We start from the raw sequence: 114,263 nt of genomic DNA on the forward strand, positions 1-114,263 counted from the left end.
GCCAGATCGGCCATAGGCGGTGCTCCTCCTGGTGCAGTTGTTTCCACAATTCTTTTACCACAGGAGCACCCCCTTTTGTCAAAATCGCCTGTACCACCTGGTAACGATCTGTTGGCGCAAGCGCATGTGTTGTGCTATTGACCATCTCTAGCAGCCACTGTAAAATAAGTGGCAATAAGAAGATTTTGAATACATAGACGTGGGGCCATTGATTATCATACGAGGCAGGCGAGGCTGAAAGGTGGAACGTCTGCACAAGTTTCTGGCGCGAGCGGGAGTAACTTCGCGACGTAAATGTGAAGAGTTGATTGCTGCAGGGAGGGTAAGGGTCAATGGAGAGACGGTCTCCACGCCTGGAAGCAAAGTGGACCCTGAACACGATCGCATTGAAGTGGATGGCAGGCTGATCACCTTGCCGCAGCAGCATATATATCTCATGCTCAACAAGCCTGTTGGCTATGTCTGCACAGTCCGCGACCCTCAAGGGCGCCCCACCATCGTGGATTTGATACCGCCCGGGAGACGCCTTTACCCCGTGGGTCGGTTGGACATGGAAAGCGAAGGCCTGGTGCTCCTGACCGATGATGGAGACCTGACACAACGGCTCACCCACCCAAGTTATGAGCATGAGAAAGAATATCACGTGTTGGTAGATGGAGAGCCCGGACCGCACACCCTACAGCGTCTGCGAGAGGGCATCCCATTGGAAGATGGCCTAACCTGGCCAGCGGATGTGACGGTACTGGGTCATGATTCTGAGGGAACTTGGTTGCGCTTTGTCATCCATGAAGGGCGGAAACGACAATTGCGCCGCATGTGCGAAGCAGTAGGGCATCCCGTGCGCAGGCTGGTCCGAGTGCGCATAGGGCCTCTGCAATTGGGGTCTCTGCCTCAAGGCCAGTATCGTGCACTGACGGAAGAAGAATGCACCATGCTCAGAAAAGCAGTCGGTTTAACGAAAAAGTGATGCAGCTTCCCATGATTCGTTGAGAATAGGCGCACTGTTTGATTCATCATCGTGTTATCAACATAGAGAGGTTCAATTGCCATATCCTGACATGATCGCCATAGACGGCCCGGCAGCAGCAGGGAAAAGCACGATCGGAGAACTGTTGGCCAAAGAATTGGGTTATTTGTATTTCGACACAGGCGTGATGTATCGCGCGGTGACCTGGGTGGCCTTGCAACGGGGCATCGATACCGCCGATGAGAAGGAGGTTACCGAGCTGGTAGAACAGATTCATATTGAAGTCACTCAGCCAACTGTCGCGGATGGGAGGCAGTACACGGTATACGTGGATGGGCGGGACGTAACATGGGACCTGCGCCGTACCGAGGTAGACCAGAACGTCTCGCCAGTGTCTGCATATCCTGGTGTGCGTGCAGCGCTAACTGTCCAGCAACGCCGCATTGGTCAGCGTGGAAAGGTGGTCATGGTGGGGCGTGACATTGGCACCGTTGTATTGCCCGATGCTCCGCTCAAAATCTACCTGGACGCTACATTGGAGGAGCGAGCTAGACGGCGGCACCTGGAGAACTTGCGGCGCGGTCAGAAGTCTTCTTATGCGAAGATTCTACGTGACATGCGCAGACGCGATAAGATAGACAGTGAGCGCGACACAGCTCCGCTGCGCCCTGCTGCAGACGCAGTGGTTATTGATACGACCAACCTAAGCATCGCCCAGGTGATGGAATTGGTGCGGAAACTAGTGAAAGAAAGGGATTCGTAATTAGGAGGATAAAGTGTTTCGTCGGATCGCCAATTTCGTCCTGTGCCTCCTCTTCAAACTGATTTTCAAAATAGAGTTCACAGGTATTGGCAATGTCCCAAAGCAGGGACCGTTCATCGCGATGATGAACCACATTTACTTTCTTGATCCGGTTCTGGTCAGCGCCCTATCTCCCCGCTTCATCGTCATCATGTCCAAGATAGAAAACTATCGCAATCCACTTTTTGCGCCCATCATGCGCTTGTATGGCACCTTTCCTGTGCGACGTGGCGAGCTGGATATGAGCGCAATCCGCACATCGTTACAAGTTTTGGAGCAGGGGCATGGCTTGCTGATGGCGCCAGAGGGAACCCGTAGCCGAACGCATACTTTGCAAGAGGGACGCGATGGCATGGCCTGGCTTGCCTTGCGTACCAATGCACCCATTGTGCCGGTAGCGCTAAGCGGCCAGGAACGGCTGGGGCACTATTTGAGGCGACTGCGCCGAACTCCTCTGCGCATCGTATTTGGTGAGCCATTCCGGTTCAGGACTGTAGAAGGCACACAGCGTCGTGAGCAACTGCATGCCATGACCAACGAAGCGATGTACCGTCTTGCTGCGTTATTGCCGCCTTCTTATCGCGGTATCTATCACAACCTAGAGCAGGCTACGCAGCAATTCATCGTTCCCTACCAAAGCGAGCAAGGGTAGCTCTTGTGAGGCACTCTTGGGGCGGCCAAATAGCCAAGGTGTTACCTGGTAGCTCAGCGGAAGCAGCGGGTCTACGTCCAGGAGACTGGCTTTTCTCCCTCAATGGCCACATCCTGCGCGATATAATTGATTACCGCTTTTACAGCGCGGAGGAAAGCCTGGAAATCGTTCTAGTACGCAATGGCGTGCGCATGACGCTCACCATCGAACGAGAATATGGTGAGGACCTAGGCCTGGAGTTCACCACTCCCACATTCGATGGCATTCGCCGTTGTCAGAACCATTGCGATTTCTGCTTCATCAACCAAATGCCCCGGGGTCTGCGCAAAAGTCTGTATATCAAGGATGATGACTACCGATATTCTTTCCTATTTGGCAATTTCATCACCTTAGCTAACCTGGAAGAGCAGGATTGGGCTCGCCTGGCTGAGCAAAGGTTGAGTCCGTTGTACGTTTCGGTGCATGCCACGGATCCCCAGCTCAGGGCACGGATTCTGGGTGTGCCGCATTTACCGGACATCCTGGGCCAGATTCAACGGCTTGGTTCAATAGGCATCGAGGTACACACGCAGATTGTAGTAGTGCCTGGACTCAACGATGGAGCAGTGCTCGAACAGACGGTGCAAGACCTAGCCAACCTCTACCCCACAGTCTGCTCGGTGGGCATAGTTCCGGTGGGTATTACCCGTTATCATTCTGGCGGCCTGCGTCCTCTAACTGCACAGGAAGCAAAGGATATCATAACATGTATCAGGCCGTTGCAGCGAGACTACCGAAGACAGTTGGGAGTAGGATTGGTTTACTTGGCGGATGAATTGTATCTTATGGCAGGGTTGCCCCTCCCTTCTGCTGGACGCTATGATGGTTTTCCACAACTGGCTAATGGCATAGGACTCACACGGCAATTGCTTGATGACTGGCTGCATACCAAGCGGAAGGGGCAAATTCGATGGCCTCATGGTAGAGCCACGTTTGTCTGTGGCACGCTAATTGCCCCTGTTTTGCGGAACATGGCCAAGGAATTATCCAGTTTAACAGGCGTGGCTATTGATGTAGTTGCTGTGCCTAATCAATTCTTCGGCCCCACCGTTACCGTGTCGGGCTTGTTAGTGGCGAAGGATGTGATCAATGCTTTTCGTGATAGGACCGTTGGAGATTTGCTGGTTTTACCAGCGAGCATGTTCGATGCCAGTGGCCAGGTCACATTGGATGATTACCAGCAGACAGACATGGAGAAGGCACTTGGGGTACGCGTGGCTATAGCAGACAGGCTGAGCGATCTGCTATCCCTACAATGAAAAAGCGCCTCGCGATATGAAAGGCGCTTATTGTTCTAGCGGAGAGGGTGGGATTTGAACCCACGGGGCATTACTGCCCACGCGATTTCGAGTCGCGCGCACTAGACCGAACTATGCGACCTCTCCATGACTGGTGACAATAATCATTATAGCGCTAATCAGTCAGAAGGCAAAATCACAGGGGTTGTCTGGCTATGGGTTGTAGCAACAATGCAAAGCAAGGAGGCGTTGATGATTAACGAAAAACGACTATTGGATACATTTCTGAGTCTAGTGCGTATTGACAGTCCATCCGGTGAAGAGAGTGCGATGGCGCAAGAGCTAGCGAAACGCTTGCGTCAGTTAGGGCTCAATGTGGAGCTGGATGCGATATGTAATGTAGTGGCTAAACTGCTAGGGCAGGGGACTCCGCTCTTACTAGCTGCCCATATGGATACAGTGATGCCTGGACGTAGCATTAAGCCCGTAGTCAAAGATGGGGTGGTCTATAGCGATGGCACGACTATATTGGGAGCAGATGACAAAGCAGGTGTAGCGATCATCCTAGAATTATTGCAGGTGATCGTGGAGAATAAATTGCCCCACCCCTCTTTGGAAGTGGTGATCACTGTGCAGGAGGAGACCGGTCTTGTCGGAGCCAAGCATCTCGACAAATCCCGTTTGCAGGCAAAAATGGGCATCTCCTTTGACGCCGGTGGTACTCCAGGCACCATTGTAGTCGCTGCACCCTCGCATGACCTCATTGCGGCTGTGGTGCACGGCAAGGCAGCCCATGCTGGCACTCGTCCAGAAGAGGGAATCAACGCTATCCTCGTCGCAGCCCAGGCTGTGGTGAACATGCCATTAGGGCGCATTGATGACGAGACTACTGCCAACATCGGGATTATCAAGGGTGGCATAGCGCGAAACATCGTGCCAGATCGCGTGGAGTTGATGGGTGAGGCGCGCAGCCGCCAGTTATCGAAGCTAGAAGCACAAGTAGCCAGGATGGTAGAAGCTCTCCAAGCAGCAGCAAAGCGCTATGGGACTACAGTGGATATAGAAGTAACTCGTTCGTACAATGGATATACTTTTAACGAGGAAGTTGCTATCGTCAAACAGTTGATGACTGCTTGCCGCGCTATGGGTGTCGAGCCCATCCTGGCCGCTACAGGTGGCGGCAGTGATGCGAACATCTACAATGCATCGGGTATGCAAGTGGTCAATTTGAGCACGGGTCTGCGCAAAGAACACAGCACGGAAGAACACATTGCCGTGGCAGACATGGTGACGTGTGCACAGATCGTGATGCAATTTCTCAACAATTGGCCCTCATAATTTTACATAAATCAAATAAGAAGAGGAGGGAACGAAGCGATGGACACTCTGGTGCTTTGGGGTACGGGGGTTATCCAGTGGTTGCAGACTTTGCGCAGCCCTGTATTGGATGCCGTATTCACGGGGAGCACCTTCCTGGGCGATGAAAAGTTCTATTTGCTGATGATTCCACTTTTGTATTGGATCGTGGACAAAAGGTTAGCGATGCGTCTCAGCTTTGTCTACCTAGGCTCAGCCTATTTCAATAGCTTCCTGAAGGCGATTTTCGCGGTGCCGCGGCCATCCTTTCCTGCAGTGCAAGTGCTTGCTCCTGCAGAGGGCTATGCCTTCCCCAGCGGCCATGCACAGACGGCCGCAACCGTTTGGAGTTATCTGGCTACTCAGGCACGCCGCGCATCGTTCTGGGTTGCCGCTATTGTGGTTATATTCCTGGTTGCTCTGTCGCGCGTTTATCTAGGAGTGCACTATCCACAGGACGTCGTGGTTGGAACAGCCATTGCGCTTGCGATTGTTGCTGGCTATAACCAGTTCCTCCGCGCATACGGTGCTCGGATTGCGCAATTACCCATGGTAGCCAAGTTGGCATTGGGTTGTGGAGTACCATTATTGCTACTCGCATTGCATGCGGATAAGGACGCAGTTGCCGCTATGGCAGCATGCCTGGGTCTTAGCGTAGGAGTTACACTGGAACACGAATGGGTGCGATTCAGTTGCACCGGGACGGTGATGAAACGCGCGATTCGCTTCGTGCTTGGGCTCATTGTGCTATTGGCACTCTACCTGGGTCTCAGCGCAGTTTTGCCCGGTGGGTTGTTCTTCCGGCTGTTGCGGTATGCGCTGATCGGTATATGGGCTAGCCTGGTAGCGCCATGGCTGTTTGTGAAGCTGCGCTTGGCTGAAAAGGAAGCAAACTAAGCTGAATGTGCTTCTGCCCGAAGCTTCAGGTAGGCGATCGTCCACGTTGCTGAGCGGAAGACCTGGTAAATTCCTCCCAGAAAAGTCAAGAATAGGACAGCAGGTGTAGTGATCAAAATGCCCATTAGAATCGCCATGGACAGGGATTCCGTGGCAGCATACAGTAATCCCGCTGGTGCTACGGCCATGCCCATAACAATCAAGCTGAGAGGTACCATGATCATCCCAACGAGCAGGTCAATGCCAAACAGCAATAGCCATAGAAGGCCAACTTGCCGCAGGTTTTGGCGTACGATGCGATAAGCAGCACGAAGGCTGTCCAGGACGCCCTTACTCTCTAGCACGCACTGGCGATAGGCAAAATCGAGCCATAATCCAACGAGCGCCCCGGCCACGATAAGCAACCCGATTACGAATAGCATGAGGAGCACAGTAAGCAGGATACCCAAGGCGGTTAGCACACGCCTCTGAAAAAGCAGCAGTGCTAAGGGCGATAGCCCTAGGATGATTAGGGCAATTGCAGCAAATAGCAACGGGATGCCGGTAACCAGATCAATGCCAATCAAGGGCAAGAACCGCGACCAGCCGATGCGCCACCCATCGCTGATACAGGTATGTTCTGTCCCTTCTATCTCGCGAACCATGCCGATCAGCGCACCACGGCTGATATTCGTCAGCACTATTCCGATGACAACCAGCGTGAGCACGAGGATGATAACGAAGAACACCATGCCCAAAGCCAATTCAAGCGGCAATTGCTCTCCAGAGCGCACTCTATACTCGATACCTCGGCCAATGTTTCCGCCACCCCCTCCGCTGAAGAAAGCCAATAAGAAGCCAAAAAGCCATAAAGCTTTGTGACGCCAGGTGATCTCGACTGCCCGTTTTAGAATCTTAACGTATTCCATGCTCCCTCCTTATATGGCTTCATTAGATGATTAAATGGCTTGTGGGGCTGGCTTCTCGTGGTCCGCGCTTTGAGAAAGCAGGATTGCAGCCAAGGCTAGGCATCTGACAGTAACCAAAACGATGCAGCCAATACACTGCGATATCTCATACAGCGTCCTGCTGGTTTGCAAAACTTGCCGTCAAACCGCCTTGCTTTTTCTCAATGCATATTCGGTTTTATTTGCTGGGAGAAAGCGAGTCTTCTTAGGAACTAGTCTACTTCTCTCTTTACTACAAAGGCAATTTTTACGTTAGCGCGGTATTCGGTGATGGTGCCGTTTTCCACGACCGCTGTCTGTCCAACCACATCAACGCCAGTGATGCCATGCACCGTCTTGGCGGCCTCAGCGACAGCGTTCTTTGCTGCATCCTCCCAACTCACTGGTGAGTTGCCGACCAATTCGATCACCTTAATTACAGGCATTTTGTCACCCCCTTTGAAATATGCTTGGCCCGACCCGGTTCACGCTTAATTTGAATCATAGCACACTACTCTCCCCCTGGCAAATGGCTGCTTGCTCTTGGTGATAGTCGCTTGACAGAAACCCGCAGTTGGGAGTATATTATTAGCAGCGTTTGAGCCGTGGGAAATTATGGAAAGGCGTGCGTATCTTTGGCTATCCCGTCAACGTCTTGTAAAGAAGAGAGTAGCCCATACATTCAGTCGAACGAGGAATCGGCGCTGCTGAAAAGGGCTAGGGAGTACGACCAGGCGGCGATTGCCGAGATCTATGATCGTTACTCGCTGCGTATCTACAATTACATCTACCATCGCCTTGGCAATGCGCCTTTAGCCGAGGATTTAACGGCTACAGTTTTTTTACGTATGCTGGAGGCTATTCGTTCGTCCAGGGCTTGGCAGACGTCATTTTCAGGCTGGCTTTATCGCATCGCGCACAATCTAGTGGTGGATCACTTCCGAACAGGACGCCGGGATGATGTGCCTCTGGATGACTGGCCTGTGGCTTCGCATGAACATCCGGCTGACGTGGCTGAACGGTCGCTCACACAGCAGCGGTTGCGCGCAGCGATCACCCAGTTGACAGAGGAACAGAGTTTGGTTATTACGCTGAAATTTCTTGAAGGCATGAGCAACGCTGAGATCGCTCAGCTCATGGGTAAGTCAGAGGGAGCTATTAAGTCGTTGCAATTCAGGGCATTGGCAGCGTTACGCCGTCTCATAGGCGGAGAAGAACTATGACAGACAGGCTTGAGGCCGTTCTAGACGAGTGGCTCAACGAAATTGATACCGAAGAATCTATTGAAGCTTGTGTCGCCCAACAACCAACGTTGGCAAAAGAGCTCGAGCCTTTATTGCGTCTTGCTTTTCAGCTCAAGGCGCTGCAGCAGGAGCAGGTTCCTCCTCCAACGACACTGCAGAGGGGCAGACAAAGGCTATTGAGCGAAGTGGCACGGTTGAAGGAGAAGGAGAGTGAAGCTGCGAAGGGTGGAGCACGACAGCTTCCGCTTTGGCTGGGCATGCAGTCATTGATACGCAGAAGCGCGGTAACGATTGTCTTAGTAGCACTGTTGTTCAGCGCGGTATTAGGTGCAGGCACCATTGCTGCTTCTGCGAAAAGCCTGCCAGGTGACCCATTGTATGCAGTGAAACGCGCGGCCGAAGAATTTCAGCTCCTGATAACCTTTAATCGTCAGGCCAAGGCGCAGCTCGTGCAAAGGCTGGATGAGCGCAGGCGTGAGGAAGCAAAGGCTGTTGCAAGTAGCCAGCGCATTGCTGAACTATCCTTCCGTGGCCACGTAGATCACATAGAGGATGCCCGTTGGACAGTGGGGGGAGTCTTGATTTGCACCTCTGCCGAGACCATTATGGAGGGGGATATTTCCATAGGTTCGTTTGTCCGCGTCCAGGTGCGCTCTCTCAGCGACGGCACCTTGTCAGCCATACGCATTACCGTTGAGCCGGAGATGGTGCCGACAGAACCTGCTGCTTCTCCTACACCCAAGCCAACATCTACGCATACGGAGATGCCTCCGAAGACATCCACACCCACGGAATCTCCGCCTGCACAGGCGCCAGTTCAACCCCCTCTACTGGTGCCAACACCCACTTCCAGTCGAACATCCACGCCAAGACCCACTGCAACATGGACCGCCACAGCAACTGCTATCCCGCCGACGCCAGTCCCTCCGCGTGAGGTCAAGATCCGCTTCAAGGGTCGCATCGAAGCGCTCACAGCCACTGCCTGGACAATAGGCGGCCAGATGGTTAAAGTGGATGAAGATACGCGCATTGACGAATCATCTGCAAAAGCGGCGGTGGGGGCCATGGCTGCAGTGACTGCTATTCGTCAAGAGGATAACTCTTTGCTGGCGATTGATATCACAATTGAGCAGGCAGCACCACCAGCCGAACAACCATTCGAATTTCAAGGTCTGATTGAGAGTTGGAGTCCAACTCAGTGGATTGTAGGTGGCTATACTCTTATTATTACCGCGGATACCCACATCGAAGGCAGTCCGCAGAGAGGGCTTCTTGCTGAGGTCAAGGCTGTGCGCCGGGCGGATGGATCGCTCGTTGCTAGGCAGATCGTGATCCAATTGCCGAAGGAAGAGGTTCAATTCGAGGGCACCATTCAAGCTATAGGCCCCACGGAGTGGGTCGTGGAAGGCGTCGTGGTACGCATCGATGACCAGACTGTTATCGAAGGCACACCCGCAGTCGGCCAAATCGCAGAGGTGCAAGGGCTGCTTCTGCCAGATGGGGCTGTACTGGGGTGCCGAATCATCGTGCAATTGCTACCTACCACCCCTACGCCAACAACGACATAAGGCGGATACCTGCGATAGACTTCGTCCTCGATTAGTCTAGATAAGGAAGAGAAATGAAATGCGCAGATTAACCCGCTATGAGCATTGGGTATTAATTCTGCTTTTTGCTGTGTTGGTGCTTATCCCGCTGAGCAACTTTGCTCGCCAACGACCCGTCAGTGCCGCAAGCGAGCTTGGCCTGCTACAAGGAACCAATGTCTATCATAGCAGCATCCGGCGTCCATCTGTCAAGATAGTGGGCTGGATCAGCGAAATTAGGGCTACGCACTGGCTGATTGGCGATCAGGTGATATATATTGATCCTGCCTCTCCCGTAGCAAAAATAGCCAAAGTGGGGATGCACGTTGTAGTCGTTGCGTGGCAAGATAGCGCAGGACAGTTGTATGCCGAAAACATTTTCTTTCAGCCACAGGAAGACTTGTCTGGAACTAATATCGAGTTCAGGTGCCTCATCCAGGAGCTTGATCCCCGTTACTGGATTGTGTGCAACCGTATGATTCTTATAGCAGAGAGCACTGCGATACAAGGTCGACCTGAGCTTGGTGCACTGGCTGAGGTGAAGGGCATCCGTTTGTTCGGCAACACAGTGTTCGCCAGAAGCATCAAAGTTGTGGCACCGGGTGCCTACGCCGAAGTTGAATTCGAAGGGGCTATCGAGAGCCTGTCGGACAGTATATGGGTAGTCAATGGAGTTAGGGTGACGATCAATGTAGTTACCGTGATTCAAGGAGTCCCCGAATTGGGTCTCATCGCTGAAGTAAAGGGAATACTTCAGCCTGATGGTTCCGTATTGGCCCAATCCATTACGGTCAAGGGCCCGGGCGTTACGCCTCAAGTTGACATAGAAGGTGTAGTGGAGCGTATCGAAGCCAAGTACTGGATTGTGGCAGGAACGATGGTATACGTTGATGCACGCACCTTCATAGATGACAGCCGAGCCCCAGCGGAAGTAGGCATGTGGGCACAGGTGCGGGCACTTCGACGTCTCGATGGCACCTTGTTAGCGCAACGCATTCGGCTTTCGCGACCAAAGTAAAAGCGGCCATGCTTATCGAAGCAAAGCATAACTCGCCGTTTGCCTTCACAGAGGATAAGCATCAAAAGGTTCATCGCCTGTTCCCTGTTTCCCAAAACCAACTGGGTATTTGGTACGTACCTGCTTAGGATATTGGCTGCATTCAGGAGAGTACTTTGAGCAGTAAAATCAACAATGCTCGAGCTTGGCTGCTCGTTATCTTCCTTTGTCTCAATAGTTATGCTGGCTTTTCCTTTATCTCCAAAGGAGTTCTCCTACCTGGGGATTTCGTTGCCAATAGCGCGAGGCCAGCTTTTTTGGATGGAGAGCCTTTCAATGTCTCCGCTTCGTCCGCGGATTCTCTTGCACCGACGTTGGCGGTATCGGGCAATACAGTGCATATCGTCTGGGAAGAACGCGGCCGAGTTTACCATCGGTTTTGCCGTGCGGGCACTTGGTCGCCAATTTGCAGCGTAGCAACAGGTGAGCAGCCCGATATAGCGACAGATGCTACCGGCGTGGTCCACCTTGTCTTAGTCAATGAATTCGGTGGCAACTATGAAATCTATTATTGTCGCTGGATCGGAAGCACGTGGAGTCTGCCGCGCAACGTCTCGAATACCAGTGGGGTTTCATCTGCACCAAGTATCGCAGTCGCTCCTGACGGGATGCTTCACGTCGTGTGGGCAGACAATACTCCCGGTTATAATGTGATTTACCACGCTTATTGGAGCGGCATATACTGGATCAATGAACCGATTCCCAATGCCTTGGGTGGCGCGCCAGCCGTTGCTGTAGGTATGGATGGGATCGTGCATGTGGTATGGCAAGATCGGGATACACCTAGTGCTCCTTATGAAATATACTACAGCCAGTGGAATGGTGTGAACTGGTCCTTGCCCGAAAACTTGTCCGATAGCGCTACAGAGCAATCTATTATCCCCAACATGGCAATAGATGGAGACAATGCAGCTCACGTCCTATGGCAAGAAAGGGTAAACGGCCACTACGCTATTTACCATACTTGGGGCAGTGTGGGCTTTTGGTCTGTACCTCAGAGGGTTTCAGAGGATGAAGTGGATGCCTATTTGCCTAGCGTGGCCGTAGCCCTTGGTGGAGTCTTATACGCAGGTTGGGACGAAAGCACAGTGCTTTTCTACCGACACAAGCGGAAGGCCGACCATGCATGGTTGCAACCAATCATGGTTTTCAGCGACACACAAGGCGTAACGGATCTGCAACTAGCAGTGGGTGCAGGGGGTCAGCTGCATGGAGCATGGTCAAGGCACATTGAAGCAGGCAATTGGGATGTATGGTATCAACGCCTTTCTATCACCCTGATCCTGCCGATCGTGCTGAAAAGACTTGCTTTCTAGTGTTATCTCTTCGCCCATCCACGGAGTAGTGCGATGCGCTGCTTTCAGATGGAGCTGCTTTACCCGCGGCAGAGTGAAACCTGCCAGTTTTCGTTTCTATCCCATTGAACGTCGCAGATGGATAAGTAGTATCGAGATGTCGGCTGGGGTGACCCCCTGAATTCTCGTTGCCTGCCCAACGGTGAGCGGTCGGAAGTGCAAAAGCTTTTCTTGAGCTTCTTTACGCAACCCTGTGATCTGTCCATAATCCAGTTCTGGCGGGATAAGCCAATCCTCCAGGCGACGCATGTGCTCCACTTCGAGCTGTTGCTTTTCGATGTATCCTCGGTACTTGGCCTCGATCACTGCTTGTTCGATGACCTCTGGCGAAAGAGGCACAGGGCTTGCTGAAAGGGCGGCGATTAAATCATAGTTCACTTCAGGACGGCACAGCAATTGCAGCAGATTAACATCCCTGATCAGCGGCTCGAAACCAAAGCCCTGCATCACTTCATTCACCTGCTTTGATGGCGGCAGCCATGTATTGGCTAGGCGGTGCAGTTCTTCTGCTATCTGCCTACGCTTTTGCTCCACTTTTTGATACCTCTCTCTACTGATCAGGCCTACTTCGTGTCCCAGAGGGCTGAGCCTCAGATCGGCATTGTCGTGGCGCAACAGAAGACGGTACTCTGCCCGCGAGGTCAGGATGCGATATGGCTCGGTGACTTCCTTGGTCACGATATCATCAATCAGCACACCGATGTAGGCTTGGTCTCGGCGCAGAATGATGGGTGGTTTCCCTGCTACTTTCCTGGCAGCGTTGATGCCGGCTAACAGGCCCTGTGCTGCCGCCTCTTCATAGCCAGAGGTACCATTGATCTGGCCGGCGTGAAATAATCCACCAACGAGTTTTGTTTCCAAAGTGGCCGAAATTTGCGCGGGAGGTACAAAGTCGTATTCTATGGCATAGCCAGCACGCATGATGCGCACATTCGCTAATGCCGGAATCGTGCGCAACAGAGCCAACTGCACCTCCTCTGGCAGGCTGGTGAAGCAGCCCTGTACATACACCTCTCCCGTTGCGAACCCCTCTGGCTCGAGGAAGAGTTGATGCGCTGCTTTGTCTGGAAAGCGCACAATTTTCTCCTCGATAGAAGGGCAGTAGCGAGGGCCTGTACCTGCGATGAATCCTGCCGCAATAGGAGAGCGATGCAGATTCTCGCGGATAATGCGATGCGTCTCCTCGTTGGTGTATACCAAATAACAAGGGAGCTGCAAACGCCATGGTGTTTGCTGTGGGATAGGATAAACCGGATTGAGCCACAAATCAGGATAGCGAAGGATGAGCGGGTCAGTTTCAGCCGTTGATTCGAAACTGAAATAGAGCGGCATTTCGCTGCCGTATTGCGGGAAGGTCTTGCTGAAATCGATCGTACGCGCATCCACGCGGGGTGGCGTATTGGTTTGCAGACGTCCCAAGGTAAAGCCAAGTTCCCTCAGGCAAGCGGAAAGGCCCACGGCGGGGAATTCACCCGCACGGCCAGCTGGATAAGAATGCTCACCAGTCAGAATACGGCCGTTGAGAAATGTGCCCGTCGTGAGCACAACGGTTCGTCCCCGGTATACCTGCCCTGTACTGGTAACCACACCGCTCACGTGATCATCCCGTACTAGTAACCGATCGGTCAAAGCCTGTGCCACGTCAAGGTTTTTCGTGCGTTCCAGCGCATGCTTCATAGTCAGGGAGTACAAGCGCTTGTCTGCTTGGGCGCGCAGTGCGCGAACCGCTGGCCCTTTTGACAGGTTGAGCATGCGGATCTGGATGAAGGTGCGGTCGGTATTGCGGCCCATTTCGCCGCCCAAGGCGTCAATCTCACGCACCAGGTGACCCTTGGCTGGGCCACCGATGCTGGGATTGCAGGGCATCTGCGCGATGAGGTCCAGGTTCATAGTCAATAGAAGCGTGTGGGCGCCTACACGTGCTGCTGCTAGGGCCGCTTCACAGCCAGCATGTCCTGCGCCCACAACAATCACATCATATTCTTTCTCTGGCATAGTATCACAAGTCTTGTAACAACTCTGCGGCTACGCGATGTGGCAAAGCCCTGAACTGGCCCCAGTCATGCCAGTCTGGCGGTACGTTCTCCAATCGTTCAGCGATAGATAAAAGGTCGGAAAAAGGCGCTTCGACAAAAGCAGCTATACGCTCATCCTTATCCATTACTTGCAGTTGTCCCCCGGTCTCGTGCAATAAAAAGAGGTACGACGAGAAGGGAATTACGAGTCCCTGGCAGTGGAATTCAAATTCGATCACTGCTAGGAACCGCTCAATATTTGTTTCTAATCCCGTCTCTTCCAGCGCCTCGCGGTATACTGCTGATGACAGGGATTCGCCCGCCTGAATTCCTCCCGAAGGCACACGGAGCGCTCCGGCAGGGTAGAAATCCTTAATGTGCAGGATCATGTTCCCGTTGCGGCGGCGAATGAACAAGACAACTTCACCATCTTGCCGACGTGGTTTCACTGAGGTCCACCATTGAACTGTTGCCTCGCTGACATTGAGTACAAAACGTCGGCGTGCAGGTGAGCCATATAGTACACTCAATTGTGCAATTTCCAATTTTCTGTCAGCAGCGCTCAAAGTGACCTCCATCTACAATAACCAAGATGATTATAGCATATGAAGGCAAAGGATAAGGAATAAAAACCCGGCTGTGCGACTTGTAGCCAGCCGGATTCAGCAAAAAGCTGGGGGACGAGGATTCGAACCTCGGCTTACTGATCCAGAGTCAGCTGTCCTACCACTAGACGATCCCCCAGCGCAACGTTATTTTAGCATAAATCGCTGTGATTGGCAAATCAGCACACCCCTTCAGGTAACTCACATGAGTAGCTCGCGAGCGCGGGCGATGCGCTTCAGCACCTTGTCCCGTCCCAGAATAGCAAGCGTACCAAAGAGCGGTGGAGCGACCTCTTTGCCTGTGGTAGCGATACGCAGTGTGCCAAAGAACTGCCTTGCTTTTAATCCCATTTCTTCTGCTTTGGCTCGTAGCGCTGCTTCAATGGCTACTTCATCAAAAACGGGCAAAGCACTCAAGACCTGTGCAGATTCGGCCAGTACCTGGCGAGTTTGCTCAACATCCATTCCCTTCTGAATCAGCAGTTGCGGTTCGTAGCGCAATTCATCCGTGAAGAAAAAGTCAACCAACGCTACCGCATCAGTTAGTCTCACCATGCGTTCTTGGATGAGCGGGACAATACGTCTTATGGTGTTCAAATCCGCATTGAATTTGGCTTTGTCTAGAAACGGTTTGAGCCGCCTGGCCAGGTCATCCACATCCAGTTGGCGGATGTAGACACCATTCATCCAATCCAGCTTGTCGTAACTGAATTTAGCCGGTGACTTGCTCACGTGATCCAAGTCAAAGTGCTGAATGATCTGCTCGCGGGTCAAGATTTCCGTTTTGTCGTCATAGGACCAGCCAGTTAGAGCCAGGAAGTTGAACATTGCCTCTGGTAGATAGCCCGCAGCTCGGAACTCGCGGATCAACACGTTGTACTCGCGGCCATCTGAGCCAATTGTCTTGCGTTTGCTCATCTTGCCTTTGCCTGTAGGTGAGAGAATAACCGGAAGATGGGCATAGAGCGGGGGAGTCCAACCAAAGGCTTTGTACATGAGCACGTGGCGAGGAGTAGAGGGAATCCACTCATCAGCCCGCATGATGTGCGAAATCTCCATCAGATGGTCATCCACGACATTGGCCAGATGGTATGTAGGGTAACCATCCGATTTGAGCAGGATAAAGTCATCCATCTGACTATTTTTCATCGAGATCGTGCCACGAATCAAATCATGAAAAGAAGTCTCTCCCTCGAGAGGCACTTTGAGCCGAATTACCGGAACGATGCCCTCGGCTTCTTTCTCTTCTCTTTCTCTAGCGGTCAGCTCCCGACAGTGACGGTCATAGCCAGTGGCTTGATTGCGTCGCCCTGATTCTGCGCGCAACTGTTTGAGCCGTTCTTGGCTACAATAGCATTTGTAGGCATGCCCAGTTTCGAGAAGTTTTTGCGCGTATTCCTGATAGAGCGGCAGCCGCTGTGATTGGAAGTAAGGGCCGTATGGTCCGCCTACTTCGGGTCCTTCATCCCAGTCCAGGCCTAGCCAGCGCAAGCCATCGAGCAGGTCAGCCAGTGACCTCTCTTGATACCTCGTTCGGTCTGTATCCTCGATGCGCAAGATAAACCGACCATGATACCGACGTGCAAACAGCCAGTTGAATAAGCAGGTGCGCGCACCGCCTGCATGGAGGTATCCCGTTGGGCTCGGTGCATAGCGCACACGTATATGAGACACTTCTTCCTCCTTGGTTGTTTGGGCCTGAATAGGCTTTAGTATCCAAACTCTAATTTCTTATGGCGCATGACTACACTTTCCACAAGTCCAATTCCCAAGAGCGTAGCCCACAAGGAACTGCCCCCATAACTGACTAGGGGCAATGTCAATCCCGTTACTGGCAGCAGCCCTACATTTACGGCGATATTCACAAAGCACTGGAAGAAGATCATCGTGGCTACTCCGCAAGCAATCAGCCGCCCAAAAGCGTCTTGAGCCAGGCTGGCTGCGCGCAGGATGCGCCACAGCATAATCAGGAATAGCAATAATAGCACTAGGGCACCAATGAATCCAAATTCCTCACACAGAACGGAAAACACATAATCGGTATGTCGGACGCGTAGGAAATACAGTTGGCTCTGTGTTCCATGCAGGAAACCTTTGCCAAACCAACCCCCAGAGCCAATGCTGATCAATGCTTGTCTTGCATTGTAACTTATGCCAGACACATCACTGGCTGGGTTGAGGAACACCAGGATGCGCTGTTTCATGTAATCCTTAAGGGAAAACCAGACCACTGGCGCTATCGTTGCAGTTCCAAGTCCTAACAAACCTAGATAGAGAAGGCGCGCTCCCGCTGTGAATACCATACCTATCCAGATGGCCATCAATACGATAGCCGTGCCAAAATCGGGTTGACGATAGATTAGGAGCACCGGTGGAATCATGAAGACTGCTGAAAGGAGAATCCACTGCGGCTCCTGCATACGTTCTTCCTTATCTGCCAGGTATTTGGCTAAAAATACAATGAGGAGCACTTTAACCAATTCTGATGGCTGTACCGCTCTGCGCCATGTCAGCCAGCTCTGTGCTCCGAAGCCCACCCGCCCTACGGCCAACACCAGACCCAGGATGCCGATCGTTGCGATATAAAGGAGCCAGTGAATAGAACCCAGGAATTGGTAATTAATAGCAGCCGCAAGCAACAGAAGGAGCACTCCACTGCTTGCAGACACTATCTGGCGGAAGAAGCTCCGTTCCATCAATGGGTCATCGGCTTCAGTAGAGATAGTAGCGCTGTAGATTAGTGTTATGCCAATAGCCACAATGCCGATCGTGATGAATAAGAGAAGAAGGTCGAAATTCTTCCAGAGGCGCTTGGTCATCTTGATGCTTCCGTTTTCCTTGTGCTCTGTTTAGTACTCCTGGTTGGAGACTGACGGTAACTGACAATGGGGATATCGGCCTCCAATTTGGTAAGCCCCTGTGCGTGCGAAAGCCTGATCTGAATGCCCTCGCGGTCTACCCTCACGTGCTTCGAAATCACGGTAATGATCTCGTTCTTGATCACATTCAACAGCTCGGGTGGAATGCCCGACCGATCGTGAATCAGCACCAGGCGGAGCCGTTCTTTTGCGATTGCTTTGCTGGTTTTTGATCTACCAAATAATCTCGAGAAGATGTTCATCGTTCTCCTCTCTGCCAAGTGAATCCTAACTGACTTTCGGCTCGTCGTCTGGTAAAACTCAGTCCGCTAGAAACGAAATAGACTTCGTAAGCGATTCAACAGGCCGCCACGCTCTTCAAGAATGGGCATGAAAGGCACCGTTTCGCCCAGTACACGGCGGGCGATGTTATGGAAGGCCTGACTAGCGAGTGTGCTCTGTTCGAAAGCAAGCGGTATGCCTTTATTGGCCGCAACGATAACCGCTTCGTCTTCCGGGATGACTCCGAGCAGTTCAATAGCTAGGAACTCGATCACATCATAGGTATCGAGCATATCGCCGCGCTTGACCATAGCAGGTTTGATGCGGTTGATGATCAATCGGCCTGGTCCCTTGCCGTTCATCTCAATAAGCCCGATAATGCGATCGGCGCTACGCACAGCAGAAACCTCTGGTGTAGTCACGATGATTACCTCGTCTGCACCAGCTAGAGCGTTTTGAAAGCCAAGCTCGATGCCCGCTGGAGAATCAATAAGAATGAAATCATTATCGGCTTTCAACTCTTGGCAGATGGCTATCATGTCCTCACGAGTGATAGCGGTCTTGTCACTGGTCTGGGCAGCGGGAAGTAGATGCAAATTGGGCAGGCGCTTGTCCCGGATCAATGCCTGGAGCAAGTGACATTGTCCTTCGACCACGTCCACTATGTCGTAGATAATGCGGCTCTCCATGCCCATGATGATGTCTAGGTTACGTAGTCCAATGTCCGTGTCAATCGCCGCTACACGCTGACCCAACAACGCCAGAGCAACGGCCAAATTAGCCGTAACAGTTGTCTTGCCTACCCCACCCTTACCCGAGGTAATAGTGATTGCTCTACCTGCCATGTCATCCTATCCTTTTGTTCTGCTCAACTTGCTTCTTGGTTATTTGCCACTCCATGGTTCGGCCACAATGCGGCCATCGAGCACGAAGGCAACTTCTGGTTGGAGACCTTTGCTTTTCTTCTCAGGTGATGTAGCAATGCAGTTGCCAATACGTAGTTGGGTAGGCATAAGCTCTAATGCGCATACGATGGCGGTATTGTCGCCCAAAGCGCCTGCATGAACCATCCCGCGCAGCCTCCCCCATACCACTACATCCCCGCCGGCAATGATTTCTGCGCCTGGGTTCACATCGCCAATAACCACTACATGGCCGGGATGCCTGAGCGATTGTCCTGAGCGCAAAGTCCGCCGCAACAAGAGCCCCTCACTCGGCTCTTCCGCTGATGTACGTAGCCCTGTTTGATCCTGGACAACCTCTGGCAGGGCTAGTCTCACGCCTAAAGCTTGGGCTGCTTCAGCAGCGGATTCGGAGCCAGTCCGCAGGGATACCAGCTTGATGTCATGCTTCAGTAACAAGTCCATCAATTCTTTCAGTTCTATCTGAGCCAGATCGCGCTTGCCGATACTCAGATTTACCTGGCTGCCGCGGAAAAAAGCGTCGGCCTGATCCAGTCGCAAGTCTAGTTCGCGCAGCAGTTCGCTCCAATCTCCTTCACCGAGAGCGATGGATAACCCTTTGCGCGTTCCCTTGATCCAGATCTTGGATTCCCCACTGGAGCGGGGTGGTATAATGGTTGCGGGAGTCATAGGCTAATCTCCTGGTGGTGCTGCCACCAGTTCCTCGCTGGGTAGCAGTGGCAGACTATAGTAAGCGCGTAAAATCTGTGCTGCAATAGGTACGGCCACCTTGGCTCCTTCATGCCCTCCAGAAACGAAAACCACCAAGGCAATTTCTGGCTCTTCATAAGGAGCGAAGGCAGTAAACCAAGCATGAGTGGGCAGATAACCCTCGGCATCGCGAGGACCCGGGTACTCGGCTGTCCCCGTTTTGCCAGCAACAGCAACCTCTGCCAGATTCACTCGGTGTGCCGTGCCACGTGTCACCGCGGCACGCATACCCTCCCGCACGATCTCGAGGTTCTGTGCAGAGACGGGCACTTGGCGAATGACCTCGGGCGCATAGTCCTGTACGATACGTCCCTCGCTATCAATAATCCGATATACTACCTGGGGGCGATACAGTTTACCACCATTGGCTATCGCAGCCGTAGCATTCAGCAATTGCAATGGAGTGACCAAGACATAACCCTGACCAATTACAGCGTTATAGGTATCACCTGTCACCCATGGTTCACCATAGGTTACTCGTTTCCAGTAGTCATCTGGGATTAGCCCTGCAGCCTCACCGGGAAGGGCAATTCCCGTCAGCTCACCAAAGCCGAAAGCTCTGGCGTATTCGCCCAGCCTTTCGATGCCCAATCCATTGAAATCTTTGAATCCACCGCCGACTTGGTAAAAATAGATGTCACAAGACTGAGCGATGGCCTCCGTCACGTTCAAAGCACCATGTCCCCATATGTTCCAGCATTTGAATACCTGAGCCTTGACTGGGTCATCTGGGAAGTACTTGTTGGGTAACAGCAATTTGCCGGCACAAGTGAGCCTAGTCTTGTAGTCAATGACTCCCTCTTCTAGACCTGCAGCTGCCGGAATGATTTTGAACGTCGAACCTGGGGGATACTGACCACTAATGGCGTGATTGAGCAGTGGACGCTCTGGGTCAGCGCTCAGTTGCTCATAGTCCTGTGTAGTTATACCCCTAGCGAAAAGGTTGTTGTCATAACTTGGCAGCGACACCATGGCCAGGATTTCACCTGTCTGCGGATTCATAGCGACGACGACGCCAGCAGTTGACCCAACACGGCGCATGCCCTCTCTGAGCGCAGTTTCTGCCGCTCGCTGCAGATCCAAGTCCAGGGTCAGTATGATGCTATGCCCAGGTTGAGGAGGATCTATGGCCAGCACGTTTACTTCTCGTCCAAATGCGTCTACTTCGATATGCTTCTGTCCTTTGCGTCCGTGCAAAGCCTTTTCATATGTCGCTTCCACGCCCATCAAGCCGACTTGATCGTTGATCGCATAGCCTTCCTCAGTTTGATCGAGGTAGTACTGTGCATGCTCTGCGGGAATGTATCCCAAATAGCCCACTAGGTGTGAAGTAAGACTTCCAGTAGGGTATTCTCGTCGGGGAACAACTTCCACAATGACCCCTGGCAGATATAGGTGCTCTTCCTCAATGAGAAAGGCAACTTGCTTGTCCACACCTTTCTTGATTGCTACGGGAAGATAAGGCGAAATGGTATCTCGCTCCAGGATTTCCTCAATCCCTAGCAAAGTGCCTGCTCCACCCAAGGAGGCTGTTTTGCTGCTGACCGGGATCTCCAGCAACTGGGATAGACGAGTCAGGATAGCCTGTCTTGCCTCTTTCTCTTTGGGCAAGGCAGCAGGGACAATGGAGATAGTATAACTCGGGATATTTCGTGCCAAAAGACGGCCATAACGGTCATAGATCACACCTCGCGGTGCATCAACAGATACCAGACGGAAGCGATTGGCATCGGCTTGTAGTTGGTAACTTTCGCTATGCAATATCTGCAGATGCCACAGTCGGCCGACCAGTACCGCAAAAGCGGCCAGGATTACGGCGCGAAATAGTATAATTCTCCATTTACCGTTATCGCTGTTCATCCCATCAGAACTCTAACTGCGCTTTTTGCTCGCCTTGGATTACTACAAGCGAGCAGAGCTCATTACCGATTTACATTACACGGCGATGTAACCACTGCATGATCCAATAGATAGGGTATATGATCACGGCATTCAATATCATACACGGCATGGTCACTTGCAGCAAGCTCGTCACCCAGGGCACTGCACGCCCGGAGAATCGCAGGATGATCACATAAGCCAGGTTGTATATGCTGGTAGCGAGAATGCTGGCAGCAGCGGGTAACCAAGATGAGCCTTGGAAGACACTGGGGCTGCCCAGACCAGTTGCTAGACTTGAGAGGCAAAGGGAGATAGTGATTGCTCCAAAAGAGCCGCTGGAGAGCAAATCGAGCATGAGGCCACCAGCAAGTGCCCAACCGATTCCTTCGCGGACATCACGAAGGAGGGTCCACGATACTACAACGAGTAGCATCAAATCGGGGACCACACCAAGTACCAAAAATTTGGGCATGACACTCGTCTGCAATAGGGCTACAATGAGCAGTAATGCACCGGCAAGATATGGGTTAATGGTACTCCTTTCCACACCGATGCGCGATTCGTTCCAAAAGCGCAATGCTCACGAGCAAGCGATATTTCTCAGGTTAAGGAGCATAATCAATTGGCACGAAACTCTGAATGACCAAGACTATTTCCAAGCGGTCAAATTGGACCGCAGATTGAACCTGTACTTCCTGAAACATCTCCACATCGTTCCGCTTAACGGCTGTGACCTGGCCAATCACCAAGCGTTTGGGGAAATTGCCTCCCAAGCCGGAAGTGAGGACGATATCTCCCACTTGTACTTGCTCGCTTTGTTCGATGTAGCGCATAACTAGTCCCCGCGTTCCTTGCCCTTGCACCACACCAGTGGCCCGTGAACTCTGGATGAGGGCATTGACGGAACTTGCTGGATCAGTCAGCAACATGACTCGCGCCGAATGCGGATATACCAATGTCACTCTGCCGACCAGTCCACGTGCCGTAACCACAGGCATCCCTACGGCTATCCCATCATTGGCGCCACGGTCAATGATAATATAGTGCAGTAGGTTGCTGGGGTCACGTCCAATGACTTCGGCAGCTAACAATTCATAGGTTGGATTAGCCAGCTTGAACTGCAATTGCTCGCGTAGAATCGTCCGCTCAATCTCTGCCTCGCGCAGGCGCACATTTTCGATCATCAAGCGGTCCACAGTATCCTGCAGTTCCTGGATGCGGGTCTGGAGCGTGTTCAGATTGCGCAAGGTCTGCACTCCATTGGCTATCCTGACGCTGATCCAGTGGAAACTGTATTGGAGTGGTGCCAGTAAAGTGAAGACGACGTTCTCTACTGGCTGAAGGTGACCAGTTGGATGCAGAACCATACCACCCAACAATACCGCGATCAAGAGCAATGCCAGAGCTTTTGAGCGATCCCGCAATACACTCAAATTCCTATCCTCCGGGGCGATGCATCTGGCGCGCGAAAGAGGCTAATGCCTATGTGAAGCAAATGCCTTGCTGCATCCTAAGGCAGGCAAAGACTGCTCCCTAGCGCGTTGCTCGAACACGCTGCGTTGAAGCCAACACTTTGTGCAAAGAATCGAGATGCTCCAACACTTCTCCCGCTCCACGCACAACACAGGTCACCGGATCATCTGCGACGTACACGCGCATCTTCGTCTCTTGGGTCAGGCGCTCAGCCAGGCCCTGGAGTTGGGAGGCGCCTCCTGCCATCGCAATGCCTTGTTCTATCAGATCTGCCACGAGCTCAGGAGGTGTGTCATCTATCGTCTCTTTGACGGTCGCGACAATGGTGCTGACAGAGCCGCTCAATGCCTCGCGTATCTCCACACTGCTCACCTCAATTGCCTGGGGTAATCCCGTAATCAGGTTGCGCCCATAGATGGTCATGGTCTTTTCCTCAGGCAGTGGACAAGCTGAACCAATAGCAATTTTGACGCGCTCGGCCATGCGATCCCCAATCAGTAAATTGTACTTTTGACGCGCGTACTGGATGATTTCTTCATCCATTTCATCGCCAGCAATGCGAATGGAGCGGCTGACCACAATGTCGCCCAGGGAAATAACAGCTACCTCTGTCGTGCCGCCACCGACGTCAATGATCATGCTGCCCACGGATTCAGTAACGGGCAAACCGGCTCCCAACGCAGCAGCCATGGGCTCTTCGATTAGGTAAGCCTCGCGCGCACCTGCACTAAGGCAGGCGTCGTGTACGGCGCGTTTCTCCACTTCGGTGACACCGCTAGGGATGCCCACTACGACACGTGGGCGGGGAAAAGGCATGCGGGTATGCTGATGGGCCTTGTTGATGAAGTAATGTAGCATTTTCTCTGTGACATCAAAGTCGGCAATCACTCCGTCGCGGAGAGGGCGTATGGCAACGATGCTGGACGGAGTGCGTCCGATCATTTCTTTGGCTTCGGCTCCAATGGCCAGCACTCGCTTAGTTTTCTTTTCAATCGCAACAACAGAGGGCTCGTTGATGACGATGCCTTGGCCACGGACGAGGACCAGAACAGTCGCAGTCCCCAGGTCTATGCTCATGTCACGAGAGAAAAGCCCTAGAATGGCATTGAGTGGGCTAAACACGGAATCTCTCCTCTGTTACCCTGTTTTCACTCCCCGATAGGGAAACTCCACGATCATTCTTTCTCTTTGGAAGAGGTCTCTTCGCCTGCTTCTGGTTTGGCCTTTTCCTTCTTGCCCACTACCTCTACCTCGGGCATCTCTGCTGCGGCTGCCACTTCCTCTATTTCCTCTTCCTCTGGCGGCAGAATCTTGACCACCACTTCATCTGGGTCGGTCAATACCTCGATAGCCTCGCTTAGTTTGAGATCTCGGACCAGGATAGCCTGGTCAATAGCGGTCAAATCCGCCAGGTTAACCTCTATGTGTGGAGGCAAATCACCAGGCAGACACTCAATCTCAATGGTATCCAAACCCTGGAATAGAAGCCCTTGGCCGCTTTTCACTAACGGCGATTCTCCAACTAGGACGATGGGCAGATCGGCAGTGATTCTCTCGGTCATCACTACCTCGTAAAAGTCTACATGCAGCATAGCACGGCTAATGACATCGCGCTGTAATTCACGTACAAGGACGCGCTTCGGCTCTTCCAGTCCTGCTACGTTGAGAGTGATCAAGCGGTTGGTGCCCGCTTCCCTCAGCACCTGGCGTAATGCGCGTTCTGGCACTTGCAGGCTGACTGGTTGCGTGCGGTGACCGTACACCACGGCCGGCACATATCCTGCTCGCCGCAATTGTTTGACTGTCTTGCCAGTGACAGTGCGTAATTCTGCTTGTAACACAATTTCTTCCATGAACTCGACCTATTCTCCTTTACACGACGATATGATGAGAACTCAAACAACATCTAATCATACATCAGAGCCCATACAATGTCAAACAAACCGAGGCACTGCCATTTGTCAGAGGGTAAAAGCTATGGTAGGATAAAAAACTGACTTGTAAGGATTTGAATGAACATGCCTCAAAGTTTTCCATTCAAAGCCAGACAACCTTGTGTTCGGGCAATTCTCCCTGTTCTCTGCTGCCTGGTAATAAGCGCATCTATTTTCCTAGGTTATCGGTTGGTAAGCCAGCATCGGTACATGCAGAGGGGTGTCCTCCAAGAGACGTTGCCGGCGTTGCAGGAGTGCGCTGGTGATCAGTACGGTGTGAACGTTGCCCTCGAGCAATATGCTTCTGAAGAGGATTTGCAGCGAGTTCTCCGCTTGATCCAGGAAGGAGGCTTCCACTGGATACGGCAACATTTTCCCTGGGCGGAGATCGAGCCATTGCCAGGCGAATACCACTGGGAAATCTGGGATCGGATTGTAGGAGCTGCTAACAAGCTGGGTCTCGAGATTATAGCAGTATTAGACACCACCCCTGCATGGGCGCGTGCTCCCATAGATAGGGATAACCGCTTTGCCCCTCCCCAGTTTGCCACCACATATGGTTTGTTCGCGCGTGCTTTTGCCCAACGCTATGGTCACCAAATCACTTATTACGAAGTGTGGGACCAACCGAATATCTTCCCCCATTGGGGGGAACGCCCGATTGATCCTGCCCAATATGTGCATCTCCTGAAGATCGCTGCCAAGGAGTTAAGAAAATCAGATACTGATGCTATCGTGTTCTGTGCCGGCCTTGCTCCAAACACAGAGAGCGGTGGGCGCAACATGAGCGAAGTGCTCTTTTTACGTGGAATCTATCAAGCGGGTGGCCGAGGCTATTTCGATGTGTTGGCTGCGAAGCCGTATGGTTTCTGGAGCGGCCCGGACGACCGCCGTGTCAGTCCACAGGTGCTTAATTTTTCACGGCTCATTCTGCTGCGCGAAGAAATGGTGCGACATGGTGACAGTGAGGTCCCTATTTGGGCTGTGGAATTCGGTTGGAATGCCCTGCCCCAGGATTGGACGGGACGGCCTTCACCTTGGGGCACGGATGAAGTGGCAACACAGACCAAACGCACGGTGGAAGCGATTCAGCGCGCCCGACAAGAATGGGGCTGGCTGGGGGTAATGTGTTGGGCACAGCTTCAGCCGGCTGTGTCTGTAGATGATCCTCTATGGGGCTTTGCCCTGCTTGGCCCCGATTCCGCACCTACTCCTTTCTACTGGGCTCTGCATCATGCTATCTCTGTGCCCGTTGCCAGGATTAAAGTAGATAATACCTTTTACTATCTGCGCCTTCTGTTAGTAGGGGTGATGGCGTTGCTCTCTCTAATGGTACTGATACGTATGTGGCCACTTTCACCTTGGGGAGCATTGCTCCGCCATTTGGCTGTTGCCTATCAACGGGCGCCACAGTGGGTACAGTGGGCATTGCCAGCATTGTTACTGGCACTATACTACTTCTTGCCTTGGAGTATGGCGAGTCTGCTGGCACTGGCGCTCAGTGGCATGCTCATTTATCTGCGTTTGGATATTGGGCTAACCTATCTGGTGTTCTCCATTCCGTTTTTCCTGCGTCCCAAAGTGCTCTTCGGCAAGTCGTTCTCGCTAGTTGAGGTATTGACTTTGCTGTGTACTGCTATTTGGATGTTGGCGTGGTTACGTCAGCGCTGGAGGGCTGAAGGAAGCTCTGACTTGACAAAGCTGAAGCTTTGGTTAGGCATGGACTTGCTCCCCCTGAATGCAATGGATTGGGCGGTCATCGCCTTTGTCTGCATTGCAGCGCTATCCTTGTTGGTCTCGACGAACCGTGGTGTCAGTATCCGCGAATTCCGTGTGATCATCATTGAACCAGCGCTTTTGTACCTTCTGCTTCGCCAAGTTCCATTTAGCAAGGAGCAGTTTCTGCGCCTTGTGGATGCCTTGCTGCTGGCGGGGCTTGCGATGTCAATCCTCGGACTAAATCAATACTTTTTCAGCGGCGATGTGATCATAGCCGAGGGCGTGCGTCGAGTTCGGGGAATCTATGCCTCACCGAATAACCTCAGTTTACTACTTGGACGTATCATCCCGTTTGGGCTTTCTGTTCCCCTCGTCGGGAACACATGGAGACGCCGCCTATATGGCATTGGTTTGCTTCCCCTCGTGTTTTGCCTGTTTCTCACCTATTCGCGAGGGGGTTGGCTGTTGAGCTTTCCTGCAGCCGCGCTGACTGTTGGACTCTTGCGCGGGCGACGCACCACCCTTGTTGCCATTGCGATGATTGCCCTGTGTCTGCTGATGCTCCTGCCCCTGGTCGGTACAGAGCGCATTGTCTCCCTGCTCGACCTAAAGCAAGGCACGACTTTCCGTCGCATTAAGCTCTGGGAAGCAACAGTAGCCATGATTCATGATCATCCTATCACTGGAGTAGGACTCGACAACTTCCTTTATCGCTATCCTGAATACATGCGGCCCGAAGCATGGCAGGAGCCAGACTTGTCTCATCCGCACAACATCGTTCTGGATTACTGGACCCGCCTCGGGATTGGAGGAGTGGCGGTTTTGTTCTGGCTGGAAGCCGCATTTTTCAAAACGGCTTTGCGTCTATACCGAAATTTGCCCGATGGCGATGAGCGTGCTATCATTCTAGGGCTTCTTGGCAGTATGGCGGGCATGGTGGCACATGGCTTGATTGATAACTCCTATTTTCTGGTGGACCTCGCCTTTGTCTTTTTCTTAAGCTTTGGCTTGATACGGGCAATGGACGCTAGGCATCCTCTTGCGGATTGTGCTCTAGACTCTTCTCGAAGAATCCAATCTGCGTGAGGAAGGAAGTGGAGAATGTATGCGGAATAAGAAACAAGTGCGAGTTGATGTAGTGATTCCAGTTTACAACGAAGAGGCTGACCTGGAACGGAGCATTACTACCTTGCGTCAATTCCTTAAGGAGCATGTGGATTACGACTGGCGCATCGTCATCGCTGATAATGCTTCACGGGATAGGACTCTGGAGATCGCGCAGGAGTTGAGCGCACGTTACCCTGGCGAAGTGACCTATATCCACTTGGATCAGAAAGGGCGTGGACGCGCTCTGCGCAAGGCTTGGACGGAGAGCGATGCAGACATTGTCAGTTATATGGATGTTGACCTGTCCACAGACCTTAGCGCATTTCCTCCCCTGATTGATTCCCTGATTGACAGCGAGTACGATGTGGCGATTGGCTCGCGCCTGAAGAAGGGAGCGCAAGTGCAGCGCGGGCTGAAGCGCGAAATTATCTCACGCATCTATAACTTGATGATCAAGGTGATGTTTTTCAACCGCTTTTCCGATGCTCAATGCGGTTTCAAAGCAGTGACACGGCGGGTAGTGCGCGATATAGTGCCATTGGTTAAGGATCAAGCCTGGTTCTTTGACAGCGAGTTGCTGCTGCTTGCTGAACGCATGGGCTACAAAATCTACGAAGTGCCAGTCAAGTGGCGGGATGACCCGGATAGCCGGGTCAATATCGTGAACACCGCCTGGGAAGACATCAAAGGACTTTTCCGGGTGCGTTTTAGCAATGTTGGCAAGAAAGTGGGATAGGCAAAAGCATGCGCATTCTCATAACGGGTGGTGCGGGATTCCTTGGTTCGCATCTTTGCGACCGTTTTCTAAGTGAAGGTCATTACGTCATCGCGATGGACAATCTGATCACGGGCAGCGTGCGCAACATTGAGCATTTGGCTGGCCATGAGCGGTTTCGTTTTATCAAGCAGGATGTGACCGAGTACCTCTATCTGGAGGGGCCACTGGATGCCATTCTGCACTTTGCTTCCCCTGCTAGCCCTATTGATTACCTCCAGTACCCGATTCAGACCCTCAAAGTCGGGGCGTTGGGTACGCACAAGACACTGGGGTTGGCACGAGCAAAGGGTGCGCGCTTTCTTCTGGCCTCCACCTCCGAGGTCTATGGGGATCCCGAAGTACATCCGCAGAGGGAGGATTACTGGGGCCATGTCAATCCCATTGGTCCGCGGGGGGTATATGACGAGGCAAAGCGCTTTGCCGAGGCTTTGACCATGGCCTATCATCGTTATCATAGCGTAGAGACTAGGATTGCGCGCATCTTCAATACTTATGGCCCGCGCATGCGGCTGGATGACGGTCGTGCTGTACCCAATTTCATTGGTCAGGCTCTGCGTGGCGAACCATTGACCGTGTACGGCGATGGCTTGCAAACACGCAGTTTCTGTTTTTATTCGGACTTGATCGAGGGGGTCTATCGGTTACTGCAATCGGATTATGCTGAGCCAGTCAATCTGGGCAATCCGAGCGAAATCAAACTACTTGACTTTGCCTTGCTCATCAACGAACTGGTAGGTAATAAAGCAGGCATCGTCTATAAGCCGCTGCCTAAGGATGACCCGAAGCAGCGTCAGCCGGATATCACACGGGCACGGCAAATCCTGGGATGGGAGCCCAAGATTGGTTTGGAAGAAGGCTTGCGAGTGACGATCGAGTGGTTCCAGCAGGCTTTGCAGAGTTCCTGCTGATTGCGTATCCCCTGTATACTTTTGACAGCGGCGTGCTGCTGGGCTTCGTAATCTGTGCTTGCTACTGATTTTTGACGAAAGAGCGGATCGCTTCCGCTGTCTCCTCTGGTTTGCTCATCGGAACAAAGTGGTCTGCCCCCTCTATTTCCAGGAATCTGCCATGCGGCAAGAGCCACTGCATCCATCGCATGGCGCTTTTTGTGTACGTGTCGGAATGTTGGCCGCGGATCACCAGCAAGGGCAAGCGTCGAAGGCGCGGAATATCCAACCAGACGTCCGGAGGGACGGTCTCAAAGATGCGTGCTTCCCATTCCCGTGGATAGCGCAGATACACACTACCTGAAGGGTGTTCCTTGGTTCCACTGGTGATATAGTCGCGCAAGAAGTCATCCTGCCAGCGGGCAAAGACGGGAGCGGCACGGTAAGCTCTAAACAAAACCTCTTTGTTTGGCCACTCCATCCGCCTGCGTCGCGCTCCCGTCGGAAGGTGCGCCCGTCGGTTGAGGCGTAGAGACATAGCCAGCGCCCAGACTGGAGCCAGATGGGGCGGTAGGATAACTGGGTCAATTAGCACTAGGGCGCGGATCAGTTCTGCGTGAGCCACAGCGCAAAGCAGGCTCGTAACAGCTCCTAGGGAGTGTCCGATAGCAACCACACCATGCCATTGCATCTCCAGTAGAAAGCGGGCTAGGTCATCACCCAGCTCACGCCAGTGACGAAATTGAGCGGGATCCTGGTTGCCCCATAGTGCCCGACATTCCATACCCAGTACATGGAACTGCGGAATCAGCAGCTTGACAAAGGCACTGTAAGTGCCTGGAGGAAATCCATTGGCATGGGCAAAATGCACAAGAGGGCCTTGCCCACCCCAATCTACATAAGGAATCCCGCTAGGCGAACGGAGCAACTTGGTTTCAGGATCAGTATTGGTTGGCAATGTCACCGCTCAGTGCGTCAATGTCACCTTGCGCAATCCGCGTGGATGGTCTGGGTCGTATCCTTTCGCTAGCGTGAGGTCATGTGCTAGCAACTGACCAGGGATGACGCAAGTGATTGGCGAGAGCCATTCAGGGACTGTAACGGGCAGTTGCAGTGGGGTGATAGCCAAGTCTAAAGCCTCGCGTCGATCGGAGATCGCAATGAACTCTGCTCCCTTTTCATGCAATTCACGCGCGAGAGCCAATATGTCTGGATATACTTCACCGGAAGGGGCTACCAGGATAACAGGGAATCCTTGCTCAACAACGGCGATTGGACCGTGCATAAAATCTGCTGAAGAATACGCCTCAATCAGAACGTAGCTTAGTTCCTTCATCTTGAGCGCGATCTCGAAAGCGGTGGCGTAGTTGTATCCGCGCCCTAGGATGAGACATGTCTCCATATACCGATAGCGATCAATACGTGCCCGCACGTCGTTTGCTACAGCCAATGTCCTGCTGACCGCTTCGGGCAAATAGTTGATCTGCGATTTTCTCTGCTTGTCTCCGCTCCAGAAAGCAGCCAATAGCGCCAGAGCGGTAAGCTGTGCCGTGTACGTTTTGCTGGCAGCTACACTCATCTCCTTCCCAGCATGACAGGCAATAACGAATTCAGCCGATCGGGCCAGGGGCGAGTTAGGTTCATTGGTGATCGCCAGCGTACAGGCTCCTTGCCGTCGGGCTTCATCCACAACCGCAATGATGTCCGGTGACTCGCCGGATTGTGATATGCCAATGACCAGCGCATCCTGTCCAGTACGTGGAGGAGTATGATAGATGGTATAGAGCGAAGGGGCAGCAAGAGCAACTGGCAGACGAAGAATACTGGCAAAGAGGTATTTTCCATAGGTTGCCGCGTTGTCTGAGGTGCCCCGGGCAGCGATCATGATGTAGCGAATCTGACGCTGGCGCAATTCATCGGCGACCCCAGCAATCCGCGCACTTTCTTCACTGATGAGTCGGGCGATGACCTCAGGTTGTTCGTGAATTTCGTCATAGAGATGGCTCATGCAGTCCTCCCACCGAAGTAATCTGGATATTCCACCGTTGGCTGACCTATGTTAGCCTAGAACAATATTCCTGTCAATTTTCTATCCATTTGCATCAAGTCGTCCGTGCTGTCGCGTTACAGAGCAGTAGGTACATTGGTTGCTTAGCGATACAGCCTATCTGATGATTTCCCTAAGCGCTGCCTTGTACAGTATAATAAGTTACTTTATCTCCATAGTTAAGCAAAGGATTTCATGTCAAGTAACTCACAGCCAGCCAGTGCTACACCGGACAAGACACATCCTTATCACGTTAAGTTGGAGGTGTTCGAGGGGCCACTTGATCTGTTGCTGCATCTTATCGAAAAGCAAGAGCTAGATATCACCAGAATATCATTAGTAACGGTTACTGACCAGTACCTGGAATACATTAGTACCCCTGGTCGCATCAGCGCAGAGAATCTAGCTGAGTTCCTGGTCGTAGCGGCAAAACTGCTGTTGATCAAGTCGCGTGCGTTGCTGCCCGCTCCTCCCGTCACCGCCGAGGGAGAGCAAGAGGACGTGGGAGAAGAACTGGCCCGCCAGTTGCTGGAATACAAGAGATGCAAGGAACTGGCGCAACAACTGCGGGAAAGGGAGGAGCTAGGGCTGCGCACATACTTGCGCATTGCCTCGCTGCCACGTTTGGAACGACAACTTGATCTGACGGATATCTCCCTCGAAGACCTTATCGAAGCGGCGCGCCAGGCGCTGTCGTTGGAACCAATAGGGGAGCCGGTGGGCGAAATCGTCGCGCCGCTCACGGTAACCATCGCTGACAGAATTGAGCACATAGAATCATTGCTGGCAAAAAACAAAACCCTTAGTTTCAGCAGTTTGTTGCGCGAAGCTGGATCCCGCCCAGTGATCATTATCACTTTTCTGGCGCTCCTGGAATTGATCAAGGCTGGTCGTGTGCAGGTACAACAAGAGCGTTTATTCGGTGAAATACTGATCTTTCGCGCAGAAACGCTGCAGCCAGCACCGACTGTGCAGCATCCCCAGCAGCAATAGGCCTCCACTGATATCTATGAGGACGTCGTACCAGTTTGCGTGTCTTCCGGGCACAAATGCCTGGTGCGCTTCATCGGTGATGGCATAAGCCGCCGTCGCCAACAACGAGGTGAACATGGCCCTGTCCACGCTCTGAGTGCGGCGAAAAGCGCGCGCGAATAAGATAAAGAGCAAGGTGTACTCGCCAAAATGCGCCAATTTCTTCAGCAAAGCATCCACACGTGGCCCGGGAGCCTGGGGCAAACGGGGCTGGGAGGACACGTAGAAGATAAAGGCCATGAGCAATAATGGCGGCAGCCAATACCACAGCCAGACAAGGATTCTGTGCAGAGGATTTGTTTTCGTTGTATTTAGCATAGCTTCTCTTCTGGTTCGGAATGCGAAAACGTTGTCAGGGACACTGTCCCTTCAAGTGGAGATTTGATACGCTATCTCTGCCCGCTTGGCCAGTCTGTGCCAGGCAAATTCGCTCTGGATATGCTCTTGTGCCACCATGCCTAGGCGTTTGGCCAGGTCTTGATCGCGTAGCAAGCGGACTACAGCCTCTATAAAGCGCTCAGTTTCTCCTGGATTGATAAGCAGGCCTGAAACACCGTGCTCGATGTATTCAGCGTTCTGACCCACCCGTTCGGCAACAACTGGAACCCCCGCGGCCAACAAGTCAATGAGCTTCACAGCACATTTGGTACGGTTGATCAGTGTGTCATCGAATGGGTAAATGGCTACTTGTGCCAGTGCAAAATGAGCTGCTAGTTCCTGGGGTGGCACCCAGCCCGCGTAGACAATATACCGTGCCAACTCATGCTCACGGATTATTGCCAGCAATTGTTCTTCCTCTCCAAAGAATCCTTTGCCTACGATGAGCCAGCGAGCCTCGGGCACCTCTGCCAGCACTCCTTCCATAATTGCCAGAGCACGCTCAATGCGAAATTCGAAAAAGCGCGTATAGAGCAGTGCCACGGGTGCATTGCCTAATCCGTATTGTTGACGAAGCGAAGCTACTTCAGGCGGTGACGCTGCATACCCTTCTGGCCACCAGCCATTTGGCAGGTAGTATACTTTAGCAGGAGGCACACCCAGGCTCCAGACAATCGTTTCTAGTGCTCGGCTGGCCACTGTAACCGCATCGCAATGTGTTAGTCCCCACCGTTCTTGCCAAGCGAAGAAGCGCTTTTGTGCCCAGGAGTAGTCTCCTAATTCATTCCAACCGCCGGGGCCTTCCCAATCGTCAGTGTCTACCACGAGCTTGGCTTTAACCCGCCCAATTCGTTTCATTTGCCATACTGCCCAGGCGACCAAGCCAGCGTAGGACTTGGGTTTGAAGCAATGGATGACATGGGGATTGTGCTTTAGTGTTGCCCGCAATAAGCGCCAAGCAAGCATAAGGTGTCGCCACAGCGGGATGCGTGGCGACAGCGGTACATTGTACACGTAGACTCCATCTTCCATCCACTCTTTTCCTGCATCTTGGGGCTGATCCCATGGAGGTAGAAGCATAACGACCTGGTGACCGCGTGCCGCCAGCGCTTTACCTAGAGGTAAAGCCCGTACAGCCATCGTACGTTTCGGTTCCATGGCAAAAGGGCCAACCAAGACAATGTTCATAAAATCTATTATAGTGGTGCTCTGTCCATTACTCCAAACTGCGAACTTAATCTCTTGCCTGACATGAGATTATGAGGCATAATGTACCATAAGTCGAGATGAATGTGCGTTGCGTTAAGGTATAGGAAGGGTGTATTGACAATCCGATGCAAAAGGAGCAACAGGTTGCGTGTCTGAACCAGGGCGTCTATTCGTGGTGGCTGTGCCGATAGGGCATCCCAAAGACATCACCCTGAGAGCCATTGAGGTACTGCGGAGCGTTGCTGGGGTTATTTGTGAGGAGTACCGTGAAGGCAGCACCGTGCTGTCAAAACTGGGCATCCAGAACGAACTCATCGTTCTGAACGAGCACAACGAGAAAACTGAGTCAGCAAGGATTGTGGAACTACTGGCACAAGGCAAGTCACTGGCTCTGATTTCAGATTGTGGCACGCCAGTGTTTGCTGATCCTGGGCATTTCCTATTGCACGTAGTAGTGCAAGCAGGTATACCCGTTGTCCCTGTACCTGGCCCGTCTTCGCTCACAGCGGCGCTATCTGTATGCGATTTTCCAATGGAGCAGTTCGTCTTTGGTGGTTTCTTGCCACGCGAGAGGGACAGGCGTCTACGGGAATTGGAACGCTTGCGCGTTATTCACTTACCTGTCATCCTGATGGACACGCCATACCGCATGGTGGCTCTATTGAAAGATGTTGCGCAGGTATTTGGTAGCAGGCACCAAGTCTTGCTGGCTTGCGATCTCACGCTTCCTTCCGAGCGCATCTATCGAGGGGAAGTGCAAGACGTATTGAAACAAATCGAAAAGCGAAAGAGCGAGTTTGTCCTGATCCTGCGATAGAGGTCAGGCCAGGTAAGGTTACCCCTATAGAATTTACCCTACTCTACTGTGACCGACTTGGCCAGATTGCGCGGCTGGTCTACATCACAACCTAATCTTATCGCGATGTGATAGGCCAGTAGCTGCAATGGAATAACGGTCAGCACTGGCGTGAGGAAGGGGGACGCTTCAGGGACAAAAATAGTGTGGTTGGCTTTTTCTGCGATCTCCTGGTCTCCCTCGGTCGCGATGGCAATAACAATCCCTCCACGCGCGCGTACCTGTTCGATATTGCTCAGCATCTTGTCACGCACATTGTCACGCACCGCAATAGCGACTACAGGCATGTTTTCGTCAATCAGTGCAATAGGCCCGTGTTTCATCTCGCCAGCAGGATAGCCCTCGGCATGTATGTATGAGATCTCTTTTAGCTTCAGTGCACCCTCCAGCGCTATGGGATAATTGATGCCACGTCCCAAGTACAGAAAGTCGCGGCGCTTGAAATAGCGCTGGGCTAGTGTTTCGTAGTCATTACTCCTTGCCAACACTTTGCCCACTAGACCAGGCAACTCGATCAGATCTTGCAGCAATTTTTCCCTTTGTGGCTTGTCCAGAGTGCCACGTTCCTGGCCCAGATAGAGACCCAATAGATAGGCCGCTACAAGCATAGAGGTGAAAGCTTTGGTCGAAGCCACTCCGATCTCCGGCCCGGCATTGAGGTAAATCACCCCATCGGCCAGGCGAGCTGCTTGGCTGCCTACCACGTTGACGATACTGATACAGCGTATGCCCTTGTTGCGAGCTTCTTCCATCGCCGCCAATGTGTCTACGGTCTCACCGGACTGACTGATAACGAGCAGCACATCCCCTTGTGGATTCAGGAGGGGTTCACGATAGCGAAACTCAGAACTGTAATCCACCTCCACAGGGATATGGGCAAGCTTCTCAATGAGGAACTTGGAGATTAGTGCAGCATGCCAGGCGGTGCCACAAGCAACGGCAAGAATACGGCGGATGTCTTGCAATTGCTCCGTGGAGAAAGTTTGCAATCCTTCCAGGTGCACTTTCCCTGCATCCAAATTCAATCGCCCGCGAATGACGTCGGTGATGGAGCGGGCCTGTTCTTCGATCTCCTTGAGCATAAAGTGCTTGTAGCCTTCTTTGGCCACTGATACCGGATCCCAGGGGATAATGTGAATGTCTTTCTTCAATGGCTCACCAGATAAAGTGAAAAACTGCGCGCTGTCAGGAGTGATCACGGCTAGCTCCTTATGCTCCAAGAAACTGACTTTTTGCGTGTGTTCCAGGATGGCTGGCATGTCCGAAGCGACGAACATTTCATCTCGACCGTAACCTACGACAATGCCACCAGCGTTTCCCAACCTCGCCGCCAGGAGTTTGTGGGGCTCCAGTGCGCTGAGGACTACGATAGCGCTAGCACCCTTCAATTGGCTCAGTGCCAAACGTACGGCAGCGGCTAGATCGCCGTTCTCATCCCGATACTTCTCAATGAGGTGAACGATAACTTCGGTGTCCGTCTGCGAGCGGAAGATATGCCCTTCGGCCAACAGAAGTTCCTTCAGCTCGCGGTAATTCTCCACAATGCCGTTCTGGATAACGACTATTTCCCCCTTGCAATCCGTATGGGGATGGGTATTGGCTTCAGTCACACCGCCGTGGGTGGCCCAACGCGTATGCCCTATCCCAACGTGCCCGTGAATGGGCTGCTGGACAAGGAGCGCTGCCAGATTTTCTATTTTTCCAACGCTTCGCCGCAGAACCAATTGGCCATCTTGCAACGCGGCAAGCCCAGCAGAATCGTAGCCACGGTACTCCAAGCGGCGCAGACCTTGCAGGACAATAGGGGGTGCCTCACGAGCTCCGATATAACCAACGATGCCACACATTGTTTCCCTCCTGTGGAATAGTTTTTGCTATAAGCAGGCATAGAATCGCCAACAAAGGCGCAAGACAGGGATTCACGATTTGCTACGGAGATGCACGTACTCAGTGCTGGCCAAGCCGCAGGGAAAAGTAGTGCTTGCCTGCTGTCGAAGTAGCCACTGCACCCTGCTTTGTCCTGGCAGTCACCTGCGGGCTTTGTCAGGATGCTCGATCTCGGAGGGAAAGCGGGGGATGGCGCTCCCCGGAGGCTTCCGCTGACCTCTCGATTTTCCCCGTTTGGTTATCCGCGGGTTAGCCCTGCCTCGCGGCAGGGAACCTCCTCCTCGTCAGCTGCACCGTACGGTGCAGTCCATGCGCTGTTCTCCCTCTCCATAGGTTATGATGGCCAGCTTGGATAGCAGTTCACCTCCTTGACTTGTCATGTGCAATCTAGAGACCAGATTTCTCACTGAAACCTGGTCTCTGCTCGCTACGATTCAGGTTCAGACCACTTTCTTGAACTGGTCTTTGGTTGCGCCGCAGACTGGGCAGATCCAATCATCTGGCAAGTCCTCAAAAGGCGTCCCTGGTTTGATGCCAGAGTCTGGGTCACCCACTTCCGGGTCATAAATATAGCCACAAACGGTGCATTCGTACTTGGCTGCCTTCGCTTCGGGCTTAGCCTCTTCTTTTTTGGGCTCTTCTTTGATATATGTTGGCGCTGTCTTGGGAGCCTTGCCCCGCTTGACCAGATGATAGTACGCATAGGTCATTGGTTCAGCATTCTCGTCCAAAACTTCTGCAGCAAGCACTTTGCCCACAAAGAGGGTATGTGTTACCGCGCTGACCGAATCCACGACTTCTGCTTCCAAGTAGGCTATGGCATTGTCCAGAACGATGGGTACGCCGGTGATCCCCATTTGGGTGTTCACTCCCTCGAATTTGTCAATCTCGCGTCCGGACTTGAAACCAAAGCGTCCAATGAATTCCATGGGAGTTTCTTGGGAGAGAACGGAGACCGTAAAGACCTTGCTTGCCTGGACGAATTCGTGGGTGAGGTTCTGCTTGTTCAGACATACCGCAATCATGGGAGGATCAGAGGTAGTTTGAATAACGGTGTTTGCAATTTGGCCATTGAATTTGCCATTGTTCTTCGAACTTATCACGTACATTCCATAGCTGATTTTATGCAAAGCTTTGGGGTTCATTGGTTAACCTTTCGTCAAATATAGTATTGACCGGGTCGCTTGGCCATTCGTTCAGAGTGCCTGCATTCTATAGCGTGGTACCTACTTTGTCAAACCCGATACAATGCCCAGAAAGCTGGCTAGCTTCTGACACCGTTTAGAAGGTGAGTACAGTGCCGGCTGGGCAAGGTGCTACATGGGGGCCGAAGGTAGTAGCCAGTGCTACGTACGCAGCCTGTCCTGTACAGTGATTAGGATAAAAGCGTGGCGTACCATAGGTGCGCAGAACCTCGACTAGATGACGGAGTTGTTCATCCTTCATGCTTTCCAGATGCATGCCTCCAACCACGGCAGCAATTGCCCCATCAAAATTATCGCGCACGTGTTGCAGCGTATTCAGCAATCCGGCGTGGCAACAGCCACACAGCACCACCAGACCTTGGCTGACTTCTAACACGAGGGACATGTCATCCCGATAAGGATCGGCAATGAAGCGATCACCATCTCGCACCAGATGGCGGGCACTGCGTCCTTCTACTTCTGGGCGGAGGGTGATTTCCCCCGTGGTGTATACGCCGGGCAGGATTTGTTGCGGCTTATCGCTCAAATGCAAATCCGCGTAGCGCGATAGTTCTTCGTGCTTTATGGAAAGGCCAATGCACTCCAACTTGTCCTCACGCCGTGAAAAGCGTTCGCGGAAGAGGTCTGAATGCGCGTACAAGGGTATCCCGCCCGTCTTTTGCAATACCCTCAGCCCGCCAGTGTGGTCGTAGTGGGCATGGCTGAGGGCCAATGCACTGATGCTGTGCGGTTCAATTGCTGCAACTTGCAGGTTGTGTAGTAGCACCCTGCCGCTTTGCCCAGTATCGAAGAGCAGACGTTTCCCCTCAGTCTTTATCAAAAACGAAAGTCCATGTTCGCCCCAAAAACGAGAACCAGCCTGAACAGAATTGTCAACCAAACAAGTTATCTCCATTGTTCTCAATCCCATGTTCGCCTTCTGATCATGGCGCAGGTACCGTACACTACCTTAATGCCATGTTGTCTGCAGAATTCTATCGCCTTTTCGGACTCCGCGCCAGGCTGCATCCATACCCGAGTGATACCCAGGTCTGCACACTGCTGCACGACCTGTTCCGTTACCTGTGGTGGAACGACAACGTCTACGACTACAGGGCGCTCTGGCAGGTCAGCAAGGCTGCGGTAGAGTGGTTGTCCTTCCAGATAGCCGCCACGCGAGTTCACGCCATATACGGTGTAACCCGCGTCGCGCAGATTGCGAAAGATCTTGTTGCCAAACTTGTTTGGATCAGTGGATACACCTACCACTGCCCACACACGTTGGTTGATAAAATCTTGAATCAGTTCTTCCATTCCGCTTCCTTTTCTATGGCGTGAGGTCAATGACCTGTCCCACACCACAGAGTATGTAGTTATCCTCGAATTCAATGGCGAAGATGCGCATTGCTTGTTCGCCTGTGCAGTGGCATGGAGCTATCTTCTTCACACCCCATTGTCGAAACGCAGCACAGATTTCTCTGATTGTGCTGACGCTGGCACTACCAAGGTGGAAACCACCTACGACGAGGTATATTTCACCACCAGCAATGGCTTGTGCTTGGCGTACCATTGCTAAGATGCCCGGATGCGCACAGCCAGTGAGCACCACAAGACCTTGGTGTGTCCCAACGACAAGTCCTTGCTCACGTATGTTTGTACCTATCTCTCCAGTGGTATAGATGCCAGGCAGAATCTCTTGAGCCTTGGCAACTTCGTGTACGGTAACTCGCTCTCGTAGACTGGATTTGAATTGCTCTGGGAAGGAAACAGGGAGGTACACTTGCGGACGAGCGCCAGTTGCTAACAGGTCCATTAAGCCGCCAGTATGGTCACCGTGTATGTGCGAGAGCACTACGATGTCAATGTCCTGCGGATCGAGGCCCAATGTGTTCATATTGCTGAGTAGGATCGAAGCATCCCCACCAGTATCGAAAAGGAGACTCGTCTCGCCATACTGCACCCAGCAAGCAAACCCCCATGATGTACGCAAGCGTGTGTCATGGGCATTGTTATCGTAGACAATGGTCAGTCTCATCTCCTCAGCGGGCTTCATTACAGTGGGCAAAGCAGTGGGCATAGGCTTTGTGCTATACTCAGGCCGTGCAGTGCAGTGCACCAAGATCAAAGTAGTCAGCCCCGAGGCCAGCAAACACGCTGCAATCGTTTTCGGATCGCCGTTCATGGCAGTTTAATCCCAGTACGACGCGTTTCGCGTGGTCGTCTGCGGCGTGTGGCCTGTGTATCCAAAGGCATAACCTGAGGACGCTCAGCCGCATAGACATTGAGGATTGAGAGTCCGGCAAATTCGGCTTCAATGGCAGCCATTTCGCTCACGGACAAAGGGCGCACGGGACAAGGACGCAAGGGCGTGTTGAGCTGCACTTCGTCGGGATGGCAAGTGCGCGCGAGTTCCGCCATCTGCCTAGCTTGGGCTTGGTTTGCCTCTACGAACATCATCTGCAAAGCCAACCTGCCAGTAAAGTGCTGACGAAATTGGTGGATGCCATCGAGAATCTGGGCCAGCCTCACTTGTCCCACAGGGCGATTGATCGCCTGGAAAAGATCTTCCGTTGGGGCATCCAGTTTCGCCACCACGATGTCAAAGTGCATCAAGTCGCGCTGCACATCTTCACGCCAGATGAGCGAAGCGTTAGTCAGGATCGCAATAGGATGGCCGCCTATTTCCTCACGCGCAGTCTCAGCCAGTTCACTCAGGTTGCTTGCCAGTGTCGGTTCGCCCATGCCAGAGAAGGTCACCGTATCAATGGGTACCTCTTTGGCCGTTGCCAGTTGCTGACGAAATACACCCACCGTGATAAAACAACGTCGCTCGGTCAAGGGATGAATGGTACGTCCCAGTTGGCAATAGATGCAATCAAAGGAGCACGTTTTGTGCTGTGTGGACACGGGATCAACGCCCAGCGAGCGTCCCAGACGCCAGGATGGCACGGGCCCATAGACCACAGTAGGGAGTTGCGTCTCCGTCACAACTAGGTTCCCCTGTCATTACGCATGAGTGGAATGATGGTGGTGGTCTGGCTGTTCTAGAGGACCTCCGAGTTTCTGCAGTGCCTGTGCCAGTAATTGATTCGCTTTCTCCAGATACTCGGCGGCGCCCAGGATATCTGCCTGCGCGGAGCCAGCTTCCCCAGCCCAGCGGCGAAACTCGATGGCATGTTCCTCATTGTGCTCGATCCAGTGCGGTAGCAAAAAGCGCAGTTTGTCTTGATCGCTCAATGTAGTCATGTCTGCCCTTTCGTGTATGGCACCAAGGTTACAATATGTTTCAAGAAGTCAATGGTTACCACTTTGGCTGGTATGAAGCGCGGCTCCTCGAAGAATGTAGCCACACGCACACCGTCATCGGTCACTTCCAGGAAAGTGGCTTCGCGCATGACCTCTTCTTTCTGTCCGTTTCGGAGCAGATACACGTTTGCCTGGCACAAGGTTTTTCCTCCCTAATAGTGGGTGCTTATGAGAACAGCGGCTTGCTCTTGACGTCTGGCACCAGCTCAACAACGCGAGCGGCGATGGGGTCAAATACATCGCCTGTGTAAAGTTCCACTTGGCCGTTGTCACAGCGAAGGGCTAATTCTGGATCAAGTGGAATCTGGCCAAGCAATGGTATAGCTAAGGCGCGTGCTGTCTCCTCGGCCTGGCTGGGGCCAAAGATCTCGATCTTTTGCCCACAAGCAGGGCACTGTACATAACTCATGTTCTCTACCAGACCAATGATAGGGATATTCAAGGTCTGAGCCATACGCGCGGCTTTGCGCACGATCATGCCGGCTAGGTCCTGTGGAGACGTAACCAACAAGACCCCACTGAGAGGTATGGATTGCATCACGGTGAGCGTGGCATCTGAAGTTCCCGGGGGCAGGTCAATAACCAGCGTATCCAAGTGCTCCCAAAGTACATCACCCCAGAATTGCTGAATAGCGCCACTGATCAATGGGCCGCGCCAGACTATAGCCACATCTTCATTGCTCAACAATAGGTTGATGGATATGACCTTGATACCGGTGGAGCTTACCACAGGCACCATGCCAAAGGGGCTCATTTTCGGTGGATTGTGCAGCCCGAACATGCGCGGGATACTGGGGCCGGTGATGTCTGCATCCAGCAAGCCCACACGCGCTCCCTTCTTGCGTAAAGCAATAGCTAGCAATGCGGCTACGGAGGATTTTCCTACCCCACCTTTGCCACTCATCACCGCAATGACGTGGTTCACGTCATTGAACGCCTCTGCCAAGGGGCGCCTTCTCTCAGGCTCGCCAAAAGCCTTGGCACGTTCCTCTACGGTCATCTCTGTCAAATGCACATTCGTAATCAATGCTCCATCCAGACCGCGAATAGCCGTTTTGATGTCGTTGGCGATCCTTTCCTTTAGCGGACAGCCCATCGTGGTGAGAGCCAGGACGATATCCACTTGTCCATCGCCAATACGGATTTCGCGCACCATGCCCAAATCCACGATGCTGCGCCCTAGTTCAGGATCCATCACGTTCTTCAATGCGTTGCGAACTTCTTCTTCTGTTACCATTTTTCCCCTCGATGTCATGATGTAGATTCTGTTTTCTGGTGTGTTCCTTGCTCCTCGGCCATATGCTGGTCGTATTCGGCGAGGAAGGCAGCCAGCATGTGTGCTGTTTCGCGCAGGTCGGCCATCCAGGCTGCCAAGTAGCGATCGCCAGCCTCGGTCAGATGATAGACGCGGCGTGCCGGACCTGCAGATGAAGTTGTATCCCAGGTCGAAACAACCATGCCCTGTCTTTCCAACCAGCGCAAGGTACGGTAAATGAGGCTGGCGTCAACCGGATTCCTTTCATCGAAGCCAAAAGGTTTGACCGCTTCAGCCAATTCGTACCCATGAGCATCTCGCTTGTGCAGTAACAAGAGCAAACAAGGTTCTAAGAAGCGGCGAATTCGGCGTGGATAGGGTTCTCCCCACTCGGCGCCATGCCAGGGCCTTCCTCTGCGCATATGCCAATCTCCTTTACTTTGTGCCTAGTCACATCTATTGACTTTTTGCAAGTAGAATTACTATAGCGCAGGGACGTGGTTTTGTCAAACCTTACACTTCCCACAAGAGAGGTCTATATTTCCCTATCCTCCGTTTTTCAACACACTCGCAATGGCACAAAACATAGCATACACAACGCACCATGAGCAAAAACTCGGACAGCGCTAGTTTGACAGATGATAAAAGCTCTCTATGATGTAGTTGTATAAAGGGGATACAACGAAGTAAGGCATCCTGAGGAAAAGATGGAACCGCAAGCCTTAAAAGGGATTATCTTTGACTTTGGTGGGGTGTTTACCAAGACACAGCAACGTAAGCGCATTCTACATCATTGCGAAGATCAGTTGGGATTGGCTAGAGGTACATTAGAGGAGCTGATCTTTGCAGGCGAACATTGGTTAGCGGTATCAACGGGCAAGATCTCGGCCGAGGAATACTGGCAATCTATCCGTGCTGCACTTGGCAGTACAGTTCCCACCGTGCTCGAACCTTTCCAATACAACCCATTTGCTCACGAAGAACTGAACAAGCGCATGGTGGCTCTGGCGCGGAGGTTGCACCGGCACTATGTGATTGCCTTGCTCAGCAATGCAACTCCCTATCTCGATGTGCTTCTGGATGAGTATGGATTGGGGGACATTTTCGATGTCGTAGTGAACTCGGCCCGAGTGGGTATGCGCAAACCAGATGCAGCGATCTATCTTTTGACCTTGGAGAGGATGGGGATTTCAGCGCCGCAATGCGCGTTTGTGGATGATAAGGAGCGCAACACCGCAGTCGCCGAAGCATTGGGCATGAAGGCGTTCGTATTCCGTTCTGCGGCGCAGTTGGCACGAGAGTTGAGCAAGCTGGAATGTGGCAGTTGAATTTTGACAATTATCCCACCATTCGCTATAATGAAGTGGCATTGCGGGTGTAGCTCAGATGGCAGAGCGTCTGCTTCCCAAGCAGAATGTCGTGGGTTCGAATCCCATCACCCGCTTTTATTTTTAGGAGGGGAGGGCGTGTCTCAAGAAATATTAAAAGTTGCCACTTTTAATGTGAATTCTGTGCGCAGTAGACTGGATTTGGTGCTTGGCTGGTTGCAGAGGGAAAGCCCTGATGCGCTCTGTATGCAGGAGACCAAAGTGCAGGATGCTGAGTTTCCAGCGGAGGCTTTCCGGGGCATGGGTTACTATGTGATCTTTCGCGGCCAAAAGGGCTATGCAGGTGTCGCCATTGCCAGCAAGCACGAACCTCTAGAGGTGGCGTATGGCCTGGATGATGGCAAGGAACCCGATGAGGCGCGGTTGATCCGGGCGGTTATCCGTGGCATCCCCATCGTGAACACATATGTTCCACAAGGACAGTCCGAGGATTCGCCACAGTTCCAGTACAAGCTGGAATGGCTAGCGCGGCTACGCGACTGGTTTGATCGTCACTACTCACCGCAAGAGCCACTCGTGTGGGTGGGTGATTTTAACGTTGCTCCTGAGCCAATTGATGTCCATGATCCCAAAGGGCTGGCCAGACATGTGGACTTTCATCCAGAAGCGCGGGCAGCATTGCAGCGGGTCAAAGAGTGGGGTTTTGTGGATGTCTTCCGCTTGCACCATCCTGAGCCAGGGCAGTATACCTTCTGGGACTATCGCGTGCGCGGCGCCTTAGAGCGGAACATCGGCTGGCGCGTGGACCACATCTGGGCTACAAAACCGCTGGCGGACAAGTCCATCCGCGCCTGGATTGATGTCGAAGCACGACGGGCAGAGCGACCATCGGACCATACATTCCTAGTGGCTGAGTTTGCACTGTGAAAGTACACATTCTTGACTTCGCCAGATTCAACGCAGAGTGCGTGGAGAACACAAATGCTTTGTATGAAATCAATAGCCTCTGCGATCACAGTAGAGTTTCGGCAGAATTAGGGGGAAAATGATGACTAAGCCAAAAGTAGCCGTTTTACGTACCACGCCGCAGGCGGTATTGCAGGATTACCAGCGCCTATGTGAACTGGCAGGCCTGAAAGAGGCATTGGACTCGGCAGCAACCACAATCCTCAAGGACAATATTAGTTGGCATTTGCTATACCCAGGTTCGAACACGACTCCTTGGCAATTGGAGGGCACCATCCTGGCACTACGCGAGGCTGGTTTTGATGACCTGGTGTGCGTGCACAACAAAACGGTTGTGACGATCGCCGACCTGGGGGATCGATACAATAAATTTGGGCCGGTGCTGTCCAAGTATGGAATCCCCAAGAAGTACAATTTCAAGCCAGAGGACATGTCCTGGATTGAGTACAAGCCCAGGGCAAAGATGCTTGTTCTGGATAAGGTCTATCCACAGGGTATCTATATCCCGGATTTCTTTATGGGCAAGAACATTGTCCACTTGCCGACGGTCAAGACTCACTCCTACACGGTTACCACTGGGGCAATGAAGAATGCCTTTGGCGGGTTGCTGAACGTAAACCGCCATTACACCCATACCTGGATTCACGACACTCTGGTAGATCTATTGGCCATTCAGAAGGAAATCCACACGGGCATCTTTGCGATTATGGACGGCACGACGGCGGGAAGTGGAGCTGGACCACGCACATTGATACCCTATCAGAAGGACGTGATATTGGCTTCAGCCGACCAAGTGGCGATTGATGCGGTGGCTGCAGCGATGATGGGATTCGAACCACTGCGGATACCGTACATTGCTCGTGCTACAGAGTTTGGTTTGGGCCAGGGCGACCCTCGTGAGATCGAGGTTGTGGGCATGCCCGAAGTAGCGAACGAGCGATGGGGTTTCAAGGTAGGAGTGAATCTGGGCACCGGCACCGGCTTGTTGCTATGGCGTACTCCGCTCAGGGTCTTCCAGAAATTGCTCTTCCAGACGCCCGTGGTCAATATTTTCATCTTTGCCAGCGAGTACTACCACGATCATTTCTGGTATCCGCTTAAGGGGCGCAAAGTGGTGGAGCGCTGGCTGAATGAAAGCCCATGGGGGAGGCTGTTTCAGGAGTATCCGGCGGGATAACGCGATACGAAACGTAAAGCGTAAAAACGCAAAATGTAAAAATCCTTCATTAGCCTTCTCGTTCGCCGAACAGCAATGTGCCAATGCGTACCATGTTGGCTCCCTCCTCAATGGCCACGAGGTAGCTATTGCTCATGCCCATCGAGAGGTAACGCATCTCCACATTGGGGATGTGAGCTACTTTCAAGCGTTCGAATATTTCCCTGGTAATGCGAAAGTAGGGGCGGGCGTCTTCTGGGTTGCCGAAGCGAGGGCCCATGGTCATTAGGCCCTGCAAGCGAATGTGCGGCAGTGTGCTCAATTGCCACGCCAATTGCTCCACTTCTTCCGGCAGCACGCCGGTCTTGGTGGCCTCGTGCCCGCTGTTGACCTCAATCAGAACGGGCATCACCTTACCGATGGCCGCGCAGCGTTTCTCCATCTCCTGTGCCAGCCGCCATGAATCCACTGTCTCCACCATGTCGAACAATTGCATTGCGCTTTTCACTTTGTTTGTCTGCAAATGCCCGATCATGTGCCAGTGCACCGGCTCGGGAATAAGTGGGATCATCTGCGCTGCTTCCTGCACGTAGTTATGGCCCACGTGGCAGACCCCTGCACGTATGGCAGCGCGCACTTCCTCCGCACTGCGCGATTTGGCTGCAGCGACCAGAATGACACCAGTTGGTAACGTCTCCAGGATACGCTTCACTGCATGCGCAATCGCTTTTTCATCCATGGGTTATGCCCTCCGAATCCCATCAGGCGTGGAGTGCTGTTCCTCGTCCATCTTCTGAAGTGGCTGATCCTCCTGGGCTGTCTCATCTGCGTGCTGGACCCAGGAGAATTTGCGCTGCAGGTTTTTGGGATAGTACTTATGCAGCACATCGTACTCGACATGCCGTCCCCAGTGGTACAGGACTCGTGGGTCAATGTAGGACTTTAAGCTGGTAGTCAGGTTCCAATCGCGTTTCTCTCTAGCCACACGTGATTCTGCTCTCACTTTGCCCAGCGCGTGGGCGGCCTTTTGCAGCCTTTCTTGAGCGATGGCTAATTTGTATTCGGCGCGTTCCAGTTTCTTCTGATAGGAGATTTGGATCTTTTCCCGCTGCTTGGGGGTCGAGCACGCGGCGAGTTTCGTGCGGGATTCCCGAAGCAATGCACTCCGTGCCTCTTGGTATTGCTGAACCTTGGCACGGCACCCTTCCACTCGCTGCTGCGCTTTGCGCTCCCGTGCGGCAAACTTTTCTCGGCGAGCAGTCCAATTGGCAGCCACTTTTTTAGTATGATTGCAGAATATAGCTGCCTGTACATTGGCCATGCTTATTGCCTGCCATTTTTCGTACTCGGGATCCGATGCCTGGATATCGGCTTTGGCTAGGTTTTCCTGCACCAATTGTGTGGCGTGGTGCGTGCGGAATACCTTAGCTGTCAACCCGGGCAACAATTCGGAAAGAAAAGCATTGACATCTTGGCTGTCAATATCGGGGAAAATTTGCGGTTTGTCGCGGGTAGGATGCCGCTTGCCATTCTTGCGCGCATTGTTACTCGGTGGTCGGGCATTTTGGATCAATTCTTGCAAGTTACAGTATACTGCCTCTGGCAGTGTTACTTTCTTGTGCCAGCGCACGGAATCCTTACCTAGGAAGTGGAACTCGGCTATTCCATCGGCGTGCAGTGTGACATGCTCAGGGCGCAAGGTGGTTGCGCCAACAGTATCTGCTTCATCGGGGTCCTTTTCATCGCCCACGCGCAGTCCCAGCACATCAATCAGATAGCAAGCAGTGGCGATCATCCTGCGCTTGGGGTCAGGGCTGGACAATGCAGCTTGGATCCCTGCACGCACCTGCTCCAATTGCGCGTGCAATAGAATCGCTTGATCGAACTTTTCTGCCTCGCGAGCTTGCCGGATGGAAGCAGTATCGCCCAACCAGATGTACTTCATCTTGTCGGATAGCTTGTCCTTCCAGCGCGCCACCCATAGGCCATCGGGCTGCCAGATGATGTCTTGCCATTCGCCAGGCGGCCTGGGCGCATCCGGGCTGAGGTTCAGGGTAATGTCGCGCTGTTGTGGACCTTCTTTCCAGCGCCCACGCAGAGGATGCTTGCCTCGTCCCATGAAAATACCACTGGGCTCGACCATGTAGGTGCCCAGTTCGGTGCGTTCGCCATTGACAATGGCATAGCCATATTGCTCCTTGAGCGCTTCGCGCTGTGCCTTGCGTGCTGCGGCCTGTGCTTTGCGCTCCTCCTTGCTCAGCCTAGCCTTGGCCTCGCGTTCAGCCTCTACCAACTGGATAGCCGGCCCAAAATCCACCTCATCGAGGGAAAGTGGTGGTTCCATGCCCAATGCGGCGCTGAAATCCTGCAGGAAATTGCGCACAAAGACACTATCCTCCACATAAGGCGTGCCTTGTTTTCTGGCCCAGGCCAGGGCCATTTCCTCCTGTTTGGGTGTAAGCTGAATTGGCTCGCCACGCACCATTAGCACCAGACCACGTGGCTCTGGTGCAGGCGGCACAAGTACGCCATTGTGGATCAACTGGGTTAGCCAGGTTGTTTCACTGTTGGGTTTGCTTTTAGATGCCATACAAAATGAAATTATAACGATAGATTTAGACAAACCCAAAATATGTGGTTGGAATACGTATCATACGCAGCATGCAGGGTGACTGTATGTATCTATGGAGGACTGAGGAGGGGAAGCCTCAATGAATAAGACATGAATCAACGAATGCTATTGCAGCCAGAGGCATTGCGATTCGGTTATTCTTCAGATTCTTTTCCCGTTTCGGTACCTGTCCCTGTAGGAGCCTCGAGCAAAAATGGTTCCTGCTCTTCCCCGACCAAGAGGCTTTTTCCGCGGAACATTCCCCCTTCGTCAATCAACAAGGAGGTAACTTTGATATCTCCCCAAACACGACCAGAAGGCAGGATCTCGAGTCGGCCAGATGCAGTGATATTTCCCTTGACCGCACCCCATACCTGGACATTGCTGGCAACGATGTCAGCACTAACTTTTGCCTTTTCACCAATGATCACATTGCCGGTCGTTTCTACAGAGCCATCGAAATGGCCATCAATCCGCACATTTCCTTCCGCTTTCAAGTGTCCCTGGAAACTGGCAGTTGGCCCCACAATGTTCTCGATCTTGCCAGTAAAGGGGACAAAAGTGCGTTCCTTCCTGAACACTGCTTTTTCTATCTCCTTGCTACTTTGTTATCACATATGGGATGTCTGTATCGAGGTACTTCAAAGGATCAACAGGCACATCATTCAGGCGAATCTCATAGTGCAAGTGAGGACCTGTAGAACGGCCAGAACTGCCTGAGAGGGCAATGACATCGCCAGCTTTAACTTCATCCCCTTTCTTCACCAGCAGTTTGGAGTTATGGCCATAGATAGTGGTAAAGCCCATGTCATGCTCTATCTCAACTATCCAGCCGTAGCCTGCCTGCCAACCGGCTTTGGTCACTACCCCATCCTTGGTGGCGAAGACCTGGCTTCCGTACCAAATCGGGATGTCAATACCATTATGGAATTCTAGCGTTCCATATAAAGTGCGGTATCCGAACTTCGAACTAATGCGGCGAACTGCTGTTGGCCAGAGGTGTGGAGCTGCTGCCAGAAGTCGCAATTGTCGTTCTAGTTCCGCAGGGTCGCTGCGTTTTTCGGGCTCAATTTTTTCCATACGCTCAAGCACCTGCTCTCGCAAGTACAGCAGTTCGCGGAAGGTGCTAGGCAAGGTAAATTGCATGCCAATTATATCCTGGCTCTTTTCCATAGCCAGGGCCATGCTGCGTTCGGACAATTCACGGGTAAGGAGGCCCCCCATACCTTCGGAGTCAATGGAAGCGAGGTGTTTCTCGTAGGCAGGGTTTTTGCATGACGAGTCAAAATAGGCTGCCAGAGTCGCAATAGGGGTAGTGGTTGATGCTGGCAGACCGATTAGCTCGCGAATCTCATTGCTCAAAGCGCTAATGCTTGCCAGTTCTATCTGAAACTCTTCAACCTGCTGAGACAGAGTGCGGACTTCTTCTTGCTGGACGAGGATCGTGTTGCGCATTTCGCGCTCGCGTGCCAATTGAAGCCATCTGTCCTGCTGTAATTCGCGGATTTCGTGGCTAAGGCGATAGGAGTGCACCACTAAAATACCTATACCAAGGAGCAGGGCTAGGCTTAGCACGCCCACTAATGGCAACAACCAGGTAGGCACAGAGAAACTGACAGGGGCCTGCTCGGAATGAGGCACCACAATCAACGTCAGCGGCTGTCTTCCTTTTTTTCGGGGCACTCTACTGAATCCTCCGGATTATAGTTTGCCTTGCTAGTAACGATTGATTGAGCACCCGGAATTGCACGCTTCAATAGTTTATCTCAATATTCATCAGATAATAGCGGATTAGGCACCGTATCAACCGAAAGGTTGAGTGCACGACCAATGAAATGTTCGCAACGAGATATGATATGTATGAAGAGCAGTAGTCCGCCAATCCCCCGCTCTGTGCTCTTCAAATAACATGCGCTATATTACTCAAATTGAGCCATTTGGTCAAATTGAAAAGAATGGCTATATTAGTACCATGACCAACCTGTTTCTTGCTACGGATAACCCCGGCAAAATGCGAGAGTATGAGCAACTATTGGCGCCCTTGCGAGTCAAACTCTGGACTCCGCACTTGTTGGGGCTTGCGCTTGCTGTGCATGAGGATGGAGCTTCTTATGCTGAGAATGCGCGGGTCAAAGCGCTCACCTACATGCGGGCCAGTGGCATGCCAACCCTCGCAGATGACTCCGGTCTAGAGGTAGATGCTTTGGGTGGGGCACCGGGCATACACTCAGCACGCTATGCTGGTCATGATGCCAACGATGCAGACCGCTGCTATTTGCTCCTGCAGCAACTCGAAGGAGTTCCCAGGGAAAAGCGTACCGCTCGCTTCCGCTGTGTTCTCGTGTTAGCCACGCCAGATGGCGAGGTTCACAGCACGGAAGGAATCTGTGAAGGGTTCATTGGTTTTGAGCCGCAAGGCAGTCATGGGTTTGGCTATGACCCCATCTTCTTTTTGCCAGAATATGGACAGACTATGGGCCAGTTATCACCGGAGATTAAGAATCGCATTAGCCATCGTGCCAGGGCGGTGCAGAAGATGTTTCCCGTGTTGTCCCGCATCCTGGCTGAACCAACTTTCTCTCGAGGAGATTGATGGGCAAGGTCATCTCGCTTGCTGAGGCAAAACGCATACGCCAGAGGATGCGCCGCCGAGGTAGGGTAGCAGTGTTTACCAATGGTGTTTTTGACCTGTTGCACGTTGGACATGTCCGTTACCTGCAAGCAGCGCGTACCTTGGGCCATGCCCTCTTCGTTGGCCTGAACAGCGATGCATCGGCACGCAGATTGAAAGGACTGGGCAGGCCCTTGATCGCGCAAGCAGAACGAGCAGAGATCCTGTGCGCGTTGTCCTGCATAGACTATGTCATCTTCTTTGATGAGGACACTGCCGAGCAGCTTATCCATGCTCTGCAACCAGACATCTATGTCAAAGGCGGGGATTACGCCATTGAAGGTGCAGGACAACCTGGCAAAATGTTGCCGGAGGCCCGGATTGTTGAAGATTATGGCGGGCGGGTAGTAATCCTGCCTTATACGCCAGGGCATTCCACCAGTCAGCTCATCGCCCGCATTCGGGAGCAAAGCAGCGCAGAAAGATAGAGCAGACCAAATTGCCGGGATATGCCTGTACTTATTGGTTACCCATGCCCACAGTGTTCGCGTGTTCGGGGCGTCTGAGATAGCAAGGAGATTGATCTATACATGGAAGCATCTTTGCCACCATCGGAGATACCTGATGAGAACGTGTCCCACCAAGGACGTGGCATTGCCCGTGCCGCGCTTGTCGTTTCTCTAGGCAACATAGCTAGCCGCATTTTCGGGCTGATACGCGACAATCGCAATGCTTATTTCTTTGGAGCAACCGGTGAGATGAGCGCCTTTGAGGCTGCTTCCCTTGTGCCCAAAAATATCTACGAATTGCTGGTAGGGGGCATGGTGAGTGCTGCTCTGGTTCCGGTTTTCAGCGAATACGCAGCGCAAAAAGAAAGAGAAGAGCTCTGGCGTCTGGCAAGTCTCGTGCTCAGCTTAGTAGTGGTGGTCATGGGTGGTTTTTTGTTCCTGGCTGAAGGAGCAGCTCCATTGCTGACCCGCATGTTGGTTGGAGGGTTTGATGCCCGTTTGCAGAACCTGACCACCATTTTGATTCGCATTATATCCCCGGCGGTTGTCTTTTTCGGTGTGTCCGGTGTCCTGACTGCGCTGCTGTATGCACAGCAAGTTTTTACATATCCCGCAATGGGTGCGGCTGTGTTCAACCTTGGAGGTATCCTCGGCACGCAGTTGCTTGCGCGTCGCATTGGCATTGCTAGCCTCACTCTTGGCATCGTGCTTGGTGCATTCCTGCAAATGGCGGTACAACTTCCGGGGCTCCGTCGGGGCAGGATTCGCTTTTCGCTCAGCCTGCGACATCCAGCTCTGCGGCGCATTGTTGTGTTGTATGTTCCGGTAGTTCTCAGCCTGATCATCAGCCAGATAGGCATTGTCATTGACCGTAATTTGGCCTCGCATGTCGGTGAACAGGCCATTGCCTGGATGGCGGCTGCTACTCGCCTGCGTGAATTTCCCCTGGGACTGGTGTCCACAGCAGTTTCCATGGCGATATTGCCCGCTTTGTCGCGCTTGGATCTGCACAGCGGGCGTGAGGAGTTCAAAGAGACCCTCGCTCTGGGGCTTCGTTTGGTGTTGGTGCTTATCGTTCCAGCGACAGTGGGACTCTTCGTCCTAAGTGTGCCGATCATCTCGCTCATTTTTCAGCATGGTGAATTCACTGCTTTTGACACTCAGCAGACTGCCCGGGCTCTTATCTGCTATCTTTTGGGCACACCATTTGCTGCGGTGGATTTGTTGCTGATCTTTGCTTTCTACTCGCAGAAGGATACGGTGACGCCAGTGATTGTGGGCATCGTCTGCGTGTTCATTTATTTGGTGGTGGCCCCCGTTCTTGCTTTTGTCCTAGGTCTAGGCATGCTTGGTCTTGTTCTTGCCAACTCTGTGCAGTTAACCAGTCACGCCATTATCATGTTGATCCTGTTGCGTCGCCGTATGGGGCCATTGGCGAAGCAGCAGTTACCACTAGCCATTGGCAAAATTGCGTTAGCTTCTGTGACAATGGGCATTTTGGTCTACCTAAGCCTCACGGCATTGTATGTGATGGTGCCAGGCGAGGGATTGATAGCTAGAACGATCCGAGTTGGCGTAGCTGGGGCAGTGGGGCTACTGGTTTACGCTCTCGGTGTAACACGGCTTGGCGTAGAAGAAGCGAGTCTTTTGGTTAACATAATACAAAGAAAGAGTCGGCAAACTGTGCTGCCAAGCCAAGACGTAAAGAAAGCATGAGCAGAGTTTGACTACAGGGTGGGTTCGGTTATAATTTTGGAGCGTTAACAATAAGGGAGTTCAGCAGATAAGGAGTTTCTGGGATATACATGGCTAAGAAAGGCAAGCGATCACATCGTAAGGGAGTTCAAACTAAGAAGACCGTTGTGCCTACCCAAAAGGCTGGAGAGTTGCGTTCCGCGCCGGTTGCCACTAGGGTTACTTCTGCAAAGGCTTCTGTTCCGGCTAAGGTGGATTTGGCGCAAGAATATCACTACGTTTTAACCGACCTCAGGAAAATCGCTATTATCGCATTGGCGATGTTCGTATTGCTCTTCGTCCTGGCTTTTATCCTCAGGTAGTATCCGGATAATTCTACCAGGAAGCTGGCCACGTGGTGTAGCTACATTGTGCTATGCCCCAAACTGCTCACCGGTGAAATCATGCGGTGCTCTTCCCGCTCGTAGCAGGTGCAGAATAGCCATACGCAAGACAAAGTGGACGGCAATGCATAGCCATAGATTGTGGATAAAGGCGTACAGGGTAGCCGTCACCATTGCCAATGATCCGGTCAACACTACCTCTTCGCGCAGGCCGGGGGTGCTAAGTGCGTACCACATGTGCGCATTGAGCATGGCTGCTACGAAAACGGCAGCCAGTCCCAGATAGACGCCCCAATAAGAGCCGGCTAGCAGCAGCATCGGACTACGGCACAAAGACCACCATGATTCCATCAGGATAACTTCCCGCAGTACAAAAGCCCCACCCCAGGGTTGTGTCAGCCACTGTATCCCTTGCATTCGTGGTTGTTCCCTGATTAGGCGAGTGTACTGCCACCAGAGCAGCGCTAATAAAAGCAAGCTCCCACTGCCAAGGGCGACGCTCCAGCCTATTCCCCTGATCCAATCGAGATCGGCAAGGCCCAGGTCCAAAGGGCTAGCCCAGCCGTAATAGAGCACGAGGTAGGGCGGGATCAAATAATAAGCCAGACGCAACGCTTCGCCCAGCCATAGCTTTCTGCCCCATAGTCTGACAAATTCAATTACCTGTCCAAAGCGACCAGGCTTGGGCTTGCGCAATGCCCAGGCTATGTTCGTGCCGATGATGTATAGACTCAGATGGCCCAAGATGGCCAAGAGCAGACGCATTGGGTAGGTCAGTGAGATCACCCTTACCACCTGTCCAGACAGTGTGCAGATCGAGTCTGATCGAAGCCGTATCTGATAAAAAACATGGGCGCGATAGGACTCGAACCTATGACCTCACGGATGTGAACCGTGCGCTCTGACCAACTGAGCTACGCGCCCATATTTATTTCTATTATAGCAGCAAAGGTCAATTTTGACAAATGAGCAGCACGGTTTTGGTCTTGTCTCGATGGAAAGTTGCGTCAAGTCGCATAGATATTTCAAGCTCATGACAATAGCCTATGTCATGAAGTAGGTTGCACCACGAGTGTTGGTGCTAAGGCCGGTGTAGGCGTCAGTGTTGCCAGGACCGGACTGGGCGATGGTATGGTAGATTCTGTTGCGGTTGGTGAGACGGAGGTCCTCGTCGGTGTGGGCTGCGGACGTCGCTGTGGATTGGGCCAGACAACAAGTACTGTGCCGCAGACCATGCTCACCGCTACTAACAAACTCAGTGCCCAGAACAGGGTTGCTCTTCTTCGTCCTTTCTGCGAACGTGTCACAACCTACCTCCCAATGCTTATCTTCCTTCACAGGCTTTTAGACCCTGCAAAGCCGGTTGAGCATACGGGTCAATCTCCAAGGCTTTCTCCAACCAAGGACGAGCCTTTTCGCAATCGTTAATATAGACGTAGCACAAGCCCAGTTCATAATAATACTCAATCGCCGTAGCGCCTAAAGAAATCGCGCGCTCAAAGTAGGGAATGGCATCTTCATAGCGGAGCTGCGTGTAGTAACACCAGCCCATGTGTCCATAGGCAGCGGCATACTCAGGGTCTATCTCTAGCGCTTTCTTGAACTGGGCAGCCGCAAGTTCATATTCCCGCTGATCAAAGTATACTAGACCTAGGCTGTCATAGGCAGTTGGGTCACGTGGATCTACCTCAATCGCCTTTTGGAATTGGGCAATAGCCCCCTCATAGTCTCTAATGGCTCGATAATGGCGACCCAAAGTGAGATAGAGATAAACTAGATTGGGTTGCAAAGAGATAGCTTCGATGTATGCGCTGACAGCTGCCTCGGAATCGCCCAGCCTTTCCAAAATGTAGCCCAGATTGCGGTGTGCATAGAAGTTATGAGGATCGAAGGAAATGGCTCTCTCGGCTATCTGCAGTGCGTATTCCAGACGCCCCTTATCTGCGTAGGCCTCGGCTAGGTAAGCATAGGCTGTGGCGTAGTTTGGGTCAAGGTCTATCGCTTTCAGACAGGCTTCCACAGCACGCTCGTAATCGCCATTCCAGTCTAAGACCATGCCCAGGATGGCCTGATTCTCTGCATTTTCGGAATCAAGCTCAACTGCTCTTTGTGCCAAGCGTAGACCTTCTGCATAGCGACCTCTCAAGGTGAGCAAGCGTCCCAAGCGCGCGTGAGCGGTCGCGTTGCTCGGATCTAGCTCTATGGCACGACGATACGCGGCAATTGCTTCATCCATCTGTCCGTTGGCGAAAAAGCGATCGCCAGAAGCCGTGTATTCCTTGCTGCTAATCTCCGTAGGCGTTGGGGTTGGTCGTTGCTGACCTAAAAAGCCCGGCAAGTGCGCCAAGTCCAGTCCTCTGGACTCTACATACCAAAAGCCTGCAGAGGCAAGCACAAGGATCAAGACTAAGAGCCATGGCCAGCGACGGGGCTGGCGAGTAGTCGGTCGGATATACATAGCTTGTGTCTCTATATCCTGTCCATAGTCTGATCTCTATTTGCTGCTTAGTGCCACTAACCCCAATCGGGCCAGAAGTTTGAAATGCTTCACCAACAGTTGCACGTTACGCTGTCCTGTTTCCAATTCTACCAGGTCCGCTATCTCTGCTACAGTCCGATTGCCATCAGCCCAGTAGTTGGCTACAGTGCTCATTCCATAGTACTGGGCGCGGTGCTCCTTCATCCAGGCATAGACTTCCTCTTTTTCCTGAGGAGTCAATTTGTGCATGTAGGCCCCTGGGGAAACTGGCCCACGGAACAGACGGGTCGGCACCATTGTTGCGGCCTGTTTCTCCCATTCATCCGGCTCCTTTTGTGGAAGGGGAGGAATTTCTGCCAGGCCTAACTGCTGCGCTTTCCGCTGCAAAGTTTTTCTGGCTTGCTCCATCTCCTGGCATACAGTGCGATCCACTTCCTGGTTCAGGTCATCAATCAGCCATTCCTCTCTAGGGGCTAGGCGCAGGAGCGAGCGATAAGCTTCTCGCTGCCTACTCGCGGCAAATTCCACTGTTCTTCCCAGGCGTGCTGCTGCCTGCGCTAACTCCTCGCTATTCTTGGCCGACAGGGCGTCAGTCAAAGAACTCTGCATGCTGCGTATCAGGCGCGCTTTGAACCTAGCCAGCATCTCGTGGCCCAACCAGTCTGCTTCATGGGCCTCAGCATTGGCTACGAAATAAGCGTAAGTAGTTGCCAACCCACCCAGAATGGCCAGCATGCGCGGGTCTACCTTGTCCAAGGTATCTTCAGAGGTGTGATAGAATTTGTCTGGCCATTGAATCAGCATTGCAGTGGGCACACCTACGGTTGGATCCGATAGGATGTAGTGGTCGCTGCCACCGGAAAATGGCGTAACGGTGTGTCGGAACAGTGGGTAGGAAAATGAACTGGAGAGATTCTGAGCCTGAGCTATCCACTCTTCACGCATGCGTTCGAGGAGATCCGTGACAAAAGAAGGCGTTGCTGCCGGTGTTCCTTCGATGATGAATACACTGCCACACAAGTCCTGGTTTTGTCCCACCATATCCAGGTTGATCCCTGCTACTATGCGAGGGATCTCTTCTTCATGTGTGGCCAAGTACGCATAGGTGCCGGTCATCTCGGGCACAAGAAGCAGACGGATGCCGCGTTTGGGCGGCGATAGTTTGCCATGCTGAATCAGATGCTGCAATGTGCGTGCCGATTCTAGCAGCGCGGCACTGCCCGAGGCATTGTCGTTGGCCGATGGTTGAGGGTGGCAGAGATGGGCGATGACGACCACTTCTTCGTCCGTTTCGCCTGGGATAAGTGCCGATACCACTTCGATATACCCATCGTAGAGGCAACTAACTACCTTGGCGCGTACTTTGACCGGTGGCTTGCCTTCGCGCTGCTGTGACTTGATTAGTTTCCGCAGGTCTTCGCCTGTACGAGGGGATAGCACAAACCCAAAGCATTTCTTGTCCCCTGGGCGCCACCAAAAAGACGTGTATTGCACTGCATCTGGCAGATCAATGCGCTGCCGAATCGGCGGTGACTCGCGCATGCCATCAAAAAGGATGCCTGCAGCACCGTGCCTACCAACTGCCAACTCGCGCACACGGTCGAGGTCGCCCTTAGTCAAGACGACTTTACCCCGGAGATCGAGGTTTTCATACTCCTTTTCTTCCTCACCGTCCTCCAGCAAGACGAGCTCGGCTTCTAGGTTTTCCACTGGCATGCTGCGCTGGATGAGTGAACATTTGACCTCGGCATAGTCCGCTAATTTGCGAGCCTTGTCTACAGGCTCGATGAGATGCAGAGTAGCTTCAGTTGCTGCCCATTCCTGAAACATAGGCGAGCCCCAATACTGCGTTTTCTCATCGGCGGGAAAATGGAGCACTTCTGCTGACAGGCCAAAGCCAGCCAGGATGTCGCAGCAGCGCTCTGCTGCAGCGCGGAATCCTGGGCTGGCCTGTATGCGATGGTGGCGTATGATCTCGGCTACGTACTCTTTGGCGCGTATGCCGGAATACTCTTCGACGACAGCCCTTTGGATATCTTTGAACATGTGGTTTCTCCTTGACGCTGGGAATGCTTACTACGACTGGCATAGTTGAAACAGGATGCTGTTGAGGTAATATTATAACACAGTTTCTGGTCAGGATGGGATATCTGAACTTCGGACAAGAGGGGGAATGGATGAAGACTCCTCTCCTTCTGTTGCTCAGTTTTCTGGTGGACTTGCTTAGTTACCCTTCTCTGTGCCTCAAAGCAATCCTTCTAGGGACACCAGGCAGGCTTATCTTGACCGGGGTCTACTTCATCCTGGTGGCCAATCCCTTGGTGCTGAAAGCACGCACTTTCAAGCCCACCATCGCTTTTGCCGCGACCCTCGCTCTCTTCCTCTCGCTTTATGCTCTCAGCCTCCAGTGCTCGCCAGCCGAAGAAGTCTTTGCTTACACCTTTCTCGCTTTCCACGATCTACTGGGACTGGTGAGCCTCTTCTGGATCTGGATGGGGCTCGACCTTTTCACCAGTGCCCAAAAGTTGACCGATTGGTGCGCAGAGCAGGTCAAGACCTTGATGCCGCGCAAGATCCTTGGTACCATTCTATTTGCTTTGCTAGTTCTATGGGTGATCATAGCGTATCTCCTGGTCCATGGCCCCACACCAACCCCACTGAACCAGCACTGGGGACAAGTGTTTTGGAAAGCCTATCTCTCTGGACCTTTCAACGCCCCTCGTCCTAGCGCTCAATTATCAGCTTTATCTTCTTGTTGCCCTCTGCCTTCTGATTGCCACGCTATGGCTTGCGCAGAGATTGTCATCCGAGATGCTGATGAACCTGCTTGGTCTCGCCCTGCTCAGCTTTTTCATCCTGTATGGCTTCTTCAACATTTGGATTGCTCTGGGGTCGGAGAACGGGGAAATGACGCTTGGGTTCTGACCATTGCTCATCCCGGTATGCATTGAGTGGAAAATCTTCGCCTTATGCAAATCCCAGCCCGCGCTCCTTCATGCTGACGTAGCGCTGATGGCCGATGACGAGGTGATCCAGTACCTCGATGTCAAGCAGTTTTCCCGCCTGCACAATCTGCTCGGTGACGCGCACATCATCAGGAGAGGGCGTGGGGTCACCTGAGGGATGGTTATGCGCGACAATGATGGCCACGCAATTGAGTCGAATCGCTTCGCGGAACAGTTCCGCCACGCGAATGACTGAAGTATTCACGTTGCCCACATAAACCGTTGGCGAAGCCAGCACACGGTGCTTGGTGTCCAACAGCAACGTACGCAGGTGCTCCTGCTCCAGCAATCCCATCTCTGGCATGAGCAGATTGGCAGCATCAGCAGGCGAGGTGACCTGAGGACGCTCCTCTGGGGAGGCAACGAGCAAGCGTTTTCCCAATTCAAATGCTGCTTGTACCTGTGCTGCTTTGGCTATGCCTAGCCCGTGCTCACTCGCCAGCTCGCTGAAGCTGGCTCGCGCCAACCCCGCCAGCCCATGATAGGTCGAAAGCAAGCGTTGCGCCAAATCAAGGACGTTCTCTCCGCCGACTCCCGTGCGCAGGATGATGGCCAGTAATTCGCCATTAGAAAGAGCAGCAGCGCCATAGTGTTGCAATCGTTCTCGGGGGCGTTCCGAAGGGGGTAACTCACGAATCATGGGGCGATAAGGAGCCTGGTTTTTCTGCGTCATGTGGTTCTCCTTTGGCTGGTATGGTCAGATTATATCCCTCGCGCTTTGGTTTGACAAACCCGCTCCTGATACGTATCATCCAAGCCAGCACAGAATGGTACCAAGAGACGAGACATGATGTCATCTCGAACTCGTCTTGTCCTAACAATACGTCGGGAGGCATTGCTATCACCAATCAATCGCTGCTGAGCTATTACGTTTATCGCCTGTTTGGCGCTGTGATGCCACGGATACCTCCGCGCATGGGGTATGCTTTCTTTACCCTTCTCGGCGATCTGGCATACGCTATGTCGAAGGCATCCAGGGAGAATGTGCTGGACAACCTACGCCACGTGCTCGGGCCACAGGCCGAACCGACGCGCATCGCACAAGTAGCACGACAGATATTCCGCAATCAGGCACGCAATTACTACGACCTTTTCCGTGTCGCGTCGCTCAGTGCGGAGCGAATTGAGCGGCTAGTGACAATTCACGGATTGGAGCATATCGACCAGTCCTTGTCCGCTGGCAAGGGCCTGATCATAGTTACTGCTCACTTCGGGAATCTTGATGTTGTAGCACAAGCATTTGCGCTGCGGAAATATCCTATTACGGTAATTGGAGAGCACCTACAACCGGAGAAATTATATCAGTATGTGGTATCGCTACGCGCCAGCAAAGGCATCAAAATTATACCGGTAGATAGTTTCTTGCGCCCGTTGTTCAAAGCGCTGCGCAACAACGAAATCGTGGGCCTGGCTGCGGATAGAAACCTGAACGCTACCGGGGCACTGGTTGAGTTCTTTGGTGCGCCAGCATTGCTTCCCGATGGGCATGTGCACCTGGCCTTACGCACGGGTGCTAAACTGGCACTGGCCTTTAGCATACGCAAGCCAGACAACACGTTCGAAGTCTACGTTGAACCACCCTTGCCGCTAGAAAACAGCGGCGAACTGGAAAAGGACATCCGCTCAGGGATGACCAAGCTGGTCGCTGTTCTGGAGAAATACATCGGCCAGCATCCTGAGCAATGGGTGATGTTTCAACCCGTCTGGAAATTACCCGAACACCTGGGAAGCAGCGCATGAAAATTGCACTGGTTACTCCTTATGAGTATACATATCCTGGTGGGGTCACAGAACATGTCTCCCACCTAGATCGGTGCTTTCGCGAATGGGGCCACGAGGTCAAGATCATCGCACCATGTTCTGAGGATGCGCCAAACGTGCCTGACAACGTTATTAGAATGGGCAAGCGTATTACCCCTGTTCCCTTCGGCGGTTCTATTTCGCGTGTCACCTTGTCGCCACGCATTTACCGGCCTGTGAAAAGCCTGCTGAAGGAAAAGCAATTCGACATCATTCACCTGCACGAGCCACTGATGCCTGCTTTGCCCCTTTTCGTGCTGCGCCATTCCAAGACGATAAATGTAGGCACATTCCACGCCTACCGCGAGAGTCGTCACTGGGGTCTGGAAACTGTAGGCCCTCTCTTGCAGCCCCTTCTCGAAAAGTTGCATGCCAGGATATGCGTCTCCGAAGCCGCACTGGAGCTTGCCAGCCGCTATTTTCCCGGTGAGTATAGAATCATCCCTAACGGCATTGACGTGCAGCATTTTAGCGGGGCACATGTCCAGCCGGTTGAACGATACAACGATGGCCGACCCAATATCCTCTTCGTGGGGAGGCTGGAAAAGCGCAAAGGATTTCGTTACCTCATCCGCGCCTTTCCTTATATCGTACAAGCAGTACCGGATGCACGGTTGATCGTCGCTGGAGCCTATAGCAAAGAAGACAAGGAGCCCTTTGTACGTTATGCGCGCATGCACCATCTGAGCAGTGTCAAATTTGTGGGTCGCGTTTCATCAGAGGACCTGCCCCGTTATTACAAGACCTGTGACGTTTTCTGCGCTCCCTCTATTGGTTTTGAGAGCTTTGGCATCGTCCTATTAGAAGCCATGGCTGCTGGAAAGCCCATTGTAGCGAGCAATATCCCGGGATACCGCTGTGTGCTAGAAGATGGTCAGGAAGGCTTTCTGGTCGAACCAGAAAACGAGCGTGCCCTAGCCGATGCAATTATCAAATTGCTGCAGGACCCCGCCCTGCGCCAGGAAATGGGCGAGCGCGGCCGTCGTAAAGCTGCCCGCTACGACTGGTCTATTATTGCTCGCCAAGTGCTTGATGTCTACGAAGAGCTCCTACAACAGAAAGCTGAGGGCAAACTTCATGTTGAGTGACAAATTCCGAAATTGGACTCGTGCACTGAGTGCATTCATTGCTCGCCTGCTTGGACGCCTGGGTGTCCCGCCGAATGCCTTAACTGTGTTGGGTTATCTGCTTCATTTGCCCGTGATGTACGAGTTGGCAATTGGACATCTGCGCCTTGGAGGCATTCTGTTGGCTTTGGCCAGTATATTCGACAACCTGGATGGTTCTTTAGCCCGCGAAATGGAGCAGGTAACGATCTTTGGTGCATTCCTTGACTCCGTAACTGACCGCTTCTCAGAGGGTACAGTGCTTGCAGGACTTTTACTTTGGTATGTGCAGGGCGGAGCCAAAGTCGAGATTGTCCTTGTATATGCCGCTTTGTTCGGCTCACTCATGGTTAGTTACACCCGAGCACGTGCAGAAGGGGTGGGCGTTGCCTGTAAGGAGGGGCTATTTACTAGATTCGAGCGGGTAATCGTACTCGTGGCAGGTCTTATCCTGCAACAGGCACAGTTAACCCTCTGGGTGTTAGCAGTTCTAACCAATGTTACGGCATTACAGCGCATCTATCATGTCTGGCAAAAAACACGAAGCAGGTAACGCCTGGCAAGCGCCTGATCCGGCATTCACTCACCACTCATTACTCGTCACGCTGCGAGGCAATCCATGGCTACCTTGACTTTTCTTGGCACAGGAGCAGCGGTGCCCGCGATAGGTCACGACAACACTTACCTAGCGCTTGAGGGCGAACAGTCCACGTTGCTCATTGATTGCGCCGGCAGCCCATTGCTGAAAGTGCAACTAGCAGGTATCGAACCCTGTCAACTGCAGTATGTGATTCTCACCCACAGACACCCGGACCACATCTATGGGCTCCCTGTATTAGTGCTGGGGCTTTGGTTACTGGGCTGCCAAACACCCCTCCAAGTGCTGGGTGAGGCAGAAGGGCTGCGGGCTGCTCAAGCCTTATTGAATGCTTTCCGACCCTCAGAAGAATGGCCTGGATTTTGCCCGCCAACCTATCGCGAAGTACAATTACAAAATAGTAGTATGGTCCTTGACCTGCCAGATTTGCTCATCACGGCTTCTCCGGCAGCTCACGTCATTCCTAGCCTGATGATCAAAGTTCAGAACAAGGCTTCAGGGCGTGCTATCGTCTATTCTGGCGATACGGCGCCTTGTGAGAACTTGGTGCGCTTGGCCTATGGCGCAGATGTGCTCATCCATGAGGCTTCTGGCGAGCACGCTGGCCACTCGTCGGCAGCTCAGGCAGGGCAGGTTGCACAACGTGCTGGCGTGAAAAAGCTCTATTTGATTCACTACCCAGCCCTAACTGCCAATCTGAATGCACTGCTTGCCCAGGCAAGGCAGGAATTCACTGGGGAGGTAGAACTAGCACGCGACTTCGGAACTTGCGAGTTCTAATGCATGGAAAGCAACGAGTGCAACGTGATGCTCGGCACTACGCAGTTCACACATCACCCGTCATACCACTTGGTAGGTACACATGCATATCACAAGCGAGACTATTGAGTTCTTAACCAACCTACTTGGTCCAGAGCGCGTCTCGACGCGGCAGGCTGATCTCGATGCGCACGCACAAGATGAATCCTTCCACGGGCCACATCCGCCTGATGTCGTAGTCTGGCCACAAAACGCACAGGAGATCAGCGCCATCTTGAAGCATGCCAACGAAAGACTGATCTCAGTCACACCCTGGAGCGGCGGATCCAGCCTGGAAGGCAATCCCATACCGGTGCACGGTGGCATCCTGCTGGCACTGTACCGCATGAACCAGATCATCGAAATACGCGAAGCCGACCTGCAAGTGGTCGTACAACCAGGCATCATCTATGACGAATTGAACCAGAAACTGGCCCGCTATGGTCTTTTCTTCCCTCCTGCTCCTGGCTCCAGCGATGTGGCGACCATTGGAGGCATGGTGGCGAATAACTCCAGTGGCATGCACGCGGTCAAGTATGGGGTTACCAAAGACTATGTGCTGCAACTGGAGGTGGTGCTCCCAACAGGCGAAATCGTACGCATAGGACGGCCAGTGCTCAAGTCGTCCAGTGGCTATGATCTGTGCCGTTTGATTGTAGGGTCCGAGGGCACTTTGGGCGTAGTTACCGAGATCACCCTGCGGTTACGCATCCGTCCGGAGGCTATGGCTGCTGTGGCTGTGTTCCCATCTATGGAGGCTGCAGCGGAAGCAATCTATGCCATTAATCGCTACGGGCCTACGCCTGCAGCACTGGAACTGATGGATCCAACCATTGTACGCATTGTGAACCAATGGACGGGCTCATCGCTAACCGAAGCGCCCACGTTGGTGATGGAATTCCACGGCCTGCCGGCAGGCATCGCACAGGAAATCGAACTAATTGAAGAGACTTGCCGCGATGCCGGCTGTCTTTCTTTCGAAAAAGGGCTAACACCACCGGAGCGGGAGCGCCTGTGGTATGCCCGTAAGCAGGCGCACGAAGCAGTCAAACAACTCAACGCTGGTTGCAGAGCAGAGATTGGCGACATCGTGGTGCCCATCTCCCGCTATACGGAAGCAGTAGCCAAGGCCTATGCTCTGGCCGAGGAACTGAATGTGCGCATCGCCACCTTCGGACATGCTGGCGACGGCAACTTGCACGTGGAGATGCTTTCCGACAAGTGTGACCCTCAAGAGCAAGAGCGTGCTCATGCCTTCAACCGGCGTCTGGTACAATGGGTGCTGAGCGTAGGCGGGACATGCACTGGCGAGCACGGTGTGGGCATTGGCAAACGAGAGTTCATGCGCGCAGAACACGGCTACAGTTTGGAGATCATGCGCAAAATCAAGCAAATCCTTGATCCAAATGGCATCATGAACCCGGGCAAAATGTTCCCAGAGGAATGATACTGATTGTGCATCAAGCCCTATGATAACTGTCCGAACAACCGATAGGAAAAACCAATGAGGTGCAACAGAGTGTATGCATGCAAATATCGTGGATAAAACACGTATGATCGACATTGCCTATGGGCACGGTACGATTCCCTTTTATGCCAATCCAAAATTAGCCGAATGGCACATTATCCGTCCTGCTTTCGCCCCGCCATTGCCCAATGCCGAGCAAGCCTTCCATGTTGCCTGCCACAATCCCATCGCCAGCAAACCTTTGCGCGAAGTGATTCGTCCGGGAGATCGCGTGGTCATCGTCACCTCAGATGGTACCCGACCAGTGCCCAACCGTCAGCTCATCCCTTGGCTTTTGCAGGAACTGCCAGTACCAGCCAAACAGGTGGCCATACTTCTGGGCAATGGCAGCCATCGCGCCAATACACCAGCGGAAATCGAAGTTATGTTCGGCAAGGATGTAGTCAAAGAGGTAGCGATACTCAATCACAATGCTTTTGACCCGCAACAAAATGTGTGCATTGGCCAAACGGCTAAAGGTCACAAGGCGTATCTGAACAAAATATACGTGGAAGCGGACAAGCGGATTGTGGTTGGCTTTATCGAACCGCACTTTTTCGCTGGTTTCTCCGGCGGTGCCAAGGGCATTATCCCTGGCATAGCCTCGATTGATACAATTCTGCACATTCACAGGTTTGACCTCATCGCGCACCCGCTGAGCACATGGGGAACGGTGGAAGACAATCCGATACGCCGTGAAATTGAAGCAATGGTCAGCCTTTGCCCACCCGATTTCATGGTCAATGTCACGCTGAATTCGGCCAAAGAGATCACCGCCCTCTTCGTAGGCGACTATATCGAAGCACACCGCGCAGGCTGCCAGCGGGCAAAAGAGGAGGTAATGCAGCCAGTACCACATGCATTCCCTATTGTCGTTACATCCAACAGTGGTTACCCGTTGGATCAAAATCTCTATCAGACGGTAAAAGGCATTTCCGCTGGAGCCCGCATTACGGAACCAGGAGGTACCATCTTTGTAGCAAGCGAGTGTAGTGACGGCATCCCTGACCATGGTAATTTTGGCGAACTGATGTGCGTGGGTACGTCAGCGGATGACATCCTGGAACACATTGTCAACCTAGAACAGACCATCCTTGATCAATGGGAAGCACAGGTGTATGCCTACCTCATGCAGAAATATGACATACGCATTTACTGCGCTATGGACCACGCCGTGGTGAAAGCTTGTAAACTGCAGCCGGTGGATGACCTGCAGGCAGCAGTGGAAGAGCAGATTCGAGCAATGGGTTATCGCCCACGCGTAGCCGTGTTGCCAGATGGACCACTAACCATCCCATATATAGCCAAATGAGGAGGTGAGACCGAGAAAACCGCTCTTCTGCATGTTTTAGGGAATCAAGGTATGTGATAGATGCCTCTTGCATCTACCTGGGGCTATAATTCCAAAGGAGGAAATGGAGACAATGGAGAAGCCCTGGTTGAAAAATTATGAACCCGGAGTTCCAGCTACTATCCAGTATCCAGAACGTCCATTACATACCAATCTAGAAGAATCTGCACGCAAGTACCCCAACGCAACAGCCACTATTTTCCTGGACGCCAAGTTGACCTACGCGCAGCTCAACGCCCTGGCCGGCCGCTTTGCCGCTGCCCTGCAACAACTGGGAGTCAAGAAGGGCGACCGCGTGGGCATCTATATGGCGAACTGCCCCCAGTTCATCATTGGCTACTATGGCGCACTCAAAGCTGGAGCCATCGTTGTCTCGTTCAATCCACTCTATGCTGCGCGCGAGGTGGAGCACCAACTCAAGGATTCGGGAGCGGAGACGATGCTGGTGATGAGCCGCTTCTATCCCATCGTCAAGCAGGTGCGTGCTCGTACTGCACTGAAGCATGTCATTGTGACTAATATCAAGGAGTACTTCCCCCCGCTGATCAAGCTGCTCTTCACGTTGGCCAAGGAGAAGCACGAAGGGGATCGGCAGGACATCTCAGGCGATGCCAATACCTACTGGCTTCAGGATTTGCTCAGCAAGGCGCCTGCTAAGCCTACGCCGGTAGAGGTCAGGCCCAGCGATACTGCGTGTCTTCTGTACACAGGTGGTACTACGGGCGTGCCCAAGGGAGCCGAACTCAGCCATGCGAACATCATGTCCAACGCTGTCATGTGCAGGCGTTGGGTACCGGATATCAGGGAAGCGGGAGAAGTCATTCTGACTGCGCTGCCACTGTACCATAGTTTCGGCATGACTACCTGTATGAACCTGGGCATCTATGCAGCAGCAGCCCTGCTGCTCATCCCCAATCCGCGCGACATCCCGACCCTGATGCAGAACATCAACAAGCATCACCCAACCTTCTTCCCCGGTGTGCCCACCATGTACGTGGCGTTCAACAACTTCTCCGATCTCCACAAGTACAATGTCAAGTCCATTCGCGCCTGCATCAGTGGCGCGGCAGGGCTGCCGGTGGAGGTGCAGACCAAGTTCCAGGAGTTGACCGGTGGACATCTCGTAGAGGGTTATGGTCTGAGCGAGGCTTCACCGGTGACCCATGCCAACCCGATCTACGGCAAGAACAAGATTGGCACCATTGGCGTGCCTTTCCCCGATACGGATGCCAAGATCGTGGATTTGAAGACGGGCACCAAGGAGTTGCCGCCAGGTGAGATAGGGGAACTGATCGTGCGTGGGCCACAAGTGATGAAAGGCTACTGGAACATGCCGGAGGAGACAGCGCTTGCCCTGCGCAATGGCTGGTTGTACACAGGGGACATTGCCAGGATGGATGAGGAGGGCTACTTCCAGATTGTGGACCGCAAGAAAGACATGATCATCGCTGGTGGGTTCAATATCTATCCGCGGGATGTAGAGGAAGTGCTCTACCAGCATCCCAAGGTGAAAGAGGCAGTAGTGGCAGGCATTCCTGATCCGTATCGCGGCGAGACGGTGAAAGCCTACATCGTGCTGAAGGAAGGGGAGAGGGCCACAGCGGAGGAGATCATTGAATTCTGTCGCGCCAATATGGCCAAGTACAAGGTGCCGACCGCGGTGGAATTCCGCACAGAGCTGCCCAAGACGATGGTGGGCAAGGTGCTACGCCGCATGCTGGTCGAGGAAGAAAAGAAAAAACTGGCAGAGCAAAGGTAAGGATCATCTTCCAATCGTTGGTTGTCAATAGAGATGAGCAGCCACTATAAAGGCGACCTCTTTTCTCCTGCAGTAGGAGCCGCCTTCTATTGGCTTACGAGATTTTGAGTGGAATAGCTTAGAAGAATCTACCAAATTAGAGAGGGTACCATGATAAGGCTTTTGAAAATGGGTATCTTGGTAGCCTTTGTCTTCGCTAGCTGCTCGTTTCTTGCTAGGGCACTCTTTCCACCTAGTTATCACATCTACATGCCCCTCGTTTCGCGAGCATGTCAAATCTATATACCACTGGGATTTCGCATGCCCACGCCGACACCAACGGCTACACTAACAAAGATACCTTCGCCAACGAACACAGCATTACCCCCGCCCCCGTCACTCCCAACGCCTCCACCCACGAACACCTTAGTACCCACAATTACTCCCACGCTACAACCTACCTACACCCCGCAACCTACACCAACGCGCACTTTGTCGCCGATACCAACACCAACCAACACGCGAAAACCTTGAATAGAGCCCTGTGCGCTGGCTCGGTGAGCCAACTCAAGTTTGAAATCGCAACCAACTCACAACGGATACCCCACATAGCGCAGTGCGGCTTCATCGCGCTGCCACTTGGGACGCACTTTCACCCACAGTTCCAGAAATACTTTGGTGTCTAACATGCGTTCGATTTCTTCTCGCGCTGCAGCACCTATCTTCTTCAGCATTTCCCCTTTAGCACCAATTACAATGCCCTTCTGCGATTCTTTTTCCACATAGATAGTTGCCGCAATGTAGGTCAGCCCTGGACGGCGCTCGGTAAACTCCTCGATCACCACAGCAACGGCATAGGGTACCTCCTGGTGTAGAAAGTGCAGCACTTGCTCTCTAATCAACTCGGAGGCAATGAAGCGTTCGCTGAGATCCGTCACCTGCCCCGCAGGATAATAGCGTGGACCAAAGGGCAAGCGCGCGATGACCATATCCAAGAGTTTGTCCAGGTTTTGCCCCCGAGTTGCCGAAGTCATCATCCAATCATCGAACCGGCCAAGCGCAAAATAGGCTTCGCTATGCGCCGATACTTTGTCCGGGGGGAGCAAATCCATTTTATTGAGCACCAAGATGATCGGAGAAGAGCATTTCTTCACGAGGAATTCCGCAACCATGCGATCTTCCTCCGTAGGTGTGACACTGACATCCACCACGGACAGCACCACATCGGCATCGGGAACCGCCTTGTGCGCCGTCTTCACCATGTATTCACCCAACTTGTGCAATGGCTGGTGAATCCCGGGCGTATCCACAAAAATGATCTGGGCATCAGGACGTGTCAGGATGCCCTGGATGCGATTGCGCGTTGTCTGAGGTTTTTTCGATACAATGGCTACCTTCTGCCCGACATAGGCATTGAGCAGCGTTGACTTGCCAACGCTTGGACGTCCCACCAAGGTGACAAATCCCGAACGGTGATCTGGGGGCAATTCTTCTTCAAGCAACAATTCATCCATGATTATCTCGCTTTTCTGTATGTTAGTTGATTCACAGTTTTCTTACCTATCCTGCGACGTTGATCCTCTAACTCAGACGGAACGGATTGAAATCAGTGTGATAATCGTAGTAGTCCTCATTCTCCGTGCGTTTCAGGAAATTGGTGATGGCATATGTGATTGGCGTGGCCAGTGCTTCGATGCCCACCTTGAACACGTAATTTGAGACGATGACGCTACCTAGTAGCGCAGACGGCAACGCCCCATAGAAAGCAATCAACACGAACAGCAAGGTGTCCACGCCCTCACCGACAATCGTAGAGGCAACGGTCCGCGTCCACAGCCAACGACCCTGCGTCCATATCTTCATCTTGGCCAGGACATAAGAGTTGGAGAACTCACCGGAGAAATAGGCAATCAGACTGCCCAGCACAATGCGCGGCGTGATGCCCAGGATAGCCATGTATGCTTCCTGATTGGTCCAACCCGGTGCAGGAGGCAACATTCCCACAATGGCCAGAACCACAGCCATCAAGGCTGTGCAGAAAAAGCCGCTCCAGATAACCCTGCGCGAGCGGATGTAGCCGTACACTTCCGTGAGGATATCGCCAAAGATGTAGCTGATGGGAAAAAGGATCGTTCCACCATCAAAGGTAAAAGGTCCCAACAAAAGGATTTTCGATGAGGCGACGTTGCTGATAATCAGCACCGCCACGAAGAGAACCATCACGAAATCGAAGTACCGGTAAGGTCTTATCGCGTTGGAGTGCTCGGTTGAATTGTTTCCCATTACTCCTGGATATCCGATCATCTGCTGAGCAGCCTAGCTTGTTTATCCCATTTGGTCGTCGGGCATGCCCGCTACCTGCTCTTTCCTCTCTGCTTCTTCAGATCCTTGCACTTGATCTGTACTCTCCCAGAGGTGACAGAAGGCACACAAGTCGGGCACAGTAGTGGGCTGCCCGCAACGCTGGCATTCGCCCAATTCCACTTCGCTCGCTTCGGCAGAAAGCAAGCGCCCCTCTTGCCGCGCCTGCAGAAAACTTAGGTAGAACATCTGCTTGGCCCCAGGAGAACGCTCCTCCAGTTGATTGAGCAACTCTTTGTAGAACAGCGTTGTAGCACCTCGGGAGTATGGGCACTCTTCATAGATGTAATCAATGCCACGCACCAAGGCATAGGCAGCCATCTCACGTTCGTAGAGACGGATCAATGGCTTGACCTTGCGTACCAGCCGAGGATGCGTCGAAAGCAACACAGGCGCCTGGCGCGCGAGGTAACCCGTGGCCCAGTGCAAGGCGTTCTGAAAGAGCACTGCGGCCTCATCGTCAAGATTATGCCCAGTAGCAAGCACGTGGTACCCGCCTTCAAAGGCTACCTGGTTCATGATGTGCCGCTTGACCAGACCACAAGTGCCACAGATGCTGCGTCCCCGTTTGTGACGCGCAACTTCTGGAATGCTCAGACCATATTCGCCCGCCACATTGACCACCATGAAGCGGGCGTTGCGTTCGGCTGCGAACCGCTCGACCTTTTGCTGCGAAACATCGGAATAGCCGCCATTCGCAATGCCAAGGTGGATATATAGCCCATCTGCGGCATAGCCTAGGCGCAACAAAATATCCCACAGGCTCAGGCTATCCTTGCCCCCAGAGATCGCCACCAGCACGCGTTCATCGGGCACAAACATGTGAAAATGCTCGATGGCTCGCTGCACCTGCTGTGGAACCCATTCCAGAAAATGCTCGCCACATAGGCTGAGCCTGTGCTGACGCATGTTGATCACGGCTGTCTCGCCGCACTTCCTACACTTCATCTTCCCTTTCCCAGTTCGCTATCCGCCGGATACCACAGCGATTAGGTGAATCGTGTCATCCGGCTTGACGATGACATCATCCGTAATCAGCCTGCCATTGCGCAGGGCCAATACTGCCTCAGGCTGCAGCCCAATTTTCTTGATGGCATCGCGCACGGTGATATTCCCTTTTAATTCCCACTCTTTATCGCGATAAATTATTTTCATATGTGGCCAGTATCTGCGATTCTACTGCAAAAACGTGCCCCAGACAAGAGCAAAATGCTTGTGTCAGGCATATGGTAACGATCTATTGGCCACCATATAGCAAAAACCCGGCTTCTTTCAGAAACCGGGTTTCCACAGCTCATCTATCGCCTTCGCTTACTGGCTCACTCGTTAGGGGGAGGCGCAATCAAGCCTTCCCTCATCAACAAATGCACCTGGTCGCGTGCCGCCTTGATCATTGCTGAGGCTCTGGCATAGAGTTCTTCACGGGTAGCCTGCAGGCGGGCTACGCCCTGCTCCTGGGCTTTCAAGGCTACGGCGACAGCCTCGCGTGGAAAAACCTCCCACTCTTCCATGGTGGGAATGATATACTCCTCATGAATGCCCTTATCCTGAGCACACTGCGCCAATTCCTGTGCTGCAGCCAGGCACATTTCATCAGTAATCGTACGGGCGCGCACGTCCAGCGTGCCCCGGAAAATGCCCGGGAAACCCAGCGAATTGTTAAGCTGATTGGGCCAATCGGAACGGCCTGTTCCTACGATGCGCGCTCCGGCTTCTTTCGCCTCCCAAGGCCAGATCTCTGGAATCGGGTTAGCGCAAGGGAAAAGAATGGCATCCTTCGCCATGCCTTTCACCCATTCGGGCTTGATCGTACCTGGCCCAGGCTTGGAAAGGGCAATGCATACATCTGCACCACGCAAAGCCTCCGCTATGCCGCCACGGCGGTTTTCGGCATTGCTTTCCTGACAGATAGCCCACTTGTCAGGGAACTGGTCTTGTTTCTCTTCGATGTCCCGGCGTTCTCGATGCAGAATGCCTTGGGAATCCACCACAATGACCTGCCCAAGATCCACTCCACTGGCTCTCAACAGACGCAACGTAGCAACATTCGCGGCGCCAAAGCCAATCATGGCAATTCGTACTGCAGATAACTCTTTGCCTACGATCTTGAGGGCATTGAGCAGCCCAGCCAACAATACCGTGGCCGTCCCCTGCTGGTCATCGTGCCAGACAGGAATCTGAATCTCTGGATCTGCACGCAGCGCATCGAGGATGTAGAAACATTTGGGTTGGGCAATGTCTTCTAGATTGATGCCGCCAAAAGAAGGTTGAATCAGCTTGATCGCACGGATCATTTCATCTGGATCTTTAGTGTCCAAGCAAAGCGGCACGGCATCCACGCCACCCAAATATTTGAAGAGCAAAGCCTTTCCTTCCATAACCGGCAGGCCAGCCTCTGGGCCGATATCCCCCAATCCAAGCACGCGGGTGCAGTCAGAGACGATGGCAATCACATTGGCTTTGTTGGTGTATTCGTAGACAAGCTCAGGCTGGGCAGAGATGGCCTGACACGGAGCTGCTACGCCTGGCGTATACCAGATGGCAAAATCATTCAAGTCCCGAATCGGGCACTTGGCGGTGATTGCTATCTTGCCTTGATAGAGGGGGTGCAGTCGCATAGCCTCTGCGGCAGGTTGTTTCGCTTTTGCTAGCAATTCTTCTATGCTGTACATCTTTCTCCTAGAGTAGAGAGGACATTTCTTAGCACAAGCAGCCTTCAGGTGCCCGCATGGTCTTCAGCCAGCACACGCTGCAAAGCAGCGATTGACACTTGCAGCATACTGTCATCCGGTTCCTGAGTTGTGAGCTGTTGTAGCCAGAGCCCCGGAGCGATGAGAAACCTCACCAGAGCATGGTCATGGTAACGAGCGGTGAATTTGATGAACTCATAAGCCAGAGCAACGACAATAGGCACCAAAGCCAGCCGTGACAGCACGCGCCAGAGCATGGGTGGCCGGCCCAACAGCGCTGAGAGGAGAACGAAGAGGACCAATACAATCAAAAGAAAACTCGTGCCACAGCGTGTATGGGCGATGGGAAAGGGTTTGATTTCCTGAACTGTCAACGGGACGCCTGCTTCATAAGCATTGACGGTCTTGTGTTCTGCCCCATGGTAGGCAAAAACGCGTCGGATATCGGGCAAACTGCGGATGGCAAGTAAGTAAGCCAGGAAAAACAGCACCCGAACCAATCCTTCGGCCAAGTTGCTGAGCAGAGGCACAGTGATATAGCGATCGATCAAACCAACTAGCAACATCGGCAGCAGGACAAAAAGTCCAACGCCAAAGACAAGGGAAAGCAAAAGTGTTCCCCACATCATAGGGCCACCGAACTGCACGTTTTCTTCCGCCAGAGCCACATCAGCGGAGAACATGAGCGAGCGTGTGCCAAGAACCAGAGTGTCCCACAACATGGTCAGTCCGCGCACAAAAGGGAACTTGATAAGGGGGCTGTTGTAGAGCCGAGGGGGCAATGGTTCGCTATGCACCACGATCTCGCCAGAGGGCTTGCGCACAGCCACTGCCATGTGGCTGGCACCACGGATCATCACGCCCTCGATAACGGCTTGACCACCGTAGTGAAATTCTTTCATGCTTCTGCCCTGGGACGAGCTACTTGGTGACACACCCGGCAGCGTGCCTCATAGACCTCTTCAGCTCCCACCAGAATCACCGGGTCATCATAAGCAGCAGGTTTGCCATTGATGAGGCGTTGGGTACGGCTGGCTGGCGCTCCACACTGCTGACAAATCGCTTGCAGTTTATCCACCTGTTCGGCCTGAGCCATCAGGACGGGCATGGGGCCAAATGGCTCGCCCCGGAAATCCATGTCCAACCCGGCTACGATGACGCGCAAGCCACGATTGGCCAACTCGTTTGCTATCTCGGAAATAGCCCAATCGAAGAACTGCGCCTCATCAATTGCCACTACTTCCGTATCTGGATCGAGATGTTTTAAGATATCAGCAGCCTCTGCGACGGGCGTGGCATGAAACTGCGCACCACTATGCGAGGTTACCTTCTCATGCACGTAGCGTGTATCTAGACTTGGCTTGAACACCTGTACCTTCTGTTTGGCAATCACGGCGCGCTTGACCCGGCGGATCAATTCTTCTGTCTTGCCGGAGAACATGGAACCACAGATAACCTCAACCCAGCCCCCTTCATAACGATGGTGAGACACGGCAGTCATTCTCTCCTTTGCTTTGCGATATGATAAAAGAGACAGAGTGGGTACTCTGTCTCTTCCATCTAACTAGCTGCGAGCCTACTCGGATGCAGGGTTTGCAGAGGATTTGGCTTTGCCTCCCGCTTGAGCCTTCTTGTCGTCCTTTGTTGGCCTACCACGGCCCGTCGTTTTGGGACGCGCCTCTGCCCTGCTCTTGCTGACTCGCGCCTTGCCACCGCCTTTGGGTTTTGCCTCCACAGCGGCCTGTTCCAAGGGAAGAGCCTCTTCTGGCGCTGCCTTCTTCTCTTCCTCGGTCACGAATTCGAAGATGCTTTCCTCTTTCTCGCGCTTCTCCATGCGGCGGCGGGCAGTTTCTTCAGCTATTCGCTCCGCCACTTCTTTGCGCCGCTGGAAACGCTCGACCTGACCAGCCGTGTCCACGATGCGCTGCTCGCCGGTAAAGAAGGGATGGCAGGCTGAACACATTTCGGTGTGGATCACTTCCTGTGTAGATCCAGTAGTCCACGTATTGCCACAGGCACAGATAACCTTGGCTTGCGGATAATATTTGGGATGAATATCTTTCTTCATTGTTTCCCTACTGCCTCTCTGGATAGACACTTACACGCTTTTTGTTGCGTGTGATGTCCTCGAATTTCACATAGCCGTCAACAGTGGCAAAGATCGTATAGTCTTTGCCCATATCCACGTTCAACCCAGGGTAGAACCTGGTTCCGCGCTGACGCACGATAATAGTGCCGCTGCGCACCAACTCCCCATCGAAACGCTTCACACCGAGGCGCTTCGATTCACTATCACGGTTATTGCGGTTGCTACCGCCGCTCTTCTTGTGTGCCATGCCCAAACCTCCTCAAGAAACGCAGAATCCCGCTCTGCATAAGCTAACTAGATATTGATCGCCTCAATGCGCAGGCGCGTATATGACTGTCGGTGTCCTTTCTTGACCCGATAGCGCTGCTTGGGACGGAAGCGGAAGATAACTGCCTTACGCTTGAGACCATGCCCCAAGACTGTAGCCGTTACGGAAGCGCCTTTTACCGTCGGCTGGCCAACCTGAACTTTTTCTCCGTCCGCCAAGAGGAGCACACGCTCCAGAGTTACGCTTTGGCCTTGTGCTACCGGCAGCTTCTCCACCTCAACGGTCTGCCCCACTTCTACTTTGTACTGTTTGCCCCCTGTTTCCACAACAGCGTACACCAAATACCTCCAAAGAGAAACATTTACCCCGCTCGCAGGCACAAAAAAAGCTCGCACCTGCGTAGCGGAACTGGAGTATAGCCAGAAGTGGCTATTTTGTCAAAAACCGCTAACGCCCCTGCTGGGATAGTTCACGTGAAAACCAACTAGCGCTTGCCCAACCAGCCTCAAGCCTACGTCTCGCGCACGTCAACGAGTTGGATGCCCAGCTTCTCGAACTCAGGCCACAGTTTTTCCTTGTCCACATCCTGAATTTTCATCGTGATGAGGCGGTTGCTGGGATCCTCTCCCAGGAAAGTGCCCAGTGCTACGATGTTGCCCCCCATTTTGGCCACTTCCTGTGCCATGGCAGCAAGCATTCCCTTTCTTTCAGGCACCAGCAAGGTGAAGCGAGTGCCCTGCGCACGTGCTCCCAGCAACTCGAGGAAAACTTTGAACAAATCCGTCTCCGTAATAATGCCGACTAATTGATCCCCACGCATCACAGGCAGACCACCAATCTTGTTGTCTACCATGATTCGTGCTGCCTCTTCCAAAGGGCAGTCCTCACAGATGGTGATAACCTCTTTGGTCATCAGTTCGCGGACCGTGATCTTGGATGTCAGGTAATTGATTTCCCATACGCTTAGCGAGGTGGCCGGCGATGGCGAGGCATAGAGCAAGTCTTTCTCTGAAACAATACCGACAAGCTTGCCATCCTTGTTCAGGACCGGTAACCGCCGCACCTTGTTGTCGCGCATGATCTTGAGTGCATCATATAGCGACGTATCTTCCCTGACCGTAATTGGATTGTGGGTCATTCTCTCGCGGATTAACATTTGCTCGCCTCCTTCGCATTCAATATTGAATTAGTTTCTGCCGTCAGTTCAGTGCCGACAGCATTCATCTTTTTCCACAGGCTTTAACACCTGTACTTTGCTTTCCCTTCTTCGTAGGCATCTCCGCCATAGGCATCATTGGCTACGATTGCTGGCAATTGCTCTAGCTCCAAGCGCAAGATGGCCTCTGGCCCCAAATCTTCATAAGCAACGAGTGCCGCCTTCTTCACTTTGCTGGCCAGCAGGGCAGCTATACCCCCTGGAACGGCAAAATAGACTGCCTTATATCGCCGCAGCGCCTCCCGCACCTCCATGGAGCGTTTGCCCTTGCCAATCATCCCCTTTAAGCCTGCTGCAAGCAACGCAGGCGTATAGGAGTCCATCCGACCACTAGTTGTCGGCCCTGCTGAACCAATCGGCTTGCCTGGCCTTGCTGGTGATGGCCCCATATAATACACGATTTGGCCGCGTAGGTCAAAGGGCAGTGGCTCCTCCTGCTGCAATGCTTCCACCAGACGCTTGTGTGCAGCATCGCGGGCCACATAGACCATGCCATTGATAGCGACTCTCTCTCCCGCTTTCAGCTGCGCAATCACTTCGTCCGTCAAAGGAGCAGCAATCTGCAGCGGCTTTTTGCTATGGCTTGGCTCGCTCAATCGCCTCTACCTCCATAATCTGCGCATCGCCCTCCACCGTTTTGCTCATGACCCCAATGACTACTACTTTGCTCCTCATGTACGCATCCAGGTCCAGTCCGCTTTCCTTAGCGCTCAGCAGGCAAATGAGCTTGCCTTCGCGATCAACCAAGACATGGGTGCCCTGCATGTAGATCGAAGGCCCCAGTTCTTGGATATATCCCCTGCGCAGGGACAGACGACGGGGCTCAGTGGACGCCTTGACAGCCCGCACTGTGATCTCCTTCATCCAGGGGCTGAGCTCAACAATTTCCCCGGTCACTCGAGCAGTCTCACCAAGAAACTTTCTCACTTCTTCGACCTCCCCTCCCTTGACAACGTAAGTAATCCGCGATTTGGACAGCCACTGCACGCCAATGATCAACTGCCCATCATCGCTCATCACCAGTCCCTCTACTTCGCCCCAATACGCCTCTCTAAGAGTGGGCGTAGGGACTAACGTGGGAGTGGGCGGAACGGGTGTTGACGTTGGGGGTGGTGTCAGAGATGGAGTAGCCGTGGGCTGGCGCATCGGAGCGCATGCAGCAGTAAAGAGCAAAAGTATGCCCAGCATGAGGATCATCGCCCAAGCGAAGGCGACCTTACGCCATCGGTGCATTCGCGCACCTCGTTGAATCCATTCCACGAGCGTGGATTGCCTACACATATTACAACACCGCCTCACTACGCCGCGCGGCATGACATTGCAGATTCACGGCAACAGGCAAACTGGCAATGTGGCAAGGATGGCTGTTGACATGCACTGCCAAAGCGGTAATATTCCCCCCCAGACCCTGCGGCCCAATGCCAAGGCAGTTTACCCGTTGCAGAATTTCTGCTTCCAAAGCAGCGTCTTCGGGATCCTCGCTAGGCTTGCCTACTTCGCGCAGCAAAGCCTCCTTGGCCAGCAAAAGCGCGTAATCTGCCGTTCCGCCTATGCCTACACCAACGATAACTGGCGGGCAGGGATCCGCACCAGACTCATCCACAACTCTGACCACAAAGTCAATGATCCCTTGCCGCCCCATGGCTGGCGCCATCATCTGTAAATAGCTCTTGTTCTCGCTGCCACCACCCTTGGGCATCACCGTAATACGGAGCCGATCTCCAGGCACGATTTTGGTATGGATAATCGGAGGCGTGTTATCCTTCGTGTTCACGCGCAGCGAATAGGGTCGCTCCACCACTGATTTGCGCAGATAGCCCTGTTGGTACCCGCGCCGCACCCCTTCCGCTATACATTGGTTCAGATCTCCGCCAACAACGTGCACGTCTTGCCCTAATTCCAGAAAGACCACGGTGTAGCCAGTGTCTTGACATAGCGGGAACTCGCCGCGTCGGGCAATTTCCGCATTCTCGAGAATTTGACGCAAGAACTCGCGCCCTGTTGGAGACCTTTCTGTCTTAAGTGCCTTCTGCACCGCTTGTGTCACATCCTGGGGCAGATGGTAACATGCTTCGATACACAAACTCGCCACTGTCTCTGCAATTTGTCCACAATCAATCTCGCGCATGCTCAATGCTTTTTACCCTTACTCTATGAATGTCCTAGGACTCGGTTTTGTTCCCCACTCCCAACACGTCTCCTATCAACCCTTGCTCAATTGCCCCTCTCAAGAACTCGTAGTCCTCGGCAGTCAATTCCGCTTTGGCGAGCAAGTCGGGACGACGCTGCGCCGTACGCAGCAATGACTGTTGCCTCCTCCAGCGGGCTACTTCGGTATGATTCCCCGATAACAGCACTTCTGGCACTACCCAGCCGCGAAAGATGGCCGGACGAGTGTAGTGCGGATGCTCCAGCAAGCCGCTGACGTGCGAGTCCTTCAATGGTGCCTGTGGGTCGCCCAATGCCCCTGGCAAAAGGCGAGTAACTGCCTCAACAATCACCATCGCCGGGATCTCCCCACCGCTGAGCACGTAATCACCAATCGAGATTTCGTCTGTAGCCAGATGTTCCCGCACCCGTTCGTCCACGCCCTCATAGCGACCGCAGATGAGCACCAAACGCTCGCGCTGCGCCAGCTCATAGGCAATCGCCTGGTTAAACAGGCGGCCTGCCGGGCTAAGCAAAATGATTTGCGTGGGATCCTCCCTATCCCGCGTTGGCATCGCATCACCTAGGATTGCTTCAACAGCACGGAAAATAGGCTCTGCTTTCATCACCATGCCCCCGCCACCACCGTAGGGCTCATCATCGGTGACATGGTGCTTGTCCAGGGCATACTCTCGAATATTATGCAAAGCAATCGTCACCAAGCCAGATGTAATGGCTCTCTTGAGGATGCTCTCCTCAAAAACACCTGTGAAAAGCGCTGGAAATAAGGTCAGGATATCAAAACGCATGCTCACCTTCCGCGTTTGGACTTTACGAATTTTAACACTGAGACGGAAAAACGTCAACCACCGCTGGGCACAGCTCAAACCCTAAGCCCTCAGGGCCTATATGAGAGTGATATCATGAAGGACGCCATCAACGAATGGGGGCACGAACAAAGGAATGTCAACGCAGTACGTTCGCTGTAAGTTCGTTGATGACTGGTACTTAACAACTCATCCCAGATTGCACCATACCCCCCATTGACCATCGCCATCCTAAGTTGACTTAGCGTGTTATCCATGCTATAATATTAACAAGATCATGCATCGTCTTGCTGGCTTTGCATCCTATGTACTCTACATACTAAGACAATTATGCTCATTAATGGACTCCATTGCTGCGGCGCTACAGCTTCCTGCCAGCAAGCTTTGAGGTCAGAGCTATCAGTCTGAGCTATCAGCGAGCGGAGGAAAGAAATGGATGAAAAAGGGCATCTTATGCAAGCTAGCGACTATTCAAGCTCTGCCCTGAGCCTGGAGGAAATCATCAGCAGCGTTGAAGATGAGCTTCTTGTGGTTGATGGCGAATATCGTGTCCGCCTAGCCAATAGCGCGATGCTACGTAAGCTTCCAGCAACTGTTGCTTCCCCTATTGGCCTGCATTGCTATGAAGTATTCGAAGGCAGAGATGAACCCTGTCATGCTCCCCTGTGGGATTGTCCCCTGACAAGAGTAATGGAAAGCGGCAATCCAGCTACGATCATCCAATTTTTGCAAGGTCCGTCTGGCGAGGCGAACGCCAACAGATACATTAAACTCACCATGTATCCCATCAGAAACCATGAAGGGGCGATCACCGCTGCTGCCTGCGTGAAAAGGGACGTCACTGCAGAAAGACAGTTGGAATCCGAGGTCCTAACCCGTCACCACCAACTCCTAGCACTAAACCGTATCTCCAGTGCCGTAAGTGGATTGTCCCAGTTGGATGAAATCCTGAACGTTGCCCTGGATACCGTGCTTGAAATCATCCATGGCGCCATTGGCGGCATCCTCCTCGTGGACAAGAGGACGCAGACCTTGCAATACCGAGTGCAGCGAGGCTTATCAGCAAAATTCGTCGAAGAGATGCAGCTTCAGATTGGCGAGGGTATCGCAGGGACCGTGGCAAAAACAGGGGAATCCATCCTGGTCAAAGATATCTCCGAAGACCCACGCACTGCACGCCTTGAACTGGTTAGCGCTGAGGGCTTGCGAGGGTTCATTAGTGTGCCGTTAAAAGCAAAGAACGAGGTCGTGGGTGTGATGAATATCGCCAGCCACATGCCCGGCCAATTTGCCAAAGAGGATATGTACCTCCTGGAGTCTATCGGTTACCAACTTGGCACGGCCATCGAACAGGCACGGCTATATGAACGTTTGAGAAACGCTTCTGAGAGATACCAGAAGCTACTGCAACACGCCCTTACCGCTCAAGAAGAGGAGCGAAAGAGAATCGCTCGAGAGCTGCACGATGGCACCAGCCAGATGCTCACTGGCTTGGCATTGAACCTCCAAGCAGCCATGGACTTGGCAGAAATGAATGGCATCCACGATGAAAGAATCGAAGAGAGGCTGCAAAAAGCGCACTCACTGGCAGTCCAGACCAGCATCGAAGTAACCAAGCTCATCAATGACCTCCGCCCCACCTTGTTGGATTCTCTTGGTCTCGCTCCTGCAATCCAGCGTTATGTAGAAACCTGGCTTCAACCCAAGGGCATCAGGACTACTCTGAGAACCCGTGGACACGAGCGGTTGCCCTCGGAGGTCGAGGTGGCACTCTTCCGCATTAGTCAAGAAGCCATCAACAACATCATGAAACACTCTGAGGCCAAGAACGTCCTTATTGACTTGGAGTGCGATGGAGAAAAGTGCCTACTGCGCATCGAGGATGATGGGAAAGGATTTGACGTCCAGGAAATCACCAAAGTGGACAAGACTGGGCGGGGTGTTGGCCTGTTTGGCATGAAAGAAAGGGTTACACTAGTCGGGGGCTCCTGCACAGTGCAATCACAACCTGGCAAAGGCACAGTTATCATCTCTGAGGTTCCATTAACGGGGAGCAGAAAGGATGCTGAAGATCAGGGTGCTGGTAGTAGATGACCATACCATCGTGCGCGATGGCATCTGTTCTCTGCTTTCGCTAGTCAGTGACATCGAGGTAGTTGGTGAGGCTTCCGATGGCAAGGAAGCGGTGAAAAAGGTAAGACAACTGGCGCCAGATGTGGTGCTGATGGACATCGCCATGCCAGTTATCAATGGACTGGAAGCCACGCGGAGGATACGAAAAGAGTTCCCCAATACCAAAGTCCTGGTGCTCACTCAATATGACGATAGGGAGCAGATTTTCTCCATGATTGAAGCAGGAGCAAGAGGCTTTATCACCAAGGTAGCTGCCTCTTCGGAACTCGCTGTGGGCATTCGCGCTGTCTACCGTGGCGAATGCTTTCTATCGCCCTCGGTCGCCAAAGCGCTGGTCGAGGACTATCAGCAAAGGGCGGCACTGGGCGCACGGGATGAACCATACCAGCAATTGACGGATCGAGAAAAAGAGGTGCTCAGGCTCACTGCTGAAGGGTATACCGTGCGGGAGATCGCCGACATCCTCGACATTAGCCCGAAGACAGCCGAAGGATACAAGACCAGTCTCATGGCCAAACTGGACATCCATCGCAAAGCCGATCTCATCAAATATGCCATCCGCAAAGGCCTCGTGACTTTCTGACCATACCAATTCTTCCTCCACGAACCTGGCCTCTCGGCCAGGTTTTTTATTTTTGGAGATAGGGACTTTCCGGGAGAAATTTCCAAACAACACACCTAACCTAACAGGGAAAAACCTGTTTTCAGAAGCCCAGGGATCCGCTATGATGTACTTGCAAATCAGAAGAAAGACTATTGAGTCAAGGGTGACACATGTCAGCAAGACTTGTTTCTATGAACAGAGAGACCTCCTTCGATGACAGCCTCATGCCACCTTGCCAAACAGCCTGTCCTCTGCATATGGAGATTGGCGAATACGTGGATCTAATCGCACAGGGACGGGTCATGGAAGCGCTGCAAGTGATCCGCTCTGGCAACCCCTTCCCCGCCATCTGCGCTTACGTATGCACCCATCCATGTGAGGATGCTTGCCGCCGGGGCCAGGTGGATTATCCCATTGCCATTCGAGCACTGAAGAGGTTCGCCATCGAATTCGGCGGTGACAGGATGATCCAAGAGGAAGCCAGAACCACACACAGTGAGAAAGTTGCCGTGGTTGGCTCCGGGCCAGCAGGCTTGGCTGCCGCTTACTATCTGCGTAAGCTGGGCTATCCCGTTACTATCTTTGAGGCGCATTCTGCCTTGGGTGGCATGTTGCGCGTCGGCATTCCTCAATACCGCTTGCCACGCGAAGTGCTCGACATCGAGGTGCAAAGGCTCACTCAGATGGGAGTGGAAATTCGCACTAACACGCGTGTAGTCTCCCTGGATTTACTCTTCGAACTGGGTTACAAGGCGGTCTTTATCACCATAGGTGCGCATCAGGGCTTGAAACTGGGCATTGAGGGAGAAGAAAGCCCTGGCGTTATAGATGGGGCCACTTTCTTGCGCGAGGTCAATCTAGGATTCCAACCCTCCGTAGGAAATAGTGTTGCAGCCGTAGGCGGAGGGAATGTGGCTATTGATGCCGCACGCACTGCCTTGCGCTTAGGGGCGAGAGAGGTCAAAATCCTGTACCGTCGCACCCGAGCCGAGATGCCGGCAGACCCAGCAGAAATAGAGCAGGCCCTGGAAGAAGGAGTGGAGATTTGCTTCTTAGTGGCTCCGGTCAAGATCACTCGAGAGAACAAGCGTTTGCGCGTAACTTGCATCCGCTTTGAGCTGGGAGCACCCGACGCTTCAGGTAGGCCTCGCCCGGTCCCGATTCCTGGTAGCGAATTCGACATGGGATTCGACACTCTGATTACCGCGATTGGCCAGGCGCCTCGTGTCCCTGAAGATTTTCACCTGCGCATCGGAAAGGGCAGCACGATCCAGGTAGACCCCGTAACCCTCCTGACCAACCGCCCTGGAGTTTTCGCTGGAGGAGATGCTGTGACTGGGCCAGCAACGGTAACCGAGGCTCTCGCTGCAGGCAGGAGAGCCGCACAGCGTATAGATGAATACCTCCAGCACAAATATCCCTTGCCGGAGAAGGAAAAGCCAACCGTTGCCAAGGATCTCCTCTCCAAAACGATCGAGGCAATCCGCAAAGCCTACCGACTTGAGCCAGAGCGTCTTGCACCAAAGGAACGAGTGCAGGGTTTTCGCCCCATAGAACTCATTTACGACTGGCAAAGCGCAGTGAATGAAGCAAGGAGATGTCTGCGCTGTGGTATGGGCGCGGAGATTTTGTTTCAGGATCATTGCGCCACGTGCCTCAACTGCCTGCGCGTTTGTCCATATCACGTACCTTATCTGGACGAAAGTGGCACTATTCAAATACCTGCCGACCAATGCCAGGCGTGTGGCATTTGCGTTGCGGAATGTCCTGCCCAGGCTATTGTGCTGCGCAAGCCACGTGACCGACGGTACATTGACGACGAACTCCATCATGTTTTCGCTACGGCAAAGCAATCTGGCATCCGCCCTCTGATTGTTGGGTTTGCTTGCCAATACGGGTTGTTTGGCACAGGCACTCTGTCCGGCCTGTGGAAAGAGGCACAAGCCAATATCTCGATTGTGCCTGTGCTCTGCGTGGCCACTGTGGAACCTGAGCACATCGTGCGTGCCTTTGAGATGGGCGCAGAGGGCGCATTTGTCGCCGGATGCGGGGAGCAGTGCGCCAGAGAAGACACCAGCTTCTGGGTGAGGCAACGGGTGGAAAAGGTGAGAAGAATACTGAGACAACTTGGGCTGGAGCCAGAACGCGTTCAAGCTTTTAACGTGCGTACTAAAGAGGAAGATGCGGTTCAGTGTTTGAACCAATTTACGGAACAGATTGGCCAGCTCTATCTAGCCGCTGTGCTGGCACAGGAGGTGAAAGCGTGATCGTTGCAGAACAAAAGCCTCTGGACGAAATTCAGCGCATGATCGCACCGTACGAGAAAGTGCTGATCCTCGGTTGTGGTACCTGCATGACCGTGTGCGGCGCTGGCGGAGAGAGGGAGGTCTCTTTGCTGCACAGCGCCTTGCGCCTTGCACAGGCTAGAGCAGGGAGCAACATGCATCAGTTTTCGGAATATACAGTCAAACGCCAATGCGATCCCGAATTCATAGCCCTCCTCGCAGACCGTGTCCGGGAGGTAGATGCTATCCTCTCGCTCGGCTGCGGCATCGGCGTGCAAGTGGCGGCAGAACATTTTCCAGATACACCAGTCCTGCCTGGGGTCAACACGTCGTTTATGGGCGCAGTCAGCGAGCTAGGAGTATGGGATGAACGCTGCGCCGCTTGCGGCGATTGCCGATTGGCCGAGACAGCGGGCATTTGCCCCATCACGCGCTGTACCAAGGGCATACTAAACGGCCCTTGCGCTGGCACCAAGAACGGCAAATGCGAGGCTAACAAGGACATAGACTGTGCCTGGATCTTGATCTACGAGCGACTGGCGAGATTAGGGCAACTGGAGAAAATGCGCCGCTACTATCCGCCGCGTAATTTTCGCACCATCCCCAGACCCAGGCGGCTTGTGAACCTCGTCAAAGCAGATATGGGGGAAGAGCATGGCTAAATCGCTATTCGAGGAGAAATTGAACTCAGGCAAGTTTATCGTTACTGCAGAGGTCGGCCCTCAGAAGGGAGTGGATTGCTCCGACATGGTCCACCATATCAAGTTGCTCAAGGACAAGGTGGATGCGCTCAATGTAACTGATCACCAAAGCTCGGTCATGCGTTTCCCCTCCTTGGGAGGCTGTTTGCTGGTGAAGGAGCTTGGTGGTGAACCAATCCTTCAAGTAACTTGCCGTGACCGCAACCGCCTGGCACTGGAAGCAGACTTACTCTTTGCCTATTCTAGGGGCATCTGCAATGTGCTCTGCCTCACTGGCGATTCCATTGATGTCGGAGATCATAAGGAAGCCAAGCCGGTGTTCGATCTGGATTCGGTGCAATTGCTGCGCTTGATCCGGACGCTGGAATCGGGCAAGGATATGGGAGGCAACGACCTCAAGGGTGCGCCACAGTTTTGTATCGGGGCTTCAGTCCATCCAGCAGCGGATAGGATTGAGCCTCAACTCATCAAGTTTGAGAAGAAAGTTGCCGCCGGGGCGCAGTTTTTCCAAACGCAGGGTATCTACGAATTGGACAGTCTGCGCCGCTTCATGCAGTATGCCTCTCAATTCAATGTCAAGATACTGGCAGGCATCATCCTGATGGCTTCGGTCAGAATGGCGCAATACATGAACGAGAATGTTCCTGGAGTAATTGTGCCCCAATCCGTTATTGACGAACTCGCCAGTGTTGAAAAAGGAAAAGGGTTGCAGAAAGGCATTGAGATCGCTGTAAGGACAATCAAGGCCATCAAGGAACAGAATCTATGTCATGGTGTGCACATCATGGCTGTTGGTAGAGAAAGTGTCGTGCCGGAAATCATCGAGGCGGCTGGATTGTGAACTCAATGGCTGTCCTCGACCTACGCTCGTATGAAGGAGGAAATGGATATGGAGCTGCAAAAGACCATCCTCGTTGTAGACAACGAACCAGAATTCCTGGAATCCTTGCGCAGGACCTTGGAGGCCAAGGGGTATCGTGTGGTCACTGCTAGCAGCAAAGCACAAGCCAAGGAAATCGTCAGCCATGGACAATTCGATGCCTTGATCCTTGGTACGCTCACACCACGGGGAGATGCTTTCGCCTTCCACCAGTGGCTCAAGCAAAACCCAACCACCAAGGAGTTGCCTTTCCTGGTCATTGACGCCCGGCCTGAAAGGAGGCTCCTCGAGGGCTGGAGGAGAGATGAAGGAATGCAGCTAGAGGCGGATGATTATGTAGCCAAGCCCATTGAGCCTGCCATGCTGGTGCCGCGCATCCAACGGTTGCTCGAGCGGGCACCGGAGAGGATCAAGGTCTTGGTGGTGGATGACCACACCGTGGTCAGGGAAGGCATTCGTGCCGTGCTGATGCTACAACGGGATATGGAAGTGGTTGGCGAAGCAGTGGATGGACGCGATGCCGTGCAAAAAGCCCTGGAACTCCTTCCGGACGTGATCGTTATGGATATCGTCATGCCGACCATGGGCGGACTGGAAGCCGCGAAGGAGATCTGCCGCGCGTACCCCAAGGCCAAGGTTTTGATCCTGACTCAGTATGATGACAAGGAAAACCTACTCGCTGCCGCACAAGCCGGGGCCTATGGCTTCATCCCCAAGCGAGCCGCCAGTTCCAAACTCGTGGCAGGGATCAGAACCGTATACCAAGGCCAGTACTTCGAGCCCATTATCGCCGCATGATGACGCCCAAGCCCTCGCGCTTGTAGTGAGCACGTCACCACGGATAGGTTTGTAGTGAGCGCTTGCAGCGCCTGAAACGCACTGCACGTGTACATTAATGTGTGCTTCCTAGGTGTGCTCGTGCAGTGTTTTTGTTTCTAGCAAGTGTCTTGGCGCTTGGATGCCTCTCATGTCCAGGATTCACTGTGACAATCTGTGCTAGTCGCCTTTTGGCCAAATGCGCATTCCATAGGTATAATGAAATATCTTCCAATCCATCTCAGTCTGGAGGAGCGCTATGGAAATCAAAATTGTCAAGATCGAAAAACCCGATGACGTCAACTTCATCCTAGGTCAGTCGCACTTTATCAAGACCGTCGAAGATCTGTACGAAGCTCTGGTCAGCGCCGTACCAGGTATCAAGTTCGGGCTGGCCTTCTGTGAGTCATCCGGTGCTTGTCTGGTGCGCTGGATTGGCACCGATGACGAGATGACCGAATTAGCAAAGAATAACGCCTACGCTCTTTCTGCTGGCCATGCGTTCATCATCTTCCTTAAGAACGCCTATCCCATCAATGTGCTCAATGCAATCAAAATGGTGCCCGAGGTATGCCGCATTTACTGCGCCACCGCCAACCCGGTGGAGGTGGTCATCGCCGAGACCGAGACCGGCCGTGGCATCCTCGGTGTGATAGATGGACTGAAATCCAAGGGCATTGAGGACGAGGAAGGCATCGCCTGGCGCACCAGTTTCCTGCGCAAGATTGGATACAAACTGGGGCAGTAATGCCTAGCCACTGGTGAGGCAATACAAACAAGCCCATTCCGGTGCTTGTCTTGCCTGGGTATTCTGTGTCTTCTGCGCCTAACGTTAGGATACCTTTGCAAGCACTGCCTGATAGAGTTCTGCCAGATCTACCAGTTCCACATAGCCCTTAGCTTCGCCAAGCACATCCCGCGCTGCCTCATGATCAGACTTGGGCACGATCAGCAGCACAGGGATGTCATGGGTCATGCAAGAGAATAGGAGATCCTTAGGCTTCATCACCCTTTCCGGCACGGGCAAGAGTTTGTGGAGATACCCGATGACCACGGCAATGTGATCAGCAGGGACTAAATGGTTAATGTACTTTACCATGGCCGTCGAATCCGTTGCTAATAGGCACAGTGCCAATGCCTCTAACTGCTAGCTAGGCAAGTACTAAGGGATCTGTGCCTTCCAGATAACCTACGTTTGCTATTTGCGTCTCCTATCCCATAGAATTCTGTATCAGGATTATAGTGGGAATCGGCTGCCTCTCAAAGAGCGCAACACTGCTCAGAACCACTTCTCCTGCAGCGTCAAGAGGAAGCCCTCTTTCTTCATATGCGCCAATTCATCGGCGATGCGTTTCCACAGGTAGCCGCTGTCCGGTCGCATGGCGATGACATACTGCTCATCGCTCAAGAATTTTTTCAAGTACCGTATACCCCCGGGGTCATGGACAAAGCAATAGGCAGAGACGCTGTCCACAATCGCTGCATTCACTTCTCCCGCGCGCAACGCTTGTAATGCTTCCCACGAGGACGCGAAGGGCACGATCTGCAAGGGTATGCATGCCTGCTCTTGGATGCGTCGCGCTTCGAGATGGCCTGCACTCCCCAAGGACACGCCCACGCGCTTGTCTCCAAGGCTGTTTACACTCGCGATGCGCCGTTCTCCTTCTCTTACCGCCAGCAAAAGACCCGCATTGAAATAGGAAGGCGAGTAGAGCACATCCTCTGTCAGCGTTTCATCATAGGGCAAGGCGGAAACCAACAGGTCGCATTTGCCGGTCAGAAGCGCATCGTAGAGGCCGTCGAAGTGGATATTGATAAACTCGGCGCGCACCCCCCAGCGCCGTGCCAGCTCCTCCACCAAATCCACATCGTAGCCGTAGAAACGCCCGAACTCATCCTGCACCTCAAAAGGCGGGTAGGTAGCGTCCATGCCCACGCGCACCACGCCACTTTTTTGAATTTGCTCCCAGGTGGGGTCGGTACCCCCGCCAAACCAGGTGCGAATCTCGAGAAAAGCCAGCGCCCAGCAGCCCAAAGCCAGGACAAGCCATAGCCACCGCGACCAAGTGCCCTGTACCCTCATTCCTCTCCCCCGCTCAGCCCATCATTGTCCACCTGCCCTCTCCCACTGCATGCATCTTGCCCTTCATGCTTTCGCTTAGTAATACGTCAAGCGCCACGATCAACTGACCGTTCGTCGCCCTGTTGCTCGTGTCTTACCCCCTTTATGCTTTGCGCGGACCACAGTCCGCGCTATCGCTACGGCATATTGCTGCTTCTTGCTATTCATTCTATGCCCGGGAGTCCTGTCCGTGCATAATTCTGCACCTCGCTATAGATAAGCTTGGGCGTGAACCCAGGGGTAACGAAGGTGAAACCATCCTGAAAGTTGCGCGCCGGCCGCGGATAGCGAAAAGCCCACATCGCGACCATCTGGCACCAGGGCCATTCCTCCTGCGCCTTCTCGTAAGCGCGTAGGGTGTATGCGATGCGCAACCCTGGCGGCACCGCCTTTGCCCAGCGCGGATGGTCATTCCAACCCGCCTCCGTGATGAAACAAGGCAAATCGCCATCGCCGTTGCGCGCCATGACCTCGTGGATCAGCTCCGCGCGAGCAAAGTTGATTACGTTGGGAGCGGCTGGGTCTTCCGGGGGCAAAGTCCAACCATAAGCATGGACGGCTACTCCATCGAAGTAGCCCCGCGCTCCAGCATCGTACATGCGCTGCAGGAACTCCAAATCGTCCATGCCCCACTCACTGCCCGGCGGAGCCAGCGTCGGTGCCAAGCCAGCCGCCAGCACCATCACATTTGGATCCGCCTCCTTAGCCCGTCTGTAGGCTGCCTGCAACAAACGCGTATAGGCAGCGGGATCCGGCTGGCGATAGCCCCACTCAAAACTCAGGTTAGGTTCATTCCAGATAATGATGTAGCGGATGCGTCCGGAGAAATGCCCTACAAAGGCATAGATGAAATCGGCATAATCGGCGAAATGCTCTTCGAGCAGATAACGCGGGGTAGTCTGTTCTGGACGCGCCCAGTCCGGTACAAAGTCAATGCGTGCCAGCACCGCCAGGCCCTGCGCCAGGGCGTGATTCACCACCAGGTCGGGGTGTGACCAATCGTAGCGTCCTTTCTCCCGTTCGTAGTAACCCCAGGGGAAATACTCCACGATCCAAGGGGCACCCATCTCGCGCACCATCTCCAGCGTGCGCTTGATCTTCCACTCCTCGACTTCGTCGGTCAGGCGCGTGTGGACACCCATCTTGGGATTGACCGTCTCTACCCTCTGCGGTGGCCCGATGCGCACCACCGGCTGGGGCACCCGTCCCGCCAGCCAGAGCAGAGGCAATATCAGGAGCGTGCGCACAAAGAGGGGATGTTGCGCGATCTTGCGCAGATACAGCCAGGCGTTACGGAAGAAAGAGAGACGATGCATGGCACTATTGTAGCGTCAATGCGCGGAACCGGCAATACTACATCTAGTCCAATCATCCCCCCTAGCCCTCCTTACTAAGGGGGGAAGGGGGAATCAGTCCCATCCCGGCAAGCGGGATTCTTTTATTTCCACTTTTGTCAAAACAAAGTATGGGGCTATTTGGCAAATTGCCTCCCTTATATTTGCCCACCCCTTTGCACCTATGCTATACTATGCTGCAGGAACGATTATGGACACTATGACGCGCAATCGCATCCGTGGTTGTGCCATAGGCGCTGCGGTCGGTGACGCGCTGGGCATGCCGCTGGAGGGTAGCTGGCGCCAGCCCGTTGATCGCCTGGTGCGTGACATGCGCGCCGGGCGCCTGCCGGCTGGCACGATTACTGATGATACAGAGATAGCTTTGGCACTGGCGGAGAGCCTGCTTACCCGCCGTCCCTTGGACCCTGTAGACCTCGCGCAGCGCTTTGCTGCTTGGTTTCGCGCTGGGCCGGACGACATCGGCAATCAGACCTATGCCGTGCTAGCGCGCATCGCTGCGGGAGAATCCTGGGAAGAAGCAGTAGAAGCAGTGCAGCGGCGCTGGCCTGAATCAGCCGGCAATGGTTCCGTGATGCGCTGCTGGCCAGTGGCTTTGGCGCATTGGAATGACACTGCCGCTGTCAGCCAGCCAGAGCATGGCTTGGAAGCGCTGCTCGCAGACAGCCGTCTGCAGAGCCAGGTCACCCATCCACATCCCGACTGCGTGGCAAGCAGCGCCTTTGTCAACGCCGCCATTTACTATCTATTGCACGGCATGGCGCCATCCGACGCCATCGCTCAAGCCCTGGAGACAGTAGAGATGCCAGAGCCGCTACGGGCAGTCATCGTGGCTGCTCCGAGCCGAAAGCGCGAGGAGCTCGCCAACAGCGGGTGGGTGCGCCATACGCTGGAGAGCGCGGTGTGGGGCTTGCTCAACACGGATACCTTTGAGGAAGCGCTGGTGCAGGTGGTGAACCTGGGCGGTGATGCCGATTCGGCTGGCTCGGTGGTGGGAGCATTGGCTGGTGCTGCATACGGTCTGGATGCCATCCCTCTGCGCTGGCAGCAAGCCCTGCGCGCGGAATGGCCCCTGCGCAGCGGACGCATCTGGCAAGTAGATGACTTTATTGCCTTGGCCGATGCCTTGGCCAAAGAGGCCGGCAGTGCCAATTGCCAGCTCAGGGATAACAGTATCCCAAGTACCCGCTTGTTGCATCCATAACTTACAGTATATGACATGAAGAAACAATCGTACGAGTTCTTTGGCTTGCTTTCCTTGGCATTAGTGACTCTAAGCTATATCGCTCTTGCTCGCTACACGGCTTGGAGTTCTTATCATATCTGGGTTACTGCCTGCAGTGTAGCAACCTTTGCCATCTATGGCTTGGACAAGGGCATCTCGAAGGTCAACGACCATCGTCCCCAAGGGAAGAGCCTGAGCCGCGCGCCGGAGAGTCTGCTGCATCTCCTCGCTTTGCTGGGTGGTTTCCCAGGAGGTTGGCTGGGCATGATCTTCTTCAGCCACAAAACTAACTTCCGCAAGCACCCCAGCATATGGTTCTTCCTATCCCTGGGAGCCGCCATTCACATCATGCTGAATAAATATCACTTCTTTGCCGCCAAGTGAGGACAGAATCCACATACATCCCTTGTTGGCCAAAGATTTCACAACAGACTGGTTCATCGCAAATGATTAAAGCATTCATCTTCGACCTCGATGGCACACTGGTACAAACTGAACCGATGAAAAACAGGGCTTACATACAGGCTGCGCATGAGTTATCTCCCAATAGCCTGAATGAAGCAGAATTGTGGCAGGCTTGCACGGAATTGATCGGCGTCCCAGCACCGGAGACAGCGATGGCACTGGTGCAACGCTTCGGTCTGGAGGAAGCGGCGCGGGCGCGCATGGCGGAGTTCGGGGTTGCTTCTCCGTGGCAGGCCTATTCGCGGTTGCAGTTGCGCTATTATAATCGGTTGTTGGATGACGTGGCGGCGTTGCGCCGCGCACAATTGCCGCACAATGTTGCGCTGCTGCACGAGGTGCGCCGGGATGGGTACAAGACGGCTCTGGCCACCATGTCCTACCGTCATGAGACACTCCGCGTGCTACAGGCACTGGATTTGGCAGAGGCATTCGATGCCATCGTAACGCAGGATGAGGTGAAGGAAGGCAAGCCCGATCCGGAAATCTACCGGCGCGTTGCCCAGGCTCTGGGTATTGCCCCAGCAGCCTGTCTGGTCATCGAGGATTCCTTGTCGGGAGTGCAAGCGGCACTGGCCGCGGGGATGTGGTGCATTGCTGTGCCTACTTCTCTGACAAGCCAGGCGCTTCACGACGCGCACGTGCTGGATGAGCGCTGGATTGTAGATGAGCCGACTGCGCTCAGGGCAGTTGTGCAGCAAATAATTGCGGAGGGGAAGAAAACATGGAACTAGGCATGATCGGGTTGGGCAGGATGGGCGGGAACATGGCGCGGCGTCTGCTACGTGCTGGGCACCGCGTGGTGGGCTATGACAGCGACCCACAAAAGGTACAGGACCTAGTCCAGGAGGGCGTGAAGGGGGCTCGCTCCCTCGCTGATGTAGTGGACAAGCTGCGTCCGCCCCGTATCGTGTGGTGCATGTTGCCGGCCGGCGAAGCCACAGAGAGCGCGATCGAAGCACTCATCCCGCTGCTGGACAAGGGCGATGTAATCATTGATGGCGGGAATGCAAACTACAAAGACACCCTCCGCCGCAGCGCTCATGTGCGCGAACATGGCTTGCATTTCGTGGATGTAGGAACTAGCGGCGGCATTTGGGGGCTGACCGAAGGCTACTGCCTGATGATTGGTGGCGAGGAGATCATTGTGCAGCAACTCGTCCCCATCTTCCAAGCCTTGGCCCCTGCTCCCGACAAGGGCTGGGGGCATGTGGGGCCAAATGGGGCTGGGCATTTCGTGAAGATGGTGCACAATGGCATCGAGTATGGCTTGATGCAGTCCTACGCAGAGGGATTTGAGATCCTCCATAGCAAGAAAGAGTTCCCTCTTGATTTGCATCAAATCGCCCAAATCTGGCGCTATGGCAGCGTGATCCGCTCTTGGCTGCTCGACCTCACCGCTGCTGCTCTACAGGAAGACCAAAGCCTGAGTGGCGTTAAAGGCTGGGTGGCAGATTCGGGCGAGGGACGTTGGACGGTCGCCGAGGCCATTGACCTGGATGTGCCTGCCCCAATTCTGACCCTGTCATTGTTGATGCGCCTGGCCAGCCGGCAGGAGGAAAGCTACGCTGCCAAGTTATTGGCTGTGATGCGGAAATGGTTCGGCGGGCATGAGGTGAGACGTGAAGCGTAATGCGTGATAAGTGAGGAGTGATAGGTGAGGAGTGATGCGAACGGCCTGCTCAATTTGTTTTTTCTGCTATATCTGTTATAATATAATACTGTTTGCCAATCGGATTGGTTCACAGAGGCACTCGGTGGTTGGCCGAGTATTGGGGAGGCTGATTTGGAGCGCATAGGATTTGTCGCACGGGTTGCTGGCGTAGTCATAGATGCCGAGTTTCCCTCGGGTGACTTGCCATCCATCTTGAATGCTCTGCAGGTCATACGAGATGATGGTTCTCCGCTCATCATCGAAGTACAAGAGCATATCAACCCATTCACCGTGCGCGGCATTGCCATGAGCAACACCTCGGGATTGCGACGCGGCTTGCGGGTAGTGGACACCGGAAGCCCAATTAAGGTTCCGGTGGGGCCAGTTACGATGGGACGCATGTTCAACGTCCTTGGACAGGTCATAGATGGCGGGCCGCCAGTGGTGGATGCTGAGGTGCGCTCGATTCATGCTGATGCCCCTGCTTTGCAGCAACAACAGTTGGCCACCGAGATGTTTCTAACCGGCATCAAAGCCATTGATCTGCTGACGCCCTATCCACGCGGAGGCAAGATTGGACTGTTCGGTGGCGCGGGTGTGGGCAAGACCATGCTCATCATCGAGTTGATTCGACACACCATCCGCGAGCACAAGGGCATCGCCATGTTTGCGGGCGTTGGCGAGCGCAATCGCGAGGGAAACGAACTGTGGCTGGAGATCAAACGCAGCGGCGTATTGGACAGCACCATCCTGGTCTTTGGCTCCATGAATGAGCCGCCAGGAGCGCGCCTCCGTGCTCCCTTAACAGCCTTGACTATGGCGGAGTACTTCCGTGAGCAGGAACGCCGCCAGGTGCTGCTGTTCATTGACAATACTTTCCGCTACATACAGGCTGGCGCTGAAGTGTCCGCTCTCCTAGGGCGTCTGCCCAGCGCAGTGGGCTACCAGCCCACCCTGATCAGCGAAATGGGAGAACTGCAGGAGCGCATCACCACAACCAGCCGGGGCAGCATCACCTCTGTGCAGGCTATCTACGTTCCTGCCGACGATCTGACCGATCCAGCCGTGGCAGCCACCTTTGCTCATCTTGATGCTAGTACCGTGCTGTCCAGGCGGCAAGTAAGCCAGGGCTTTTATCCAGCTATTGATCCACTGCAGTCTTACAGCAAGCTGCTAACTCCGATTGTGGTTGGTGAGGAACATTACGCCATAGCCCAGGAAGTGCGGGCTCTTCTCGCCCGCTATGAAGAGCTACGAGACGTCATCGCCATCCTGGGCATTGAGGAACTGGGGGAGGATGATCGTCTGGCAGTTAACCGGGCACGGAAAATACAACGCTTCCTGACCCAACCCTTTTTTGTAGCGGAATCCTTTACAGGCTTGCCCGGACGTTTCGTGCCATTGCCACAAACTTTGCGTGGCTTCCGCGAAATTCTCGAAGGACGCTACGATGATTTGCCCGAGCAGGCTTTTTACATGGTCGGGACTATTGATGAGGCGGTAGGCAAGGCCAGGCGCCTCATGGACGAGAAACAGGTGAGATAGATGTTTACGCCTTGGCATCTTGTGATATGGACGCCTGAAGAAACCGTGCTAGACGCTTTTGGTGTATATTGGATACAAGTGCGCCTAGCTGACGGGGGCGAGATCGGCATCTGGCCAGGTCATGCTCCTTTGCTAGCGGAGACCTTGACGGCACCAGTTCGGTATGCCGATAATACTGGGGAACACGCCGTGTCCATTCGCGCTGGAATATTGCACATTGCACCTGGGCAGGTGTCTATCTACACCACAGGGCTGGCAAATGCTGTAACTGTTCCATCGGAGCCTGGCGAAGAGAAGCAACGAGGGAGGCTGGTGGAAACCTTGCTCCACAGCCCGCAGAGTAGCCAACGATAGCGATGCTCAGCATCGCCTATATAATATGGGGTTACCAACATGCCCAAAAAGGATAAGCGCAATATCTGGAGTTCGGCCTGGGCAGACGCTTTGCGAGCCATGTCCCTAGGATGGGACTTGGCCGTACCCATCGGTAGTGGAGCACTACTGGGTCACTTTCTCGACCAGCATTTCCAAACTGGCTATCAAGTAACTTTTGGGTTGCTGATGTTAGGAGCAATGATGGGTTTTTACAACGTATGGCGCAAGCTCCAGTATGAAATCGCCCGAGACCGCTACCGGGCAGAACAAGAGCAAGAGGAGGAGGATGAAACATCTTGGCAGGAATCGGATGGTTCCTCATCGGAACGGCGATAGGCATATTGCATGGCGCGACATTATGGCAGACTGTTAAAGCTCTAAGACCGAAAGCCAGTCAGATACTGTTCTGGGTCTGGGGTGGCACGATGCTGCGCAGCGTGGTTGTGGCCCTGTTGCTGCTTTGGGCTTTGAAACACTCTCTGGGTTCGGGACTATGGGCTTTTGCTGGTTTCCTGATAGCACGTCTGGCCTGTAGCGGAATCATCGCGCTATCTATGGTGAGCGAAGAGACAGCACCGCCAAAACAGGAGGATAACAGTAGATGAAAGACCTATTCCCGCAAGCCGCCTTCACGATCTTCGGCATTCCCGTGCATGAGACGGTTCTCTCTACATGGTTTATGATGCTCATATTGAGCGCTGCCATATATTGGCTCGGCCGAAATAGACCAGCAGCGTTGGACCTTCTTGTCGAATTCGTACTGGAAAACGTCTCCAGCGTGATGGGACGTCCCGCTGAACCTTATCTACCCTTGCTGGGCACTTTGGTCATTTTTATTGCTGCGGCCAATACGATAGGGATTGTGCCCATTGTAGTATCCCCTACCGAAGACATTAACACGCCATTTGCCCTGGCAATGATCGTCTTCTTCTCCGTCCACTATTTTGGCATACGCGATAAGGGACTAGTCCGCTACTTGAAAGATCTGGCCGATCCTATCTTTTTGCTACCATTAGAGTTGATTGGGCAGCTCAGTCGCACCCTTTCGCTCACCCTACGCCTGTTTGGCAATGTACTAAGCACTGGCCTGATTGTTGCCGTGATCTTTTCGCTGCTTCCATTAATCGTACCGATACCGCTCATCGCTTTTAGCATCCTAACTGGCTTACTGCAGGCTTATATCTTTACCGTCCTGGCTGCAGTCTACATTGGTGCTGCTGTAGCGGCCAGTGAAACAATCCCGAGCAAAAAATAAGAAAAGGAGTTAAGTATGGACTCAGGAACTCTAGTAACCATCGTTACAATCATAGCAACTGCTACTGCCATTACCCTGGGCACTATAATGCCTGCCTGGGTCGAAGGACGGGCAGTAGTGAAGGCCTTGGAGGGCATGACTCGTCAACCCGAAGTGGCTGACCGCTTGCGGGCTACGCTATTCATATCCATGGCGCTGTTAGAGTCAACTGCCATCTACGTACTGCTGATCTGCCTGGTCCTTCTCTTTGCTAACCCGCTTCTCGATCGCTTCTTCTAGGGGCTAGAACATGTTGAACCTAGATCTGGCAACGATTGTTTTCCAGGTCATCAACTTCCTCGTGTTGGCGGTAGTGCTGAACCGCTTTGTGTTCCAGCCTGTCTTACGCCAAGCTGCGCAGCGAGCCGAGGAAAGGGAGCGGCTGATGAAGGAAATCGCCGAGGAAAGGCATCGAGTCGCTGTGCTGCGTACCGAATTGGAGCAAAGACAGACTGAGATAGATGAAGAGATAGACAAAATCCTAGCGAAAGCACGAGAGCGAGCGGAAGCAGAGTCTCAGGAACTGTTGCAGCAGACACACGCTGAGGTAGAGCAAATGCTGGTTGAGGCTCAAGCTGATGTCTACCGCCTTAAACAACAGGCCATGGACGAGTTCCATGAGCAGTTGGTGGAGGCTATCCTGGAGATCAGCGCCAACGTTACCGCGCGTGTTGCACCGCCGGAGGTTCAAGACGCACTTATCGACGGGCTTGTCGAACGCATCCGCGAAATGGGGCGTACCGAGATGGACCGAGTGGATGCTATACGTCGTGCGCTAAGCACTCGTGAGCCCATCGCTTACGTCTCTTCTGCGCGCGAGCTGTCCGTCGAGCAACAAGGGCAACTAGCGCGGATTCTCACTGCATTGGCCGACCGCCTTGTGAGCATCCAACTAAGCATTGACCCTGCCTTGGTGGCTGGTATACAGGTGCGCCTTGGGGATATGGTGATGGATCACTCCCTTGCTGGCCAGTTACAGGAACTACGCGAGCAAGTCTCCAAAGCACTTAGGGAGCAGGTTGAATAATGCCCAGGTCAGAGCCTGACATTGCGGCAGTGTTGCGCGCAGTGCGTCAACAACTGGCACAACTAGATAACAAGGTCCAATTCGGTCAGGTTGATGCTATCCAACTCATCAAGGATGCCATAGCGAGCGCTCCTGGCTTGCCCGAAGTAAGGCCAGAAGTGGACTCCTTGCTCACTGTATTGCGCCAAACAGCCGAGGAATTGCCGGTACAGGTGCGCTTCTACGATGTGGGCACGGTGCAACGCATTGGGGATGGTGTGGCTACCCTCTCCGGCCTGCCTCGTGCACGCACCGATGAACTGATTGTTTTTCCCACGGGAGTCAGAGGCATGGTATTGAATCTGGATCACGCCCAGATAGATGTCATCCTCCTGGGTTCGGATAGAGGCATTCAGGGCGGTGACGAAGTCATAGGAACGGGGCGACGCTTGCGTGTACCCGTAGGACGCAAGCTGCTAGGTCGCATCGTGAACCCATTGGGGGAGCCTCTGGATGACCGGGGCCCCATCCAGGAAGCCGAGTTTCGCCTCCTCGAGCACGAAGCTCCAGGCATCATCGAACGAGCACCGGTGAGCGTTTCCTTGCACACGGGTATCAAGATCGTAGATGCATTGATACCCATTGGTCGAGGACAGCGGGAGTTGATCATCGGCAACCGACAGATTGGCAAGACGACCTTGGCTGTTGATACAATCCTCAGCCAGAAAAGTAGCGGGGTGCTCTGCGTCTATGTGGCGATTGGTCAGAAAAAATCCTCCTCCTTGGAGGTCATTGAAACATTGCGCAAGCACAACGCCCTGGCATATACCATAGTGGTAGTATCGAGCCCCGATGATCCTCCCGCTCTCCGCTACCTAGCACCTTATGCAGGCTGTACCATGGCTGAATTCTTCATGGACGAAGGCCATGATGTGTTGATCGTTTACGACGACCTATCCAAACACGCCGATGCCTACCGAGAGTTGAGCTTGCTCCTGCGCCGCCCACCCGGCCGCGAAGCGTATCCAGGGGATATTTTCTATTTGCATGCACGACTGCTGGAACGCGCCTGCAAACTAGGCCCTGAGGCAGGAGGCGGGTCGCTCACCGCTCTACCTATTGTGGAAACAAAAGGTGGCAACGTTGCTGCTTACATCCCAACCAATTTGATCGCCATCACAGATGGCCAAATCGTGCTGGATAGCGAACTCTTCAACCGCGGCATCAAGCCCGCGGTGAACGTTGGCCTTTCTGTGTCCCGCGTCGGTGGAGCTGCACAGTCGGCAGCTATACGCATACTCTCCGGCGCTCTCCGTCTGGAGCTGGCTCAATACGAAGAAGTCTCACGTTTTGCGCGTTTTGGGACAGAAGTGGACGAAGCAACGCAGCGACAAATCAGACGAGGTGAGCGGGTACGGGCGGTGCTCGCGCAACCACCTAACCAACCTCTGTCCCTGGCAGAGGAGTTGGTCATCCTGCTGGCGGTCAACGAGGGCTTTTTGGATGATATAGTTCTCCCTGAGGTATCTGCCTATCAACAAGAGTTATTGGAATATGTCAAAAAGATGGAGCCTGACTTGTACTATGAGCTCAATCGCACAGGAGCATGGAGCGATGAGATTCGCGATACTTTGCTGAGATTGTGCGCGGAATACTCCGCAATCCGCGCAAGGAGGGAAAAAGCGGCATGAAAATGATCATGGCCGTGATACCAAAAGCAGAGGCAAATGAAGTCATCAATGAACTAGTCGCCGCTGGTCATACGGCGACTTTTACGGAAACTCGAGGGGGCGCGCTGCGTCAGGCGAGCCAAACTCTTTTTATAGCTGTTTCGGATGAAGAGTTGGATACAGTCCTGTGTCTCATTGACCGCTATTGCCACTCTCCAGTCCCGCTAGCCAGAACAGTAGCCAGAGATCAGCCTCCCTCCACCTACGGAACGGCTCAGGTGGGTGGGGCGATTGTCTTTGTATGGGATCTGGAACGAATTCACAGGTACTGAGCGCATGGAGGAACTGGAACGCCTAACGTCGCGGCTGGAAAACATACAGGCTGTGCAGCCGATATTGGGTGCGCTGCGCACCATTTCCTTGGGCAGCCGGCTTCACGCTCTGAACAAAGGGCGCAGTGTGCAACAGTATTCTGAGCGTCTGTTGCACATTCTGGCTCTCATCACACCACATCTCCGTCAACGTTCTCCCATGCAACGCCAGGAAAGCCAGCCTATGGAAAGCCTTGCCCTTTTGGTCATCGGCAGCGAGCGCGGTCTGTGTGGAGTCTTCAATGACACCGCTGTTGCGCACGCAGAGCGCATTCAGGCCAAACATGTTGAGGCTGGCACCAAAGTAATGCTGATGACGTTGGGGAGGCGCACCGAACGCGCCTTTCGACGCTGGGAGCGTGTCCCGGTATGGTCCAAACCACTCTCCTTGACTGCTCTTCCGCCCTACAGCCTCGCTGTCGAGCTCGTCTCAGAATGGTTGCAAAGCTACGAACAAGGGACACTGGATGCAGTTGAGGTGGTTTACAACGTCCCTAGGGGGATTATGCATTACGAACCCACTGTAGTGCGCCTACTTCCTCCTGTGATTCCTTCTGCCCCCGCAGAGGAAGAGTGGCCTCCCATTATCGAGACCGATCCCTTGGGGCTTTACACCCGAGTGGTTGAGCTCTGGCTCTCTGCTAGACTCTACCAGATGCTGCTAGAATCCGCCGCAGCCGAACATTCTGCCCGCTACCAGCTTCTAGATGGAGCGACTCAGAACGCAGGCCGCTTGATCGAAGAACTCAAGCTGAGCTTGCAAATCGCAAGGCAAGAGGCAATCACTGCTGAAATGCAGGACCTGGCCAGCGGCGCTGGCCTGATCGGCCCTCGGACAGCTTGACCGTCATCCTTTCTTTACACTTCCTTGCGAACCGTCAAGGTTTTTCGGGATAGCCTTGGGACGGGTATCCCTAACTCAGATATGCTTTTACCCTCTGCCAGACACTCCGCAGCTCATTGCTCACCGCGCAGTCAGCATAGGCGGTCACCGGTTGGCCATGCACCATGGCCTCCGTCACTATGGTATCGAAAGGAACACGGCCCACTACTTGTACCCCACACGAGGCACAAAAGGATTCAATCTCTTGCGCCTGCCTGAGATTGAGATCCGCCTTATTGAGCAATACCAAAGATGGCACGCCAAAATGCGCTGTGGTGCTCAGTATGCGTTGCAAGTCATGAATACCAGAGACCGTTGGCTCTGTCACCAATAGCGCGAGATCCACTCCTGTGGTAGCCGCAATCACAGGACAGCCAATACCTGGCGGACCATCTATCAACAGAAAGTGTGCACCTGTATCAAGTGCCCACAGCCGTGCTCGTTGTCTGACCTGCGATACCAGCTTGCCTGAATTCTCCTGACCGGCAAAGAGATGAGCGTGGAAAAGCGGTCCAAAACGCGTCTGAGAGCGGTACCACTGGCCAGCATGCTGCTCTTCCATGCGGATAGCACCCGTCGGACATTGGTAAAAACAAGCAGCGCAACCCTCACACGCCAAAGCATCCACCGCATATACCCCGTCATGAGGGACAACTGCATCAAAACGACAGACCTCAGTACATCTGCCACAAGCAACACATGCTGCCGTTTCGATGATTGCCAACTCGCCGCTCATGAAATCATGCTCTTCGAGCTTGACAGGAGCGAGAACTAGTTCCAGATTGGCTGCATCCACATCTGCATCAGCCATAACGATAGGAAATTCTTGCGAAGCCAAGTCAGCCAAAGCTGCTGCTACGGTTGTTTTCCCTGTGCCACCCTTACCACTGAGAATTACCAATTGTTTCATCATTGCTCAACTATCAACGGTCGAGCCGATGCCAAGGCAGCACCGGCTCGACCAAGCATTAGGCTATTGTCCTAACTCTTAAGGCTTCCACACTTCCCAAACTTTGCCCACCAACGCTGGGCTAGGTTTGAGCGTAACTTGCCCAGGTTGCCATCCCGAAGGGGTTACCTCACCTGTAGCATATACATGCTGGAAAGCCTTGATTTGTCGGAGCAGTTCCTCGGGATTCCTACCCACTTCTGGCGTAAGCACTTCCATAGCACGAATCACAAAATCCGGATCAATGATGAAGCGGCCTCGAATATCCACACCGGCATCCTCATCGTATACACCGTAAATAGCACCAATCTTGCCGCCTGCATCCGAGAGCATGGGGAAAGGCACCCCGCCACTGACCATCTTGGACAGCTCCTGCTCCTGCCAAATCTTGTGCACGAAGCGGCTATCGGTGCTCATGGCCAAAACTTCTACGCCCAGTGCCTTAAACTGATCGTAAAGTGCAGCAACCGCTGCCAATTCTGTTGGTCAAACAAAAGTAAAGTCACCGGGATAGAAGCATAGGACAATCCACTTGCCCTTGTAGTCCGAGAGCTTCACCGGTTGGAAACCAACGCCTGCAATGAAAGCATTGGCCTCAAAATCAATAGCTTCTTTGCCTACACGTGCTAACACTTTGCTCACCTCCTGTGATGGTATAGCACCTGCAGCCGGGGTGGCTGCTCCGGGCACAGAGACGATTGGCCCCCGTGCTGGCTTGACACAACCTTCTTTCAACTCTGGCATATTACCCTCCTCAGTAGATTTTTAGTTCTCCTCCACGTTCACTGCTTTCGACCTTTTCCTAGCACTCACCTCCTTTTCTATCCCCCTGCAGTCTCCAAAAGTCGCCAATGCGCCCATAAAGCTCAAGAAAACTTTGCTGGTATTCGGGCAGGGCATCAACCACAGGTTGACCTTCTGCGTAAGCCTCGGCGATGCGTCTGTCCAAGGGGATGCGCAGCAGAATGGGTATGCCCTCCGACTGGCAATAGCGGTCAACGCCATCATCGCCTACGCCATCGCGATTGATGACGACGACTACGGGCAGCCTCAATGCATGATGTGCTACCTCTACCGCTAAGCGCAAATCGTGCAATCCAAATGGGGTGGGCTCAGTGACCATGAGAACCAGATCAGCACCACGCATGGTTTCCACAACAGGGCATGCAGTCCCTGGTGGTGCATCGAGAATGACCAGAGAGCGTTGTGCATCCCGCAGGATGGCAGCCTGTTTCAATTGGCGGATCAAGGGTGTAGCCATAGTTTCGCCTATGTTCAAGATGCCATGAGCAAAGCGCACAGAGCCCCGAACGGACCCTTGCTCGATAACCCCGGTCACGCGCAGCCTCTCGCGGATAGCGCCTTCCGGGCAGTTCAAGGTGCAGCTCCCGCAACCGTGGCAAAGCTCAGGAAAGAAGAGCACCTTAGGCTGTATCACTGCAATAGCATGGTATCGACAGACTTTAGCGCAGTGGCCACAGTACGTGCAGCGGCTCAGATCTACTTCGGGCACCAACAAGCCTACTTCCCGATGTTGCTCGATGCTCGGATGCAGAAACAGTGCCGCATTGGGTTCTTCCACGTCACAATCAACGAAAGTAACTGTTGCATCCCCCAGCCCCTGTTTCTGCAATGAGACGGCAAGTGCCAGGTTGACAGCCACAGTTGTCTTGCCTGTGCCCCCTTTGCCGCTGGCTATGGTCAGAATCATACTCTGTGCTCTCCTCGTTGCCTGGAGATAGTTTTGCGCTATGGTTGTTCTATCGGCTTGGATGCTTGTATGAGAAACTGCAGCCCCTGCCCCTGGCTTTCGATTATACCAAAGCCAGCCTCTCTCAGCAAATCCGCGACCTCCTCACAGGTAAATTTGAACATGTCCAAGTGATGGAAGAAACCAAATAACTTACGCTTCCAGGTAGAAAGCCAAGCCCGGTTATAATCCTTGAGCACTAGGACACCACCAGGTTTCAAAACCCTTAATACCTCCGCGAAGGCCTTCTGGGGCTCCTCCCACTCGTGAAGCGAGGATTGTGTAACCACCAGATCAACCGAATCTGACTCTATCGGTATCTCCTCGGCTGTTCCTACCATCGCCTCAAAATGCGACATTCCAGCTTCACGAGCATTCTGTTGGGCTATCTCGAGCATTTCAGCAGAGGGATCTACCCCGATGATCCTTGCCTCTGGCAGCAGTTTGCCGAGCTGGATGGGTAGAAGACCAGGTCCAGTGCCCAGGTCCACGATGGTGGCCTTTCCTTGCACAGGAGGTAGGCATTCCACGATTTTGCTAGCAAAAGGAGTGTGAGTTATCTTGGAGCTTATCTTGCTCCACTTGGCATATTTCTGACTTCTTTGCTCATTGCGCCAGGATTGCGATTGTGCGCTCATTTTTTCATTCTCCTCAACCGAACGAAGCCCACAGCCATTGCGCAGCGGTCTTTTTTATTCGCGTATCATGCGCGTGCCGCACTTGGGACAAGTCATCGCTGTACATGGCTGTCCTGCGACATGTGGCTGTTTATGCCCACAATTGGGGCACACACAATATCCGCCTGGCCCAGCGGCTTTGGGACCGCCCTTACGTCCACGACCCCCGCCTTGGCCAGCGCCATATCCTATATCACGTCCCATGCTATTACCTCCTTCGCTCTATTATTGTCTGTAGCAATTGCCACCATCGGAACAAGGCGGTCGCTCACAGCGTTCCTCGCGACCACAGCAGGTGCGCCCAACCTCGTCACTGCTTCTGGTGCCCACCACTGCCGGTGCGGAAACCTGTTTCTCCAGCAAAGTAGCACCACAGGCAGGACAGGCGACTACGTCCTGAGGGGTGCGCAACCAGACCTCAAACTTCGCACCACAAGCTTGGCAACGGAATTCGTATATAGGCATCTGCGCTCCACTTTCCAGCGCCACTCAGCGGCCGCGGCGCTGCCGCTGGCGTTGTCTGTGGCCGCCACCCCGCCAACCACTCAATAACGAGAGGAAATCGGTTGATCGTTCACGAAAAGCAGGTACAGCCCGCCTGCGCTCCCAGGCTTCCAGCAAGTAAGAAGCCGCCTGCGGCACAACCTCTCGCCCCAAGAAAGCCAGAGCCACGCTCAAGTTATAAGACCATGGCCGCCTTGCGGGGCGAATAGGCACAGAAACTGGCTGCTGCACCACGGGCAGGCTTTCGCGCACCCTAATCACCTCACCTTCGACCACAGTGGGGCGCTCCTCTGCTGGACCAATTGCTTTCTGTGGGCAAGCCTCTACGCAAGCCTGACATTCTTGGCACAGCTCCGCATTGATGCTGGCTACCTGATTCACCAATTGTATCGCGCCATTGGGACAGGCATCCACACATAAGCCACATCCTGTACAACGCGCGCTATCCACATACAACACGTTCCTCACCTCCTAAGCAACACTGCTCAGGTTCGTCCTCTCCCATAACGACCACCTCTACCACTGTCAGCCCCCCGCTTACCCAAGCCCGTATGAGCCTGCACGTTTGCCTGTGTAGCGGAGTGGAGCTTACCCGCTTTGTATGCCTCCACGGCCTGCCGTACCGTGCCCTCGCTGACCCAATAAATCGGCACATTGGCAGCCTGGAACACCCCATAAGCATTTGGCCCTACGTTGCCGCTCAACACAGCTTCCGCGCCATGCTCTACGACGAATTGGGCAGCCTGAATCCCTGCCCCGCCTGGTGCAGATAGGGCTGGATTGGGGATTGCTTCGAACGCCATCGTCTCCGTATCCACGAAAACAAAACTAAGACAGCGTCCGAACACCAGACTGACCTGAGCGTCTAGATCATTCCCATTCGCTGTAACGACGATCTTCATCTTCTGCTTCTCCGAGTTATAGTCTACAGTGGGCAGATCATAACCCTTTCGCCAACAACTGCCCCAAACTCTCCATCTCGATCACCCTAGCAAGTTCCATCACCAAACTCGCATGAAAAAGCGCCTGCCATGTCCACGGCCCATCCGCAAGGCTCGACCGCGCCTTATCCATCTCCTTGGATAGAATCCAAGCAGCGATGAGCGAATGGGTAGCGCCCCGCCGATGCGAGGGTACAACCCTACAGGCACGCCGGCCAAACCTGCAAACCCAAAAACAGGTTGCCTTGATACTGGATCAGGGAGTCGAATCGCACAATATCCCTCACCCCGACCAGTCAATGGCCCTTCACCTCGCGGGCCAGTACCATCAAAACCCGGCACCTCATTCACCTCCTTTCCCATTCTTCCCAAGTCATCGGAGCATTGCTAATAGCCGTTTGCCTGGAATCTGCCGGAAGGTTGCCCCCTGACTTACAGCGCGCAAAGCACCTTCCGCATCTACCACAAGCGCACCAGCCAACGCATTCACATTGTAGTCGAAAAACAATGGCGAAAGCGGCGTGCTACCACCCATGACAAGCACGTAGGCACTGGGTTGGCACAGAGAAAGCAGATCCTCAAAGGTGTGATTGACCAGCGTGCTACCAGTAATGCCAACTACATCGGCTTGGGGTACTATTTCCTCTGCACGAGCAGCTGGCAGATCCTCACCTCGAGGATGTAACTCCAGAACCGACAGCTTTTCTGCCACTTGGCGGACACGTGGGATAAAAGGGAAATGACCTACGATCACCACGCGCTTGCCGGCGCCTTGTTTGACGAGAATTTCCTCAGCATTCGCCTCAATACAGCACGCTTTGTCCACGTCCAAGAGGGCATTCATTGTTGCTAAGCCAACGCTTGCCTCAGTAAGGCTATCTGAGCGGATTAGCTCTGCCAATTCAAATGAGCTGCGCTCTAGCAGATAGCCAGCTCGCCGCACAGAAGGCTGTCCTTCACAGTGGCTCTCCTGTGCATGTGGCACCGCTGCAAGGCCCACACGTATTCCCCATGTCGTCCTCACAGCTACAGCTGTCCAATGTACGCCGATGCGCACATCATGCACTGGTGCGTTGACTCTCAAACTGCTCAACAGTTTGTCAATGATGCTCACTCCAACCCCTTTTCTCCACACTCATTGCACGGTTAGGAAGAAGGAGCGGACCGCTTGCGTTGCCACGGCCCGCTCCTGTTTGCCTCAGCCCTCCTTCCCAAGATCTTCGAGGCGCTTATTGATGGCATCAAGTTGCTCCTGCAAGGCCTTGGCCTGTGCCTTTAGCATCTCGGTTTCTTGTTCTTGGGTTACTGGTGGCACTCCCCAGCCCCAGGCTGGCCCGTACCCAAAGCGCATCCAACCTGGAAGCCCTGTGGCGTAATACCAGTGGCGCCAGCGAAAGCCTCTGCCCCAGCCACCACCAAAACCTAGACCCAAGCCACGTCCTGGCACAGGGTTCATGTAGCCAGGGATGCCGTAGCCAGCGCAGTAACCAGCTGCCCTCCCAGTCATGGGCCCCATGCCAAATGGCCCAGTGCGATCTCCTTTTGGCATACTTCTCACCTCCTTTCCTTATCTTCTCGAATAACGGTAAGAATCGTCTCAGTTAGATAGTCTCTAAATACTATGTGTATCTAAATGATTTTTGCATTTATATAGTAGCACAAATTGTCCAAACTGTCAAATCGGCGAGTTAGTAGATATGAGTGTCCTGCGTTTTACCCTCCTACCGTTTGCTATCCCTGTTTCTTGTACATATCAGCAGATTTTGTTTTTCTGTTTCCTGCCACTATAATGCAGTTGAGTTGACAACTGCTTCTGACTCGGAGGGGGCAGTGACTGTGTTCTGTGCGAAGACCGAAATCGAAGTCTCGTGCCGGGCAGGCTATTCCTCTTGGCCGGGTGCTTGCAGGCACAGGTGGCATGACGAGCTCGTTACCTGGCCTCATCTGACATGCTATTGCCACCAGTGGCTTCTTATGGCAGTATCCCTCTGTCCTATCCCCTTCGTTCTCATGTTGCGTTTTCACCTTGATGCCCATTGGCCCAATGCCGCGTCATTCAGTCTGGTTATTCTATTTATCCTGTTCATTGTTTTCTCATGTAAGCCTTCATTGACAATAATGCCTAATCCAGCGTGAACTGGATTGTTACTATACAATAGGTTTCTACCCTATCTGTGAAGGAGAACGATGTACCGTGATGAGGTTTTGCTTGAGGTAGTGGAAGAGGGGGATTTGTTCCTGCGCGATGCCATCCGTGCTTATGTGGAAGCTGAGATTATGCCCGTACGCTTGCTTATAGATGAGGATGAAGAGCACGTGTTGGTGCGCAAGATCCTGCAGGGGTTGGCAGACATCGGCTTTCAGGCCGCTATCTGGCCAGAGAGATACGGAGGAGCAGGCATCACCAGGATGGTACCTTTTAGTCTATGCCTGGAGGAACTGTCCCGTGGTGATGGCGGTATTGCGGTGGCTTTGGCCTGCAGTCTGTGGCCTTTCATGCCTGCTATCTGGGCCGCCAACCAGGCTGTGCTCGATCGTTTTGGGCCAGAGTTCTGTAGTGGAGAGCTGAGGATGGGCTGCTTTGCGATGACAGAGCCGGGTGGCACAACAGGAGGTGGAGGTTGTGACATCGAGAACCCTGCTTTGGAAGGTCGCATGATCCGCACCACTGCCCGTCTGGAGGGGGAGGAGTGGGTGCTCAATGGACAGAAATTGTGGGCTTCCAATAGCGGCGTAGCTGACGCTTATCTGATAGTATGCTCGACTGATCCCGAATTAGGGGATGAGGGGCTTGCTCTCATCTATGTGCCAAGCGGTGTTAAAGGGCTTTCGTTTGGTCCCTACGAGCGCAAAGCCGGCTTACATGCTGACCGCAACAGCGCAATTTTCCTAGACAATGTGCGAGTCCCCAGGGAATTTCGCGCTGCTGGCCCAGCCCAAGATGCACGCCTGTTTCACCAGAACCTAATTGTTGGACGCTTGGGCAGCGCAGCCATGTCCGTGGGCAATGCTCAAGGCATCTTTGAGACGGTCCTCAAGTTTACTGGTGCGCGGGTGGTGGCTGGGCGACCTATCCGCGAGCACTCTATAGGCGCCTGCATGCTGGCGGACATGGCCATAGGCATCGAGACTGCACGTGCTTTCTGCTTGCAGGCAGCCTACAAGTACGATCACCCCGAACTCTATGGGCCTCAAGACTCGACGCTGAACCTCTCACGCGCCAGCATCGCCAAGGTCTATGCCTCGGAGGTGGCGGTGATGGTGGCCAACAAGACAATGGAGTTGATGGGTGCTTATGGCTACGCACACGATTATCACCTGGAGAAATACTGGCGAGATGGGAAAATCATGCAGCTCTGGCTGGGAGGGGCGCAATTGGGGCGTCTAGATGCGATTAGGGGTTACTACGCGCATCGCCTGTGAGATGGGGACACAGTGCAAGGTGAGAGCTTGTGTTGAGGAGGAAAAGAGATGAACATTTACACCGTTTTCATCAGCAAGCCGAACTGGGAAGCAGGTTGGCCTTATGTTGGTTTTGAAAATGAGCAAGTTCAGGCAGCGACGCTGGAGAGATTGAAAAAGAGCTTTCCAGATATAGAGTTCACCGGTGGAGAGATCGTTACCAAACATGAGCCGGCTGAGGTAGAAAGGATTAAACGGGAAATAAAGCGAGCAGATGGACTTTTTGTGTATGCCATCGGACATTATGGCGATCCAGCGATTGTACAGGCAGGGGAGGAATTTCTTCAACTTGGGAAGCTATCTATCTTGGCTAACTATGTCTATGGAGGAGACCATACATTCATCAAAACCTACGAGCGAATTAAGGGCAAGGCACTGCGGGTGCTTCCAGTCTCCTCAACGGATTTCGAGGATGTAGAATGGGCACTCCAGGTGATGCAAGCCTTGCTTCGCCTCAAGGGTAAAAAGGTCCTCGTCTATGCCCCAGATGAAATAGCCTTCAATTTGCAAGGGGTTATGGAATTGGCAGCTCCTGATCTGGCATGCATGTCACAAAAGCAGGTAGAGTACCTGATGACAATCATGGGGCAGATAAGTTCAGAGGAGGAGGGCTCTTATCTCGATTTGACGGGGGTAGATCAAGCGCATCAGTGGCGCAGGGACGAAGAGAGATATCGGAAGAACATGAAGGAAATTTTTGGTTTGGAACTGGTGAGGAGGGATCCACAAGAAATTTCTACATGCTATGAAAAAGTCAGCGAGCAAAGGGCTGAGGAAATAGCCGAGAGATGGATTAGGGAAGCCAAGAAAGTGGAATCCACGCACCAGGCTATTATCAATGCAGCAAGGCTGTACCTCGCGATAAAGGGACTAGCTGAAGAAATAGACGCTATTTCTGTCACCCCTGATTGTGGTACCTTGCTGATTGCAGGGTATCTGCCTGCTTTCCCTTGCTTGGCTTTTTCGCAACTGCTCAATGATGGCTTTACCGCTACCTGCGAGTCGGATCTGGATTCCAACATTAGCGCACTGCTGGGCCGCTCCTTGTTTGGCCGGCCTGGTTTCGTCTCCAACCATTGCCTGGATTTAGCCCACAATCAGGTCATCTATCTCCATTGTTTAGCTTCTAATAAGCTTTATGGGCCGGAGGGAATCTCCGTTGGCTATGACATTGTGCACCACGGGGAATCTCACTTCATCGGGGCCGTGCCCAGAGTGACATTCCCAGCGGGGGAAGACCTCACCACAATCAAGGTCAGCATGTTGGAGAAGAAACTTGCGCTTCGACATGGGAAGATCATCGGCCAAATTGTGGATGAAAAAGGATGTGCTACGAAGGTGCTTGTGGAAAGTGATGCGAGAAAGATCCTCGAAAACTATGACTGGATGACCTTTGGCTGGCATAGGGTTAGCTTTGTAGGAGATTGGAGAAGGGAATTCGTAGCGGCAGCTCGACTTGCCGGATTGGAGGTGGTGGAGGAAGACAAGTGAACATTGTCCGGTAACATCATTCTAAATCTGGAAGGAGCATTTGCCATGAGAAGCAGATTCGCAAAAATAGCTTATGGCGTAGGTAATTTAGGGCAAGCCCTCTTTTTCAATACGGTGCAGACATTCCTCATCTTTTTCTATACCGATGTTGTGCGTCTTGCTCCCCAAATGGTGAGCTTGGCTTTTGCCATTTCCTATGGCGTGTGGAACGCCATCAATGATCCGCTCATTGGCTTGATCTCGGATCGTACACGCACTCGCTGGGGACGGCGTATCCCCTATATCGCGCTTGGCACGCCCCTTACTTTTCTGCTCTTTTTCCTGGTTTGGTCTCCGCCGTTAGGAGGGCGCCCTCTCATTAACCCATCCCATAGCGGCATCTTCCTCTATTTCGCCTTGGTCATCGCCTTGTTTGACTTAGTGTATACTGCGGTCAGCGTAACGTACACGGCTCTCTTCCCGGAGGCTTTTGAGGATCTCAGGGAAAGGACAGAAGTGTCCATCTACCGCCAGGTGGCAGCAATGATTGGCACAGCATTGGGTGTGGCGATCATGCCCGTTCTAGTAGGCTCTTTCTCTAGGCAGTTTGGCGAGCTGGGTGGATGGAAAATGGCGGGGCTAGTTCTAGGGCTTATTGGTGCCAGCGCCTTCGCATTCTCTCTTCTCGGCAGCAAGGAGCGCAAGAAGAGCAGTACAGCGGAAGCGTTGCCATTTGTGGATGCCCTGAAGCAGACTCTTGTTAATCGCTCGTTCCTCGCATTTGTCGGTGCCAATCTGATGATCTGTTACATCTGGAGCTGGCTCTCGGCCATGGTGCCATTCTTCACCAAGTATGTGCTTCATGCGCCAGAGGAACAGATGAGCCTGATCTTTCTCGGCATGTTCGCTACCTCGATGGCTTGTTATCCCCTGTGGAGGAAAGTTGCCCTGCGTCTGGGTTCCAGGAATACTTTGGCTTTGGCTGTAAGCCTGTTTGTCCTTTTCATGCTGCCCGTCGTGGTCGTGTCCAATCTGGTTCAAGCCCTTATCATGATCCTATGCGTTGGCGCAGCCAACTCTGGCATTACTTTGGTGCGTGATATTGTGCTCAGCGATGTGATAGACGAGGATGAGTTGCGCACTGGCCAGCGGCGGGAGGGCAGTTATTTTGGGGTGAACGCTTTCATCGAGCGGTTGGTTATGGTGCTGATTGGTGGCTCCAGCAGTTTGGTGCTAAGCCTAAGCGGTTACAATGCTACTCTGACGATCCAACCGCCATCTGTCAGTATGGGCATCCGCATAGGCATGAGCCTGCTGCCGCTCGCCGCATTGGCGGTCTTTTGGTTCTCGCTGCGCTTCTACCCTCTGGGTAAGGAGCAGGTCGCAGCGCTCAGAGAACGACTGGATGCGTTGCATCGAGGAGCAAGCGCAATGTAGAGTTGACCTATAGTTAGTTGTGAGTGTATACTACAGCCACTGGGATGGGTGAAAATTAAGTAAAGATTATCTCGATCATTTGCTAAACTAAAGTGCCAGCACATTGTCTATCCCGTTGAGAGTGATTTTGCTAGATGAAAATTCTCACAGGTCAGGCCATGGCGTACATACCAGCATAGAGAGGCTTGAGCGTATTGGACAATCTAAACTTGCAAATAGGGACATACGCCTGGTTTCTGATCGCGCATCTGTGTATGACTTTTTCTCCTTGGTTCCTATGCTTTCTGGTTTGCTCGATGCAAACCTGGTGAAAATCTAACAAATAAGGAATTTGAACATGAGATTTTCTGATTTGTTAAACCTTTACGAAAAATTCAAAAAGAAATATAGGGAAGATGCTTATAAACACATCTCTGAATTGCTTAGAGAGGCAAAAATCATCCACAAGCAAGATTGGTTAAAGTCGCAGACTCCTGGCAAGGATCATGAACAGTCTTGGCGTGCTTTTAAGGGGAAAAATCTTGAGAAACTTGTTAGGCATATAATAACAGACGACATAGAAGCTCTAGGTTTAAAAATCATAGAAGGTAATGTTCTAGAAAGGGCTAATAGCAGTAACCTTCCGGAGGAACTCAGTCGGATTAAACGAAATCTTCTGGTAGATTACGGTGAGTTCGGAGCACATCTCCCAGATGTGGACTTAGTCATTTATGACCCGAAGCATTGTAATATAGTTGCTGTGGTTTCCAGCAAGGTCACTTTGCGGGAAAGGATTGCTCAAACTGGTTATTGGAAAATCAAATTGAGTCAGGATAAGGTCACCAGGCATATCAAAGTATTCTTTGTTACTCCAGATGAGGATAAAACGTTGAGCGTCAGGGAACCTATTAAGAAGGGGAGGGCCATTGTTGAAACAGACACTGATGGGAGTTATATAATGAGTGAAGAAGAGATAGAAGAGAGTGATAAGGTCAAGAAGTTCGACAAGTTCATCTCTGATTTGCGGGAGTTGTTGGAGAGTAAAAGCAGATGAGAACTAAGGGTCAGTTACCACTAAGTCTCTTTGCGGAAAAAGGCGAGCTAGTGGAGCAGAAAAAAATAGAAGATGAAAAACCGTCTCTTGAAACAACCACTCTTTGGGATTATCCAACGCAAAGCTATGGGAAAAAACCAAAGGGCGATAATAAATTCCAAGGCGTAACTCCTGCGTTTATTATTTGGAATATGATACAGAGGTACACAAAGCCCGGGGATTTAGTGGTTGATCCGATGGCTGGTAGCGGCACGACCGTTGACGTTTGTGAGGAAGAGGGCAGGAAAGTCATTGGGTATGATATCAATCCCAAGCATCCCAAGGTAATAAAGAATGATTCCCGCCAGATACCTTTGGAGGATAATTCTGTCGACATGGTTTTCATAGATTCTCCGTACGGGGATAATGTTAATTATTCAGATGACCCTGCTGATATCGGCAAGATCTCTGCAGAAGACCCGCGGTTTTACGAGGAACTGGAAAAGGTGGCTCTTGAGATTTATCGGATCCTTAAACCTGGGAAAGTTGTGGGGTGGTTAATTGGGGATCAATGGGTCAGAAGGAAATTTACTCCTGTCGGTTTTAGGATATATAGTATGCTCGAGAAACGCTTTGAACCTGTAGATATAGTATGTGTAGTAAGGCGTGGTCAAAGTTCTCATACAGGCCTTTGGCATTATCGGGCAAAAAAATTTAATTTCTTCTTAAGAGGGTTCAAATATTTGCTATTGTTTAGGAAACCGCTATCTGACAAGAAGGAAAAGGAAGAAAAGCCCGAAAAGATCAAGTGGGGGAGATATAAATAGTTAAGAATAGAAGGGAATGTGAACACGCTATAAAGTTGTGCAGAACCGGATGCCTGTGGCTATAATGCTACCTTGTTCCTCTTTTTTTCGGTTAAAAAGGTGATGCCAAATCTAAATCCCTTTTTCTT

Annotated in this window: 123 protein-coding genes and 4 tRNA genes (1 of these 127 running past the window's edge); 59 read left to right on the forward strand and 68 right to left on the reverse strand. The window is 53.1% G+C overall.

Going from position 1 to position 114,263, the window contains the following annotated elements:
* Positions 1–241 precede the first annotated feature (241 nt).
* The 4 genes from H5T67_03285 (at position 242) to H5T67_03300 (ending at position 3,719) form a co-directional block, all read left to right on the forward strand.
* Positions 242–967, forward strand: a complete 726-nt coding sequence (locus H5T67_03285; protein ID MBC7244344.1) for an rRNA pseudouridine synthase — start codon at positions 242–244, stop codon at positions 965–967.
* Between the two features lie 91 nt (positions 968–1,058).
* Positions 1,059–1,730 carry a (d)CMP kinase gene (locus H5T67_03290; protein ID MBC7244345.1) on the forward strand — a complete coding sequence of 224 codons (672 nt, stop codon included), beginning with the start codon at positions 1,059–1,061 and terminating at the stop codon, positions 1,728–1,730.
* 13 nt (positions 1,731–1,743) lie between these two features.
* Positions 1,744–2,421, forward strand: a complete 678-nt coding sequence (locus H5T67_03295; GenBank protein MBC7244346.1) for a 1-acyl-sn-glycerol-3-phosphate acyltransferase — start codon at positions 1,744–1,746, stop codon at positions 2,419–2,421.
* Between the two features lie 5 nt (positions 2,422–2,426).
* Positions 2,427–3,719, forward strand: a complete 1,293-nt coding sequence (locus H5T67_03300) for a DUF512 domain-containing protein (protein MBC7244347.1) — start codon at positions 2,427–2,429, stop codon at positions 3,717–3,719.
* A 39-nt stretch (positions 3,720–3,758) separates the two neighbouring features.
* On the opposite strand, the gene H5T67_03305 is transcribed toward H5T67_03300, so the two are convergent.
* Positions 3,759–3,845, reverse strand: a tRNA-Ser gene (locus H5T67_03305).
* A 105-nt stretch (positions 3,846–3,950) separates the two neighbouring features.
* Between H5T67_03305 and H5T67_03310 the strand changes: the two genes are divergently transcribed.
* Both H5T67_03310 and H5T67_03315 read left to right on the forward strand, forming a co-directional pair.
* Complete coding sequence (locus H5T67_03310; GenBank protein MBC7244348.1) at positions 3,951–5,036, forward strand: M20/M25/M40 family metallo-hydrolase; 1,086 nt, start codon at positions 3,951–3,953, stop codon at positions 5,034–5,036.
* A 39-nt stretch (positions 5,037–5,075) separates the two neighbouring features.
* Positions 5,076–5,951: a phosphatase PAP2 family protein gene (locus H5T67_03315; protein ID MBC7244349.1), complete on the forward strand. Its 876-nt coding sequence runs from the start codon at positions 5,076–5,078 to the stop codon at positions 5,949–5,951.
* Here H5T67_03315 and H5T67_03320 read toward each other — a convergent pair.
* Complete coding sequence (locus tag H5T67_03320) at positions 5,948–6,859, reverse strand: hypothetical protein (protein MBC7244350.1); 912 nt, start codon at positions 6,857–6,859, stop codon at positions 5,948–5,950. The two genes, H5T67_03315 and H5T67_03320, sit on opposite strands and share 4 nt — an antisense overlap.
* 251 nt (positions 6,860–7,110) lie before the next feature.
* The gene (locus H5T67_03325) at positions 7,111–7,323 is read right to left on the reverse strand and encodes a dodecin domain-containing protein (protein MBC7244351.1); all 213 of its coding nucleotides are present in this window, start codon (positions 7,321–7,323) and stop codon (positions 7,111–7,113) included.
* Positions 7,324–7,512: 189 nt separating this feature from the next.
* On the opposite strand from H5T67_03325, the gene H5T67_03330 reads away from it, so the two are divergent.
* The 4 genes from H5T67_03330 (at position 7,513) to H5T67_03345 (ending at position 12,080) form a co-directional block, all read left to right on the forward strand.
* Positions 7,513–8,100 carry a sigma-70 family RNA polymerase sigma factor gene (locus tag H5T67_03330; GenBank protein ID MBC7244352.1) on the forward strand — a complete coding sequence of 196 codons (588 nt, stop codon included), beginning with the start codon at positions 7,513–7,515 and terminating at the stop codon, positions 8,098–8,100.
* Complete coding sequence (locus H5T67_03335) at positions 8,097–9,689, forward strand: hypothetical protein (protein MBC7244353.1); 1,593 nt, start codon at positions 8,097–8,099, stop codon at positions 9,687–9,689. Before H5T67_03330 ends, H5T67_03335 begins: the two co-directional genes overlap by 4 nt.
* Positions 9,690–9,747: 58 nt before the next feature.
* Positions 9,748–10,725 carry a hypothetical protein gene (locus tag H5T67_03340; GenBank protein MBC7244354.1) on the forward strand — a complete coding sequence of 326 codons (978 nt, stop codon included), beginning with the start codon at positions 9,748–9,750 and terminating at the stop codon, positions 10,723–10,725.
* A 155-nt stretch (positions 10,726–10,880) separates the two neighbouring features.
* Positions 10,881–12,080 carry a hypothetical protein gene (locus H5T67_03345; GenBank protein ID MBC7244355.1) on the forward strand — a complete coding sequence of 400 codons (1,200 nt, stop codon included), beginning with the start codon at positions 10,881–10,883 and terminating at the stop codon, positions 12,078–12,080.
* Positions 12,081–12,176: 96 nt separating this feature from the next.
* Here H5T67_03345 and mnmG read toward each other — a convergent pair whose 3' ends face one another.
* The 13 genes from mnmG to H5T67_03410 all read right to left on the reverse strand — a co-directional run bounded on the left by mnmG (position 12,177) and on the right by H5T67_03410 (position 24,759).
* Positions 12,177–14,114: a tRNA uridine-5-carboxymethylaminomethyl(34) synthesis enzyme MnmG gene (gene mnmG, locus H5T67_03350; GenBank protein ID MBC7244356.1), complete on the reverse strand. Its 1,938-nt coding sequence runs from the start codon at positions 14,112–14,114 to the stop codon at positions 12,177–12,179.
* A 4-nt stretch (positions 14,115–14,118) separates the two neighbouring features.
* Positions 14,119–14,700 carry an NUDIX hydrolase gene (locus tag H5T67_03355; protein ID MBC7244357.1) on the reverse strand — a complete coding sequence of 194 codons (582 nt, stop codon included), beginning with the start codon at positions 14,698–14,700 and terminating at the stop codon, positions 14,119–14,121.
* Positions 14,701–14,807: 107 nt separating this feature from the next.
* Positions 14,808–14,878, reverse strand: a tRNA-Gln gene (locus H5T67_03360).
* A gap of 62 nt (positions 14,879–14,940) precedes the next feature.
* Positions 14,941–16,413 carry a glutamate--tRNA ligase gene (locus H5T67_03365; GenBank protein MBC7244358.1) on the reverse strand — a complete coding sequence of 491 codons (1,473 nt, stop codon included), beginning with the start codon at positions 16,411–16,413 and terminating at the stop codon, positions 14,941–14,943.
* Between the two features lie 35 nt (positions 16,414–16,448).
* Entirely contained in the window at positions 16,449–17,558 is a 1,110-nt protein-coding gene (rodA, locus tag H5T67_03370; GenBank protein MBC7244359.1) for a rod shape-determining protein RodA, read from the reverse strand.
* A complete protein-coding gene (gene minE / locus H5T67_03375) occupies positions 17,555–17,860 on the reverse strand; it encodes a cell division topological specificity factor MinE (protein MBC7244360.1) in 306 nt (101 codons plus the stop codon). The genes rodA and minE overlap by 4 nt, the downstream gene beginning before the upstream one ends.
* A 66-nt stretch (positions 17,861–17,926) precedes the next feature.
* Positions 17,927–18,724, reverse strand: coding sequence for a septum site-determining protein MinD (gene minD, locus H5T67_03380; GenBank protein MBC7244361.1), 798 nt, complete (start codon positions 18,722–18,724; stop codon positions 17,927–17,929).
* 39 nt (positions 18,725–18,763) lie between these two features.
* A complete protein-coding gene (gene minC / locus H5T67_03385; GenBank protein ID MBC7244362.1) occupies positions 18,764–19,471 on the reverse strand; it encodes a septum site-determining protein MinC in 708 nt (235 codons plus the stop codon).
* Between the two features lie 3 nt (positions 19,472–19,474).
* Positions 19,475–21,412 (reverse strand): penicillin-binding protein 2, encoded by a 1,938-nt coding sequence (gene mrdA, locus H5T67_03390; GenBank protein ID MBC7244363.1) that lies wholly within the window; start codon positions 21,410–21,412, stop codon positions 19,475–19,477.
* A gap of 70 nt (positions 21,413–21,482) precedes the next feature.
* Positions 21,483–21,980 (reverse strand): rod shape-determining protein MreD, encoded by a 498-nt coding sequence (gene mreD / locus H5T67_03395; protein MBC7244364.1) that lies wholly within the window; start codon positions 21,978–21,980, stop codon positions 21,483–21,485.
* 58 nt (positions 21,981–22,038) lie between these two features.
* On the reverse strand, positions 22,039–22,866 hold the full coding sequence (gene mreC / locus H5T67_03400; protein ID MBC7244365.1) for a rod shape-determining protein MreC: 828 nt from the start codon (positions 22,864–22,866) through the stop codon (positions 22,039–22,041).
* 100 nt (positions 22,867–22,966) lie between these two features.
* Positions 22,967–24,007: a rod shape-determining protein gene (locus H5T67_03405; GenBank protein ID MBC7244366.1), complete on the reverse strand. Its 1,041-nt coding sequence runs from the start codon at positions 24,005–24,007 to the stop codon at positions 22,967–22,969.
* Between the two features lie 74 nt (positions 24,008–24,081).
* Positions 24,082–24,759 carry a 50S ribosomal protein L25 gene (locus tag H5T67_03410; protein ID MBC7244367.1) on the reverse strand — a complete coding sequence of 226 codons (678 nt, stop codon included), beginning with the start codon at positions 24,757–24,759 and terminating at the stop codon, positions 24,082–24,084.
* A gap of 291 nt (positions 24,760–25,050) precedes the next feature.
* On the opposite strand from H5T67_03410, the gene H5T67_03415 reads away from it, so the two are divergent.
* Genes H5T67_03415 through H5T67_03425 form a run of 3 tightly spaced genes read left to right on the forward strand, consistent with a single transcriptional unit; the run spans position 25,051 to position 29,352 of the window.
* Complete coding sequence (locus H5T67_03415) at positions 25,051–27,645, forward strand: O-antigen ligase family protein (GenBank protein MBC7244368.1); 2,595 nt, start codon at positions 25,051–25,053, stop codon at positions 27,643–27,645.
* Between the two features lie 19 nt (positions 27,646–27,664).
* Positions 27,665–28,402, forward strand: coding sequence for a glycosyltransferase family 2 protein (locus tag H5T67_03420; GenBank protein MBC7244369.1), 738 nt, complete (start codon positions 27,665–27,667; stop codon positions 28,400–28,402).
* An 8-nt stretch (positions 28,403–28,410) separates the two neighbouring features.
* The gene (locus H5T67_03425; protein MBC7244370.1) at positions 28,411–29,352 is read left to right on the forward strand and encodes an SDR family oxidoreductase; all 942 of its coding nucleotides are present in this window, start codon (positions 28,411–28,413) and stop codon (positions 29,350–29,352) included.
* A 61-nt stretch (positions 29,353–29,413) separates the two neighbouring features.
* On the opposite strand, the gene H5T67_03430 is transcribed toward H5T67_03425, so the two are convergent.
* Positions 29,414–30,289, reverse strand: coding sequence for an alpha/beta hydrolase (locus H5T67_03430; GenBank protein MBC7244371.1), 876 nt, complete (start codon positions 30,287–30,289; stop codon positions 29,414–29,416).
* A gap of 9 nt (positions 30,290–30,298) precedes the next feature.
* On the reverse strand, positions 30,299–31,339 hold the full coding sequence (locus tag H5T67_03435) for an SIS domain-containing protein (GenBank protein MBC7244372.1): 1,041 nt from the start codon (positions 31,337–31,339) through the stop codon (positions 30,299–30,301).
* Positions 31,340–31,573: 234 nt separating this feature from the next.
* Between H5T67_03435 and H5T67_03440 the strand changes: the two genes are divergently transcribed.
* Positions 31,574–32,371 (forward strand): segregation/condensation protein A, encoded by a 798-nt coding sequence (locus H5T67_03440; protein ID MBC7244373.1) that lies wholly within the window; start codon positions 31,574–31,576, stop codon positions 32,369–32,371.
* Here H5T67_03440 and vanZ read toward each other — a convergent pair.
* Both vanZ and H5T67_03450 read right to left on the reverse strand, forming a co-directional pair.
* Entirely contained in the window at positions 32,294–32,728 is a 435-nt protein-coding gene (vanZ, locus tag H5T67_03445; protein ID MBC7244374.1) for a VanZ family protein, read from the reverse strand. The two genes, H5T67_03440 and vanZ, sit on opposite strands and share 78 nt — an antisense overlap.
* A 51-nt stretch (positions 32,729–32,779) precedes the next feature.
* Positions 32,780–33,946, reverse strand: coding sequence for a glycosyltransferase family 4 protein (locus H5T67_03450; GenBank protein MBC7244375.1), 1,167 nt, complete (start codon positions 33,944–33,946; stop codon positions 32,780–32,782).
* A 199-nt stretch (positions 33,947–34,145) separates the two neighbouring features.
* On the opposite strand from H5T67_03450, the gene H5T67_03455 reads away from it, so the two are divergent.
* Complete coding sequence (locus H5T67_03455) at positions 34,146–34,814, forward strand: 16S rRNA (cytidine(1402)-2'-O)-methyltransferase (GenBank protein MBC7244376.1); 669 nt, start codon at positions 34,146–34,148, stop codon at positions 34,812–34,814.
* Between the two features lie 38 nt (positions 34,815–34,852).
* Here H5T67_03455 and glmS read toward each other — a convergent pair whose 3' ends face one another.
* The 10 genes from glmS to H5T67_03505 form a co-directional block, all read right to left on the reverse strand.
* A complete protein-coding gene (gene glmS, locus H5T67_03460; protein ID MBC7244377.1) occupies positions 34,853–36,700 on the reverse strand; it encodes a glutamine--fructose-6-phosphate transaminase (isomerizing) in 1,848 nt (615 codons plus the stop codon).
* A gap of 480 nt (positions 36,701–37,180) precedes the next feature.
* Positions 37,181–37,885 carry a flavin reductase gene (locus H5T67_03465; protein MBC7244378.1) on the reverse strand — a complete coding sequence of 235 codons (705 nt, stop codon included), beginning with the start codon at positions 37,883–37,885 and terminating at the stop codon, positions 37,181–37,183.
* A 136-nt stretch (positions 37,886–38,021) separates the two neighbouring features.
* Positions 38,022–38,825: an MBL fold metallo-hydrolase gene (locus tag H5T67_03470; protein MBC7244379.1), complete on the reverse strand. Its 804-nt coding sequence runs from the start codon at positions 38,823–38,825 to the stop codon at positions 38,022–38,024.
* Between the two features lie 20 nt (positions 38,826–38,845).
* Positions 38,846–39,238 carry a CoA-binding protein gene (locus H5T67_03475; GenBank protein MBC7244380.1) on the reverse strand — a complete coding sequence of 131 codons (393 nt, stop codon included), beginning with the start codon at positions 39,236–39,238 and terminating at the stop codon, positions 38,846–38,848.
* Positions 39,239–39,251: 13 nt separating this feature from the next.
* On the reverse strand, positions 39,252–40,106 hold the full coding sequence (locus H5T67_03480; GenBank protein ID MBC7244381.1) for an MBL fold metallo-hydrolase: 855 nt from the start codon (positions 40,104–40,106) through the stop codon (positions 39,252–39,254).
* Positions 40,103–40,912 (reverse strand): radical SAM protein, encoded by an 810-nt coding sequence (locus tag H5T67_03485; GenBank protein ID MBC7244382.1) that lies wholly within the window; start codon positions 40,910–40,912, stop codon positions 40,103–40,105. Before H5T67_03485 ends, H5T67_03480 begins: the two co-directional genes overlap by 4 nt.
* Before the next feature lie 18 nt (positions 40,913–40,930).
* A complete protein-coding gene (locus H5T67_03490; GenBank protein MBC7244383.1) occupies positions 40,931–41,170 on the reverse strand; it encodes a hypothetical protein in 240 nt (79 codons plus the stop codon).
* Positions 41,167–41,370, reverse strand: coding sequence for a CooT family nickel-binding protein (locus tag H5T67_03495; GenBank protein MBC7244384.1), 204 nt, complete (start codon positions 41,368–41,370; stop codon positions 41,167–41,169). Before H5T67_03495 ends, H5T67_03490 begins: the two co-directional genes overlap by 4 nt.
* A 26-nt stretch (positions 41,371–41,396) precedes the next feature.
* Positions 41,397–42,467 (reverse strand): Mrp/NBP35 family ATP-binding protein, encoded by a 1,071-nt coding sequence (locus H5T67_03500; protein ID MBC7244385.1) that lies wholly within the window; start codon positions 42,465–42,467, stop codon positions 41,397–41,399.
* 14 nt (positions 42,468–42,481) lie between these two features.
* Positions 42,482–42,907, reverse strand: a complete 426-nt coding sequence (locus H5T67_03505) for a helix-turn-helix transcriptional regulator (protein MBC7244386.1) — start codon at positions 42,905–42,907, stop codon at positions 42,482–42,484.
* 285 nt (positions 42,908–43,192) lie between these two features.
* On the opposite strand from H5T67_03505, the gene H5T67_03510 reads away from it, so the two are divergent.
* The 4 genes from H5T67_03510 to H5T67_03525 all read left to right on the forward strand — a co-directional run bounded on the left by H5T67_03510 (position 43,193) and on the right by H5T67_03525 (position 45,956).
* A complete protein-coding gene (locus tag H5T67_03510; GenBank protein ID MBC7244387.1) occupies positions 43,193–43,813 on the forward strand; it encodes an HAD family phosphatase in 621 nt (206 codons plus the stop codon).
* Between the two features lie 43 nt (positions 43,814–43,856).
* A tRNA-Gly gene (locus H5T67_03515) sits at positions 43,857–43,929 on the forward strand.
* Between the two features lie 22 nt (positions 43,930–43,951).
* Complete coding sequence (xth, locus tag H5T67_03520) at positions 43,952–44,740, forward strand: exodeoxyribonuclease III (protein MBC7244388.1); 789 nt, start codon at positions 43,952–43,954, stop codon at positions 44,738–44,740.
* Positions 44,741–44,861: 121 nt separating this feature from the next.
* The gene (locus tag H5T67_03525; protein ID MBC7244389.1) at positions 44,862–45,956 is read left to right on the forward strand and encodes a DUF362 domain-containing protein; all 1,095 of its coding nucleotides are present in this window, start codon (positions 44,862–44,864) and stop codon (positions 45,954–45,956) included.
* Positions 45,957–46,005: 49 nt separating this feature from the next.
* On the opposite strand, the gene H5T67_03530 is transcribed toward H5T67_03525, so the two are convergent.
* The 4 genes from H5T67_03530 to H5T67_03545 form a co-directional block, all read right to left on the reverse strand.
* Positions 46,006–46,674, reverse strand: a complete 669-nt coding sequence (locus tag H5T67_03530; GenBank protein MBC7244390.1) for a YggS family pyridoxal phosphate-dependent enzyme — start codon at positions 46,672–46,674, stop codon at positions 46,006–46,008.
* A gap of 3 nt (positions 46,675–46,677) precedes the next feature.
* Positions 46,678–48,525: a DNA topoisomerase I gene (locus H5T67_03535; GenBank protein ID MBC7244391.1), complete on the reverse strand. Its 1,848-nt coding sequence runs from the start codon at positions 48,523–48,525 to the stop codon at positions 46,678–46,680.
* A 176-nt stretch (positions 48,526–48,701) separates the two neighbouring features.
* Positions 48,702–49,139, reverse strand: a complete 438-nt coding sequence (locus H5T67_03540; GenBank protein ID MBC7244392.1) for a polymer-forming cytoskeletal protein — start codon at positions 49,137–49,139, stop codon at positions 48,702–48,704.
* Positions 49,140–49,146: 7 nt separating this feature from the next.
* On the reverse strand, positions 49,147–50,001 hold the full coding sequence (locus tag H5T67_03545; protein ID MBC7244393.1) for a M23 family metallopeptidase: 855 nt from the start codon (positions 49,999–50,001) through the stop codon (positions 49,147–49,149).
* 517 nt (positions 50,002–50,518) lie between these two features.
* Here H5T67_03545 and H5T67_03550 point away from each other — a divergent pair.
* The 4 genes from H5T67_03550 (at position 50,519) to H5T67_03565 (ending at position 53,723) form a co-directional block, all read left to right on the forward strand.
* Positions 50,519–51,139, forward strand: a complete 621-nt coding sequence (locus H5T67_03550) for an XTP/dITP diphosphatase (GenBank protein MBC7244394.1) — start codon at positions 50,519–50,521, stop codon at positions 51,137–51,139.
* Complete coding sequence (rfaE2, locus tag H5T67_03555) at positions 51,139–51,645, forward strand: D-glycero-beta-D-manno-heptose 1-phosphate adenylyltransferase (GenBank protein ID MBC7244395.1); 507 nt, start codon at positions 51,139–51,141, stop codon at positions 51,643–51,645. Before H5T67_03550 ends, rfaE2 begins: the two co-directional genes overlap by 1 nt.
* Positions 51,646–51,747: 102 nt before the next feature.
* Positions 51,748–53,382, forward strand: coding sequence for a murein biosynthesis integral membrane protein MurJ (gene murJ, locus H5T67_03560; protein ID MBC7244396.1), 1,635 nt, complete (start codon positions 51,748–51,750; stop codon positions 53,380–53,382).
* A gap of 89 nt (positions 53,383–53,471) precedes the next feature.
* Positions 53,472–53,723: a hypothetical protein gene (locus H5T67_03565; GenBank protein ID MBC7244397.1), complete on the forward strand. Its 252-nt coding sequence runs from the start codon at positions 53,472–53,474 to the stop codon at positions 53,721–53,723.
* Between the two features lie 51 nt (positions 53,724–53,774).
* Here the strand turns inward: H5T67_03565 and H5T67_03570 are convergent, their stop codons facing one another.
* The 5 genes from H5T67_03570 to H5T67_03590 all read right to left on the reverse strand — a co-directional run bounded on the left by H5T67_03570 (position 53,775) and on the right by H5T67_03590 (position 58,269).
* Complete coding sequence (locus tag H5T67_03570; GenBank protein ID MBC7244398.1) at positions 53,775–54,530, reverse strand: hypothetical protein; 756 nt, start codon at positions 54,528–54,530, stop codon at positions 53,775–53,777.
* 64 nt (positions 54,531–54,594) lie between these two features.
* Positions 54,595–54,668, reverse strand: a tRNA-Val gene (locus H5T67_03575).
* A gap of 125 nt (positions 54,669–54,793) precedes the next feature.
* The gene (locus tag H5T67_03580; GenBank protein MBC7244399.1) at positions 54,794–55,051 is read right to left on the reverse strand and encodes a hypothetical protein; all 258 of its coding nucleotides are present in this window, start codon (positions 55,049–55,051) and stop codon (positions 54,794–54,796) included.
* Between the two features lie 17 nt (positions 55,052–55,068).
* Entirely contained in the window at positions 55,069–56,202 is a 1,134-nt protein-coding gene (locus H5T67_03585) for a tetratricopeptide repeat protein (GenBank protein MBC7244400.1), read from the reverse strand.
* Positions 56,203–56,238: 36 nt separating this feature from the next.
* Positions 56,239–58,269: a DUF4910 domain-containing protein gene (locus H5T67_03590; protein MBC7244401.1), complete on the reverse strand. Its 2,031-nt coding sequence runs from the start codon at positions 58,267–58,269 to the stop codon at positions 56,239–56,241.
* A 131-nt stretch (positions 58,270–58,400) separates the two neighbouring features.
* Here H5T67_03590 and H5T67_03595 point away from each other — a divergent pair, with 131 nt between their 5' ends.
* Positions 58,401–59,174, forward strand: a complete 774-nt coding sequence (locus tag H5T67_03595) for a hypothetical protein (GenBank protein MBC7244402.1) — start codon at positions 58,401–58,403, stop codon at positions 59,172–59,174.
* A gap of 16 nt (positions 59,175–59,190) precedes the next feature.
* Here the strand turns inward: H5T67_03595 and radC are convergent, their stop codons facing one another.
* Positions 59,191–59,868 (reverse strand): DNA repair protein RadC, encoded by a 678-nt coding sequence (gene radC / locus H5T67_03600; GenBank protein ID MBC7244403.1) that lies wholly within the window; start codon positions 59,866–59,868, stop codon positions 59,191–59,193.
* A 44-nt stretch (positions 59,869–59,912) separates the two neighbouring features.
* Between radC and H5T67_03605 the strand changes: the two genes are divergently transcribed.
* From H5T67_03605 to H5T67_03640, 8 genes are all read left to right on the forward strand, one after another.
* The gene (locus tag H5T67_03605; protein ID MBC7244404.1) at positions 59,913–60,968 is read left to right on the forward strand and encodes a lysophospholipid acyltransferase family protein; all 1,056 of its coding nucleotides are present in this window, start codon (positions 59,913–59,915) and stop codon (positions 60,966–60,968) included.
* Entirely contained in the window at positions 60,965–62,116 is a 1,152-nt protein-coding gene (locus tag H5T67_03610; protein ID MBC7244405.1) for a glycosyltransferase family 4 protein, read from the forward strand. Before H5T67_03605 ends, H5T67_03610 begins: the two co-directional genes overlap by 4 nt.
* Entirely contained in the window at positions 62,106–62,687 is a 582-nt protein-coding gene (locus tag H5T67_03615; GenBank protein ID MBC7244406.1) for a CDP-alcohol phosphatidyltransferase family protein, read from the forward strand. Before H5T67_03610 ends, H5T67_03615 begins: the two co-directional genes overlap by 11 nt.
* A gap of 66 nt (positions 62,688–62,753) precedes the next feature.
* Complete coding sequence (locus tag H5T67_03620) at positions 62,754–63,512, forward strand: MBL fold metallo-hydrolase (GenBank protein ID MBC7244407.1); 759 nt, start codon at positions 62,754–62,756, stop codon at positions 63,510–63,512.
* Between the two features lie 82 nt (positions 63,513–63,594).
* Entirely contained in the window at positions 63,595–64,977 is a 1,383-nt protein-coding gene (locus H5T67_03625; protein MBC7244408.1) for an FAD-binding oxidoreductase, read from the forward strand.
* A gap of 76 nt (positions 64,978–65,053) precedes the next feature.
* A complete protein-coding gene (gene larA / locus H5T67_03630) occupies positions 65,054–66,349 on the forward strand; it encodes a nickel-dependent lactate racemase (GenBank protein MBC7244409.1) in 1,296 nt (431 codons plus the stop codon).
* Between the two features lie 103 nt (positions 66,350–66,452).
* The gene (locus H5T67_03635) at positions 66,453–68,147 is read left to right on the forward strand and encodes a long-chain fatty acid--CoA ligase (protein MBC7244410.1); all 1,695 of its coding nucleotides are present in this window, start codon (positions 66,453–66,455) and stop codon (positions 68,145–68,147) included.
* A 150-nt stretch (positions 68,148–68,297) separates the two neighbouring features.
* Complete coding sequence (locus H5T67_03640; protein MBC7244411.1) at positions 68,298–68,660, forward strand: hypothetical protein; 363 nt, start codon at positions 68,298–68,300, stop codon at positions 68,658–68,660.
* A gap of 56 nt (positions 68,661–68,716) precedes the next feature.
* Here the strand turns inward: H5T67_03640 and era are convergent, their stop codons facing one another.
* The 15 genes from era to trmD form a co-directional block, all read right to left on the reverse strand.
* Positions 68,717–69,640, reverse strand: coding sequence for a GTPase Era (gene era / locus H5T67_03645; GenBank protein MBC7244412.1), 924 nt, complete (start codon positions 69,638–69,640; stop codon positions 68,717–68,719).
* 67 nt (positions 69,641–69,707) lie between these two features.
* Positions 69,708–70,409 carry a queuosine precursor transporter gene (locus tag H5T67_03650; GenBank protein ID MBC7244413.1) on the reverse strand — a complete coding sequence of 234 codons (702 nt, stop codon included), beginning with the start codon at positions 70,407–70,409 and terminating at the stop codon, positions 69,708–69,710.
* Between the two features lie 42 nt (positions 70,410–70,451).
* The gene (locus H5T67_03655) at positions 70,452–71,435 is read right to left on the reverse strand and encodes a TIGR00269 family protein (GenBank protein ID MBC7244414.1); all 984 of its coding nucleotides are present in this window, start codon (positions 71,433–71,435) and stop codon (positions 70,452–70,454) included.
* Between the two features lie 18 nt (positions 71,436–71,453).
* A complete protein-coding gene (locus tag H5T67_03660) occupies positions 71,454–71,642 on the reverse strand; it encodes a MoaD/ThiS family protein (protein MBC7244415.1) in 189 nt (62 codons plus the stop codon).
* A 164-nt stretch (positions 71,643–71,806) separates the two neighbouring features.
* Positions 71,807–73,159, reverse strand: coding sequence for an NADP-dependent malic enzyme (locus H5T67_03665; GenBank protein MBC7244416.1), 1,353 nt, complete (start codon positions 73,157–73,159; stop codon positions 71,807–71,809).
* Positions 73,160–73,203: 44 nt separating this feature from the next.
* Positions 73,204–74,079 (reverse strand): DUF1385 domain-containing protein, encoded by an 876-nt coding sequence (locus H5T67_03670; GenBank protein ID MBC7244417.1) that lies wholly within the window; start codon positions 74,077–74,079, stop codon positions 73,204–73,206.
* Positions 74,076–74,678: a thymidine kinase gene (locus H5T67_03675; GenBank protein MBC7244418.1), complete on the reverse strand. Its 603-nt coding sequence runs from the start codon at positions 74,676–74,678 to the stop codon at positions 74,076–74,078. The genes H5T67_03670 and H5T67_03675 overlap by 4 nt, the downstream gene beginning before the upstream one ends.
* 75 nt (positions 74,679–74,753) lie before the next feature.
* Complete coding sequence (gene rpmE / locus H5T67_03680) at positions 74,754–75,245, reverse strand: 50S ribosomal protein L31 (GenBank protein MBC7244419.1); 492 nt, start codon at positions 75,243–75,245, stop codon at positions 74,754–74,756.
* A gap of 7 nt (positions 75,246–75,252) precedes the next feature.
* The gene (gene rpmA / locus H5T67_03685; GenBank protein MBC7244420.1) at positions 75,253–75,513 is read right to left on the reverse strand and encodes a 50S ribosomal protein L27; all 261 of its coding nucleotides are present in this window, start codon (positions 75,511–75,513) and stop codon (positions 75,253–75,255) included.
* A gap of 47 nt (positions 75,514–75,560) precedes the next feature.
* Positions 75,561–75,872, reverse strand: coding sequence for a 50S ribosomal protein L21 (gene rplU / locus H5T67_03690; protein ID MBC7244421.1), 312 nt, complete (start codon positions 75,870–75,872; stop codon positions 75,561–75,563).
* Between the two features lie 173 nt (positions 75,873–76,045).
* A complete protein-coding gene (locus H5T67_03695) occupies positions 76,046–76,690 on the reverse strand; it encodes a CBS domain-containing protein (protein ID MBC7244422.1) in 645 nt (214 codons plus the stop codon).
* Positions 76,691–76,773: 83 nt separating this feature from the next.
* Positions 76,774–77,316, reverse strand: a complete 543-nt coding sequence (locus H5T67_03700) for a Fe-S-containing hydro-lyase (GenBank protein ID MBC7244423.1) — start codon at positions 77,314–77,316, stop codon at positions 76,774–76,776.
* A gap of 10 nt (positions 77,317–77,326) precedes the next feature.
* Positions 77,327–77,983 carry a hypothetical protein gene (locus tag H5T67_03705; protein MBC7244424.1) on the reverse strand — a complete coding sequence of 219 codons (657 nt, stop codon included), beginning with the start codon at positions 77,981–77,983 and terminating at the stop codon, positions 77,327–77,329.
* A gap of 49 nt (positions 77,984–78,032) precedes the next feature.
* A complete protein-coding gene (locus H5T67_03710) occupies positions 78,033–78,878 on the reverse strand; it encodes a fumarate hydratase (protein MBC7244425.1) in 846 nt (281 codons plus the stop codon).
* A gap of 34 nt (positions 78,879–78,912) precedes the next feature.
* Positions 78,913–79,707, reverse strand: coding sequence for a tRNA (guanosine(37)-N1)-methyltransferase TrmD (gene trmD / locus H5T67_03715; protein ID MBC7244426.1), 795 nt, complete (start codon positions 79,705–79,707; stop codon positions 78,913–78,915).
* Positions 79,708–80,157: 450 nt separating this feature from the next.
* On the opposite strand from trmD, the gene H5T67_03720 reads away from it, so the two are divergent.
* The 7 genes from H5T67_03720 to H5T67_03750 all read left to right on the forward strand — a co-directional run bounded on the left by H5T67_03720 (position 80,158) and on the right by H5T67_03750 (position 87,892).
* Positions 80,158–81,819 carry a GAF domain-containing protein gene (locus tag H5T67_03720; protein MBC7244427.1) on the forward strand — a complete coding sequence of 554 codons (1,662 nt, stop codon included), beginning with the start codon at positions 80,158–80,160 and terminating at the stop codon, positions 81,817–81,819.
* A complete protein-coding gene (locus tag H5T67_03725) occupies positions 81,788–82,441 on the forward strand; it encodes a response regulator transcription factor (protein ID MBC7244428.1) in 654 nt (217 codons plus the stop codon). The genes H5T67_03720 and H5T67_03725 overlap by 32 nt, the downstream gene beginning before the upstream one ends.
* A gap of 212 nt (positions 82,442–82,653) precedes the next feature.
* On the forward strand, positions 82,654–84,729 hold the full coding sequence (locus H5T67_03730; protein MBC7244429.1) for an FAD-dependent oxidoreductase: 2,076 nt from the start codon (positions 82,654–82,656) through the stop codon (positions 84,727–84,729).
* Positions 84,726–85,409 (forward strand): methylenetetrahydrofolate reductase C-terminal domain-containing protein, encoded by a 684-nt coding sequence (locus H5T67_03735; GenBank protein MBC7244430.1) that lies wholly within the window; start codon positions 84,726–84,728, stop codon positions 85,407–85,409. Before H5T67_03730 ends, H5T67_03735 begins: the two co-directional genes overlap by 4 nt.
* Positions 85,402–86,289 (forward strand): methylenetetrahydrofolate reductase, encoded by an 888-nt coding sequence (locus tag H5T67_03740; protein ID MBC7244431.1) that lies wholly within the window; start codon positions 85,402–85,404, stop codon positions 86,287–86,289. Before H5T67_03735 ends, H5T67_03740 begins: the two co-directional genes overlap by 8 nt.
* Positions 86,290–86,337: 48 nt before the next feature.
* Positions 86,338–87,126, forward strand: a complete 789-nt coding sequence (locus H5T67_03745; GenBank protein MBC7244432.1) for a response regulator — start codon at positions 86,338–86,340, stop codon at positions 87,124–87,126.
* 277 nt (positions 87,127–87,403) lie between these two features.
* A complete protein-coding gene (locus H5T67_03750) occupies positions 87,404–87,892 on the forward strand; it encodes an adenosine-specific kinase (GenBank protein ID MBC7244433.1) in 489 nt (162 codons plus the stop codon).
* Positions 87,893–87,976: 84 nt separating this feature from the next.
* Here H5T67_03750 and H5T67_03755 read toward each other — a convergent pair whose 3' ends face one another.
* From H5T67_03755 to H5T67_03765, 3 genes are all read right to left on the reverse strand, one after another.
* On the reverse strand, positions 87,977–88,243 hold the full coding sequence (locus H5T67_03755) for a hypothetical protein (protein ID MBC7244434.1): 267 nt from the start codon (positions 88,241–88,243) through the stop codon (positions 87,977–87,979).
* A 180-nt stretch (positions 88,244–88,423) separates the two neighbouring features.
* The gene (locus H5T67_03760) at positions 88,424–89,227 is read right to left on the reverse strand and encodes an amino acid ABC transporter substrate-binding protein (GenBank protein ID MBC7244435.1); all 804 of its coding nucleotides are present in this window, start codon (positions 89,225–89,227) and stop codon (positions 88,424–88,426) included.
* Positions 89,228–89,430: 203 nt separating this feature from the next.
* Entirely contained in the window at positions 89,431–90,582 is a 1,152-nt protein-coding gene (locus H5T67_03765; protein MBC7244436.1) for a hypothetical protein, read from the reverse strand.
* A 229-nt stretch (positions 90,583–90,811) separates the two neighbouring features.
* On the opposite strand from H5T67_03765, the gene H5T67_03770 reads away from it, so the two are divergent.
* The 14 genes from H5T67_03770 (at position 90,812) to H5T67_03835 (ending at position 101,067) form a co-directional block, all read left to right on the forward strand.
* Complete coding sequence (locus tag H5T67_03770; protein MBC7244437.1) at positions 90,812–91,825, forward strand: ADP-ribosylglycohydrolase family protein; 1,014 nt, start codon at positions 90,812–90,814, stop codon at positions 91,823–91,825.
* Between the two features lie 15 nt (positions 91,826–91,840).
* Entirely contained in the window at positions 91,841–92,230 is a 390-nt protein-coding gene (locus H5T67_03775) for a DUF1294 domain-containing protein (protein MBC7244438.1), read from the forward strand.
* A 62-nt stretch (positions 92,231–92,292) separates the two neighbouring features.
* On the forward strand, positions 92,293–93,042 hold the full coding sequence (locus H5T67_03780) for an HAD family phosphatase (protein MBC7244439.1): 750 nt from the start codon (positions 92,293–92,295) through the stop codon (positions 93,040–93,042).
* Positions 93,033–93,941, forward strand: coding sequence for a decarboxylating 6-phosphogluconate dehydrogenase (gene gnd / locus H5T67_03785; protein MBC7244440.1), 909 nt, complete (start codon positions 93,033–93,035; stop codon positions 93,939–93,941). Before H5T67_03780 ends, gnd begins: the two co-directional genes overlap by 10 nt.
* A 153-nt stretch (positions 93,942–94,094) precedes the next feature.
* A complete protein-coding gene (locus H5T67_03790; protein MBC7244441.1) occupies positions 94,095–95,507 on the forward strand; it encodes a F0F1 ATP synthase subunit beta in 1,413 nt (470 codons plus the stop codon).
* The gene (locus H5T67_03795; GenBank protein MBC7244442.1) at positions 95,508–95,861 is read left to right on the forward strand and encodes a hypothetical protein; all 354 of its coding nucleotides are present in this window, start codon (positions 95,508–95,510) and stop codon (positions 95,859–95,861) included.
* A 39-nt stretch (positions 95,862–95,900) separates the two neighbouring features.
* Positions 95,901–96,218, forward strand: a complete 318-nt coding sequence (locus H5T67_03800; GenBank protein MBC7244443.1) for an AtpZ/AtpI family protein — start codon at positions 95,901–95,903, stop codon at positions 96,216–96,218.
* Entirely contained in the window at positions 96,179–96,487 is a 309-nt protein-coding gene (locus H5T67_03805; protein MBC7244444.1) for a hypothetical protein, read from the forward strand. Before H5T67_03800 ends, H5T67_03805 begins: the two co-directional genes overlap by 40 nt.
* Positions 96,484–97,137 (forward strand): F0F1 ATP synthase subunit A, encoded by a 654-nt coding sequence (atpB, locus tag H5T67_03810; protein ID MBC7244445.1) that lies wholly within the window; start codon positions 96,484–96,486, stop codon positions 97,135–97,137. The genes H5T67_03805 and atpB overlap by 4 nt, the downstream gene beginning before the upstream one ends.
* A 15-nt stretch (positions 97,138–97,152) precedes the next feature.
* Complete coding sequence (gene atpE / locus H5T67_03815; GenBank protein MBC7244446.1) at positions 97,153–97,416, forward strand: ATP synthase F0 subunit C; 264 nt, start codon at positions 97,153–97,155, stop codon at positions 97,414–97,416.
* 10 nt (positions 97,417–97,426) lie between these two features.
* On the forward strand, positions 97,427–98,203 hold the full coding sequence (locus H5T67_03820; protein ID MBC7244447.1) for a F0F1 ATP synthase subunit delta: 777 nt from the start codon (positions 97,427–97,429) through the stop codon (positions 98,201–98,203).
* On the forward strand, positions 98,203–99,873 hold the full coding sequence (locus H5T67_03825) for a F0F1 ATP synthase subunit alpha (protein MBC7244448.1): 1,671 nt from the start codon (positions 98,203–98,205) through the stop codon (positions 99,871–99,873). Before H5T67_03820 ends, H5T67_03825 begins: the two co-directional genes overlap by 1 nt.
* On the forward strand, positions 99,870–100,184 hold the full coding sequence (locus H5T67_03830; protein MBC7244449.1) for a cyclic-di-AMP receptor: 315 nt from the start codon (positions 99,870–99,872) through the stop codon (positions 100,182–100,184). The genes H5T67_03825 and H5T67_03830 overlap by 4 nt, the downstream gene beginning before the upstream one ends.
* Positions 100,144–101,067: a F0F1 ATP synthase subunit gamma gene (locus H5T67_03835; GenBank protein ID MBC7244450.1), complete on the forward strand. Its 924-nt coding sequence runs from the start codon at positions 100,144–100,146 to the stop codon at positions 101,065–101,067. Before H5T67_03830 ends, H5T67_03835 begins: the two co-directional genes overlap by 41 nt.
* A gap of 70 nt (positions 101,068–101,137) precedes the next feature.
* On the opposite strand, the gene H5T67_03840 is transcribed toward H5T67_03835, so the two are convergent.
* The 10 genes from H5T67_03840 to H5T67_03885 form a co-directional block, all read right to left on the reverse strand.
* On the reverse strand, positions 101,138–102,016 hold the full coding sequence (locus H5T67_03840) for an ATP-binding protein (protein MBC7244451.1): 879 nt from the start codon (positions 102,014–102,016) through the stop codon (positions 101,138–101,140).
* A gap of 78 nt (positions 102,017–102,094) precedes the next feature.
* A complete protein-coding gene (locus H5T67_03845) occupies positions 102,095–102,799 on the reverse strand; it encodes a peroxiredoxin (protein ID MBC7244452.1) in 705 nt (234 codons plus the stop codon).
* A 58-nt stretch (positions 102,800–102,857) separates the two neighbouring features.
* Positions 102,858–103,766 carry an ATP-binding protein gene (locus tag H5T67_03850; protein ID MBC7244453.1) on the reverse strand — a complete coding sequence of 303 codons (909 nt, stop codon included), beginning with the start codon at positions 103,764–103,766 and terminating at the stop codon, positions 102,858–102,860.
* A gap of 38 nt (positions 103,767–103,804) precedes the next feature.
* Entirely contained in the window at positions 103,805–104,443 is a 639-nt protein-coding gene (locus H5T67_03855) for a class I SAM-dependent methyltransferase (GenBank protein ID MBC7244454.1), read from the reverse strand.
* A 54-nt stretch (positions 104,444–104,497) separates the two neighbouring features.
* On the reverse strand, positions 104,498–104,686 hold the full coding sequence (locus H5T67_03860; protein ID MBC7244455.1) for a hypothetical protein: 189 nt from the start codon (positions 104,684–104,686) through the stop codon (positions 104,498–104,500).
* 21 nt (positions 104,687–104,707) lie between these two features.
* Complete coding sequence (locus H5T67_03865) at positions 104,708–104,947, reverse strand: zinc ribbon domain-containing protein (GenBank protein MBC7244456.1); 240 nt, start codon at positions 104,945–104,947, stop codon at positions 104,708–104,710.
* Between the two features lie 24 nt (positions 104,948–104,971).
* Positions 104,972–105,445 (reverse strand): 4Fe-4S binding protein, encoded by a 474-nt coding sequence (locus tag H5T67_03870; protein ID MBC7244457.1) that lies wholly within the window; start codon positions 105,443–105,445, stop codon positions 104,972–104,974.
* A gap of 26 nt (positions 105,446–105,471) precedes the next feature.
* Positions 105,472–105,888, reverse strand: coding sequence for a NifB/NifX family molybdenum-iron cluster-binding protein (locus tag H5T67_03875; GenBank protein ID MBC7244458.1), 417 nt, complete (start codon positions 105,886–105,888; stop codon positions 105,472–105,474).
* A gap of 412 nt (positions 105,889–106,300) precedes the next feature.
* Entirely contained in the window at positions 106,301–107,041 is a 741-nt protein-coding gene (locus H5T67_03880; protein MBC7244459.1) for a DUF364 domain-containing protein, read from the reverse strand.
* Between the two features lie 84 nt (positions 107,042–107,125).
* The gene (locus H5T67_03885; protein ID MBC7244460.1) at positions 107,126–107,476 is read right to left on the reverse strand and encodes a DUF5320 domain-containing protein; all 351 of its coding nucleotides are present in this window, start codon (positions 107,474–107,476) and stop codon (positions 107,126–107,128) included.
* 638 nt (positions 107,477–108,114) lie between these two features.
* On the opposite strand from H5T67_03885, the gene H5T67_03890 reads away from it, so the two are divergent.
* The 6 genes from H5T67_03890 to H5T67_03915 all read left to right on the forward strand — a co-directional run.
* Entirely contained in the window at positions 108,115–109,350 is a 1,236-nt protein-coding gene (locus H5T67_03890) for an acyl-CoA dehydrogenase family protein (protein ID MBC7244461.1), read from the forward strand.
* 48 nt (positions 109,351–109,398) lie between these two features.
* On the forward strand, positions 109,399–110,880 hold the full coding sequence (locus H5T67_03895) for a hypothetical protein (protein MBC7244462.1): 1,482 nt from the start codon (positions 109,399–109,401) through the stop codon (positions 110,878–110,880).
* A 45-nt stretch (positions 110,881–110,925) separates the two neighbouring features.
* On the forward strand, positions 110,926–112,296 hold the full coding sequence (locus tag H5T67_03900; protein MBC7244463.1) for an MFS transporter: 1,371 nt from the start codon (positions 110,926–110,928) through the stop codon (positions 112,294–112,296).
* 337 nt (positions 112,297–112,633) lie between these two features.
* On the forward strand, positions 112,634–113,329 hold the full coding sequence (locus H5T67_03905) for a DNA modification methylase (protein MBC7244464.1): 696 nt from the start codon (positions 112,634–112,636) through the stop codon (positions 113,327–113,329).
* Positions 113,326–114,135, forward strand: a complete 810-nt coding sequence (locus H5T67_03910; GenBank protein ID MBC7244465.1) for a site-specific DNA-methyltransferase — start codon at positions 113,326–113,328, stop codon at positions 114,133–114,135. The genes H5T67_03905 and H5T67_03910 overlap by 4 nt, the downstream gene beginning before the upstream one ends.
* 102 nt (positions 114,136–114,237) lie before the next feature.
* Positions 114,238–114,263, forward strand: partial view of an alpha/beta fold hydrolase gene (locus tag H5T67_03915; protein ID MBC7244466.1) — the beginning only. Its footprint extends 739 nt past the window's final position; only the first 26 of its 765 coding nucleotides appear in the window; the start codon lies at positions 114,238–114,240; its stop codon lies off the right edge, out of view.

The organism is Chloroflexota bacterium, assembly GCA_014360905.1.
Taxonomy (GTDB): domain Bacteria; phylum Chloroflexota; class Anaerolineae; order UBA2200; family UBA2200; genus JACIWX01.

Bases quoted from the DNA above. Each gene is read 5' to 3' on its own strand.
- H5T67_03675 (MBC7244418.1), bottom strand. From the start codon at position 74,678: ATGACTGCCGTGTCTCACCATCGTTATGAAGGGGGCTGGGTTGAGGTT.
- H5T67_03765 (MBC7244436.1), bottom strand. From the start codon at position 90,582: ATGCATCGTCTCTCTTTCTTCCGTAACGCCTGGCTGTATCTGCGCAAG.
- H5T67_03510 (MBC7244387.1), top strand. From the start codon at position 43,193: ATGGAACCGCAAGCCTTAAAAGGGATTATCTTTGACTTTGGTGGGGTG.
- H5T67_03695 (MBC7244422.1), bottom strand. From the start codon at position 76,690: ATGTTAATCCGCGAGAGAATGACCCACAATCCAATTACGGTCAGGGAA.
- H5T67_03770 (MBC7244437.1), top strand. From the start codon at position 90,812: ATGGACACTATGACGCGCAATCGCATCCGTGGTTGTGCCATAGGCGCT.
- H5T67_03885 (MBC7244460.1), bottom strand. From the start codon at position 107,476: ATGCCAAAAGGAGATCGCACTGGGCCATTTGGCATGGGGCCCATGACT.
- H5T67_03825 (MBC7244448.1), top strand. From the start codon at position 98,203: ATGCCCAGGTCAGAGCCTGACATTGCGGCAGTGTTGCGCGCAGTGCGT.
- H5T67_03720 (MBC7244427.1), top strand. From the start codon at position 80,158: ATGGATGAAAAAGGGCATCTTATGCAAGCTAGCGACTATTCAAGCTCT.
- H5T67_03620 (MBC7244407.1), top strand. From the start codon at position 62,754: ATGGCTACCTTGACTTTTCTTGGCACAGGAGCAGCGGTGCCCGCGATA.
- larA (MBC7244409.1), top strand. From the start codon at position 65,054: ATGCATGCAAATATCGTGGATAAAACACGTATGATCGACATTGCCTAT.
- H5T67_03505 (MBC7244386.1), bottom strand. From the start codon at position 42,907: ATGCGCAGAGGAAGGCCCTGGCATGGCGCCGAGTGGGGAGAACCCTAT.
- H5T67_03705 (MBC7244424.1), bottom strand. From the start codon at position 77,983: ATGCACCGATGGCGTAAGGTCGCCTTCGCTTGGGCGATGATCCTCATG.
- H5T67_03780 (MBC7244439.1), top strand. From the start codon at position 92,293: ATGATTAAAGCATTCATCTTCGACCTCGATGGCACACTGGTACAAACT.
- radC (MBC7244403.1), bottom strand. From the start codon at position 59,868: ATGATTCGTGAGTTACCCCCTTCGGAACGCCCCCGAGAACGATTGCAA.
- rfaE2 (MBC7244395.1), top strand. From the start codon at position 51,139: ATGGGCAAGGTCATCTCGCTTGCTGAGGCAAAACGCATACGCCAGAGG.
- murJ (MBC7244396.1), top strand. From the start codon at position 51,748: ATGGAAGCATCTTTGCCACCATCGGAGATACCTGATGAGAACGTGTCC.
- H5T67_03895 (MBC7244462.1), top strand. From the start codon at position 109,399: ATGAACATTTACACCGTTTTCATCAGCAAGCCGAACTGGGAAGCAGGT.
- H5T67_03900 (MBC7244463.1), top strand. From the start codon at position 110,926: ATGAGAAGCAGATTCGCAAAAATAGCTTATGGCGTAGGTAATTTAGGG.
- H5T67_03310 (MBC7244348.1), top strand. From the start codon at position 3,951: ATGATTAACGAAAAACGACTATTGGATACATTTCTGAGTCTAGTGCGT.
- H5T67_03535 (MBC7244391.1), bottom strand. From the start codon at position 48,525: ATGGCATCTAAAAGCAAACCCAACAGTGAAACAACCTGGCTAACCCAG.
- H5T67_03610 (MBC7244405.1), top strand. From the start codon at position 60,965: ATGAAAATTGCACTGGTTACTCCTTATGAGTATACATATCCTGGTGGG.
- H5T67_03755 (MBC7244434.1), bottom strand. From the start codon at position 88,243: ATGGTAAAGTACATTAACCATTTAGTCCCTGCTGATCACATTGCCGTG.
- H5T67_03860 (MBC7244455.1), bottom strand. From the start codon at position 104,686: ATGGGACGTGATATAGGATATGGCGCTGGCCAAGGCGGGGGTCGTGGA.
- H5T67_03725 (MBC7244428.1), top strand. From the start codon at position 81,788: ATGCTGAAGATCAGGGTGCTGGTAGTAGATGACCATACCATCGTGCGC.
- H5T67_03745 (MBC7244432.1), top strand. From the start codon at position 86,338: ATGGAGCTGCAAAAGACCATCCTCGTTGTAGACAACGAACCAGAATTC.
- mrdA (MBC7244363.1), bottom strand. From the start codon at position 21,412: ATGAACAGCGATAACGGTAAATGGAGAATTATACTATTTCGCGCCGTA.
- H5T67_03910 (MBC7244465.1), top strand. From the start codon at position 113,326: ATGAGAACTAAGGGTCAGTTACCACTAAGTCTCTTTGCGGAAAAAGGC.
- H5T67_03290 (MBC7244345.1), top strand. From the start codon at position 1,059: ATGATCGCCATAGACGGCCCGGCAGCAGCAGGGAAAAGCACGATCGGA.
- H5T67_03435 (MBC7244372.1), bottom strand. From the start codon at position 31,339: ATGAGCCATCTCTATGACGAAATTCACGAACAACCTGAGGTCATCGCC.
- rpmA (MBC7244420.1), bottom strand. From the start codon at position 75,513: ATGGCACACAAGAAGAGCGGCGGTAGCAACCGCAATAACCGTGATAGT.
- H5T67_03480 (MBC7244381.1), bottom strand. From the start codon at position 40,106: ATGAACGGCGATCCGAAAACGATTGCAGCGTGTTTGCTGGCCTCGGGG.
- H5T67_03595 (MBC7244402.1), top strand. From the start codon at position 58,401: ATGAAGACTCCTCTCCTTCTGTTGCTCAGTTTTCTGGTGGACTTGCTT.
- rpmE (MBC7244419.1), bottom strand. From the start codon at position 75,245: ATGAAGAAAGATATTCATCCCAAATATTATCCGCAAGCCAAGGTTATC.
- H5T67_03890 (MBC7244461.1), top strand. From the start codon at position 108,115: ATGTACCGTGATGAGGTTTTGCTTGAGGTAGTGGAAGAGGGGGATTTG.
- trmD (MBC7244426.1), bottom strand. From the start codon at position 79,707: ATGCGTTTTGATATCCTGACCTTATTTCCAGCGCTTTTCACAGGTGTT.
- H5T67_03740 (MBC7244431.1), top strand. From the start codon at position 85,402: ATGGCTAAATCGCTATTCGAGGAGAAATTGAACTCAGGCAAGTTTATC.
- H5T67_03450 (MBC7244375.1), bottom strand. From the start codon at position 33,946: ATGGAACCGAAACGTACGATGGCTGTACGGGCTTTACCTCTAGGTAAA.
- H5T67_03840 (MBC7244451.1), bottom strand. From the start codon at position 102,016: ATGAAACAATTGGTAATTCTCAGTGGTAAGGGTGGCACAGGGAAAACA.
- atpB (MBC7244445.1), top strand. From the start codon at position 96,484: ATGAAAGACCTATTCCCGCAAGCCGCCTTCACGATCTTCGGCATTCCC.
- H5T67_03465 (MBC7244378.1), bottom strand. From the start codon at position 37,885: ATGAACCCCAAAGCTTTGCATAAAATCAGCTATGGAATGTACGTGATA.
- minD (MBC7244361.1), bottom strand. From the start codon at position 18,724: ATGGCAGGTAGAGCAATCACTATTACCTCGGGTAAGGGTGGGGTAGGC.
- H5T67_03525 (MBC7244389.1), top strand. From the start codon at position 44,862: ATGACTAAGCCAAAAGTAGCCGTTTTACGTACCACGCCGCAGGCGGTA.
- H5T67_03410 (MBC7244367.1), bottom strand. From the start codon at position 24,759: ATGGAAGAAATTGTGTTACAAGCAGAATTACGCACTGTCACTGGCAAG.
- H5T67_03320 (MBC7244350.1), bottom strand. From the start codon at position 6,859: ATGGAATACGTTAAGATTCTAAAACGGGCAGTCGAGATCACCTGGCGT.
- H5T67_03730 (MBC7244429.1), top strand. From the start codon at position 82,654: ATGAACAGAGAGACCTCCTTCGATGACAGCCTCATGCCACCTTGCCAA.
- H5T67_03490 (MBC7244383.1), bottom strand. From the start codon at position 41,170: ATGACTACATTGAGCGATCAAGACAAACTGCGCTTTTTGCTACCGCAC.
- vanZ (MBC7244374.1), bottom strand. From the start codon at position 32,728: ATGCTAAATACAACGAAAACAAATCCTCTGCACAGAATCCTTGTCTGG.
- H5T67_03650 (MBC7244413.1), bottom strand. From the start codon at position 70,409: ATGGGAAACAATTCAACCGAGCACTCCAACGCGATAAGACCTTACCGG.
- H5T67_03750 (MBC7244433.1), top strand. From the start codon at position 87,404: ATGGAAATCAAAATTGTCAAGATCGAAAAACCCGATGACGTCAACTTC.
- era (MBC7244412.1), bottom strand. From the start codon at position 69,640: ATGGATGAATTGTTGCTTGAAGAAGAATTGCCCCCAGATCACCGTTCG.
- H5T67_03565 (MBC7244397.1), top strand. From the start codon at position 53,472: ATGGCTAAGAAAGGCAAGCGATCACATCGTAAGGGAGTTCAAACTAAG.
- H5T67_03545 (MBC7244393.1), bottom strand. From the start codon at position 50,001: ATGCGCAACACGATCCTCGTCCAGCAAGAAGAAGTCCGCACTCTGTCT.
- H5T67_03440 (MBC7244373.1), top strand. From the start codon at position 31,574: ATGTCAAGTAACTCACAGCCAGCCAGTGCTACACCGGACAAGACACAT.
- H5T67_03340 (MBC7244354.1), top strand. From the start codon at position 9,748: ATGCGCAGATTAACCCGCTATGAGCATTGGGTATTAATTCTGCTTTTT.
- H5T67_03530 (MBC7244390.1), bottom strand. From the start codon at position 46,674: ATGGATGAAAAAGCGATTGCGCATGCAGTGAAGCGTATCCTGGAGACG.
- H5T67_03635 (MBC7244410.1), top strand. From the start codon at position 66,453: ATGGAGACAATGGAGAAGCCCTGGTTGAAAAATTATGAACCCGGAGTT.
- H5T67_03550 (MBC7244394.1), top strand. From the start codon at position 50,519: ATGACCAACCTGTTTCTTGCTACGGATAACCCCGGCAAAATGCGAGAG.
- H5T67_03850 (MBC7244453.1), bottom strand. From the start codon at position 103,766: ATGATTCTGACCATAGCCAGCGGCAAAGGGGGCACAGGCAAGACAACT.
- H5T67_03420 (MBC7244369.1), top strand. From the start codon at position 27,665: ATGCGGAATAAGAAACAAGTGCGAGTTGATGTAGTGATTCCAGTTTAC.
- H5T67_03335 (MBC7244353.1), top strand. From the start codon at position 8,097: ATGACAGACAGGCTTGAGGCCGTTCTAGACGAGTGGCTCAACGAAATT.
- H5T67_03625 (MBC7244408.1), top strand. From the start codon at position 63,595: ATGCATATCACAAGCGAGACTATTGAGTTCTTAACCAACCTACTTGGT.
- H5T67_03590 (MBC7244401.1), bottom strand. From the start codon at position 58,269: ATGTTCAAAGATATCCAAAGGGCTGTCGTCGAAGAGTATTCCGGCATA.
- H5T67_03660 (MBC7244415.1), bottom strand. From the start codon at position 71,642: ATGAAAATAATTTATCGCGATAAAGAGTGGGAATTAAAAGGGAATATC.
- H5T67_03775 (MBC7244438.1), top strand. From the start codon at position 91,841: ATGAAGAAACAATCGTACGAGTTCTTTGGCTTGCTTTCCTTGGCATTA.
- H5T67_03875 (MBC7244458.1), bottom strand. From the start codon at position 105,888: ATGAAGATCGTCGTTACAGCGAATGGGAATGATCTAGACGCTCAGGTC.
- H5T67_03665 (MBC7244416.1), bottom strand. From the start codon at position 73,159: ATGTACAGCATAGAAGAATTGCTAGCAAAAGCGAAACAACCTGCCGCA.
- H5T67_03325 (MBC7244351.1), bottom strand. From the start codon at position 7,323: ATGCCTGTAATTAAGGTGATCGAATTGGTCGGCAACTCACCAGTGAGT.
- H5T67_03760 (MBC7244435.1), bottom strand. From the start codon at position 89,227: ATGAGGGTACAGGGCACTTGGTCGCGGTGGCTATGGCTTGTCCTGGCT.
- atpE (MBC7244446.1), top strand. From the start codon at position 97,153: ATGGACTCAGGAACTCTAGTAACCATCGTTACAATCATAGCAACTGCT.
- H5T67_03425 (MBC7244370.1), top strand. From the start codon at position 28,411: ATGCGCATTCTCATAACGGGTGGTGCGGGATTCCTTGGTTCGCATCTT.
- H5T67_03315 (MBC7244349.1), top strand. From the start codon at position 5,076: ATGGACACTCTGGTGCTTTGGGGTACGGGGGTTATCCAGTGGTTGCAG.
- H5T67_03415 (MBC7244368.1), top strand. From the start codon at position 25,051: ATGCAGAGGGGTGTCCTCCAAGAGACGTTGCCGGCGTTGCAGGAGTGC.
- H5T67_03795 (MBC7244442.1), top strand. From the start codon at position 95,508: ATGTTTACGCCTTGGCATCTTGTGATATGGACGCCTGAAGAAACCGTG.
- H5T67_03830 (MBC7244449.1), top strand. From the start codon at position 99,870: ATGAAAATGATCATGGCCGTGATACCAAAAGCAGAGGCAAATGAAGTC.
- H5T67_03585 (MBC7244400.1), bottom strand. From the start codon at position 56,202: ATGTATATCCGACCGACTACTCGCCAGCCCCGTCGCTGGCCATGGCTC.
- rodA (MBC7244359.1), bottom strand. From the start codon at position 17,558: ATGACCAAGCGCCTCTGGAAGAATTTCGACCTTCTTCTCTTATTCATC.
- minC (MBC7244362.1), bottom strand. From the start codon at position 19,471: ATGACTCCCGCAACCATTATACCACCCCGCTCCAGTGGGGAATCCAAG.
- gnd (MBC7244440.1), top strand. From the start codon at position 93,033: ATGGAACTAGGCATGATCGGGTTGGGCAGGATGGGCGGGAACATGGCG.
- H5T67_03710 (MBC7244425.1), bottom strand. From the start codon at position 78,878: ATGCGCGAGATTGATTGTGGACAAATTGCAGAGACAGTGGCGAGTTTG.
- H5T67_03800 (MBC7244443.1), top strand. From the start codon at position 95,901: ATGCCCAAAAAGGATAAGCGCAATATCTGGAGTTCGGCCTGGGCAGAC.
- H5T67_03615 (MBC7244406.1), top strand. From the start codon at position 62,106: ATGTTGAGTGACAAATTCCGAAATTGGACTCGTGCACTGAGTGCATTC.
- H5T67_03855 (MBC7244454.1), bottom strand. From the start codon at position 104,443: ATGAGCGCACAATCGCAATCCTGGCGCAATGAGCAAAGAAGTCAGAAA.
- H5T67_03865 (MBC7244456.1), bottom strand. From the start codon at position 104,947: ATGCCTATATACGAATTCCGTTGCCAAGCTTGTGGTGCGAAGTTTGAG.
- H5T67_03475 (MBC7244380.1), bottom strand. From the start codon at position 39,238: ATGGAAGAACTGATTCAAGATTTTATCAACCAACGTGTGTGGGCAGTG.
- glmS (MBC7244377.1), bottom strand. From the start codon at position 36,700: ATGTGTGGCATCGTTGGTTATATCGGAGCTCGTGAGGCACCCCCTATT.
- H5T67_03905 (MBC7244464.1), top strand. From the start codon at position 112,634: ATGAGATTTTCTGATTTGTTAAACCTTTACGAAAAATTCAAAAAGAAA.
- H5T67_03655 (MBC7244414.1), bottom strand. From the start codon at position 71,435: ATGAAGTGTAGGAAGTGCGGCGAGACAGCCGTGATCAACATGCGTCAG.
- H5T67_03640 (MBC7244411.1), top strand. From the start codon at position 68,298: ATGATAAGGCTTTTGAAAATGGGTATCTTGGTAGCCTTTGTCTTCGCT.
- H5T67_03500 (MBC7244385.1), bottom strand. From the start codon at position 42,467: ATGGTAACAGAAGAAGAAGTTCGCAACGCATTGAAGAACGTGATGGAT.
- H5T67_03670 (MBC7244417.1), bottom strand. From the start codon at position 74,079: ATGAAAGAATTTCACTACGGTGGTCAAGCCGTTATCGAGGGCGTGATG.
- mnmG (MBC7244356.1), bottom strand. From the start codon at position 14,114: ATGCCAGAGAAAGAATATGATGTGATTGTTGTGGGCGCAGGACATGCT.
- H5T67_03820 (MBC7244447.1), top strand. From the start codon at position 97,427: ATGTTGAACCTAGATCTGGCAACGATTGTTTTCCAGGTCATCAACTTC.
- minE (MBC7244360.1), bottom strand. From the start codon at position 17,860: ATGAACATCTTCTCGAGATTATTTGGTAGATCAAAAACCAGCAAAGCA.